At 31.7% G+C, this 104604-nt stretch carries 96 protein-coding genes and 5 tRNA genes; 54 read left to right on the top strand and 47 right to left on the bottom strand.

What is annotated here, in order from left to right; all coding sequences use genetic code 11:
- The first annotated feature begins 312 nt into the window (after positions 1-312).
- The 8 genes from QHG34_RS13500 (at position 313) to QHG34_RS13465 (ending at position 7122) form a co-directional block, all read left to right on the top strand.
- The gene (locus QHG34_RS13500) at positions 313-879 is read left to right on the top strand and encodes a hypothetical protein (RefSeq protein ID WP_282630749.1); all 567 of its coding nucleotides are present in this window, start codon (positions 313-315) and stop codon (positions 877-879) included.
- Between the two features lie 9 nt (positions 880-888).
- Positions 889-1341 carry a hypothetical protein gene (locus QHG34_RS13495; protein WP_282630748.1) on the top strand — a complete coding sequence of 151 codons (453 nt, stop codon included), beginning with the start codon at positions 889-891 and terminating at the stop codon, positions 1339-1341.
- 103 nt (positions 1342-1444) lie between these two features.
- Positions 1445-3301: a M1 family metallopeptidase gene (locus QHG34_RS13490; protein ID WP_282630747.1), complete on the top strand. Its 1857-nt coding sequence runs from the start codon at positions 1445-1447 to the stop codon at positions 3299-3301.
- On the top strand, positions 3301-4074 hold the full coding sequence (locus tag QHG34_RS13485) for a type III pantothenate kinase (RefSeq protein WP_282630746.1): 774 nt from the start codon (positions 3301-3303) through the stop codon (positions 4072-4074). Before QHG34_RS13490 ends, QHG34_RS13485 begins: the two co-directional genes overlap by 1 nt.
- A 146-nt stretch (positions 4075-4220) precedes the next feature.
- A complete protein-coding gene (locus QHG34_RS13480) occupies positions 4221-4793 on the top strand; it encodes an RNA polymerase sigma factor (RefSeq protein ID WP_282630744.1) in 573 nt (190 codons plus the stop codon).
- On the top strand, positions 4777-5445 hold the full coding sequence (locus QHG34_RS13475; RefSeq protein ID WP_282630743.1) for a hypothetical protein: 669 nt from the start codon (positions 4777-4779) through the stop codon (positions 5443-5445). Before QHG34_RS13480 ends, QHG34_RS13475 begins: the two co-directional genes overlap by 17 nt.
- A gap of 30 nt (positions 5446-5475) precedes the next feature.
- The gene (locus tag QHG34_RS13470; protein ID WP_282630742.1) at positions 5476-6516 is read left to right on the top strand and encodes a porin family protein; all 1041 of its coding nucleotides are present in this window, start codon (positions 5476-5478) and stop codon (positions 6514-6516) included.
- A 156-nt stretch (positions 6517-6672) separates the two neighbouring features.
- Positions 6673-7122 carry a hypothetical protein gene (locus tag QHG34_RS13465; RefSeq protein WP_282630741.1) on the top strand — a complete coding sequence of 150 codons (450 nt, stop codon included), beginning with the start codon at positions 6673-6675 and terminating at the stop codon, positions 7120-7122.
- Positions 7123-7158: 36 nt separating this feature from the next.
- Here the strand turns inward: QHG34_RS13465 and QHG34_RS13460 are convergent, their stop codons facing one another.
- From QHG34_RS13460 to QHG34_RS13445, 4 genes are read right to left on the bottom strand one after another with little or no spacing between them, the layout of a single operon-like run.
- Entirely contained in the window at positions 7159-7446 is a 288-nt protein-coding gene (locus tag QHG34_RS13460) for a hypothetical protein (protein ID WP_282630740.1), read from the bottom strand.
- Entirely contained in the window at positions 7447-7944 is a 498-nt protein-coding gene (locus tag QHG34_RS13455; RefSeq protein WP_171623750.1) for a YkgJ family cysteine cluster protein, read from the bottom strand.
- The gene (locus tag QHG34_RS13450) at positions 7926-8357 is read right to left on the bottom strand and encodes a pyrimidine dimer DNA glycosylase/endonuclease V (protein ID WP_282630739.1); all 432 of its coding nucleotides are present in this window, start codon (positions 8355-8357) and stop codon (positions 7926-7928) included. Before QHG34_RS13450 ends, QHG34_RS13455 begins: the two co-directional genes overlap by 19 nt.
- A gap of 8 nt (positions 8358-8365) precedes the next feature.
- The gene (locus QHG34_RS13445) at positions 8366-9721 is read right to left on the bottom strand and encodes a hydroxymethylglutaryl-CoA reductase, degradative (protein ID WP_282630738.1); all 1356 of its coding nucleotides are present in this window, start codon (positions 9719-9721) and stop codon (positions 8366-8368) included.
- Between the two features lie 176 nt (positions 9722-9897).
- Here QHG34_RS13445 and QHG34_RS13440 point away from each other — a divergent pair, with 176 nt between their 5' ends.
- From QHG34_RS13440 to QHG34_RS13425, 4 genes are all read left to right on the top strand, one after another.
- A complete protein-coding gene (locus QHG34_RS13440) occupies positions 9898-12057 on the top strand; it encodes a S9 family peptidase (RefSeq protein ID WP_282630736.1) in 2160 nt (719 codons plus the stop codon).
- 171 nt (positions 12058-12228) lie between these two features.
- Positions 12229-13755: a peptide MFS transporter gene (locus QHG34_RS13435; RefSeq protein WP_282630735.1), complete on the top strand. Its 1527-nt coding sequence runs from the start codon at positions 12229-12231 to the stop codon at positions 13753-13755.
- A gap of 29 nt (positions 13756-13784) precedes the next feature.
- On the top strand, positions 13785-15878 hold the full coding sequence (locus QHG34_RS13430) for a peptide MFS transporter (RefSeq protein ID WP_282630734.1): 2094 nt from the start codon (positions 13785-13787) through the stop codon (positions 15876-15878).
- 15 nt (positions 15879-15893) lie between these two features.
- Positions 15894-16337, top strand: a complete 444-nt coding sequence (locus QHG34_RS13425; RefSeq protein ID WP_282630733.1) for a thioredoxin family protein — start codon at positions 15894-15896, stop codon at positions 16335-16337.
- Here the strand turns inward: QHG34_RS13425 and QHG34_RS13420 are convergent.
- Positions 16327-18291 (bottom strand): ComEC/Rec2 family competence protein, encoded by a 1965-nt coding sequence (locus QHG34_RS13420; protein WP_282630732.1) that lies wholly within the window; start codon positions 18289-18291, stop codon positions 16327-16329. The two genes, QHG34_RS13425 and QHG34_RS13420, sit on opposite strands and share 11 nt — an antisense overlap.
- 80 nt (positions 18292-18371) lie before the next feature.
- Here QHG34_RS13420 and QHG34_RS13415 point away from each other — a divergent pair, with 80 nt between their 5' ends.
- The gene (locus QHG34_RS13415; protein WP_282630731.1) at positions 18372-18809 is read left to right on the top strand and encodes a DUF2141 domain-containing protein; all 438 of its coding nucleotides are present in this window, start codon (positions 18372-18374) and stop codon (positions 18807-18809) included.
- Positions 18810-18822: 13 nt separating this feature from the next.
- Here the strand turns inward: QHG34_RS13415 and QHG34_RS13410 are convergent, their stop codons facing one another.
- The 4 genes from QHG34_RS13410 to lpxB form a co-directional block, all read right to left on the bottom strand.
- Positions 18823-20193 (bottom strand): porin family protein, encoded by a 1371-nt coding sequence (locus QHG34_RS13410; RefSeq protein WP_282630730.1) that lies wholly within the window; start codon positions 20191-20193, stop codon positions 18823-18825.
- Positions 20193-20738, bottom strand: a complete 546-nt coding sequence (locus tag QHG34_RS13405; protein ID WP_282630729.1) for an RNA polymerase sigma factor — start codon at positions 20736-20738, stop codon at positions 20193-20195. Before QHG34_RS13405 ends, QHG34_RS13410 begins: the two co-directional genes overlap by 1 nt.
- Before the next feature lie 21 nt (positions 20739-20759).
- Positions 20760-21203, bottom strand: coding sequence for a hypothetical protein (locus QHG34_RS13400; RefSeq protein WP_282630728.1), 444 nt, complete (start codon positions 21201-21203; stop codon positions 20760-20762).
- A gap of 218 nt (positions 21204-21421) precedes the next feature.
- Positions 21422-22534, bottom strand: coding sequence for a lipid-A-disaccharide synthase (lpxB, locus tag QHG34_RS13395; protein WP_282630727.1), 1113 nt, complete (start codon positions 22532-22534; stop codon positions 21422-21424).
- A 106-nt stretch (positions 22535-22640) separates the two neighbouring features.
- On the opposite strand from lpxB, the gene QHG34_RS13390 reads away from it, so the two are divergent.
- Complete coding sequence (locus QHG34_RS13390; RefSeq protein ID WP_282630726.1) at positions 22641-23150, top strand: DUF2480 family protein; 510 nt, start codon at positions 22641-22643, stop codon at positions 23148-23150.
- 26 nt (positions 23151-23176) lie between these two features.
- Here QHG34_RS13390 and QHG34_RS13385 read toward each other — a convergent pair whose 3' ends face one another.
- Positions 23177-24601, bottom strand: a complete 1425-nt coding sequence (locus QHG34_RS13385) for an MATE family efflux transporter (protein ID WP_282630725.1) — start codon at positions 24599-24601, stop codon at positions 23177-23179.
- Positions 24602-24802: 201 nt separating this feature from the next.
- Here QHG34_RS13385 and QHG34_RS13380 point away from each other — a divergent pair, with 201 nt between their 5' ends.
- Entirely contained in the window at positions 24803-26917 is a 2115-nt protein-coding gene (locus QHG34_RS13380) for a prolyl oligopeptidase family serine peptidase (RefSeq protein WP_282630723.1), read from the top strand.
- A 78-nt stretch (positions 26918-26995) separates the two neighbouring features.
- Positions 26996-28045, top strand: coding sequence for an NAD(P)-dependent alcohol dehydrogenase (locus tag QHG34_RS13375; RefSeq protein WP_282630722.1), 1050 nt, complete (start codon positions 26996-26998; stop codon positions 28043-28045).
- Between the two features lie 67 nt (positions 28046-28112).
- Here the strand turns inward: QHG34_RS13375 and QHG34_RS13370 are convergent, their stop codons facing one another.
- Both QHG34_RS13370 and QHG34_RS13365 read right to left on the bottom strand, forming a co-directional pair.
- Entirely contained in the window at positions 28113-28334 is a 222-nt protein-coding gene (locus QHG34_RS13370; protein ID WP_282630720.1) for a hypothetical protein, read from the bottom strand.
- A gap of 30 nt (positions 28335-28364) precedes the next feature.
- A complete protein-coding gene (locus QHG34_RS13365) occupies positions 28365-28622 on the bottom strand; it encodes a hypothetical protein (RefSeq protein ID WP_282630719.1) in 258 nt (85 codons plus the stop codon).
- Between the two features lie 307 nt (positions 28623-28929).
- Between QHG34_RS13365 and QHG34_RS13360 the strand changes: the two genes are divergently transcribed.
- Together QHG34_RS13360 and QHG34_RS13355 are read left to right on the top strand one after the other, a co-directional pair.
- The gene (locus tag QHG34_RS13360) at positions 28930-30018 is read left to right on the top strand and encodes a hypothetical protein (RefSeq protein ID WP_282630718.1); all 1089 of its coding nucleotides are present in this window, start codon (positions 28930-28932) and stop codon (positions 30016-30018) included.
- Positions 30002-30631, top strand: a complete 630-nt coding sequence (locus QHG34_RS13355; RefSeq protein WP_282630717.1) for a hypothetical protein — start codon at positions 30002-30004, stop codon at positions 30629-30631. Before QHG34_RS13360 ends, QHG34_RS13355 begins: the two co-directional genes overlap by 17 nt.
- Here QHG34_RS13355 and QHG34_RS13350 read toward each other — a convergent pair.
- From QHG34_RS13350 to QHG34_RS13340, 3 genes are all read right to left on the bottom strand, one after another.
- Entirely contained in the window at positions 30571-31128 is a 558-nt protein-coding gene (locus tag QHG34_RS13350) for a 5-formyltetrahydrofolate cyclo-ligase (protein WP_282630716.1), read from the bottom strand. The two genes, QHG34_RS13355 and QHG34_RS13350, sit on opposite strands and share 61 nt — an antisense overlap.
- Positions 31129-31534: 406 nt before the next feature.
- Positions 31535-31765 (bottom strand): ferredoxin, encoded by a 231-nt coding sequence (locus QHG34_RS13345; protein WP_282630715.1) that lies wholly within the window; start codon positions 31763-31765, stop codon positions 31535-31537.
- 14 nt (positions 31766-31779) lie between these two features.
- A complete protein-coding gene (locus QHG34_RS13340) occupies positions 31780-33072 on the bottom strand; it encodes a peptidase U32 family protein (RefSeq protein WP_282630714.1) in 1293 nt (430 codons plus the stop codon).
- A gap of 154 nt (positions 33073-33226) precedes the next feature.
- Here QHG34_RS13340 and QHG34_RS13335 point away from each other — a divergent pair, with 154 nt between their 5' ends.
- Together QHG34_RS13335 and QHG34_RS13330 are read left to right on the top strand one after the other, a co-directional pair.
- Complete coding sequence (locus tag QHG34_RS13335) at positions 33227-33568, top strand: DUF4377 domain-containing protein (protein WP_282630713.1); 342 nt, start codon at positions 33227-33229, stop codon at positions 33566-33568.
- Between the two features lie 39 nt (positions 33569-33607).
- Positions 33608-34381, top strand: coding sequence for a TrmH family RNA methyltransferase (locus QHG34_RS13330; protein ID WP_282630712.1), 774 nt, complete (start codon positions 33608-33610; stop codon positions 34379-34381).
- Between the two features lie 42 nt (positions 34382-34423).
- Here QHG34_RS13330 and QHG34_RS13325 read toward each other — a convergent pair whose 3' ends face one another.
- From QHG34_RS13325 to QHG34_RS13310, 4 genes are all read right to left on the bottom strand, one after another.
- A complete protein-coding gene (locus QHG34_RS13325) occupies positions 34424-37171 on the bottom strand; it encodes a TonB-dependent receptor (RefSeq protein WP_282630711.1) in 2748 nt (915 codons plus the stop codon).
- Positions 37172-37227: 56 nt separating this feature from the next.
- A complete protein-coding gene (locus QHG34_RS13320) occupies positions 37228-37737 on the bottom strand; it encodes a hypothetical protein (protein ID WP_282630709.1) in 510 nt (169 codons plus the stop codon).
- 75 nt (positions 37738-37812) lie between these two features.
- Positions 37813-39945, bottom strand: a complete 2133-nt coding sequence (gene scpA / locus QHG34_RS13315) for a methylmalonyl-CoA mutase (protein ID WP_282630708.1) — start codon at positions 39943-39945, stop codon at positions 37813-37815.
- 157 nt (positions 39946-40102) lie between these two features.
- The gene (locus QHG34_RS13310) at positions 40103-40372 is read right to left on the bottom strand and encodes a hypothetical protein (RefSeq protein WP_282630707.1); all 270 of its coding nucleotides are present in this window, start codon (positions 40370-40372) and stop codon (positions 40103-40105) included.
- A 221-nt stretch (positions 40373-40593) separates the two neighbouring features.
- Between QHG34_RS13310 and era the strand changes: the two genes are divergently transcribed.
- The 3 genes from era (at position 40594) to QHG34_RS13295 (ending at position 43665) form a co-directional block, all read left to right on the top strand.
- Positions 40594-41481, top strand: a complete 888-nt coding sequence (gene era, locus QHG34_RS13305; RefSeq protein WP_282630706.1) for a GTPase Era — start codon at positions 40594-40596, stop codon at positions 41479-41481.
- Positions 41482-41587: 106 nt separating this feature from the next.
- Positions 41588-42376 carry a universal stress protein gene (locus tag QHG34_RS13300; protein ID WP_282630705.1) on the top strand — a complete coding sequence of 263 codons (789 nt, stop codon included), beginning with the start codon at positions 41588-41590 and terminating at the stop codon, positions 42374-42376.
- A 44-nt stretch (positions 42377-42420) separates the two neighbouring features.
- On the top strand, positions 42421-43665 hold the full coding sequence (locus tag QHG34_RS13295; protein WP_282630703.1) for a DUF445 domain-containing protein: 1245 nt from the start codon (positions 42421-42423) through the stop codon (positions 43663-43665).
- 51 nt (positions 43666-43716) lie between these two features.
- On the opposite strand, the gene QHG34_RS13290 is transcribed toward QHG34_RS13295, so the two are convergent.
- The 3 genes from QHG34_RS13290 to QHG34_RS13280 form a co-directional block, all read right to left on the bottom strand.
- On the bottom strand, positions 43717-44184 hold the full coding sequence (locus QHG34_RS13290; protein WP_282630702.1) for an ecotin family protein: 468 nt from the start codon (positions 44182-44184) through the stop codon (positions 43717-43719).
- Between the two features lie 147 nt (positions 44185-44331).
- Positions 44332-44405: transfer RNA gene (locus QHG34_RS13285), tRNA-Asn, on the bottom strand.
- 161 nt (positions 44406-44566) lie between these two features.
- Positions 44567-45241, bottom strand: coding sequence for a TIGR02117 family protein (locus QHG34_RS13280; protein ID WP_282630701.1), 675 nt, complete (start codon positions 45239-45241; stop codon positions 44567-44569).
- Positions 45242-45340: 99 nt separating this feature from the next.
- Here QHG34_RS13280 and QHG34_RS13275 point away from each other — a divergent pair, with 99 nt between their 5' ends.
- A complete protein-coding gene (locus QHG34_RS13275) occupies positions 45341-46057 on the top strand; it encodes a GLPGLI family protein (RefSeq protein WP_282630699.1) in 717 nt (238 codons plus the stop codon).
- Between the two features lie 30 nt (positions 46058-46087).
- On the opposite strand, the gene QHG34_RS13270 is transcribed toward QHG34_RS13275, so the two are convergent.
- Positions 46088-47659 (bottom strand): Rne/Rng family ribonuclease, encoded by a 1572-nt coding sequence (locus QHG34_RS13270; protein ID WP_282630696.1) that lies wholly within the window; start codon positions 47657-47659, stop codon positions 46088-46090.
- Positions 47660-47872: 213 nt separating this feature from the next.
- Positions 47873-48169: an HU family DNA-binding protein gene (locus tag QHG34_RS13265; RefSeq protein ID WP_282630695.1), complete on the bottom strand. Its 297-nt coding sequence runs from the start codon at positions 48167-48169 to the stop codon at positions 47873-47875.
- A 103-nt stretch (positions 48170-48272) separates the two neighbouring features.
- On the opposite strand from QHG34_RS13265, the gene mutY reads away from it, so the two are divergent.
- The 6 genes from mutY to QHG34_RS13235 all read left to right on the top strand — a co-directional run bounded on the left by mutY (position 48273) and on the right by QHG34_RS13235 (position 52061).
- On the top strand, positions 48273-49292 hold the full coding sequence (gene mutY / locus QHG34_RS13260) for an A/G-specific adenine glycosylase (RefSeq protein ID WP_282630694.1): 1020 nt from the start codon (positions 48273-48275) through the stop codon (positions 49290-49292).
- 37 nt (positions 49293-49329) lie between these two features.
- On the top strand, positions 49330-49782 hold the full coding sequence (locus QHG34_RS13255; RefSeq protein WP_282630693.1) for a single-stranded DNA-binding protein: 453 nt from the start codon (positions 49330-49332) through the stop codon (positions 49780-49782).
- 14 nt (positions 49783-49796) lie between these two features.
- Entirely contained in the window at positions 49797-50405 is a 609-nt protein-coding gene (gldD, locus tag QHG34_RS13250) for a gliding motility lipoprotein GldD (protein ID WP_282630692.1), read from the top strand.
- A gap of 75 nt (positions 50406-50480) precedes the next feature.
- Positions 50481-51791: an RIP metalloprotease RseP gene (gene rseP / locus QHG34_RS13245; RefSeq protein WP_282630691.1), complete on the top strand. Its 1311-nt coding sequence runs from the start codon at positions 50481-50483 to the stop codon at positions 51789-51791.
- Between the two features lie 65 nt (positions 51792-51856).
- Positions 51857-51930, top strand: a tRNA-Asn gene (locus QHG34_RS13240).
- Between the two features lie 57 nt (positions 51931-51987).
- A tRNA-Asn gene (locus QHG34_RS13235) sits at positions 51988-52061 on the top strand.
- 33 nt (positions 52062-52094) lie between these two features.
- On the opposite strand, the gene meaB is transcribed toward QHG34_RS13235, so the two are convergent.
- The 5 genes from meaB to QHG34_RS13210 all read right to left on the bottom strand — a co-directional run bounded on the left by meaB (position 52095) and on the right by QHG34_RS13210 (position 56450).
- The gene (gene meaB, locus QHG34_RS13230) at positions 52095-53066 is read right to left on the bottom strand and encodes a methylmalonyl Co-A mutase-associated GTPase MeaB (RefSeq protein ID WP_282630690.1); all 972 of its coding nucleotides are present in this window, start codon (positions 53064-53066) and stop codon (positions 52095-52097) included.
- Between the two features lie 95 nt (positions 53067-53161).
- Positions 53162-53803, bottom strand: coding sequence for a helix-turn-helix domain-containing protein (locus tag QHG34_RS13225; RefSeq protein ID WP_282630689.1), 642 nt, complete (start codon positions 53801-53803; stop codon positions 53162-53164).
- Positions 53804-53927: 124 nt separating this feature from the next.
- Entirely contained in the window at positions 53928-54098 is a 171-nt protein-coding gene (locus QHG34_RS13220; RefSeq protein ID WP_282630687.1) for a FeoB-associated Cys-rich membrane protein, read from the bottom strand.
- A 4-nt stretch (positions 54099-54102) separates the two neighbouring features.
- Positions 54103-56202, bottom strand: a complete 2100-nt coding sequence (feoB, locus tag QHG34_RS13215) for a ferrous iron transport protein B (protein WP_282630686.1) — start codon at positions 56200-56202, stop codon at positions 54103-54105.
- Positions 56202-56450, bottom strand: a complete 249-nt coding sequence (locus QHG34_RS13210) for a FeoA family protein (RefSeq protein ID WP_282630685.1) — start codon at positions 56448-56450, stop codon at positions 56202-56204. Before QHG34_RS13210 ends, feoB begins: the two co-directional genes overlap by 1 nt.
- Positions 56451-56616: 166 nt before the next feature.
- On the opposite strand from QHG34_RS13210, the gene rplU reads away from it, so the two are divergent.
- Both rplU and rpmA read left to right on the top strand, forming a co-directional pair.
- Positions 56617-56922, top strand: a complete 306-nt coding sequence (gene rplU, locus QHG34_RS13205) for a 50S ribosomal protein L21 (RefSeq protein WP_019975660.1) — start codon at positions 56617-56619, stop codon at positions 56920-56922.
- Between the two features lie 42 nt (positions 56923-56964).
- Positions 56965-57222 (top strand): 50S ribosomal protein L27, encoded by a 258-nt coding sequence (gene rpmA / locus QHG34_RS13200; RefSeq protein ID WP_150431414.1) that lies wholly within the window; start codon positions 56965-56967, stop codon positions 57220-57222.
- A gap of 328 nt (positions 57223-57550) precedes the next feature.
- On the opposite strand, the gene QHG34_RS13195 is transcribed toward rpmA, so the two are convergent.
- From QHG34_RS13195 to QHG34_RS13185, 3 genes are all read right to left on the bottom strand, one after another.
- Complete coding sequence (locus QHG34_RS13195; RefSeq protein WP_282630683.1) at positions 57551-57940, bottom strand: hypothetical protein; 390 nt, start codon at positions 57938-57940, stop codon at positions 57551-57553.
- Between the two features lie 157 nt (positions 57941-58097).
- Positions 58098-59156, bottom strand: a complete 1059-nt coding sequence (thiL, locus tag QHG34_RS13190) for a thiamine-phosphate kinase (protein WP_282630682.1) — start codon at positions 59154-59156, stop codon at positions 58098-58100.
- A gap of 4 nt (positions 59157-59160) precedes the next feature.
- Positions 59161-59667, bottom strand: a complete 507-nt coding sequence (locus QHG34_RS13185; RefSeq protein ID WP_282630681.1) for an acyl-CoA thioesterase — start codon at positions 59665-59667, stop codon at positions 59161-59163.
- A 165-nt stretch (positions 59668-59832) separates the two neighbouring features.
- Here QHG34_RS13185 and QHG34_RS13180 point away from each other — a divergent pair, with 165 nt between their 5' ends.
- From QHG34_RS13180 to QHG34_RS13160, 5 genes are all read left to right on the top strand, one after another.
- Positions 59833-60660 (top strand): universal stress protein, encoded by an 828-nt coding sequence (locus QHG34_RS13180; protein ID WP_282630680.1) that lies wholly within the window; start codon positions 59833-59835, stop codon positions 60658-60660.
- 102 nt (positions 60661-60762) lie between these two features.
- The gene (locus QHG34_RS13175; RefSeq protein ID WP_282630679.1) at positions 60763-61593 is read left to right on the top strand and encodes a universal stress protein; all 831 of its coding nucleotides are present in this window, start codon (positions 60763-60765) and stop codon (positions 61591-61593) included.
- 126 nt (positions 61594-61719) lie between these two features.
- Positions 61720-62931 (top strand): BaiN/RdsA family NAD(P)/FAD-dependent oxidoreductase, encoded by a 1212-nt coding sequence (locus QHG34_RS13170; RefSeq protein ID WP_282630678.1) that lies wholly within the window; start codon positions 61720-61722, stop codon positions 62929-62931.
- Between the two features lie 139 nt (positions 62932-63070).
- Positions 63071-64303, top strand: a complete 1233-nt coding sequence (locus tag QHG34_RS13165) for an OmpP1/FadL family transporter (protein ID WP_282630676.1) — start codon at positions 63071-63073, stop codon at positions 64301-64303.
- A gap of 8 nt (positions 64304-64311) precedes the next feature.
- The gene (locus QHG34_RS13160) at positions 64312-65799 is read left to right on the top strand and encodes an SGNH/GDSL hydrolase family protein (RefSeq protein WP_282630675.1); all 1488 of its coding nucleotides are present in this window, start codon (positions 64312-64314) and stop codon (positions 65797-65799) included.
- Positions 65800-65871: 72 nt separating this feature from the next.
- On the opposite strand, the gene fbp is transcribed toward QHG34_RS13160, so the two are convergent.
- Positions 65872-66888, bottom strand: a complete 1017-nt coding sequence (fbp, locus tag QHG34_RS13155) for a class 1 fructose-bisphosphatase (RefSeq protein ID WP_282630674.1) — start codon at positions 66886-66888, stop codon at positions 65872-65874.
- A 190-nt stretch (positions 66889-67078) separates the two neighbouring features.
- On the opposite strand from fbp, the gene QHG34_RS13150 reads away from it, so the two are divergent.
- Genes QHG34_RS13150 through QHG34_RS13140 form a run of 3 tightly spaced genes read left to right on the top strand, consistent with a single transcriptional unit; the run spans position 67079 to position 70821 of the window.
- Positions 67079-68320 carry an aspartate kinase gene (locus QHG34_RS13150; RefSeq protein WP_282630673.1) on the top strand — a complete coding sequence of 414 codons (1242 nt, stop codon included), beginning with the start codon at positions 67079-67081 and terminating at the stop codon, positions 68318-68320.
- Positions 68320-70185: a lysophospholipid acyltransferase family protein gene (locus QHG34_RS13145; RefSeq protein ID WP_282630672.1), complete on the top strand. Its 1866-nt coding sequence runs from the start codon at positions 68320-68322 to the stop codon at positions 70183-70185. The genes QHG34_RS13150 and QHG34_RS13145 overlap by 1 nt, the downstream gene beginning before the upstream one ends.
- A 42-nt stretch (positions 70186-70227) precedes the next feature.
- The gene (locus QHG34_RS13140; protein WP_282630671.1) at positions 70228-70821 is read left to right on the top strand and encodes a hypothetical protein; all 594 of its coding nucleotides are present in this window, start codon (positions 70228-70230) and stop codon (positions 70819-70821) included.
- 64 nt (positions 70822-70885) lie between these two features.
- Here QHG34_RS13140 and QHG34_RS13135 read toward each other — a convergent pair whose 3' ends face one another.
- Together QHG34_RS13135 and argH are read right to left on the bottom strand one after the other, a co-directional pair.
- Complete coding sequence (locus QHG34_RS13135; RefSeq protein ID WP_282630670.1) at positions 70886-71104, bottom strand: hypothetical protein; 219 nt, start codon at positions 71102-71104, stop codon at positions 70886-70888.
- Between the two features lie 239 nt (positions 71105-71343).
- Positions 71344-72645, bottom strand: a complete 1302-nt coding sequence (argH, locus tag QHG34_RS13130) for an argininosuccinate lyase (protein WP_282630669.1) — start codon at positions 72643-72645, stop codon at positions 71344-71346.
- Positions 72646-73205: 560 nt separating this feature from the next.
- Here argH and QHG34_RS13125 point away from each other — a divergent pair.
- Positions 73206-75968 carry a bifunctional aconitate hydratase 2/2-methylisocitrate dehydratase gene (locus tag QHG34_RS13125; protein WP_282630668.1) on the top strand — a complete coding sequence of 921 codons (2763 nt, stop codon included), beginning with the start codon at positions 73206-73208 and terminating at the stop codon, positions 75966-75968.
- Positions 75969-76054: 86 nt separating this feature from the next.
- Here QHG34_RS13125 and QHG34_RS13120 read toward each other — a convergent pair whose 3' ends face one another.
- Positions 76055-77014, bottom strand: a complete 960-nt coding sequence (locus tag QHG34_RS13120) for a hypothetical protein (protein WP_282630667.1) — start codon at positions 77012-77014, stop codon at positions 76055-76057.
- A 471-nt stretch (positions 77015-77485) separates the two neighbouring features.
- Between QHG34_RS13120 and QHG34_RS13115 the strand changes: the two genes are divergently transcribed.
- Entirely contained in the window at positions 77486-79753 is a 2268-nt protein-coding gene (locus tag QHG34_RS13115) for an aconitate hydratase (RefSeq protein ID WP_282630666.1), read from the top strand.
- 131 nt (positions 79754-79884) lie between these two features.
- On the opposite strand, the gene QHG34_RS13110 is transcribed toward QHG34_RS13115, so the two are convergent.
- A tRNA-Phe gene (locus QHG34_RS13110) sits at positions 79885-79957 on the bottom strand.
- A gap of 246 nt (positions 79958-80203) precedes the next feature.
- Here QHG34_RS13110 and QHG34_RS13105 point away from each other — a divergent pair.
- The 3 genes from QHG34_RS13105 to QHG34_RS13095 all read left to right on the top strand — a co-directional run bounded on the left by QHG34_RS13105 (position 80204) and on the right by QHG34_RS13095 (position 84360).
- A complete protein-coding gene (locus QHG34_RS13105; protein WP_282630665.1) occupies positions 80204-81487 on the top strand; it encodes an OmpP1/FadL family transporter in 1284 nt (427 codons plus the stop codon).
- Positions 81488-81526: 39 nt separating this feature from the next.
- Positions 81527-82087, top strand: coding sequence for an LPS export ABC transporter periplasmic protein LptC (gene lptC / locus QHG34_RS13100; RefSeq protein WP_282630664.1), 561 nt, complete (start codon positions 81527-81529; stop codon positions 82085-82087).
- 113 nt (positions 82088-82200) lie between these two features.
- A complete protein-coding gene (locus tag QHG34_RS13095) occupies positions 82201-84360 on the top strand; it encodes a SurA N-terminal domain-containing protein (RefSeq protein ID WP_282630663.1) in 2160 nt (719 codons plus the stop codon).
- Positions 84361-84441: 81 nt separating this feature from the next.
- Here the strand turns inward: QHG34_RS13095 and QHG34_RS13090 are convergent, their stop codons facing one another.
- Genes QHG34_RS13090 through QHG34_RS13080 form a run of 3 tightly spaced genes read right to left on the bottom strand, consistent with a single transcriptional unit; the run spans position 84442 to position 86827 of the window.
- Positions 84442-85173 (bottom strand): carbon-nitrogen hydrolase family protein, encoded by a 732-nt coding sequence (locus tag QHG34_RS13090; protein WP_282630662.1) that lies wholly within the window; start codon positions 85171-85173, stop codon positions 84442-84444.
- A 14-nt stretch (positions 85174-85187) separates the two neighbouring features.
- The gene (gene purE, locus QHG34_RS13085) at positions 85188-85691 is read right to left on the bottom strand and encodes a 5-(carboxyamino)imidazole ribonucleotide mutase (RefSeq protein WP_282630661.1); all 504 of its coding nucleotides are present in this window, start codon (positions 85689-85691) and stop codon (positions 85188-85190) included.
- A 5-nt stretch (positions 85692-85696) separates the two neighbouring features.
- Entirely contained in the window at positions 85697-86827 is a 1131-nt protein-coding gene (locus QHG34_RS13080; RefSeq protein WP_282630660.1) for a 5-(carboxyamino)imidazole ribonucleotide synthase, read from the bottom strand.
- 62 nt (positions 86828-86889) lie between these two features.
- On the opposite strand from QHG34_RS13080, the gene QHG34_RS13075 reads away from it, so the two are divergent.
- Positions 86890-87831 (top strand): endonuclease/exonuclease/phosphatase family protein, encoded by a 942-nt coding sequence (locus QHG34_RS13075; protein ID WP_282630659.1) that lies wholly within the window; start codon positions 86890-86892, stop codon positions 87829-87831.
- A 37-nt stretch (positions 87832-87868) separates the two neighbouring features.
- On the opposite strand, the gene QHG34_RS13070 is transcribed toward QHG34_RS13075, so the two are convergent.
- The 3 genes from QHG34_RS13070 to QHG34_RS13060 are packed head-to-tail and all read right to left on the bottom strand — an operon-like array spanning position 87869 to position 93206.
- Complete coding sequence (locus QHG34_RS13070) at positions 87869-89668, bottom strand: helix-turn-helix transcriptional regulator (protein ID WP_282630658.1); 1800 nt, start codon at positions 89666-89668, stop codon at positions 87869-87871.
- 10 nt (positions 89669-89678) lie between these two features.
- A complete protein-coding gene (locus QHG34_RS13065) occupies positions 89679-91445 on the bottom strand; it encodes a tetratricopeptide repeat protein (protein WP_282630657.1) in 1767 nt (588 codons plus the stop codon).
- A 45-nt stretch (positions 91446-91490) separates the two neighbouring features.
- Entirely contained in the window at positions 91491-93206 is a 1716-nt protein-coding gene (locus QHG34_RS13060; RefSeq protein ID WP_282630656.1) for a transcriptional regulator, read from the bottom strand.
- 616 nt (positions 93207-93822) lie between these two features.
- Between QHG34_RS13060 and QHG34_RS13055 the strand changes: the two genes are divergently transcribed.
- The gene (locus QHG34_RS13055; RefSeq protein WP_282630655.1) at positions 93823-95970 is read left to right on the top strand and encodes a TonB-dependent receptor; all 2148 of its coding nucleotides are present in this window, start codon (positions 93823-93825) and stop codon (positions 95968-95970) included.
- Positions 95971-96001: 31 nt separating this feature from the next.
- On the opposite strand, the gene QHG34_RS13050 is transcribed toward QHG34_RS13055, so the two are convergent.
- Positions 96002-96847: an alpha/beta hydrolase family protein gene (locus QHG34_RS13050; protein ID WP_282630654.1), complete on the bottom strand. Its 846-nt coding sequence runs from the start codon at positions 96845-96847 to the stop codon at positions 96002-96004.
- A 76-nt stretch (positions 96848-96923) separates the two neighbouring features.
- Between QHG34_RS13050 and QHG34_RS13045 the strand changes: the two genes are divergently transcribed.
- Complete coding sequence (locus QHG34_RS13045; protein ID WP_282630653.1) at positions 96924-97397, top strand: lipocalin-like domain-containing protein; 474 nt, start codon at positions 96924-96926, stop codon at positions 97395-97397.
- 36 nt (positions 97398-97433) lie between these two features.
- Here QHG34_RS13045 and nth read toward each other — a convergent pair whose 3' ends face one another.
- Positions 97434-98054, bottom strand: coding sequence for an endonuclease III (gene nth, locus QHG34_RS13040; protein WP_282630751.1), 621 nt, complete (start codon positions 98052-98054; stop codon positions 97434-97436).
- A 171-nt stretch (positions 98055-98225) separates the two neighbouring features.
- On the opposite strand from nth, the gene bcp reads away from it, so the two are divergent.
- Together bcp and recA are read left to right on the top strand one after the other, a co-directional pair.
- Positions 98226-98681 carry a thioredoxin-dependent thiol peroxidase gene (gene bcp / locus QHG34_RS13035; RefSeq protein WP_282630750.1) on the top strand — a complete coding sequence of 152 codons (456 nt, stop codon included), beginning with the start codon at positions 98226-98228 and terminating at the stop codon, positions 98679-98681.
- An 11-nt stretch (positions 98682-98692) separates the two neighbouring features.
- Complete coding sequence (gene recA, locus QHG34_RS13030) at positions 98693-99742, top strand: recombinase RecA (protein ID WP_282630652.1); 1050 nt, start codon at positions 98693-98695, stop codon at positions 99740-99742.
- A gap of 61 nt (positions 99743-99803) precedes the next feature.
- Here the strand turns inward: recA and QHG34_RS13025 are convergent, their stop codons facing one another.
- Together QHG34_RS13025 and QHG34_RS13020 are read right to left on the bottom strand one after the other, a co-directional pair.
- Positions 99804-100214, bottom strand: coding sequence for a lipocalin-like domain-containing protein (locus QHG34_RS13025; protein ID WP_282630650.1), 411 nt, complete (start codon positions 100212-100214; stop codon positions 99804-99806).
- 176 nt (positions 100215-100390) lie between these two features.
- Positions 100391-101836, bottom strand: a complete 1446-nt coding sequence (locus tag QHG34_RS13020; RefSeq protein WP_407080914.1) for a TonB-dependent receptor — start codon at positions 101834-101836, stop codon at positions 100391-100393.
- A gap of 39 nt (positions 101837-101875) precedes the next feature.
- Between QHG34_RS13020 and QHG34_RS13015 the strand changes: the two genes are divergently transcribed.
- From QHG34_RS13015 to QHG34_RS13000, 4 genes are all read left to right on the top strand, one after another.
- Entirely contained in the window at positions 101876-102658 is a 783-nt protein-coding gene (locus QHG34_RS13015; protein ID WP_282630648.1) for an MBL fold metallo-hydrolase, read from the top strand.
- A 60-nt stretch (positions 102659-102718) separates the two neighbouring features.
- Positions 102719-102799: transfer RNA gene (locus tag QHG34_RS13010), tRNA-Leu, on the top strand.
- A gap of 315 nt (positions 102800-103114) precedes the next feature.
- Positions 103115-103441: a MerR family transcriptional regulator gene (locus tag QHG34_RS13005; RefSeq protein WP_282630647.1), complete on the top strand. Its 327-nt coding sequence runs from the start codon at positions 103115-103117 to the stop codon at positions 103439-103441.
- A gap of 317 nt (positions 103442-103758) precedes the next feature.
- Positions 103759-104532 carry a hypothetical protein gene (locus QHG34_RS13000; protein WP_282630646.1) on the top strand — a complete coding sequence of 258 codons (774 nt, stop codon included), beginning with the start codon at positions 103759-103761 and terminating at the stop codon, positions 104530-104532.
- Positions 104533-104604 lie beyond the last annotated feature (72 nt).

Raw genomic sequence — 104604 nt, 5'->3', positions numbered from 1 at the left:
AAATATGGTAAGGTCAAAAATCCTAATGATTTTCCTACATTTCAAATTAATCAAAATAATAATACAATAATATTAAATAAAAACTATACTTTTAAATGTTCCTAACAAGGGGAAGATTACAGAGGGAAGTTTCATATAAATGGCTTATTAAAAGGAGTTGGTATTAATGTCTTAATTGATATGTTTAGAGCTACTTCAAATTGGTTTTTGGCAAATCAAATTAAAGAACTTAATGAAGCATTGGGCAATGAAGAAGTGTCAGCAAGAAGTAAAATAACAGTATTAGCAGGTAAAGATTAATAACGATATCTTATGAAAAACATCGTGTTTACAATGATACTTGTATTTCCTGTATTTATACTTTTATTTTTTATGGTAAGTATATTAGGTATAGATAATCAATTGGTTTATGTTACAAAAAAAACAAGATCAATTAATAATAATTTTACAAAAAGAGTATTTATAGATAAACACTCTAGTAAAAGAAGTGTCTATTTTTTTACAGAAAATAAAAAGAGAATAATAAAAAATAGTAGAGAATATAGAGGGGTTATTACAGGGTGGAAAGTATTATTAAATAATAGAAAATATGAAAATGAATCTCAGTTATCTTTTTATCTTTTTAAGAACAAAAAAAATGATGATAATTCAATTCCATTCTTCAGTATAAATAATAAAGATAAAAATACAGCGTATTATATAGATATTTTTCAGTATATTAAAAATAACTATTTCTTTTTTTTATTGATTATTTTCCTATTTTACATTTTTGGTTCTGGTTGGATGATAGATTATTTTGGAGGAATCTCAAAGCATAATATAATTGGGGGCTTTTTTGTTTTTAATGTATTTATTTTTATAATACTATTATTTTTATAATTTAATCTTATGAAAAAAATAATTTGTGTTTTTATTGTATTGATAACTTTGATTTCATTATTTGTTATAGCAAAATATAAATTGTTTACTGATAATAATTTAAAATTTTATGAAGATGGTTGGACGGCTTATGAAAATGAGCAATATGATTTAACTATTTTTTATTTAAGCCATGTTGATAAAAATAAGTATCCAGATGTTGTAGCTCCTATAGGTTTTTCTTATTTTGAAAAGAAAGATTTTCCAAATGCATTAATAAATTTGCAAGATGCTTATAATAAAAAAATAGGTATAAAAGAAGGTTATTCGGATAAGATTTCTAATACATTAGGAATTATTTATATGGAGAAAGGTGAATTTGATAAGTCTAAATTTTATTTTACAGATGCTTTAAATTCGAATAATCCTGATAGTAAAAGAAATCTTCAAATATTAGATTCTTTAAAACATGTGACTAAGTAAACACCTCCTTCCAACCAACAAATCATTATTTAAAAGCATTAAAGCATAGCTTTTCATCCTTTTTTGTATTTTTGAGAGATTAAAGTTTAATGATTAGTTAGAAATGAGAAAATTTACTTTACTAATTTGTCTTTTTTTAGTACAATTTACTTTTGCACAACGCAAAGGATATTGGCAACAAAAGGTAGATTACAAAATGACAATTGATATAAAAGACGATTTGTATCAATATGACGGAAAAATGAAATTGAAATACACAAACAATTCTGGTCAAAGCCTGAATAAAGTTTACTTTCATTTGTATTTCAATGCCTTTCAACCGAAATCGATGATGGATTATCGTTTGGCAAATATTGCTGATCCAGACAAACGAATGGTTGATAACATCGGAACGAAAGAAAATCCTAAAATGCAATCTCGTATCGCAACTTTAGGAAATGATAATATGGGTTATCAGAAAATTACGTCTTTAACTCAAAACGGAAAAGCAACTTCATATAAAATCGACGGAACAATCTTAGAAGTTACGTTAGCAACACCAATTAAAGCAGGAAAATCTGCCATTTTTGATATGGTTTGGGAAGCACAAGTTCCTGAGCAAATTCGTCGTTCTGGACGTAATTCGAAAGAAGGTGTAGCATATTCGATGACTCAATGGTATCCTAAAATGGCTCAATTTGACGATTTTGGGTGGCATTTAGACGAATATGTAGGACGCGAATTTATCGCTCCTTTTGGTAATTTTGATGTAACAATCAACATCGGAAAAGACTATGTAATTGGTTCTTCGGGAGTTTTACAAAATCCGAAAGAGGTAAAAGGTTATGATAAAAATGCAAAAATTGTAGAGAAAAACGGACGTGCTTCTTGGCATTTTAAAGCAACAAATATTCACGATTTTGCTTGGGCTGCAGACAAAGATTTTGTGGTAGACGAGGCAACTTCAAAAGGAGGAGTAAAAGTATATTTAGTTTACAAACCAGGAGAAAAAACAACAAAAGTTTGGAAAGAAGCAATGCCTTTTGCAACAGCTTTCTTTGATTATGCGGGAGAGAAATTTGGAGCGTATCCATGGCCAACTTACACAGTTGTACAAGGTGGTGACGGAGGAATGGAGTACGGAACTGCTACATTAATTACTGGTGAAAGAAGTTTAGCTTCATTAGTTGGTGTAATTTATCACGAAGCAGCGCACTCTTGGTACCAACATTTGTTCGGAATTAACGAAACAGTTGATGAGTGGTTTGACGAAGGTTTTACATCTTATGTGGAGAATTTAGCATCGTTACAAGTTTTCGAAAAGCAAGCAACTTTACCATCTAATCCAAATTTAGATGCATCAAAAGGTTATATCAAATTAGCGTTGTCTGGTAAAGAAGAGCCTGCAAGTTTGTTGGCAGATTATTACAACACAAACTATGCATATTCTATGGAAGCTTACTACAAAGGTCAAGTTTTAGCAATTCAATTAGGATATATTATTGGTCAAGATAATTTAGACAAAACATTTTTAGAATTCTATAAGCAATGGAAATTCAAACACCCTACATCTAATGATTTTAAACGTGTTGCAGAAGAAGTTTCTGGTGTTAATCTAAAATGGTATTTCAATTTATTTATTAATACAACACGTAAAATTGATTACGCTGTAGAAAATGTTCAATCAAATTCTTTTGAAGTTGTTAACAAATCAGATTTTGCAATGCCTTTAGATGTTTTGGTTGAATATAATGATGGTTCGAAAGAATTATTTTACATTCCATTACGCGAAATGAGAGGAGAAAAACCACCAGAAAATTTAGTTGAATACAAAGGTGTAAAACGTACTGTTTTGACAGATGCTTTCTGGACAAATCCTGTTTATGAGGTAAAAACTTCTAAAGCAGTTAAACAAATTACAATTGATCCTACACAGCGCATGGCTGATGTAGATTATACAAATAATGTATTTACAAAATAATGTTATTAGCTGTAAATATCGGAAATTCTAATCTTCGTTTCGCAGTCTTTAAAAGCGAAACGGAGATTATTACGTGGACAATTAATTCAAAGCCTTATCGTACTGAGTATGAGTTTTTTGCAAAATTCACAAATATGTACGAGCCTTTCGGAATCGACAAAGATGATATAACAGATATTGTCATTGGTTCGGTTGTGCCGCCTCTTACTGCGAGTGTTAAAATTGCTTTGCAACGCATTCATAAGTTCAAACCAATGATTGTTGATCGCAATACACCCTCAGAGATTGTACATACATCTAATCAAATGGGAACAGATTTATATGCAAATGCTGTTGCAGCTCATTATCAGGGATACAAAGGCAATAAAATTGTAATTGATTTTGGTACTGCGCTAACTTTTTTAGGAATTAATGAAGACGGAAAAGTTCGTGGAGTAGTGATTGCTCCAGGAATTATTACGGCGCTTAATTCTTTAGTAGGTGAAACAGCTCAGCTACCAACGGTAGAACTTCGTGCTCCAGAAAATGTACTAGGAACTAATACTGAAGCTTGTATGCAATCAGGAATGGTTTACGGTTTTTTGAGTATGGTCGAAGGAATGATAGATCGTATTAATGCAGAAGCTGGAGAAAAATCGTATGTGATTTCGACTGGTGGAGTTGGAGGCGTTTATAAATCATTGACTGATAAAATTGATATTGATGACCGCTTGCACACGATAAAAGGTCTTAAAATTTTGTATGAATTGAATAAAGATTCGTTAGAAAGATAATTTAGATATTCTAAACAAATTAAATGTAAAGCTCGCTTTTTAGCGGGCTTTGTTATTTTCTATCAATTAATCTGAAAAAAATGTTTAATTTTCTGTAACCTTTTTTAAAAACTTGAGTCTAGTAAAATAGAAAGCAATTAACACACGTGAAATTATTTGTACTAAATCGAAAAAGTAAAGAAGAAATTTTAGTCGAACGGCTAAAAAAGAACGATGCTTTGGCCCAAAAAGAACTCTACGAACAAAGCTCTAAAAAGATGTTGAGCGTTTGTAGAAGTTATATAGAAGACATGCATTATGCAGAAGATTGTATGATAAATGGATTTTGTAAAGTATTCAATCACATTCAGAAATTTGAGAATAAAGGAAGTTTTGAAGGTTGGATACGAAGAATTATGGTCAATGAGTGTTTAACTTTTTTACGTTCTAACAAAACACTGATTTATGTAGATGATATTCGTGTAGCAACTTATGAAGAAGAAGATGAGGTAGAAGAAGTATGGTTAGATTTTAATGTTCAGCATGTATTAGATCAATTATCCGAACCTTATCGTTTGGTTTTTAACTTACATGTTCTCGAAGATTATTCGCACCAAGAAATTGCGGAATTGCTTAATATTTCAGTTTCCACCAGTAAAACGCAGCTGTTTAGAGCAAAAGCGAAACTAAAAGAAATTGTTTTATCACAAAAGAAAAAAAGAAATGAAAAAGAAGGATAATATATCAAATTATATAAAAGAGGACTTAGAAAAGCGTGAGCTTAATCCTTCGCGTGATGCGTGGGATCGAATACAGGCTAGGATGGATGTTGCGCCTCCAGTCCAGAAATCAAATTTCAAATGGTGGTTGTCTGTTGCTGTTGTAGCGATGTTTATGGTTTCGGCATCTGTTTATGTCTTTATTAATCATGAAAAAGAAACAGAAATTATAACTGATTTTGTAAAGAATACTGATCAAAAAAAGATAGATTCTGTAAAGCATAATACTGAAATTATTTCTGATCCGACAGAGCATATTTTGGCAAATAACGAAAAAGTTGATTCGTCAAAAGAAATAGAAGAAGTTGCACCAAAAGAAGAAAAACAAGTTGTACAAAAAGGAAAAGTACAAGTTGCGGTAAATAAAGAAACGCAGCAAATAGAACTTTCATTACCAAAGAAAACGAATTCAGTTACTGAGAAAAAAGAAGCTGTTGTAGAAGATTTAGCTCCAAAACGAACGCTTGTTGCAAATTCAGGTTCAGATTCGATAAAAAATAATAAAAAGAAAAAAAACTTTGTCGATCCTAATATGTTATTGTATTCGATCGAGAATAAAGAAAATCTAAAAGAGTCTAATCAATCACGTGTCGTTTCTGTAGGCTTTAAATAAATCAATTTTCAACTTTTAATTAACAAGATTATGATAAAAAAACTTATCGTAGCAGGATTACTATGTTTATCAGCTACATCACTATATGCACAAAAATTTACTTTTGATTTGAATGATAAGAACGACGAAAAAATAAGTCCAATTGTAAAAGATCGTATTAGTGAGTTTACTTTAGTTATTCGTCAAATTGTACAAGAAGAGAAAACGGCAATGGAGAAAAAAATTGCTGAGGTTGACAAAGATTTAACTGATGGTAAAATTACCGTGAACGAGGCAAATGCAAAGAAAGAAGCGATTGCGAATGTTTATTCAGGTACAATAAATGACCGTATACAGGAGGTTAATTTTAATCTTGATGATATTATTAAACAACAAGTTGCATTTTCGATTATGAATGGAGAAGATCCTATTACACCAAAATCGAAACAAGATGTAACAAAACGATACAGAATTGTTAATCAGATAAATGGTTATGCTTCTTTTGGTTATATGGCTTTTACAGGAAAGGATGACGAAGAATTGAATAAACACGAAAAATTCTCAAGTAATTTAACAGCAGGATTGATGTATGAAAGACAATTATCTCTAACAAGTCCTTTCAACTTCTTGGCTGGAGCACTATTTTCTTGGCGAACATATCGAATTGACGATGATATGCGTTTTGAACGTGATGGTAACGGAAACGTAGGATTAATAAAAAGCGAAAATTCTCTTGATAAATCAAAATTGCGTTCGGCTTATTTTATGGTTCCTGTAGGTTTTAAGTACAATTTATCTAAAGTAAAACATGTTACAGATGATTTTGCTTATCGTCCGCAGAAAAAACATTATATCGCGGCATTTGCTTACGGAGGAACATTGCTTTCGTCTAATAATATTTACAAAGGAGATGGAGTTCGTAATAAACAAAGAGGAAATTACAATGTAAATAACTTTATTTACGGAGCTGAATTGACAATTGGTTTAGGATTCGTAGACGTTTTTGTTCGCAAAGACTTTAATACTTATTTTAAAGATAACACATTCGATAATCGTAAAATGATACAATTTGGCATAAATCTTGGATTATAATTAACATAACAATTATCGTTTTAATTAGATAATTCCTCATATAACATTTTTATAACATCAAAACCTCTACTTTAATAGAGGTTTTTTTACGTTTAAAGAGAATAATTATTTAAAATTGAATTTAAAAAAAGTGTAAATTAGTATAAATAGGAAAAAATGGTTCAATCAAAATTAAGCTGGCAAGTTATCATACCAATCACAACATTTATTGTATTGATGATTGTGAATTTCCTATTTGTAAAAACGTTTTGGTTTGGAGAAGAATTTTATTTCAAGGATCCTTTTCTTAATCTTGGACTATTTATGATTTCGATGTTAATTTCAATCTCAGTTTTATATGATTTAACATGTAATTTGACACTTTTTAAATTGAAAGAAGACACTTTCGAGATTAGGACTATTTTCAAGAAAGATGAAATTCCGTATCGCGCTATTTATTATTTGTACGAAGAAGAAGATATTTTACGATTAAATCGAAATCAAGTTTTGACCATTCAAACCAAAAAATCAAAGTTTAGATTACGTAGTTTTTTTGATTCAAATTATGATGAGGTAAAATCTACATTAACCGAAAAAGCACAACAATACGTTAATTTATTGGCTTAATGACATAAAAAAACGTCGCTCACAGAGCGACGTTTTTTAATTATTACTATTATTTTTTAAGTAAATCAAAATGTTTTGAATCAGAACTAAAATGGCGACCGACGTAAAAAACATAAAGCCAACATAAATGGCAACTTGCTTGTCTTGACCAATTTTTATGAAGATAAAATATGCCAAAAGCGTTCCCATGATTTGCATCAAAACGGCGCGCCAAGCAACTTTTTTTACAACAGCAGCTTCTTTGGTTCTAAATCCAGCAATTCCTTGGTAAATTGTCGGAAATATCAACATGATAAATGCGATTATTTTTAAGATTGTGTCCATTTATACTTTTATTTCTTTCTGCATTTGTTCTACAACTTCATAGGTTGCAGGACAAATTAGCGTGTTTTTTATGGTAAGATGATTAATTTGATAAAACTTTTTACGATCCGTATGCGGATATTCGCGGCAAGCTTTTGGGCGATCTTCGTAAACCAAACAATAATTCTCACTATCTAAAAATGGACAAGGAACTTGCTGTAAAACGTAGTCGTTATCCTCATCAATTCGTAAATATTTATCGATAAATTGACTTGGTTTTATGCGAAAAACATGCGCTAAACGTTCAATATCTTTTTGCGTAAAAAGCGGACCAGTTGTTTTGCAACAATTCGCGCAAGAAAGACAATCAATGCGATTGAAAACATCTTCGTGAATTTCTTCCATTTTTTGATCCAAGTTTTTAGGTGGTTTTTTTTTCAACTTCTCCAAAAACTTTTTGTGTTCGCGTTGTTTTTCTTTGGCTTTCGCAAAATATTCTTCTAAGAAATGATCTCCCATTTTTCTATTTCTCCTTCTTTTACTTTGAAAATCTCTGTACAATCAACCATTTTGAGGTTTTCAAATTGTTTGAATCGTTCAGGATCTCTTTGTTCTAACTTCTTTAATAAATGGTTGAATTCATACTGCAATTGACCTGTTGTGACATCAATTTTAATCTTTTTGAAATCAAAGTCAATTTTATTTCGATCAAAATTATAACCTCTTCGTGTCGCTTCGTCCCAAATTTCTGCTAAATATTGATTAATCGCTTCAAGCGGTTTTTCTACAGTTTTGAAGCGAATTAATTGCGGATGGTTTTTATAACCTTTAGTATTACCTTCCAAAACATTTTTTGCCAAGAGCGTTTCACGCCAAAGCGCTACAATTCCCTTTGCATCGAGATATTTCGGATGAACAGACCAAATTCGCATTTGTTAGATTATTTATCTTTTTTGATGTCTTCTACATTTTTTACACCACGTAATCTGCAAAATTCCTCTATTACATTGTGATGAGAAACCGTTTTATCTTTGAAATAATTGACAAAATATTTCTTTTCTTCTTCGGTTGCTTCTAATTGATTCAAGATATTCATCAAGTGCATTTTCATGTGACCTTTCTGAATTCCAGTTGTAACCAAAGAACGCAACGCACCAAAGTTTTGCGCTAATCCAGCAACAGCAACAAATCCCATCAATTCTTTAGCATTCGGTTTTCCAAGAATTCCCATCGCTAATTTTACTAAAGGATGTAAAGCTGTCAATCCACCAATTGTTCCAAGCGCAGTTGGTAAATCAATCCAAAAACGGAAAATTCCATCTTTTACTTCGCAATGTGTTAATGAAGAATATTGACCATCTTTCGCGGCATACGTATGCGCACAAGCCTCTACAGCACGAAAATCGTTGCCTGTTGCAATGACAACCGCATCAATTCCGTTCATAATTCCTTTGTTGTGAGTTGTTGCACGATAAGGCTCTATTTCTGCAATTCGAACCGCACGAGAAAACTTCTCTACAAATTCTTCTGAGGTTACATTCCCTTCTGCTAATTGCTCAACAGGACAAGAAACTTCTGCACGAACAATACAATCTGGTGTATAATTCGATAAAATACACATCACGATTTGAACTGAATCTTTTTCGTCATCTGTAAAAGTTGAATCAGCTTCGATTTCGTTTCGTAATGTTTTGGCGAATTGTTCTAAACAAGAATTGATAAAGTTTGCTCCCATCGAATCCATTGTTTCGAAAGATGCTTTTATTTGATAATAGTTCTCTAAATCAGCCGTTTTATCAATTAATTCTAAAGCTAAAATACCACCACCACGCGCACGCATGTTTTTTGTGATATCATTTGTCGTTTCGATTAATTGATTTTTAATCGTCGTTTCAAATGCATTTTGCAACTTTTCTTTGTCACCTTCATACATAAAATGTACGTGACCTAATTTTGTTGTTGATAAAATAGTTGTTTTGAAACCACCACGTGTTTGCCAAAACTTTGCAGCTTTAGAAGCCGCAGCAACAACAGACGATTCTTCAACCGCCATTGGAATAGCATATAATTCGTCGTTGATTAAAAAGTTTGGCGCTAAACCAAACGGCATATAGAAATTAGAAACTGTATTTTCTGAAAATTCGTCGTGCAGTTTTTGTAAATCTGCATCATCATTCCAATATTGTTTCAATACTTTGATGGCAGATTCATCACCATTCAAATATTCATTGACAACCCATTCAATTTTTCCTTCTTTCGATAATTTCGAAAAACCTTCTACTGCTTGATGCTTCATATTGGATATTTTTTTATAAGACAAAATTACAAACGTTTTGATTGATAGAATGTATAAAAATACTTAAAACTTTTTGTACATCTTCTATTTATGTTCAATATTCAGTTGAAATGATATTTCAAAAAATATAATTGTTTATATTTGATTGTTTGAACTCACATGATTAGAAAATTAATATGAAAAAATTTATTTTAAGTTTAGCTGTCCTTGCGATGGGCGCTTATTCTTATGCACAACAAATAACGTTAGAAGGAATTTATGGTGGTAAATACCGTGAAAATTCTTTGTATGGTGTTAATTCTCTGAACGATGGAGAAAATTATACTATTCTGACAAAGGACGGGTTGGTAAAACGTTCGTACGAATCGACATTGAAAAAAGGTCAGTCTTCTGATATTGTTGTTGTTCCAGGAAAGTTTGAAGGCTATGAATTTAGTTCTGATGAGCGTTACGTTTTATTGCAAACAAATTCTAACCAAATTTATCGTCATTCGTTTACTGCAAAGTTTGAAGTATATGATACGCAAACAAAATCGAAAGTATTGTTATTTGACGGAAAAGGAATTCAAGAACCTTTGTTTTCGCCAGATGCTTCTAAAGTAGCTTTTGCTTTTGAGAATAATTTATACATTCAAGATCTTAAATCGAACAAAGTAACTCAAGTTACAACAGATGGTAAAAAGAATAATATCATCAATGGGATTAATGATTGGGTTTATGAAGAAGAGTTTGGTTTCGTAAGAAATTTTGATTGGAATGCTGATGGAACTTCGTTGGCTTATGTTCGTTTTGACGAATCGAAAGTGAAAGAAATTAATATTCCGATTTACCACAATAATCTTTATCCACAAGAATTACGTTACAAATATCCAAAGGCAGGACAAGACAATTCTGAAGTTTCGTTACATGTTTTTGATACGAAGAATAACTCAACTGCAAATGTTAATTTAGGCGGAGTTCAGAATTATTACATTCCTAAAATTAAGTTCTCTACAAAAGCGAATTTATTAACGGTTGTAACGTCTAATCGTCATCAAAATAATGTAGATGTTTCATTTTATGATATCAATACGAAAAAAGTAAATAAATTATTTACTGAAACAAATAAAGCGTGGATTGAAACGGATAATTTAACGGTAGAATTTTTAGCAGATAATTCGTTTTTATGGACTTCTGAACGCGATGGAAATAACCATATTTACCATTATGCAGATAACGGAAAGTTAATCAATCAGGTGACGAAAGGAGATTGGGAAGTAACAAATTATTACGGATATAATCCTGCGAATAAAACACTTTATTATCAATCTAATGCGAACAATGGAAAACGTGTTTCGACAGAAAGACAAATTTCATCAGTTAGTTTAGATGGTAAGAAAACAACGATGTTGACGAAAAATAATGGAACAAATTCGGCTGCTTTCAGTAAGAATTTTACGTATTTCATTAACACTTTTTCGAATACAACAACACCAAAAACAATTAGTTTAGTAGAATCTAAAGCTGGAAAAGATTTGGGCGTAATCGTTGACAATACTTCTTTAAAAGATAAATTGAATACAGATAATATTGGAACAAAAGAATTATTTGTGTTGAAAACTGCAGCAGGAAACGAGTTGAATGCTTATGTAATCAAACCAAAAAACTTTGATCCAAATAAAAAATACCCAGTTTTGATGTATCAATATTCTGGACCAGGTTCTCAGAATGTAAACAATGCTTATTTCAACTCGAATGATTATTGGCACATGATGTTGGCACAAGAAGGTTACATTGTTTTTTGTGTTGACGGTCGTGGAACGGGATACAAAGGAGAAGCTTTCAAGAAACAAACGTATTTACAATTAGGGAAATATGAGGTAGAAGATCAAATTGCTGCGGCAAAAGAGATTGGTAATTTACCTTATGTAGATAAATCTCGTATCGGAATTTGGGGTTGGTCTTACGGAGGTTTCATGTCTTCTAATGTTTTATTTAAAGGTGCAGATGTTTTCAAAGCAGCAATTGCGGTTGCTCCTGTAACAAACTGGCGTTATTACGATTCTGTTTATACAGAGCGTTTTATGCGTACACCGGAAGAGAATGCGGCAGGTTATGACGATAATTCACCAATTAATTATGCAAAGAATTTAAAAGGTAATTTCTTATTAATTTCTGGTTCTGCTGATGATAATGTACATCCACAGAACACATATGAATTGTCGGAAGCGTTGGTACAAGCTAACAAAGATTTTGATATGGCAATCTATACAGATAAAGATCACGGAATTTATGGTGGAAATACACGTGTTCAGCTTTATCGTAAAATGACAAACTTTATCAAGAAGAATTTATAATAATAAAGTTTTATTTATTAGGATACGCCAAAGAATTTGAACTTTTAGTATTCAATTTGATAAAAATCATACATTAAACAAAAAAAACCTCTGCATTGTCAGAGGTTTTTTTTATTTTCGTTGATTGCTAATAAAATCTTAAAGATAAATTAGCGCTTAGTTAAAGAAATTATGAGTAAAGAATTAACTTTAGAGGAAATTCAGAATTTTAAAGGAAAGTATCCAAAACAAATATGGAGTCTTTTCTTTTCTGAAATGTGGGAGAGATTTTGCTTCTACGGAATGCGAGGAATGCTGGTCTTCTTTATGATTGACCAATTAAAAATGGCAGAAGGTCAATCTCAGTTACAATATGCAGCTATTCAGGCATTTGTTTACGCTTTTACATTCGTAGGAGGGTTGTTTGCAGATAAAATTTTAGGATTCAGGAAATCGTTATTTTGGGGTGGATTTTTAATGATTATAGGTAGTATTTTATTGTCTACCAATCCGCACAACTTATTTTTTATAGGAATTGCTTTTACAGTTGTGGGTACAGGTTTTTTTAAACCTAATATCTCGACAATGGTAGGAGAATTATACAAAAAAGGCGACGAAAGAACCGATGCAGGTTTCTCACTTTTCTATGCTGGAATTAACTTAGGAGCTTTTCTTGGCGGATATTTATGTATCGCAATAGGGAAAGGTAACATGTTTACGAGTTTTATAGACGAAGCTCATCGCTGGAATGTAGCCTTTGGTTTAGCAGCTTTGGTAATGACAATAAGTTTGATTAACTTCTTTTTTACTGAAAGACATTTAGGACCTATTGGTTTACAACCAAAAGTAAAAAATAAAGATGGAAAAGAAGTTCGTATGCCTTTGGTTAAAGAAATTGCTGTTTATGTAGGTACATTATTAGCTATTCCATTGATTATGGCAATGGTTCAGAACACTGATTATACAGATTATTTTATGTACACAGTTGGACCTTTAACATTGTTGTATTTATTCTACGAAATGACAAAAGTAACTTCAGCTGAACGTAAAAAATTATATGCAGCTTTAGTTTTCATTTTATTCTCGATTTTATTTTGGGGAATATACGAACAAGCAGGAGGATCACTTAGTATTTTTGCTGCAAATCATTTAACATCAGATGTTTTAGGGATTCCATTAGATCCGAATGGAGTTAACAATTCTGGAGGAGCATTTTTTATTATCCTTTTCGCTCCATTATTAGGTTTAGCTTGGATTTGGTTAGCTAAAAAGAAAATTGAACCAAATACAGTAATCAAATTTGGTTTAGGATTTATCTTATTAGGAGCTGGATACTATGTTCTTTTCGGGACAAGTTTCTTTGCTGATGCAGCTGGTGTTACTTCATTAGACTTCTTTACATTAGCATTATTAGTCATCACATTCGGAGAATTATGTTTGTCACCAATTGGATTATCAATTATGACAAAATTATCGACACATAATTTACAAGGAATGATGATGGGAATGTGGTTCTTAGCTTCTGCTTATGGACAATATGTTGCCGGAATCATTGGTAGTAGCATGTCAAATTCTGTTGTAGAAGGAGCATCTAATTTAGATAAACTATATTCTTACACTAATGGATACAAAGAAATTGCGCTATATGCTGTTATTGCAGGTGTAATTTTGATATTAGCTTCTCCATTAGTACGCAAATTAATGCAAGACGTAAAATAACTTTTAAGATATACTTTTAACAAACAAACATGAGTTCAAAATCGGAAAATTTCTTTGATTCAAAAGTACTAGGACATCCGTCAGGATTGTTCGTACTTTTCTTTACAGAGATGTGGGAGCGTTTTTCTTTCTATGGAATGCGCGTTTTATTAATTCAGTTTTTAACAGCTGCAGTTATTGGATTAAATCCAGGTTGGGAATGGTCTATAGAAAAAGCAACCGCTTTGTATGGAACATACGCAATGTTACTTTACATTACGCCCATCTTTGGAGGTATTATTGCTGATAAATATATAGGTTATCGTTGGGCAGTTGTGATTGGAGCGATTATTATGACGCTTGGTCACGCATTTATGGCTTTCGATACACCGATCTTTTTATATTTAGGATTAGCGTGTTTGGTTATCGGAACAGGATTCTTTAAACCAAATATGACATCTATCTTATCAGAAATGTACAAAGACTTTCCTGAGAAAAAGGATGGTGCTTATACAATTTTCTACATGGGAGTTAACGCTGGTGCATTCTTCGGAATGATGTTATGTGGTTTCTTAGCAGAAAAAGTAGGATGGCACTGGGGATTCGGTTTAGCTGGTATCTTCATGTTATTAGGAACATTACAATTCTGGTTAGCAAAACCATTATTTGGACATATTGGAGAGGTTCCTTCTAAACAAAATCTTAATGATAAAATTGAGAATGCTGAAGAAGTTGAGTCTAAATACGAGCCAGGAGAAAAACCAAATCCTTTTACAGTTCTAGATCAAATTTTGATCGTTATTATGACGCTTTTAGGATTAGGATATGCTTTCAATGATCCATTAAATGCTATTGGTGGAATTAACTTATTCCCATTCTCTATCGGAGGATTATCAGGACAAAATGTCGTTATTTTAGTTGCATTATTCTTGTTCTTCTTTGTAGTAATTCGTCGTTTAGCAAATTACACAAAAGTGGTTCGTGATCGTATGATTGCGGTAATTATTTTCGCGTTTTTCGTGATCTTCTTTTGGATGTCTTTCGAGCAAGGAGCTACATCATTGGTAATCTTTGCGCGTGATAATACAGAACGTAACTTGATTGGAGGTGCAGCAATGGCATTCAATGTTTTCAATACATTATTAACAGTTGTTCCATTATTGTTCATCTCTTATGTATTGATTTTATTAGCAAAACAAACATTCAAAAAAGCTGCTTTATCTAATGTGGTTTTAGCGTTTACATTCTTAGGAATTTGGGCTGCTGCAATTTGGATGTTAAACTATAACTGGACTTCTCACTCTTACGATGTTTCTTACCAAGCAATTGAAACGGCTAAATTAGACGACGCTGGTAAACAAGTTATGAACGAAGAAGGACAACCTGTTTTTGATAAAACACCAGTTACAGCTTCTTATGTAGCAAATTCTACAGATAAAATTGTTACTGAAACAATTAATTTAGCTTCTCAAGACGCTTTAACAAAAGGATCTGATATTAATATTCACAAAGAAGGAGACAAATTTGTATTAGTTTCTCCAGAAAGTTTAGTGAAATTAGATACTGAATATAAAAATCAAAACAAACCATCTGAAGTTGTTCCTGCGAAAGTAGCAGAGATTAAAGATTCTCAAGTAGAAATTACCGTTTCTTGGTTCTCAACTTTAAACTCATTCTTCATCATTGCATTAGCATCATTAGTTTCTCGTGTTTGGGATTCTAAATATAACCCATCAGCTTCTGTAAAATATGGTTTAGGATTAATCATTATGGCAATCGGATTCGGATTCTTAGCTTTCGGTTCTTACGGAATTTCAGAAGGCGTGCGCGTTTCTATCATCTGGTTAGTTTTAGCTTATTTATTCCACACATTGGGCGAGCTCTGCTTATCTCCAGTTGGACTTTCGTATGTATCGAAATTAGTTCCAGCGCGTATGATTGCATTTATGTTCGGAATGTGGTACCTTGCAATTGCAATTGGTAACAAATTGGCAGCCATTTTAGGAGGTCAAATCGAAAATATTACAAAAGAATATTCGTTATCAACTTTCTTCTTAATCTTTACAATTGTACCAATTGTAGCAGGTTTAATCGTTATCGCATTAAATCCAATTATGAAGAAATTGATGCACGGAGTTAAATAATAAAGATTGAATTTTATGAAATCAAGCTTAGCAATCGCTGCCCTAATTTTATCATCATTTCTTTTCGGACAAGAAATTAAATGGTTGTCATTAGACGAAGCTCAAAAAGAGATTAAAGCACATCCAGAAAAACCTGTATTGATGAATTTCTATACAACATGGTGTGGATTTTGTAAGCGTTTGGACAAAGAAACCTTTACAGATAATAAGGTCGCAGATTATGTAAACAAAAACTACATTGCGATAAAATTTGATGCAGAAACAAAGGACATGGTAAAATTTATGGGAATTCAGTACACGTACATTGCACCTGCTAAAGCGAATTACATGGCGTATGCCTTTACAAATGGGCAATTGAGCTATCCTGCAACTGTTTTGATGAACGGAAAAGGAGATATTAGCAAAATTGTTTTGGGTTATCGTAGTTCGGCAGATTTCATAAACGATATCAAAATTTAATCGAGAAATAACCTTGTTGAGAGGTTTTCCATAAAACAGAATCAGAAGTTTCTTCAAGTTCTGTAACAATAGAAGGGTAGTTGCTGGCATCGGCAATTACCCTTTTTAATTTGTTATTATTTTCGAAAGGATAAAGCTTAGATTGATGAATTAACACATAAAAAGGAAGCGCTGAATCTTCTTCATTTAATAAGAGTTTAAATGACTTCGTTTCAATAGAATTTGGATGTTTGATAAAATGTTGATGTTTAAAGTCTGAATTATAAGAATAGAAACTAACATCTTTAATTCGTTCGTGAATTTTATATGGTTTAATCGTGAAATTATATGTTTTTTCGTCCAAAGGTTTTTCGCTTAATATTGCTAAATTTCGCTGATTTCGAATTCCGATAATGCTATTCTTATATTGATTAAAAACAATCAATTCATTTGACTGATTGAGTTGATAAACTTGGAAAAATCGTTCTGCTTCGATCAAAAATAAACTGATGATACAAATAATTAATGCATTTTTAGATTTGCTAAGAAGCAATGGTTTTAATAAATATAAAATAACTCCAATTAAAATTGCGGTAAGCAAACTGATATAAATATCTTTTGCGACAAATTTGAAACTTGCCAACCAATAAATATAGTAATTTGACCAATGTATAAACTGATTGAATATCCAGACATATAAGTTAATTTTGAGATTAAAAGTTGTTAAAATAATACTGATAATTCCGCCACATATCATCAAGAAAGAAGCTGGAATCAAAACTAAGTTTCCAAACAGAAACAATCCTGAAAATTGATTGAAATAGAATACCGAAATCGGTAAAGTTCCTAATTGTGCAGACAAACTTGTTTCAATCATAATCTTGATTTTCTTCAAAAGACTATTCTTTACCTTCCAATAATTTTCGAAAATGGGGTTAAGCCAAACGATGAAAAAGACTGCTGAAAAACTTAATTGAAATCCAACATCAAACAAATAATTAGGTTGAAAAACGAGGATAATAAAGGCAGAAAGTGAAAGTGTATGAAAAATATTTTTTGGACGATTAAGTAATTCACTGATATAATAAATGGTAATCATCAACGCAGAACGAAAAACGGGAGGTTGTAATTCTACATAAAAAGCAAAACCCCAAATGAATATTAAACTGATGATAATTCTGATTTTTCGTCCATTTTTTAGGTGTAATAATGGTTGTAAAGCAAATTGTAGAATTGCAAAAATCATCATAACATGCAAACCAGAAATTGACAAAATATGCACAACTCCTGTGTTGATGTAACTTTGGTTTAATTCCTCTGTTAATTCAGTCCGATCACCCAATAACATAGACGATATAATGGCTCTACTTTCTGTTGTATAACCTTGTTTGATTAATTTTTCTCTTAATTCTGCTTTAGATTTTGCACTCCAATGATAAAATCCTTTTCCAGTTTTGTGTTCAGCAATTGGTTTGTCAATAAATAGCTGATAATTAATATTTTTTCTATTTAAAAAATGCTTGTAATCAAATTGGTAAGGATTAAGAGGAACTTGAATTTCGCTTAGTTTTCCGTTCGCAATAATCTCATCATTTGGATAATAATCTTTCTCGAAATCTTTGATATGTACTACAATTCTTTGATTGTTTAAGATATCTTTCGCAATATAATTGGCAGATTTTTTGGATTTATTGATTTGAGTGATAATTTTTAGCAAGTGAATTTTGTGAGAAGTATCAAGATTTTGGTTTGCAATTCGTTTGTAACTTTGATGAATAAAGCATCCTAAAATTATTGAGATAGCTAAATATGGATATATATTTTGACGATTTTGATTTTTTAACATCGATATAAAAAGTAGTGCGATGAGAAAAAAAAATATAATTTGTAAATTTGTAGCATGAATGAATAATTCTGAAATTATTATTCCAATTGAGAAACAAATTGTTAGGATAAAAAATAGATACTTTTTCATCCTAATAATTTAAACTAAAATTTACAAGTATTAGGTTTTAAATATTTGTAAATGAATTAATTAAACTAAAGGATTTTGAAATGAAGAAAATTCTAATGATTGTTGTGATATTTTGTGCACAACTTGTAATGGCTCAAATTGATGTAAAATTATCAATTACGAATATTAAGAAGACGAAAGGTAATTTGGCAATTGAGTTTTATCGTAATGTAGAAAATTACACAAAAGGGCAAAATGCGTTCAAAAAACTATATGTTCCGATTGAGAATATAGATAAATACGAAACGGTTTTTAAAGATATAGAACCAACTTTTTATGCCGTAAAAGTATATTTGGATACAAACAATAATAAACAACTTGATAAAAGTTTTCTGGGAGTAAGGAAAGAGCCTTATGGTTTTTCTACCAATGCAGATCCTATTTTACGCGAACCAACTTTTGAAGAAGCGAAAATAGAAATGTCAGAAGATAATAATACAATTAATATTAAATTGAATAACAATAAAGGCGGAGAATAATCCGCTTTTATTATTAGAATTTGATCGAAAATCCTAAATTAACTCCTAATAAAGAAGGATTTTTAGTTTCTACATTGCTCAATGAATTAATCATATAGCGATAATTAGGCTCAAGATTAAGACTTGTTTTCGGAGAAAGTAAATACTCCAATTTAAGACCTGCATTCGCACTATAACTCATATCATTCAGATTAGAAGCCTTTCCTATTTTTTGACTTTTCTCTTGAGATGACATCTCAATTTCATTCTTAGTTAAGAAATAATAACTTCCACCACCAGTCGCTAAAAGGTTAAATTTATCAAAGTTCAATAATTTGTATTCAATTTCTACAGGAACTTCAATGTACTGTATTTTTTGTGACATTTTACTTTCTGTAGAGTTATAAAAAGTCATAAAAGTAGCACTATTTCCACTTGCTTTATTTACTTGTATATTACTATTATAGACAATATTTTGTCTTCTAGCAGGCGAGTTTTCTAAAGTTGAGATAGGTTGTATCGCAGTCGAAATACCTGACGCAACATGCTGTGTTTGTTGTTCTAAATCTACCTTAGAGATACCAGAACGTACATTTATTCGATCATTAATTTTGACAGAAAACTTAGCTCCGTAAGCTAGTGTTACGCTATTATTAATCGTGTTCTCGTTAAATTCATCTGATAAAACAGATTTCGAATCTAGTATTTTAGATGGGCTTACAAAAGATGAAACGGCAAATTTTGGTGTTGTAGATTTTATTTTAGGCGTTTCTTCTCTTTTTGCTGATTGCTCAGCAATAACTAATTCTAAACTTTTTTCTTCCTCAATTTTAGCCTTTAATTCATTGTTTTTAGAATTATTTTCATCCAATTTCTGATTATTGTTTGATGGATTTTCAATGATTGAAGAATTAGATTTTGCGATATCTAATTTGTTGTTTACTGAATTTAAGTCTTGTTTTAATGAATTATTTTGTAAAGAATCACTTCCGAAAATTGGTTGAAAGAAATTTTTGTCTTCAAAATTTCTTCTTTCATTAGTAAAATTAAAATTAGTTTGTTCATCAGCGTGTTGATGATTAGAATGTGATCTTTCAACTCTTACGATTTGATTTTCTTCAGCAGAATCAATAATTCTATTTGATTCTTTAGGTAATTCTGGTGTAGATTTTTTAACGACTTCGATTTTTGAGTTGTGATTAATATCGTTCCCATTTTGAGAAAAATACAAAATACTTACACCCACAACCAAACAAGCCGCAGTAGAACCAATCCAATAAAACAAAGGAATGCTACGTTTCTTACGATCCGTATTTAATTTCTCTTGTATACCTTTCCAAGCGTCTATTGGAGGTATTTGTGGTTGAGATAATTTATCTTTTATATGTTGATCAAATTTGTTCATTATTCTACGACAGATTTTATTAGGTTAAGTTTTTGTTTCAATAGATTTCGTGCTCTTGATAAATTGGATTTTGAAGTTCCGACAGAAATTTGGAGCAATTCTGCTATTTCTTGATGCGAATAATCTTCAAAAACGTAGAGATTAAAAACTTGCCTATATTGTGGAGGTAAACTTTGTACAACGGTTAAAATGTCGTCATAATCAAAGAGTTCAAAGTCATCATTATCGTCAGTTTGCGGAGTTGTTAGATGATTTTCATAATCTTCAAAAGAGATGGTTTTATTTTTTTTAATCTTCTCTAATGATAAATTAACCATAATACGTTTCATCCATCCCTCGAATGAACCTTGTGATTTGTATTGATTAATTTTATTGAATATAATCACAAAACCCTCTTGAAAAATATCTTGCGCATCTTCGTAATTTTCAGCATAGCGAAGACAGATCGAGAATAAAACAGGAGAAAACTGAAGATAAATTTCTTCTTGTGCTTTCCTATTTTTTTCTTGACATTGCTTGATTAATTTTTCAAGAGAGTCATTCAAAACTTATTAGGACTTTATGTATTATTTTGCTTTAATATCTAAAACAATAGAATCGTAAGTCGCTGTATTGGTATTAGGAATTGTTCCTGCCCAAAATTTCAACGTATATTTTCCTTCTGTTTTAGGTGTAAATTTCAATGTTTTTGTTTCGTAAGAAATTTGTTGCGTACAATCGCTTCCTGCATTTTGACTTCCGTAAACACCAATTTTATGAACTAAACCAGTGTTTGGATCTAAATTATTAAAGTTCACAAATTGCTGGCATGAATTTGATTTTTCATATGTAACACGAATGTTTGTTGTTTGACCAACTGGCATAATTGAATCTTGGTTTACATCAAGAGATATAGTTGGAAAAAAACCATATTGTGTAAAATCTTGATCATCGTTATTTAAACAACTTGTTGTTGCTAAACCCATAAATCCTACTAAAGCAAAAATGCTTAATCCTTTCATTAATTTCATTGTAATTGTTTTGTAATAAGAGTCCATTTTGGTGAAATGGTTGCGTTAAAATAAAAATTTTAACATTTAATGACTTCAAAAAGAATCCTCTAAATGTAAATTTAGAGGATTTTGTTCAAAAGTAAACTTTAGTTAGGTTTTAAAATAATCTGGATAGATTATCGATATATTTTAATTAAGATGGAAAAAATTCGAAAGGTTGCGCTAATGATAGAATTTTATTTGTTTAAATCTTCTACAATTAATTTTGCAGTTCTTTCCGAAGCTCCAACACCACCAAGTTTATGATATAATTCGTCGTAATCTTTCAATATTTGATCTCGTTTCGTCGTATTTAAGATTAAATTTAATTCATGTTTAATGTTTTCATAGGTCAAATCATATTGGATTAATTCTTTCACAACTTCTTTATCCATAATTAGATTAACAAGCGAAATAAATCGAATATTTTTGACAATACGTTTCCCAATTTCGTACGAAATAGCATTTCCTTTGTAACAAACAACTTCTGGCACTTTCAATAAAGCCGTTTCTAAAGTCGCTGTACCAGACGTAACAAGTGCCGAGTGCGAAACGCGTAATAAATCATATGTTCTGTTTTCGACAATTTTTAAATCGTTTCCAGCAATTTTTTTATAATTTACAATTGGTTGAGAAGGTGCTCCAGCAACCACAAATTGATAATCAGAAAAATCCTTTTCTACAGAAAGCATCAAAGGTAATTTTACTTTAATCTCTTGCGTTCTACTTCCTGGTAAAAGTGCAATAATTGGTCTTTCGTCCAAATTATTTTCTCGTCTAAATTTTGCTTCATCTATTTCAGGAAGATTATTTAAAGAGTCTAACAAAGGATTTCCAACAAAATCAACTTTATAATCGTAGCGTTGATAAAACTCTTCTTCAAAAGGAAGAATCACGAACATTTTATCGACGACTTTCTTTATTTTATGAACTCTACCTGTTTTCCAAGCCCAAATTTGTGGTGAAATATAATAGTAAACTTTGATTCCAAGATTTTTTACGAATTCAGCAATTCTTAAATTAAATCCAGGATAATCAACCAAAATAACTGCATCAGGTTTGTATGCTTCAATATCTTTTTTGGCAACAGAAATATTTCCAAGAATGGTACGCAAATTCATTAAAACTTCAGCAAATCCCATGAAAGCTAATTCGCGGTAATGTTTCACTAATGTTCCGCCTTGAGCTTGCATTAAATCGCCACCCCAAAAACGAAATTCAGCTTGTGGATCTTTCTTTTTCAGTTCTTTCATTAAGTTCGAAGCGTGTAAATCGCCCGAAGCTTCACCTGCAATAATATAATATTTCAATGGAAATAGATTTTCTTTCTACAAAGATAAATTTTAGAAATTATAAAATCCTTTCATTCCCGATTAAATATTCTAACTTCGTATATCTAATTAGGAAATTATTAAAATGTCAGACGAAATAATAAATAAAGTTGCCAAAAGTGGTTTAGTTACAATTGATTTGCAAGATTATTATCCAGATGGTGAACGTGTGGTTTTTGATTTGAAAAGTTGGTTGTATGAAGAATTAATTCTGAAAGAAAAAGATTTCAGAGAGAATTTGAAGAATCATGATTGGTCGCAATATCAAGATAAATATGTGGCAATTACGTGTACAGCAGATGCAATTGTACCTTCTTGGGCATATTTATTGGTTTCAACTTATTTAGCACCAGTTGCAAAACGAGTAGTACATGGAGATTTGAAGGATTTGGATATGATTTTGTACACCGAAATTGTAGATCATTTGCCTTACGATGAGTATATAGACGGAAAAATTATTGTGAAAGGTTGTTCGCATAAACCTGTTCCAGATTCTGCTTACATTCAGTTAATTGAACGTTTACAACCAATTGTAAGTTCGTTAATGTTTGGTGAAGCTTGTAGTACAGTACCTTTGTATAAAAAGAAGAAATAAAAAAATCGCTCATTGAGCGATTTTTTTTATACTTTTTTTAGTTTCCATTTTCCTCTACGAAATAAGATGAAAGCCAGCATTGCAATAAAAGCTTCTGCGATTGGAATTGCAATAAAAACACCTTCTTCTTTTAAGTTGAAATGATAAGATAATACATAAGCCAAAGGAATTTGGAACAACCAAAAACCAACTAAATTAATCAACGTTGGCGTCATTGTATCACCAGCTCCATTAAATGCATTCATCATTACCATTCCAATAGCATAAAGTACAAATCCACTTGCCAAAATATACATTCCTTCTTTTGCAACAATTTTGATATGCGCTTCTGTTGTAAAAATTGAGACTAAATAATTACTTAAGCTGTAAAAAATTACACTTACAATGATCATATAAATGATGTTAAATTTCATTGTCATCATTACTGATTTTGAAGCTTTTTCGGGATCATTATTTCCTAAATTTTGCCCAACCAAGGTTGCAGCAGCATTGCTTAAACCCCACGCTGGTAACATAAAAAACATCATCAATCGTAAAGCTGTTTGATAACCAGACGAAGCAATTTCTCCACCAGTTTGTGCTACGATTCTAGCCAAAATAATCCAACTACAACTTGCAACGATATATTGTAAAATTGCCGGAACAGCAATTTTCACAATGTTTGTAATGAGTTTTAATTTTGGAAGAAAATAATCTAATTTGATTTGAATCAAAGAATTGCTTTTTGTTAAACAATACAATTGATAAACCACACCACAACTTCTACCAATCGCTGTTGCTAATGCAGCTCCTTCCAACCCCATTGCAGGAAAATGAAACCATCCACGAATTAATATTGGACAAAGAATAATGTTAATAATATTAGCAAGCCACAGACTTTTCATGGCAATTGCAGCATTTCCAGCTCCTCTGAAAATTCCATTAATTAAGAAAAGTAGAACAATACTTAAGCAACTTACCATCATAATTTTGGTAAAGTTTTTACCATATTCGGCAGCTTGTTCTGTTGATCCCATCCAAATTAATAAATCTTTTGAATAAATAAATCCAAAAATGCTTAGAATGATTGTAATGATAACAGAAAGTAAAATAGCTTGTGCCGCACTTTCTGATGCTTTTAGTGGTTTCTTTTCTCCTATTCGTCGAGCAATAATAGCGGTTGCAGCCATACTTATTCCAATCGAAATTGAATACACAATTGTCAATAAAGATTCGGTAAGACCTACAGTCTGTATGGCGTAGGCGCTTTCTTTTAGATGTCCAACGAAATATAAATCGACCAATGCAAAGACAGATTCCATTACCATTTCGAACATCATCGGAATAGCAAGTAGAAATACAGATTTTTTGATTGGCATCGCGGTTAAATCTAAGTTTTCGCTTGAAAAAGATTGTTTTATCAACGAGAAAATAGACCCAATTTTGGCTGTTAAAGATTTTTCTACAGTCATTTTTTAGGTTTTAAAAATTAAAAATAATTGATAAATTTTTAAACTAAAATGAATTAAACGTTAAGTTGCCGCGAAGTGTTAAGTATTCATTTCAATTAAAATCTGAGAGGATTTCGTTTTGCAAATGTAAATCATTTTTTAAGAAATATAATTATTCAATTGATTTATTATCTTTACAAAAACTGCTAAAAACATCAAGAAATGAAAAAAACTGCTTTTGTTTTATTAAACGTAGCGCTTATGGTTGGAGTAAATGCACAGAGTTATAAAAAAAAATATCCTGATACGAAGAAAATAGATCATACTGATACGTATTTTGGAGAAGAAGTTAAGGATCCATATCGTTGGCTAGAAGACGATTTAGCTGAAGATACAAAGAAATGGGTGATTGAGCAAAATAAAGCAACGTACGCTTATTTGAATGAAATTCCGTTACGTACGCAATTAAAAAAATCGTTGACAGATATCTGGAATTACGAAAAAATTTCGACGCCATTCAAAGAAGGAGATTATACGTATTATTACAAAAATGATGGTTTACAACAACACTCTGTTTTGTATCGCAAATTAGGCGAAAATGGAGCAGAAGAAGTTTTTTTAGATCCGAATAAATTCTCAAAAGATGGTTCAGTTTCTTTGGCAGATGTTAGTTTTTCTAAAGATGGAAGCTTAGTTGCATATTCTATTTCTGAAGGTGGATCGGATTGGAGAAAAGTAATTGTTCTTAACGCAAAAGATAAAACACAAGTTGGAGAAACATTGATTGATGTTAAATTCTCTGGAACAGCTTGGAAAGGAAACGACGGTTTCTATTATTCGTCTTATGATAAACCAAAAGGATCTGAATTATCAGAAAAAACAGATCAGCACAAATTATATTACCACAAATTAGGAACGGCTCAGAAAAAAGATCAATTGATTTTTGGTGGAGCAGAAACGCCTCGCCGATATGTTGGTGCGTATTTGACAGATGATGAGCGTTTCTTGATTATTTCTGCAGCGAATACAACAACGGGAAATGAGTTGTATTTCCAAGATTTATCTCAAGCTAATAGCCCAATCAAAACGATTGTGAATAATTTTAATACAAGTACTTCTGTGATTGATAATGATGGAGAGACTTTCTACATTTTTACAAATAACAAAGCGCCAAACAATAAAGTAGTTAAAGCAACTATTTCTGATTTGAGCGAAACTGCTTGGAAAACAGTTATTCCAGAAACTGAAAATGTATTATCTGTTTCTACAGGAGGAGGTTATTTATTTGCTAAATACTTAAAAGATGCAATTTCGGTTGTAGATCAATATAAATACGATGGCTCTAAAGTTCGTCAAATTACATTGCCTGGAGTTGGTTCTGCATCAGGATTTGGAGGAAAAAAATCAGAGAAAGAAATCTATTTCGGATTTTCAAACTATATTACACCATCTACAAGTTACAAATACAATGTAGAAACGGGTTCTTCGGATGTTTACATTAAACCAAATGTGAAATTTAATTCGGATGACTACGTTTCTGAACAAGTTTTTTATACGTCAAAAGATGGAACAAAAGTTCCGATGATTATTACGTACAAAAAAGGATTGAAGAAAAATGGTAAAAATCCTACAATCGTTTATGGATACGGAGGGTTCAATATTAGTTTAACACCAGGATTTAGCCCAGCAACTGCTGCTTGGATTGAAAATGGTGGAGTTTACGCTGTTCCAAACCTACGTGGAGGTGGAGAATATGGTAAAAAATGGCACGATGGAGGGCGTCAATTCAATAAATTGAATGTTTTTAATGATTTCATTGCTGCTGCAGAATATTTACAAAAGAATAATTACACTTCGCCAGATTTTACTGCATTATCAGGAGGATCTAACGGAGGTTTATTAGTTGGAGCAACAGAAACAATTAATCCAAAAATAGCGAAAGTTGCATTGCCTGCGGTTGGTGTTTTAGATATGTTACGTTATCATACGTTTACTGCTGGTGCAGGTTGGGGTTATGATTACGGAACTGCTGATGATAGCAAAGAAATGTTTGAGTATTTGAAAGGATATTCGCCAGTTCACAACGTAAAAGAAGGAACATGTTACCCTGCGACATTAGTAACGACAGGAGATCATGATGATCGTGTAGTTCCTGCGCACTCGTACAAGTTTGCGGCAAATTTACAAGCGAAACAAGCGTGTGAAAATCCAGTTTTAATCAGAATTGAAACAAAAGCTGGTCACGGAGCTGGTCGTTCTACAGAAGTTGTAATCAATGAAACAGCTGATAAGTATGCATTCACTTTATGGAACATGGGAATCAAAAAATTGAAATAATTATAATTTAATTCATTCAAAATCCATCTGATAATTCAGATGGATTTTTTAATTTTATAATATCAAAAATTGTAAATTATGAGTACAAAAACATATGCTGCGTTTAATGAAACTGATCCATTAACGCTACACACAATAGAACGTAGACATTTACACGCGAAAGACGTTTTTATAGATATTGAGTATTGTGGTGTTTGCCACAGTGATATTCATACTGCTAAAGGAGATTGGGGAAAACCAAGTTATCCAGTTGTTCCTGGGCACGAAATTATCGGTCGAGTATTAGAAGTTGGTTCAGAAGTAACGAAATTCAAAGTTGGAGATTTGGTTGGAGTAGGATGTATGGTAGAATCTTGCCAACATTGTTCTTCTTGCGACGAAGGAATCGAGCAATATTGTGAAAATGGTTTTACAGGAACATACAATTCTAAAAACTCTAAATATGGAGGAGTAACTTACGGAGGATATTCAGAAAACATAGTTGTTGAAGAAAATTTCGTATTAACAGTTCCAGAAAATATTGATGTTAAAGCTGCTGCTCCATTGTTGTGTGCAGGAATTACAACTTGGTCGCCTTTGCGTCATTGGAACGTAAAAGCTGGCGATAAAGTAGGAATTGTTGGACTTGGAGGACTTGGTCACATGGGCGTTAAGTTTGCAAAAGCTATGGGTGCACATGTAGTGATGATTACAACTTCAGAATCAAAAGGTGAAGATGCAAAAAAACTTGGAGCCGATGAGGTTTTAATTTCTAAAGATGCTGAACAAATGAAAGCGCATACAAATTCGTTCGATTTTTTATTGAATACAATTCCTGTGAAACACGAGGTTAATCCTTACTTACAATTATTGAAATTAGATAAAACAATGTGTATGGTGGGTGCTGTAGAACCTTTAGATGCCATTCATGGAGGATTATTGATTATGAAACGTCGTAATCTTGCAGGATCATTAATCGGAGGAATCAAAGAAACACAAGAAATGTTAGATTTTTGTGGTGAACACAATATTGTTTCAGATGTTGAGATGATCGATATTCAGAATATTAACGAGGCTTACGAACGTATGATACAATCAGATGTTAAATATCGTTTTGTAATTGATATCAAATCATTGAAAAATTCATAAGAATTTAATCGTTATAAACATAAAAAATCCGCTCTATGAGCGGATTTTTTAATTGAGTTTTCAAGTTTTATTTCGTTGTAGGGGCTGTTTTTGTGTCAACAGGTTTTACTGTTTTTGCAGAATCTTTTGTTACACCTTCTACAGAATCCGCTGCCGGAATTTCAGTTTTCTCTACAATTGCAGAATCTTCAACAACTGTTGTTGGCTCACCAACTTTTGTTGGTTCTTGTTTACAAGATATTGCCGTGAATGAAATCGCTACAAGAGCGAAAAACGCTAATTTTTTCATTTGATAATGTATTGTTTAATTTTGTACTAATTATTTTTTCTCAGTTGTTGTAGTTGTTGTAGTTTCAACTTTTACTGGAGTTTCTTTTACAACTGCAGAATCTTTGATTACAATTGAATCTTTACCTACAGAATCAATTTTTACTGAATCTTCGATTGTTGTAATTGTATCATTTTTTACTTCTGTTTCAGTTTTTGTTTCTTTCGATCCAAATAAATTACAAGATGTTAAACCAAATGCAGTTCCGATTACTCCTAATACGATTACGTTTAATGCTAATTTTTTCATAACTTTAATTTTTTAAATGTTTTAATTGATTTTAATTTTTGTTGATTTTTCAATCATTTTGTTAAGTCAAAGTTAGGCTGACATCAAAGTTTTTCTAGGCAAAATAGTTGTAAGATTGTTGTAATCAATCTTGCAAATAATCAACAAAAGTTTTACAACACAATAAATGATCAAAAACATCATTAATAAAGAAATACAACGCATCTTATCAAAAAAATTATTTTATTTGTAGATGTATTTTAATACAAATTGTAAAATCGTTTTTATTTTACAAAAAACTGATAACCAATCATTTAAATTTTAATTTTTGAGCAAATTTACAGATATAGAAATTTTCGAAATTCTGAAAAAATCGATTGCGAATCGATTTTTAGAAGAAAATTCTGCTCAATCCGATAATATCTCTGATTGGAAGGGGCAAGAAATAACCTCTTTTCAAGACGATTTATTTAATAAAACCCGCTCTACAGTTAGTGAAAAGTGGTTTTATACGTATTTTAAGTCAGATTTTAAGAAGCTTCCACGAATTGATATGCTTAATTTATTAGCGCAATATTGTGGTTTTAAAAATTGGGCACATTTTGTTCAGATTCAGAAGAATGAGCATTTTGGTGTTAAAAAAGCAGAAGAATCGACAATTGAAGCAGAAGAAACTGAAAATAATCTACCGAAATATAGTCCGTCTGAAGAAATTCAGACAGAAACTCCTCCAGAAGTTGAGCCATTTACAAGTACAGATGATGTAGTAGAAAAGCCGATTGAAGCGAAGCCAAAATCTAAAGTGAAGCTAAAACTTATTTCGATGATTACATCGGCAGTCGTTTTGGTTAGTGGAATAGGAGCTGGAGTTTATTATTCATTTTTTGATAAAAAAGATTACGAGTTTTGTTTCGTAGACTCAGACAGGCAAAAGGCAGTGACCAATTCTGTTGAGGTGACGATAATAAGAGATGGTTTTACGCCTTTGTATTTAACGACCAAAACGGGATGTATAAAGTTTGAGTCGCAAAAAGATACTATCAAAATGTTTGTGAGTTCGCCTTATTATAAACAAGATACCTTTAAGGTTAATTTACATCAATATAATCAGCCCGAAAAGCTTTTGTTAGAGCCAGATGATTATAAAATTATGCTTTATTATTACTCTAATTCTGCAAAAGATTTGAAACAACGAATTTCGAAGCTTAATCAGATGATTGCGGATAATGCGTTGATTTATCAAGTTTATGATAATGATTTTTTTGGTGTAGAGATTTTATCAAAACAACAATATATTAATTTAGTTACAATGCCAACAACTTCGTTGAAGAACTTCTCTTTGATTGAATCTGAAAGCAAAAATGGAAAAATTGTCAAATTAAAATTTAAAATCCAACAAGATGAGAACGATAAGTAAAATTGCTCAGTATAGCCTAGTTGTGCTATTTAGTGTTTGGATTATATTTTCGTGTAAAGACGATAAATATAAAGGAGATTATAACCCAGAAGCGATAAAAGGATATAAAAATGAGGCTTCGACTGTGAGTAGTAAAATGGATTCGTTGGAGGCTGTTAATTTTATTGCAAAACAAAAGTTACGCGAGTTTTACGAACTTTCTGCTTTGGCATCTAATACAAGTGATACAGTTGTAGATAGTTTGTTACGCGATCAATTATTATCTTATTTCCCTAAAAAAGATACAACAGAAATTTATCCATTGTTGAGAGATTTGGCATCAAAAAAAGTGACGTACACATCAGTAACAAAGTTTGCTATTTTACCAAAAGACTCTATAACGCCTGATTCTATCAAGAGAATTGCCTATTCGATTAATTATTTTAATGCTGATAAAAAATTAATTGAAACCAATAACCGTGTCGGGATTTTTGTCTTGAAACAAGAACCAATTCAGTTTAAACGTGAGTTTAAGTTTTACTTCAGAACGTTGAATGAAAAGAAAGATACAGTTCAGAAAGATTCAATTTCTTCTGGAGTAATACATAAATCTAAAGGAAAATCACCAAAATAGGTATCCGCAATATGTTCAATAGGTCTAAAATAAGTTAGACCTATTTTTTTTGATTCAGGTTTGCATCTCGCCAAAAATTTATCGTAATAACCACCTCCGTAACCCACACGATTACCTTTTTTATCTGCGACAAACATGGGAATAAAAATAACATCTATTTCTTTTGAATCAATCTCTGTATAATGTGTTGGTTCTGGGATTTGAAGCGAATTTAACTTTGTCTCAAACCCTTTTTCAACTTGACAATTAATCATATCATCTCCTATAACAAGAGGTAAAACAACTTTTTTATTTTGTTGAAATAACCAATCTATAATTGGATAAGTATTGATTTCATTATTTTTTTCGATCGGTAAAAATAAATGGAAAGTTTGTGCAGAAGTAAAATCAATTTGTTGAATTTGCTCAAAAATTTGTGCGCTCAATTGATTTACTTCCGTTTTAGAAAGTTGTTTTCGTAAATTTCGATAATATTTTCTTGCTTCGGCTTTCGTCATACAATTAATTTTACTCGAAGTTAAGAAATATAAAATGCAGGAAACAACTTGCAACCTGCATTATGCTATATTATTTAATAAAATAATATAAGGTGAACATAAAACATATCGTTACAACAAATAATAAAACATCAACTAATTTGATATTCATTTTGCTAAACACAGACTTTTTGTATGTTTTATGAATTCTTTTAGGTTTTGACATCTAAACAAATTATTAACTACTAATTATTAGATGCAAAAATCGTGAAAAGGTTGCTCCGTAAAAGTGTTAAATTCTTAATAATTATTTAAAATTTTATAAAACCCTATTAATGAATGTATTAATTAAATGTTAAATTTTAGTTATAAAAAAAAATAGTCATCAAATTCTTGATGACTATTTTTTTATATTATTAGATTTTTTCTAAATTTCTTTGACTACAATAATGTTTACAGGGCAAGCTTTTGCAGCACGTTCGCAATTATCTGCGATAGAATGATCAGGATCTTTTAATGTATGGAAACCTTTTTTATCAATAGATTTTAATAAAACAGATTTACCATCTTTTTTTGACATTCTGAATCGTTCTGGTGCTAACTCATAACAATAGTTGCATCCGATGCATTTATCGCGTTGTAACGTAATAATGACCATTGAGAACTATTTTATTAATGAGAATAAGCGCCTTCTTCAACACTATTCTGTTGTGTTCCTGGCTCTTCTACTTTTACTAATTTGTATAATTTATCAGAAGGACGAATTCTAAATTCCATCGGAATTGTAATCGAATCACCTTTTTTAGCTGTATCAGATTTTACATCTTCTACCATCATCTCTGTCACCACCATTTCTTTGGCTCCAGTTGTAGGTCCTGTTACTAAAATCAAATCTCCAACTTTCAAATCATAGGCATCAATTACAAATTGACCAATGCTTGGTTTAGGGAAGAAATGAACTCCTTTTCCGATATAAACTTTTTTCTGAGTTGCCATAGAACCTGGAACAGCAGACCATTCTCCTAATTTTTGACCTAAATAATAACCAGACCAAAAACCACGATTGTACACAGTTTGCAATAATCCCATCCAGTAATCAACTTTATCTTTTGAATATGTTCCGTCAGCAACAGAGTCAATCGCCTCTCTATAAGCACGAATAACAGTTGCAACGTACTCTGGAGCACGACCGCGACCTTCAATTTTCAATACTTTTACACCAGCATTTACCACTTCGTCCAAAAATTCCATTGTACAAAGGTCTTTTGGCGACATCATGTATTCGTTATCTAATTCGATTTCGAAACCAGATTCTTGGTCGATTACGGTATATTTTTTACGACAGTTTTGTTTACAAGCTCCACGATTTGCAGAAGAATTGTGAGAATGTAAGCTCAAGTAACATTTACCTGAAACAGCCATACACAATGCTCCGTGACCGAAAATTTCAATTTCAACTAAATTTCCACTTGGTCCACGAACATCATCTTTGATAATCTGTTCACAAATCTTTTTCACTTGTTTCAAACTCAATTCACGCGATAATACCATTGTATCAGCAAACATTGCATAGAATTTTACTGTTTCGATATTCGTAACGTTAATTTGTGTCGAAATATGAATCTCAATCCCAATTTGTCTTGCATAGGCAATAACCGATTGATCCATCGCAATAACAGCGGTAATTTTCGCTTCTTTTGCTTTGTCCAACAAGTTTTTGATTAAAGATAAATCGTGATCGTATATAATTGTATTTAAAGTAAGGTAAGAACGCACACCTTTTTCCTCACAACGTTTTACGATTTCTGGTAAATCGTCCATTGTAAAGTTTATTGATGCTCTCGCACGCATATTCAACTGCTCAACTCCGAAATATACAGAATCAGCTCCGTTATCTAAAGCCGCTTGTAACGATTCGAAATTCCCAGCAGGAGCCATCAACTCCATTTTTCCATCTTTGGTCATACGAAAATTCTGATTTTAAGGTGCAAAGGTACAACAAAAAATGCAAGTGATTAAGTTATTTATAATCAAGTTAAATTTTTGAGAATGAATTTACTTTGAAGTTTAAGTTAGTTTTTAGCATAATATTTGTTGTCGGATAATAAAATGATATTGAATGAAGAAAATTATTTTATCAAGTATTTTAAGTATTGGTTTATTTGCCTCTTGTGCTTCAACTAAAGAATTGAAACAAGGGGAAGAATTGTTAACAGTTGCTCCAGAAACAAGAGAATGTAGTGCGGGTGTTGCTAAAATGCAGTGTATGATGGTAAAAGATGGCAATGCAACTGAATGGCAATATTTTTATAATCAAATTGAAGGATTTAAACATGAACCTGGTTATGAATATCAAATTATTGTTTCAAAATCTAAAATTGAAAATCCACCAGCAGATGCGTCTTCATTAAAATATAAGTTAGTAAAAGTTGTAAGTAAAAAATTAGCAACAATTAAATAATTTGAATCTACTTCAAAGAATTTCGATTAATTTTGCAAAATGTTATTAGAAAGTCTTCAAAATCCAAGGATTAAAAACTTGCTGAAATTGCAAGAAAAATCAAGAGAACGTAAAAATCAAGGTTTGTTTATTGTGGAAGGAACACAAGAAAATGAATTGGCTGTAAAAGGTGGTTACGAAGCTGTTGAAATTTATATTTGCGAAGATATTTTTAACAAATCAATTGATTTTGGTCAAGCAAAAGTGTTTACAATTACCAAACAAGTTTTTGAGAAACTAGCCTACAGAAAATCAACTGGAGGAATTATTGGTGTTTATAAAACAAAATCTTCAACATTAACGGATTTACAATTACCAGAAAATGCGTTAATCGTTGTGTTAGAGGCTGTAGAAAAACCAGGAAATCTTGGTGCAGTTTTACGAACAGGAGATGGAGCAAAAGTAGACGCTGTAATTGTTTGTGATGAAACGGTAGATTTTTTTAATCCAAATGTGATTCGTTCTTCTGTTGGGACATTGTTTACCAATCAAATTGCATCGGCAAGTAAAGAAGATGTTTTAGAATTTCTGAAATCACATTCAATTCAAGTGGTTTCAACATTTTTAAGAGAAGAAACGAAGAATTTATATGAAACTGATTTTACAAAATCATCTGCAATTATTTTAGGAACAGAAGCAACAGGGCTTTCAGATTTTTGGGCAGATCATTCAGATTCGTTGATTAAAATTCCGATGTTAGGTTTTGTAGATTCACTAAATGTTAGTAATGCTGCAGCGATTTGTGTTTACGAAGCTGTAAGACAAAGACATTAAGAAAACAAAATACAGAAAAAATCGCTCACTGAGCGATTTTTTTTATTGTATATTCATTTGTTGCATTTCACCTCGCGAACGATTGTTTGAATCTTTATTTCCTGAAGATTTTCCTCCAAATTGATTCAGATTAAAAGTTAACGAAAACATCATAAAACGTCCTAAAATATTGTTGCGTTGATCTGTTATCGCATCTTCTGTAATGGTTCTTGAGTAGCTGTTATTTTGATTCAGAATATCATATACTTTTACTCCAGCTTCAAGTTTGTCATTAAAGAAACGATACATCAATTGCGCATTCCACAAAAAGAAATCTCGTTTGAAACCTGCAGCCATTCTTGAGTTGTAATTGTATGAGAAATCATTTGTCCACGTTAATTTTTTTGGAAAATTACTGATTGTTTTCAATCCAAAGTTGTGTGTAATATTGTCTTGTCCGTCAATTCTGTAGTTTTCGTATTTAGAACTTGTGAAATTTAATCGATAGGAAGGCGAAATTGTTAAATAATCACCATAATCCCAGTTTAATCTTACGTTAGGCGCAATTGTAGTATTAAATGCTTTGTACTTTTCTGATTGATTAAAACCTTGATTAAGCGCATAACTACTCATTAAACCTACATTTACTCTCAGTTTATTTGTTCCTTTCTGAAATTGTTTACTAAAATTTAGATTTCCTTGTAAACGATAATTTCCTGCAACATTTTCGTAGGTCATTCTTCTCGTCAAATCCTGATTATTTGTCACTACAGAATTTACAATACTTGATTCGTTGTATGTATATCCTAAATTAACATTGAAGCCTTGACGCGTTTTACGATCAAAATTACCAAACATCAAATTGATATTATGTGCTTTATTAGGATCTAAATCAGGATTACCTGTCGTAATACTTGTTAAAGAAGAATTATCTTCGATTGGCAAAACTTGCGACGACGAAGCTAAACTTGTGTTGTACGAATACATTAACATGATAGAATTGTTATTCTTTTGATAACGAATATTTCCGCTCAAATCGGGTAAAATTTCTTTTTGTGTTAAGTTATAATTTGCTCCTTTATAATTTCCGAAATTATCTTGATTGTAAACATTTGTACCAAGTTTTATAGAAGCAGAAAGCTTAGACCTGTTCAATAAAAACTGCGCATACGGATTCAATTTATTTTGCGTAGTTGTGAATAATCGCGATAAATCTGTGTTGATATTATCAAATTCTCCTGTTGCTTCATTATAATTTAATGAGCTATTGTTTGTCTCAGAATCGGTGATGTTGTACGAAGATCCAACCGCTATTTTGATAGAATCTGTAATTGGTAAAGTGTATTTTAGCTCAAAATTATACGAATTATTCTTTGAGATATTTTTCGAATTTACATTTCGATTTCTATCTGCTCTTGATCCGTCATAAAAAGTAGCATTAGAGATTTCTCGTTGATTGTTATTTGTTTGACCAACCGAAATATCTGAACTAAAATCTATATATGAATTATTTTTTAGCTTTTGATTAATCGATAATAAATTGCTAAAAGTGTTTGTATTTCCATTTGATCGGATGTCAGATTTTGTATCATTTTTCAAAACACCATTTTCATCAATACTTTCACTATCTCCAACACTAGAGTTTGTTGTTGATGAGGTATTAAATGTAGGATTGAAATATAATTTTGTGTTTTTTTTTGTCCATTCTAAGCTCGATCCGAAGTTGTGTCCGTAAGTTTCTGAATTAGACTTTGTATTAGATGTTGTTGTAAATATATTGTTCGGATTTAGATTTTCTTTTCTCGTGTAATTTTCATTTTTATTATATGAATGATTTAAACGATAATTTGCTCCAATTTTTAGGTTATCATTGATTTGATCATTGTAGTTTAAACCAATGGATGTATTTGTTGTAATACCATTAGAACCGCGTCTTCCCATGCCACCGCGTCCACGCGAACCTTCTCCATTTACCAAACCAGAAGCTGCAATATCTGTAGAAGAACCAATTAAACTAAACTTCTTTTTACCTTTAAAATAATTCGCCATCAAATTTGCTTCGTAGTGATTATCCGTTCCATAACCACCAGTCGCTTTTAGCATATAACCTTTCTTTTTGTCCTCTTTTAGTGTGATATTAAGCGACGATTTATTTGACTTAGATTTTTCTCCCGAAAATTTTTCGTTTTTAGTCTTGTAATCAGAAACTTGTATTTTTTTGATAATATCTGCAGGTAAATTCTCGATTGCAACTTTTCCATCTGTACCAAAAAATGGTTCGCCATCAATCAATATTTCACCAATATCTTTTCCGTTCACGGTTATTTTGCCATCATCATCCATCTCAAATCCTGGTAATTCGCGTAACAAAGCTTCCAGATTTGCATTTGGTTTTACCTTGTACGAATCTGCATTATATTCAATCGTATCTTGTTTTACAACCATTGCTTCCGCATTAGTTACAACAACTTCTTTCAAGTCATAAACCATCGGATTGATAACAATTGTACCTAAATCGGTACTATTTTTTAAAGATTCGAAACTCTTTTTGAAAACGCCTTCTAAAGCATCTTCAACAATAATATAAATAGGATTCTCTTGACGTTCTAATTCTATTTTGAATGAGCCTGTTTCGTCAGTTGTAGTTGTTGCAATTTTTGTAGAATCGGCTTTATTACCAATCGTAATTTCAGAATCAATTAACGGAAGATTAAGAGCATCAGTTACTTTTCCTGTAACAGAAATTTTTTCTTGAGAAAATGAATAAATTGAAATTAAACTGATAAGTATAGTAAGAATATATTTTGTCATGAAATGGTTGATTACATCTGTTAGACTTAATATTCTGACGAAAGTTTAATCAGTAACTAAAGTTTTTTCCAAACTTTTTCTGATACTTTGATTGTATCTATAGGTGATGTTGTAATAAATAATGGAGTTATTTCCATTACTCGTTTTACTTGTACAGTTTTAGTATTTTTCTTAGGACAAGTAACTTCGATTAACTTTATTGTTTCAGAAGCAGATGACTTCGATTGATAAAGTACTTTTTTGTCTTTCTTTTCTACTTTCCAATCAGCACAATTAGATAAACTATAATACTCAAATGCACATAATGGTAATAAGCCAACAATAATACCTAATACAAACTTCATAATATTTAAGAAACTCCAACCATTTTCTTTTTTAATAGAAAGCAGAAATAACACATAAATACTAACAGCAGCTAAAAAAGTTAAGATTTTTGGAAATAATTGCGAAAATTGATGATTAGCAAATTCTAAATTTATAAAATCACCTATAAGAAAGTATCCAATAAACCATAAAATAAAAATAATACAGGTTGTTGTGATAATATATCGTAGGGTTTTATTCATTTCGTTATTTGGTTTGTGTGGTATAAATATAAAAATATTCCTGTCAATAGACAGGAATACTTCACTAAAATAGATTTATTTAGACGATTTTAATAAATTTTCTAAGATTTCGCACGCACATTCTGCTAAGTTTGTCCCTGGACCAAAGATTGCGTCTGCACCATTTTGATAAAGATAATCATAATCTTGACGAGGAATAACACCACCTACTACGATATAAACATCATCTCTACCCAATTCTTTCAATTGTTTTACAACTTCCGGAACTAAAGTTTTGTGACCAGCAGCCAAAGAAGAAATTCCTAGAATATGAACATCATTCTCTACAGCTTGCTTCGCAACTTCTGCAGGTGTTTGGAACAAAGGAGAAATATCAACATCAAATCCCATGTCAGCGAAAGATGTTGCAACTACTTTTGCACCACGATCGTGACCATCTTGTCCCATTTTTGCCACCATAATACGTGGACGACGTCCGTCTTCTTCAGCAAATTCATCTGCCAAATTTCGGGCTTCTTCAAACTTGTTCATTTTTCCTGCTCCCATAGCATAAATACCTTGAATACCTCTTGTAATCGCTTTGTGACGACCAAAAATAGTCTCTAATGCATCAGAAATTTCTCCTAAAGTTACACGACGACGAGCCGCTTCGATAGATAATTCTAATAAATTTCCTTCACCAGTTTCGGCTGCTTTAGTTAATTGTGCTAAAATATCTTGTACAGCTTCGCTGTTACGCTCTGCTTTAATTTGATTTAAACGATCAATTTGTTTTTGACGAACAGAAGTATTGTCAATTTCAAGAATTTCAAATTCTTGTTGTTCTAATTTAGAACGATAAGCGTTTACACCAACAATAGCAACTTCGCCAGAATCAATATTAGCTTGTTTTTTGGCAGCAGCTTCTTCAATACGCATTTTCGGAATTCCAGCTTCTATGGCTTGCGTCATTCCACCTAATTCACGAACTTCTTGAATATATTCCCATGCTTGATTAGCCATTTCATTCGTCAAAGATTCAATCATAAAACTTCCTCCAAAAGGATCAGCTGTTCTACAAATTTGAGTCTCTTCTTGTAAAATGATTTGTGTATTACGTGCAATACGAGCCGAGAAGTCTGTTGGTAATGCAATTGCTTCGTCCAAAGCATTGGTGTGTAAAGATTGCGTTCCACCTAAAGCAGCAGCTAAAGCTTCAATCGCTGTACGACCAATATTGTTATAAGGTTCTTGCTCTGTTAAACTCCATCCAGAAGTCTGACAGTGCGTTCTCAACATTAATGATTTTTTATTTTGAGGCTCAAATTCTTGCATCAATTTTGCCCAAAGCATACGAGCAGCTTTCATTTTTGCAATTTCTTGAGGGAAATTCATTCCAATTGCCCAGAAAAATGATAAACGAGGAGCGAAGTCATCCACTTTCAATCCTGCTTCCAAACCAGTTTTTACATATTCGTAACCATCTGCAAGGGTATAAGCCATTTCCAAAACAGGCGTAGCTCCAGCTTCTTGCATATGATAACCCGAAATAGAAATCGAATTGAAACGAGGAATTTTTTGAGAAGTATATTCGAAAATATCTGCAATAATTTTCATCGAAGGAGTTGGTGGATAAATGTATGTATTACGCACCATAAACTCTTTCAAAATATCATTCTGAATGGTACCAGAAAGTTGATCTTGTGTAACGCCTTGCTCTTCTGCCGCTACAATGTAGAAAGCTAAAATTGGAAGAACAGCTCCGTTCATTGTCATAGAAACCGAAATTTTATCCAATGGAATTTCATTGAACAAAATCTTCATATCTTCTACAGAATCTATCGCAACTCCAGCTTTACCAACATCTCCTACAACGCGCTCGTGATCTGAGTCGTAACCACGGTGAGTAGCCAAATCAAAAGCAACTGAAAGTCCTTTTTGACCAGCAGCTAAATTACGTTTGTAAAATGCATTCGATTCTTCTGCAGTAGAAAAACCTGCATATTGACGAATTGTCCATGGCTGACGAACATACATTGTAGTATATGGACCTCGCAAATAAGGCGCAACTCCAGGTAAAAAATCAATTTGTTTTAAATCTTTTACATCTTCGTAATTGTAATCACTTTTTACTTGTAAACTATCTAATTCAAAAGACTCTGTATGTGTTGGATTCGAATTAAGGTTTCGTTTAAATCTTAAACCCGAAAAATCTGTGTTGTGATTCATATTGCTAAGATAAATAATAATCAGTTAAATTTTATAAAATGCACTTTTTATATTCAATTGTTGTTCGTTTTCATAAAATTAATCTATCAAAGCAATAAAGCGTGATGAGCTAGCTCATCACGCTTTATTATTTATAATCTTGCAAAAAATAAATTTATTAGTATTGAATATCAATCAAAGACTTTAGTGGAATTAAAACACCATTTTTGATTTGTAAGTATTTTTCTGTTACAGACCATACAGTTGTTTCAATTTTCTTTGGACCTTGATCAGTCTGAAATGTAATATATGCTTTTGATTTAAATTCGTTTCCTAAACGAACAGCACCATTTAACTTACTTGCTTCTAACGTTACTTCATCTTTTGGTGCATCTAAAAATTTATATTGTAAAATTTCTTCTTTTTCAATTAATTCTGCTTTCATCATTTTTTTAAATTTTGGTTAATTTAATTCTCCATAACACTATATGAAATTAGTCATATTTTTCAATAAACCATAACTTTCATCATCTTTTTTTGAGATTAATTAGAATTATTCAAAATACAGACCAAATTTAATTTTTGAAACTTAATATTTAATTAAAATTAAAAGGATTTGGAGAAAAGAATAAAACGTAATTTTTCTAAAGAAATCATTAAATTTGCAGAATGTCAGACGAAAAGAAATTTAAATCCGGTTTTGTAAACATTATTGGTAATCCGAATGTAGGTAAATCAACATTAATGAATATGTTGATGAAAGAACGTTTGGTTATCGCAACACACAAAGCCCAAACAACGCGTCATCGTATCAAAGGTATTTTGACTGGAGAAGATTTTCAGATTGTATTTTCAGATACTCCTGGAGTTTTAGATCCTGCTTACGAGTTGCAAACAAAAATGATGGATGCAGTAAACGAATCGTTGGTTGATGCTGATGTAATTCTTTATGTTGTAGAAATAGGAGAGAAAAGACTAAAAAATGAACAGGTTTTTGAGCGTCTACAAAAAACGTCTACACCAATTATTTTGTTATTAAATAAAATAGATACAGCGACGCAAGATAGGTTGAATGAAGCAGTAGAATATTGGCATGAGTTATTACCAACAGCCGAAATTTTACCAATTTCAGCTAAAGAAAACGTCAATGTTGATTTGTTGATTAATAAAATAAAAGCGATAATTCCGGAAGGTCCACAATATTATCCAGATGATCAATTAACGGATCGTTCGGAGCGTTTTATTGTGAATGAAGTAATTCGTGAAAAGATTTTATTGAACTACCAGAAAGAGATTCCATATTCTGTAGAAGTTGTAACAGAGCGATTTAAAGAAGATATGAATTTAATTTCGATTGAAGCTGAAATTTTCGTTGAACGCGATTCTCAGAAAGGAATTATCATCGGTCATAAAGGAGAATCTTTGTCAAAAGTAGGAAAAGAAGCACGTGAAGAGTTAGAGAAATTCTTTGACAAAAAAGTGTTTTTAAAACTATTTGTGAAAGTTCGTAAAGATTGGCGAAGCAAAGAAAATGATCTGAAAAGATTTGGTTATTAAAACAAAGCATAAGTAAAGGAGAAGTGTTGAGAAATCAACACTTTTTTTATTTTCGGTAAACTGAAAGAATAATCGTAATTTTGAGTAGTAACAAATTCTACAAACAATGGCTAATATATTATTTCCGACAGATTTTTCTGATACAGCAAACAACGCATTTTTATATGCTGTTAATCTTGCAAAAGTGCTTAATGCAGATGTAAAATTGATCTCGGTCTCATCTCATTTAAATAATCAAGCAAACATTTATCAAGAAGATTTTGAAAGTTATATAGATCAATTAAAAAGTTTAGCAACAGCAAATAACTTAGGAGAAGTTAATGTAAAAAGCTCTTTAGAGGTTGGCGATTTATTATTGACAATAATGGACATTGTAAGCAAAGAAGATGTGAAATACATTGTAATGGGAACAAATGGTCAAAATAGCTTAGGGAAAAAGATTTTTGGATCTAATACGCTTAACGTTATTAACAATGCGACAGTTCCGGTTCTTGTTATTCCGAATCGTGTAAAATTTAAGGCAGAACGTAATTTTGGATACGCAACTTTGTTTAGCGAAAAAGAAAACAAAGCATTAGCTCAGATGATTGAAGTGACAGATCGTTACAAAAAAGATTTGAAAATAGTTCATGTCGAGAATAATGTAATGACGCAAGAAATGGTTCACACCAAAAAAGAGTGGGAATCGACTTATCCTAAAGTTACGATCTCAGTAGAAAGCAACGAAGACGTAGAAGAAGGATTAATTAGTTTCTGTACATCAAACAAAATTGATGTTTTGGGAGTTGTACATCGCGAGTTATCTGCGTTTGATCGTTTGTTTACAGTAAATCATAGTAATCGTTTATTACAAACAGGAACGGTAGCTTTATTGATTTTTCAGGAATCTAACTAAAATTTTGGCGATGTTTTCATCGCTTTTTTTAATAAAAATTGAAGATGACAGAAGTAGAAAAAATACAAAACCTAAAGAAGCACAAAGCTATTGCGACAGGTTTGTTTCTCTTGATGGCGATTGTTTACTTTGCAATGGTTTATCTAGATTTACATTCGGACGCCAAATGGATTGGTTATGTAGAAGCCTTTGCAGAAGCAGGAATGGTTGGTGCTTTAGCCGATTGGTTTGCTGTTACAGCACTTTTTCGTTATCCGTTGGGTCTTAAAATTCCGCATACTAATTTGATCGAAAATAGTCAAAAAGCAATTGGAGATAATTTAGGTCATTTTGTAACTGATAACTTTTTGACACCTTCTACAATTAGACCTTATATAGAGAAGTTAGAAGTTGTAAAATATGCAGCAGATTGGTTAAATAAACCATCTAATCAAAAAGGTTTACAAGATGAATTAATTCATTTTACAAAGAAAATTGTAACAGATTTAGACGATAAAGATGTCGTTGATTTTATAACACTGAAAGGTGACGAAATTTTAAAGCAATTTAATCTTCCAGAGTTGGTTTCGTCGAGTTTAGAATATGTTTTAGAGAAAGAAAAACACGACGAAATTTTGGAAGCTATTATTCCGAAAGCAAAAGAATATATCTTAGAAAGTGATTTAATTATCAAAGATAAACTGAACGAAAAACATCCTGTTATTTCATTTTTTGCAGGGAAAAAAATTTCGAAAGGAGTAGTGGAAGGTGTTGTTAGCTTTTTGGATGAGGTTGCAGAAGATAAAGAACATCCTCTTCGTCATAATATTGAACGAATTATCAAAGATAATATTCAGAATATAAAAGAATCACCAGATTGGAAAGTGAAGTTAGAAACGCTTCGTGATGATTTTATCACAAAAGAGCGAATGAATGAGTATTCGATGGATTTGTGGCAAGCAATCAAACTAAACTTGACAGAGAGTTTTGATGATCCTAATTCAGCTTTGCAAACGTATATACAGAAGAATATTAAAAAATTGACCGAAAATTTGAATGATAATCAAGAAATGATTGATAAAATAAATGGTTGGGTTCGACATTTTATTTATCGAATGATTTTGAGAAATGTAAAAGAAGTAGAAGGTTTGATTAGTTCTACTGTTGATAAATGGGAAGGAAAACAATTAAGTGAAAAACTTGAATTAGAAGTCGGAAAAGATCTTCAGTTTATCCGTATCAACGGAACGCTTGTAGGAGGTTTGGTCGGTTTACTGATTTATACTATAACCCAACTTGTTTTTCATTAAAATAACAAAAGCTCGAGATATTCTCGAGCTTTTTCAATTAACACTATATAATTATTTCACTAAAGTAAGCTGTTTATCAGCTTTCCAAATACGGTACTCTAAAGTGAAACCTTTTGGTACATAAACTACAATTGGTAATTTGCTATTGTAACGTGTTTTAATCGTTTGTGCATGTATTGTTCTTTCTACTTCTTTAGAGTTAAGACAACCCATTAAAGTTCCTGCAATATTACCATCAGATTTAAATTCGTAATAGTTGTAACCCCAACCGTCAACGTTTTTTTCGCTAAACTCTCCCGCTAAAAAGAATCGATTACAATTATCTACCTTACTTTTTTTACCTACAAATAATTCTACTTTATAATCATCTTCGTTAGTCAATGTTTTCAGTGTAATGATTTTTTGTTCAAAACCACTTTTAGCTTTCGGATACATAGAATAATCTGTTTTACTTTTCTGTGCGAATGTTACCATAACCATTAATAATGCTAAAACGCTAAATATTTTTGTCAATTTCATACTTACTTATTTTTATTTTTCTATTAGTAAGATGTCAAAACCACTCAAAAGGTTGTGTCGGGTTTTGTTAAATATTTGTGAAAGTAATTGGGAAGATGATTTTACACAAAATAAAAAAAGACAATCAAAATTTGATTGTCTTTTTTGCTCCTCCTCTTGGGCTCGAACCAAGGACCCTCTGATTAACAGTCAGATGCTCTAACCAACTGAGCTAAGGAGGAGTATCGTTATCGATATTGTGTTGCAAATATAGAGCAAAATTTATTACTTCCAAATCTTAAAACTAAAAAATTTCAATCCAAAAGGTGCATTAATAGGCAACTCTTTGAAAATGAATTAGAAAATTATTGATTTTTTTTTTCAATTTATTTTCAAAAATAAATTATTTGTAATGATAAAATATCCCTTGCTGAGTTGCAGTCCATAACGGAGCCTCTTTTTTTGCAGCTTTTAATGCATTTGCAGCCCAAGTATTGCAAGTGAAAAACAAACTATAACTTCCTTTCGCTTCATAAAAAGCATCATTATTTCCGTAAACTGCGTCCGTTTTGATCAACTCAACTTTATTATTTTGATCCAAATCATACGATTTTTTAATGTAATTGATAAGTGATTTGTATTCCTCTAAACTCATGTACACTCGTCTACAATCTTCACCAACCGTCATTTCGTCATAAAAAGTAGTATGCATTGCCGAATCTCCTAACCAAAATGCAGCTTTGAAAGCGGTAGAAAATTTAAGATCTTTCCATTCAGGTGTATCCAAATAAAAACCTTTATCTCCCCAGCCAAACGCAATATATTTAAACTCTTTTTTAGATTTTGTATCCGTAAATGGAATAAAAGTAGACCAATCAATAGCCTCAGATTTTACAGGAACAACAATGTCTGTATGTACGCCATTTGTAAGGATATAAGCCGTTATTTCGTCATTTGGTTTCTGTTTTTCCTTGTTAACAGGAATCATTGGCAACAAAACCACCGCAAGTAAATAGACAACAATAAACAAAACTAAAAAGCCTAAAGTTTTGAGAAGAATTCGGAAGATTTTTTTCATAGAATTGGGTTAAGTAGCTAAAGTAAAGAAAACAAAGGTATAGATTATCATAGTCTATGAATTTTTTTAATATCTTTCTGTAACGTTTAATTTTAATAAATGAAATACTTATTGTTGCTTTTAATCCCAATTCTCTCTTTTTCTCAAGATAAGTTTAAGATAGAGTATGAACGAGTAAAATTTATGGATTTTGGAAATGATCACGATAATTCTTCTCAAGAATATTCAAGACCAAAATATTTTGAACTTGTAGGAAATAATAATGAATGTTTAGGAAAAGAAATTATTAGAATAAACAATGCGCAAAATTCAAGCAGAGAACTAAATTATGTTGGAGGATTTAAAGATTTAGAAAGTTATTATAATTTCGAAAAAGATTATTTGAAAGTTTCTCGCGAAATGGAGTCTAAATTGTATTTAATTAAACTCAATATACCTAAAAGCAATTGGAATTTGACAAGAGAAACAAAAATGATCAAAGGGTTTAATGCCAAAAAAGCAACTTATGAAGATGGAGATTTGGTTGTAGAAGCTTGGTATTCTACAGAAATAAAGTCGAAATGTGGACCAGAATTTTATAATAATTTACCTGGATTGATTTTAGAAGTTAAAAGATCATCAAAAAGTGATTCAAAATTTTATGCAACATATCAATTAGTATCAATACAACTTGATTCTTCCATTCAATTTAAAGAACCTACAAAAGGTAAAGTTATTAATGAGGATGAATTTTTAAGACTTGAAAAAGATTATAGAAGAAGAGTTAATGAAATAGTAGAAGCAGAAAATTCTAGCAATGGAATTGATAAAGATTAAAACAAAAAACCTCGCAATTGCGAGGTTTTTTTAATTTGATTCGTTGTAAAGTGTATTATGATCTTTGTCTAAGAAATTAAATTGTAAGTATTTGTACGCGTCTCTTGGTACAATCTTAATCCACTTTTTATGCTTAAAAAACCATTTCATCTGAATGCTTGGCAATCCATACTTCAAATACGAAGCAATAAAAGGATGGACATGTAAAGACATTTTTTTCAAGTCTTTATCTTTTCTTTCAAGGATATTCAAGAGCACTTGTTCAATTTTATCAATTGTAACGATAGGTGCTTCAACTTCATTCGATTCTTGGTTCGGATTTTCTTCAGTTGTAATAAAATTCACCTCAGGGCGAACTCGTTGTCTTGTAATCTGAATCAATCCAAATTTACTTGGTGGCAAAATCTTGTGTTTTGCTTTGTCTTTCGCCATTTCAGCTCGCAGATGTTCAAACAATTCTTTCTTATGTTCTGCATCTGTCATGTCAATAAAATCGACCACAACAATTCCTCCCATATCACGTAAACGCAACTGACGTGCAATCTCAGAGGCAGCGATTTTGTTTACGGCAAAAGCTGAATCTTCTTGATTTTTAGAATTCCGAGAAATATTTCCCGAGTTCACATCAATTACATGTAACGCTTCAGTATGTTCAATCACAAGATATGCACCTTTAGATTGTGGAATAGTTACCGTTTTACCAAAAGCTTGTTTAATTTGTCTTTCGACATTAAACTTTTCAAAAATCGGAACAAATGGATCGTCATATTCTTTTACCAAATTGATTTTATCTGGTGCAATAACTTCCAAATATTCGCGCATTTCGTCTGCTAATTCGTGATCATCAACCGATATTTTAACAAAATCGTCGTTAAAATTATCTCTCAAAATAGAAGAAGCTCTGTCCATTTCGCTAAGTATTTTAGCTGGCGCTTTCTTTTTCTGAAGATTTTTGAAGATTTGAACCCATTTGTTTAATAAATAAGCTAAATCTGCTTGTAGTTCTTCAGCATTTTTGTCTTCTGCTACCGTTCTGATGATTACTCCAAAGCCTTCTGGCGTTAATCCATCCAAAATTTTAATTAAACGATCGCGCTCTGGTTTTTGTTTGATTTTTTGAGAAATCGAAACACGTTCCGAGAACGGAACTAAAACTAAATAACGACCAGCAATCGAAATTTCTGATGTAATTCTTGGACCTTTCGTATGGATTGGTTCTTTTGTAATCTGAACCAATACAGAATCACCAGGAGCAAAGATTTCGTTAATTTGACCATCTTTATCAATTGGCGCTTCCATACGGAAGTTTTTCAATTTTTCGGTTTTGTACGTTCCATTTCCTACAATTTTGTTGTAAGCATTTGACGAACGTATTTGTGGACCTAAGTCATGATAATGTAAAAATGCATCTTTAGAATAACCAATGTCAACAAAGGTTGCATTTAAACTAGGAGCTAATTTTTTGATTTTTCCCAAGTAAATATCGCCAACTGCAAAGCCATCATTTGCAGTGTCTTGATGAAACTCCATCAATCGGCCTTCATCTAAAACTGCGATGCGTACTTGATCAGCTAAGGCTGAAATCACTAATTCTTTACTCATCAAAAAATTATGTTTTTAAAAATGATAAAAGCACTTTCCAAAATTCATATTGAAAAGTGCTATCTTGTAAAAAGATTAAAATATTAATAGCGTAGCTACTAATTATTTTTTCTTTTTGTGTCTGTTAAGACGACGACGTTTTTTACGTTTGTGTGTCGCTACCTTATGTCTTTTACGTTTTTTTCCGCTTGGCATGATACAATTATTTTATTGTTATTTGATTACGTTTGCTTCGCTAGATTTTACATCTTCGATGAAAGTCTTAGCTGGTTTAAATGTAGGAACGTTATGAGCTGGAATAATGATAGATGTACCTTTTGTGATGTTTCTACCTGTTTTCTCTGCTCTAGTTTTAATAGTAAAAGATCCAAAACCTCTTAAGTATACATTCTCTCCTTCTACCAATGATTTAATCACCTCCTCCATAAACGATTCTACCACTCTTTGAGTATCGCTCTTTTCAAGTCCTAATTTACCTGAAATGTTATTTACTATTTCTGCCTTTGTCATAATTCCTCTATTATTCTTAAATTTGAAAGCGGGTGCAAATATACAATTGTATCTTAACAAAAAAAAGATTTTTTCAGTTTTTATGAACTTCAACTATCTGATTTTGTCTTATTTTGACAAGAATAAAAGAGATTTACCTTGGCGTGATACAAAAGATGCGTTTCGCATTTGGTTGTCAGAAATAATACTCCAACAAACAAGAGTTGACCAAGGTATGAAATTTTACAATAATTTCATACATGAATTTGAGACTATTTTTGATCTTGCAAATGCAGACGAACAAAAGGTGCTAAAACTCTGGCAAGGACTAGGGTATTATTCGCGTGCCAGAAATTTACATTTTACGTCACAGTATATTGCGAACGAACTAAAGGGTGAATTTCCGGATAATTTCAACGATTTAAAAAAGCTAAAAGGAGTAGGAGATTACACTGCTGCAGCGATTGCTTCTATCGTTTATAACGAAGCCGTGCCAGCTGTGGACGGAAATATGTTTCGTGTTTTTGCGCGATATTTTAATATAGATGACGATATAAGCTTGCCAAAAACAAAGAAGATTTTTTGGGATTTAGGACGCGAAATCATTGATCAAAAACGTCCAGGTGATTTTAATCAGGCGGTAATGGATTTGGGTGCAACAATTTGTACCCCAAAGTTGACTAAATGTGATAACTGTCCATTAAACGAATCGTGTGAGGCATTGAGATTAAACAAAGTAAATGAACTTCCTGTTAAACTTAAGAAAATAAAAGTAACGAATCGTTATTTACACTTTGTTATCATCGAAAATGAAGATGAAATTGCTTTATCAAAGCGAATAGGAAAAGATGTTTGGAAAAATTTGTACACTTTTCCTAAAATAGAAACCGAAACAGAGTTGTTGGATAAAGGTTGGATTTTTGAGCAAAATTTAGAGGATAAATTAAGTTTTATTTCTGAAGAAAAACATATTCTTTCGCATCAAAATTTATTTATAAAATATTGGAAATTAAATGTATCTTTAAAAGATATAAACCATTTTAAACAGGATTTAGATTTTGAAATGATCAGTTTAAATGATCTTGAACATTATCCACTTCCAAAACCAATAGAAAAATTTATAAATAAACATTATTTGGATTAACTTTGTATGTTACAAGCCACTAAAAACCTATTACACTATGAACGGAACAACGAATAAAGTACTTTTGATCGGAAATTTGGGTGATGATGTAAAATTGCATCATTTTGATGAACAAAATTGTATCGGACGATTTCCTATTGCAACAACAGAATCTTACATCTCGAGAACGGGAGAACGAATTACAGAAACAGAATGGCACAATATTGTGACACGCAATAAATTAGCCGAATTATGTGATCGTTACTTAAAAAAAGGTGATAAAGTTTTTGTTGAAGGGCGTATCAAAACACGCAAATGGGATGATAACGGACAAACTCGTTATACAACCGAAATTGTTGCAAATTCGATCGAATTTTTAACACCAAAAATTGACAATGAACAACGTCAGGCTATGCAAAATGATCAGAATAAAGTTCAACAAAGTCAACAAAATACAACAATCGTAGAACCTCCATTTATAGAGGAAGGTGAAGACGATTTACCTTTTTAGAAATTAAAAAATAAATGAATTTTACAAAACTTAACGTTTTACGTAATACAATGAATTTTAAAACTATAATAGCATTATGTAGTAGTGCTATTTTTTTTGTGTCGTGTGGTAAAAGCGAAGAAATTGCTAAGCCCTTAGGTCAAGTTAGGTTAGATTATCCAAAACAAACGTACACACAATTTACACAGAATGTACCATATACATTTCAGTACTCAACTTTTGCAAAGGTAATTCCTGGAAAAAAACCAAATTCTTTCAATATCGTTTATCCAAAGATGAAAGCAACGATTTATCTGACATATTTTCCGGTAAATTCTGAAAACGATTTAATGATACAAATAAAAGAAAGCGAACGATTTGTGCAAGATCAGACGGTTAAGGCAAGTTTTATATCTCCACAAGAGTTTTCCTTTCCCCAAAAAAGAGTTTTTGGTACATTATATGAATTAGGAGGAGAATCTGCCATTAATATTCAATTTCATTCAACAGATAGTACGCGAAATTTCTTGTCAGGATCAGTTTATTTTAAAACTCAACCAAAACCAGATTCGCTTGCACCAGCAGTAGATTACATCAAAGCAGATGTGAAAAAAATGTTAGAAACGTTAGAATGGAAAAAATAAAGAGGTTTGATAAATAAATTCGATTAATTTTGTAATCGTTTAAAAAAATTAGAACATAAATAAATTTAAAACAATATGTTAATACAGATAGCTACATTGATGTTGAGTTTAATGCTTCTTGTGATGTTGCATGAGCTTGGACATTATGTTACAGCAAGATGGTTTGGCGTTCGCGTAGAACGTTTCTTTTGTTTCTTCGACGTGAAATTTGCGATTTGGAAAAAGAAAATTGGTGATACCGTTTACGGAATTGGTTGGTTACCACTTGGTGGTTATGTAAAACTTTCGGGTATGATTGACGAAAGTATGGATTTGGAACAGATGAAACAAGAGCCAAAACCTTACGAATTCCGTGTAAAACCAGCTTGGCAACGATTAATCATTATGTTAGGTGGTATTATTGTGAATATCATTTTGGCTATGATAATCTATGCTGTAATATTTATTTCTCAAGGAGAAAATTACGTTAGTGTAGATAAAATGAAATATGGTATTGAAGTAGATTCTACACAAACTAAATTTGGTTTACAAAACGGAGATATTCCTTCTGGAGTTAATGGAGTTAGTTATCATTCATTAAACGAAATAGGAAAAGAAGCTTTATTAGGAGGTGAATCTTTAGAAGTAAAACGTCAAGGAAAAGAAGTTTCTTTACCAATTACTGAAGATTTTAGAACAGAAATTTTAAATTCAAAAGGAGCTTTCTTTAAACCTCAATATACATTTGAAGTAGATTCTATTGCTGAAAATAGTGCAGCACAAAAAGCAGGATTATTAAAAGGTGATAAAATTGTTGCTATTGATGGTTTTACAACACCTTTGTTTAATAATTTTCAATCAAAAATTAAAGAGTATAAAGGTAGAACAGTACCTGTAAGTGTTATTCGAAAAGGAGAGCCTGTAGAATTGATGGCTACAATAGGGAATGATGGTAAATTAGGTTTTATACAATCATCAGCTTATTTAAAATCTTTAGAAACACATAAAGATTACACAATTGGAGAAGGAATTGCAATGGGAATTACAAAACCTTTTGATGCAATTGCAACACAAGTTCGAGGTATTGGAACATTATTTCAAGTAAAAGATGGTCGTAAGCAAGTAGCAGGACCAATTGGAATGGTAAAACAAATGCCAAAACAATGGGATTGGTTATTTTTCTGGTCTTTTACAGCAATGATTTCTGCTTGGTTAGCATTTATAAACTTGTTGCCAATACCAGGTTTAGATGGTGGACACGCTGTTTTTGCAATCTATGAAATGATCACAGGTAAAAAGCCTAGTGAAAAAGTTTTAGAAAAAGCACAAATGGTCGGAGTTGTAATTATCTTAGGATTAATGGTATTCATCTTCGGGAATGATATTGTGAATATGATTTTTAAATAAAATTTAAAATATTTTTTGTGGGTGTAAAAAATACTTCTATATTTGCACCCACAATTAAGCAACATTCCTCCTTAGCTCAGTTGGTTAGAGCATCTGACTGTTAATCAGAGGGTCCTTGGTTCGAGCCCAAGAGGAGGAGCTTTTTTAGTGAAAAGTCAAACAAAGACTTAAAAATAAATTTTAAAATATCGGATTTTCCTCCTTAGCTCAGTTGGTTAGAGCATCTGACTGTTAATCAGAGGGTCCTTGGTTCGAGCCCAAGAGGAGGAGCAAAAAAGACAATCAAATTTTGATTGTCTTTTTTTATTTTGTGGTAATTTGTATTGTGTGATTATCTAGCCAATTTTTCGCCATTTCGAAAGCCGAAGTTTCTTTCTTCAATTCAATTGGTTGTTCTTTTAATGCTTTCAGATATTGCTGATTTACCAAATCGATAGTATATCTTTCTGCTTGTTTTAATTGTTGCTTTTCTCTATTTGCAAAATAGTATTCATTTGCTTTAATAAACGTAAAATATTCGTCAACCATTTCCCAAAGTTCAGGAATCCCTTTTCCTATTAATCCAGAACCAATAATTGATTTTCTTTTCCATTGTGAACCTTTTGTTGGTAAAAATTGTAAAGAACGAACAATATCTAGCTTAGCATCTTTCACCAACTTTTCTTGAAAGCTATCTGCTTTATTGACAAAAATCAAATCGGCCATTTCCATAATTCCGCGTTTTATTCCTTGCAAATCATCTCCAGATCCGGGAAGTTGAAGAAAAAGAAATAAATCAGAAATCTCATTAACTAGTGTTTCGGATTGACCAACACCGACAGTTTCAATTAAGATATTTTCAAAACCAGCTGCTTCGCATAATAAAATGGCTTCGTATGTGCGCGACGTAACACCGCCTAATGAGCCATTAGAAGCGCTAGGACGGATGTAAGCGTTATCTTCGCGAGATAAATCTTCCATCCTTGTTTTATCGCCCAAAATGCTTCCTTTGGATAGTGAGCTACTTGGATCAATCGCTAAAATGGCAACTTTTTCATCTTTACTAATGATGTACTTTCCTAAAGATTCGATAAAAGTACTTTTACCAACACCAGGAATTCCTGTAATCGCAACACGTTTTGAAGTGTTAGATGTTGGTAATAAACTAATAATTTGGTGAGCTAACTTTAAGTCATCTAATCGGTTACTTTCTGCTAAAGTAATTGCTTTAGAAAGTGCATAACGATCTCCTTCTTTAATTTTCTGAGCAAGTATTTCTGGATCTATTTGTCTCATTTATATAGCTTGTGTGTTAATATTGATTTATTTAATTTGTTAAATTGTTATTTATTTTACTAGAAATCAATTGATTAAATTTTAAAATTAACGAATTATGCTCTTTGTTCAGCTTTTATTCTTTTCATGAAAACGGAAGGCGACTCATTCATGATTTGAGTAAAAATAGTTGTGAATGTGCTATGCGATGTAAAACCACAATCACTAGCCAGATAACTAATTTTTGTATTAATATACTTTGGTTCGTTTTGTAAACGATCAACAATGTAATGAATACGCAATTCGTTAAGATAAGTATTAAATTGTTTGTGACGATACGTTTTGATAATCTCAGATAGATACTTAGTATTTGTCTCAAATTGTTTTGCAAGCGTAGTTAAGTTTACATCTTTTTTGATAAACCCTTTGTTTTTTTCAAAAAGCTCTAACTTTTTTAATAAAGCTTTTTCAGTCTTAGAAGCAATGTTAAGATTTATTAGAGTGTCATCTTCCTCCTTAGGTACAGTAACTTCTATTTTCTGTAATATTGTTCCATCAGGAATAGGTGCTTTCCCTTTTTTGTCAACAACTTCTTTTGGTTGAAACGTTTCTTTTTCAGCAGGTTCTGTAGGTAGAGAATCTGGTTTTTGTGTTTCTGTTTGAGATTGTTTCTTTTTGGTCTGAGCAATAAAGAAAAATACGAATCCCAAAATAGCACAAATACCTAATACAATGAATATAATAGCGGGTATTTCCATTTTGTATAATAAATTCTGATTATTTAAAGTATAATATATTTTAAACTAATTAATTAATCGTTTAAAATAGTTTTAGTTTCTTTAGTAAAATTACTTCGAATTATTGAATAAAAAAAGGCTAACATTATGAGTTAGCCTTTTTCTGAAATTCATCTTTGCTCGGAGAGCAGCCACAGCCTTTTGAGCAGCCACCGCCTTTTGAGCTAAACGAACTTTTTAATAATTTGACAATATACCAAACAGCAAATCCGAAAAGGAAAGCGATAAAAGTATATTGTATCCAAATATTGTCCATAGTTTTATTTTAAAATATGATAAGCAATAAATGCTACAATGTATGCTAAACCAGTCATAAATCCTGTTTGCATCAACGTCCATTTCCACGAATTAGTTTCACGTTTTACAATGGCAATTGTACTCATACATTGCATAGCAAAAGCATAAAATAATAATAGCGAAACTCCCGTTGCAAGATTATATGCAGGTTTCCCCGTGTTTTGGTTAATCTCTGATTGCATACGATGAAGTAAACGATCTTTTTGACCGTCATCTTCCACATCAACTTCACCTAAGCTGTAAACAGTTGACATTGTTCCGACAAATACTTCACGAGCTGCAAATGACGAAATTAAACCAATTCCCATCTTCCAATCGTATCCCAAAGGTTCTACAATTGGTTCTATAACAGACCCTAATTTACCTAAATATGAATGTTCTAATTTGTATGAAGCGATTTCGTTAGCTAAATCCTCTTCATTCATTTTTGGATGATTGGCTGTTACTATTTCTTCTGCATTATTAAATTGTTCTCCAGGTCCAAATGTTCCTAGAACCCAAAGAATAATCGAAATTGCAAATATTATTTTACCCGCATCAATTAAGAAACCTAATGTTTTTTCCCAAACGTTAATTACTACATTTTTCCAATCAGGAAGTTTGTATGTAGGCATTTCTAAGATTAGGTAGCTTTTATGTTTTGCTTTGATAATTAAATTAAGTAAAATAGCGCTCCCTAAAGCTCCTACAACACCTAAAATATACATTACGAAAAGAGCCAAAGCTTGGTAACTAAAACCAAATATTTTTTCGTCAGGAATAACCAAAGCAATCAAGACAATGTAGATTGGTAATCGTGCAGAACACGTCATAAATGGTGTTACAAGTATTGTTAAGAGACGTTCTTTGTCATTCTCAATGTTACGCGCCGACATAATTGCTGGGACAGCACAAGCAACTCCAGAAATAAGTGGTACAACACTTTTTCCACTTAAACCGAACGGTTTTAACCATCTGTCCATTAAATAAACCACACGGCTCATATAACCTGTTTCTTCCATTATCGAAATGAATAAAAACAAAATGGCAATTTGTGGAACGAAAACCGCAATACCTTCAATACCTGGAATGATGGCTCCTGCAACAATTTCATTAATTGGTCCTTCTGGTAATAAACTAATTGCTTTTTCGTCTATCCAACCAAATAAATCTTCGACCATTGTCATCAAAGGAGCTGACCAAGTATAAACTGCTTGAAAAATTAACAATAAAATTCCTAAGAAGATAATGTAACCAAAAACGGGGTGAATTAATGTTCTGTCGATTTTATCAGTTAACGTATCATTTCCTTCAAAGTTGTAAGAAATAATATCATCCAATTTTTCTTCTAAAGTTTTATTTCGATCTAAGGCTTCTTTTACTTGTAAACGTTTCGAAACGATGTTGTGTTCTTTCTTAATCGCTTCTAATTTACTCGAATCGTCATTTGATAGAAACGGAATTGTTTTTTGTGAAAGATATTGCCATGCCTCGTAATCAGAATTTAACTGAAATTCTGATTTTACTTTTTCGACAATAGAAAGATGCTCTTTCGGAATTTTATAATAACGATTATATGGAGTTGTATTTTTTGTAAATGCTTCTACCAATTCGTCAATACCATCACTAGTTCGCGCGTTCGTTAAGTATATTTTTGTCTGAAGAAAATCTTCTAATTTTTTCAAATCAATGTTAAGACCTTTACTTTTGATTTCGTCTTTCATATTGATTACGAAAACTGCAGGAACATCTAAATCTCGAACTTGTTGATACAACAAAATCGAACGTTTTAGATTAGATGGTTCGCCAACAACAACAGCTAAATCAGGATAATAATTATTCGTTTTATCACCTAAAGTTTTGAAAACAATTTCTTCGTCTAAAGAACTTGGATAAATCGTGTAAGTACCAGGAAAATCGGTGATTAAGAATTTGTTTCCATTTCTGTCAATCTTTCCTTCGCGTTTTTCAACCGTTACACCAGGATAATTTCCTACTTTCTGACGTAAATTCGTCAGTTTATTAAATAATGAAGTTTTACCAACATTAGGGTTACCAATTAAGGCAATTTTATAGTGATTCATTATTTTTTTGTTATCAGGATTTTATCAGCTTCGCTTCTTCTTAGTGCTAAAACAGATTTGTTAGACACAATACTAATGCAAATAGGTCCACCAAAAGGAGCCTTATTTTTTACCAATAAATCTGTACCAGGTATAAAACCCATTTCGTAAAACTTAGCCGGAATATCTTCGGTACTAAACCCAGTTACGACAGCTTGTTCACCAATTTTTAAATCTTTTAAAGAATAATTTTCAACCATTTCAACCATTTTATTCTAGGATTTCCTCTTGCAAAGATATGTTATTTTTAATTAATCCAAATAGAAGAAATATCATAGTTTGGATTTCTTTCTGATTAAATTTCAATTATTTCAGTGCAGAAATTGAAAAAAAAGATTATCTTTGCACTCAATTTTTATTTATAAACATTAATTTATGTACGCAATTGTAGAGATAGCAGGGCTTCAATACAAAGTTGAAAAAGACCAACAATTGTTTGTAAACCGTTTAGCTGGTGAAGCTGGTGACGAAGTAAAATTCGACCGTGTTTTATTAACAGATAACGGAGCAATCACTGTCGGCGCCCCAGTTATAGACGGAGTTACTGTCGTAGCTAAAATCGTTGAACACGTGAAAGGAGACAAAGTAATCGTTTTCAAAAAGAAAAGAAGAAAAGGTTACCAAAAGTCTAACGGTCACCGTCAACAATTCACTAAAATTGAAGTAGCTTCAATCGGTTAAGATTGGCTTTAATTTATTATTAACTCTTAAAAACAAAACGAAATGGCACATAAGAAAGGGGTCGGAAGTTCGAAAAATGGTCGTGAATCACATTCGAAACGTTTAGGTGTTAAAATTTTTGGTGGACAAGCAGCAATCGCTGGTAACATTATTGTTCGTCAAAGAGGTACTCAACATCATCCTGGTGATAATGTAGGAATCGGTAAAGATCACACATTATTCGCTTTAGTTGACGGAAAAGTAGTTTTCACAAAAAAACGTAACGATAGATCTTACGTTTCAGTTGAACCATTATCTTAATTGATAATTCGACAGCGAAAACGCTAACAATATAAAAGCTCGAACTTATTGGTTCGAGCTTTTTTGTGTATATTAATTTTTTGAAACTGTAATATAAGCTGTAGGAAACCATCACATATTTATACCAACCGATACACTTATTATTTCATAACCTTCTTGAGAGAGAGAATTTAATTTTATCTCAATGTTTTTTGTTAAACTATCAGTAGATCAATATTCTGAAATTTTTATAACCTTAAATGTTTTCATAGTTTTAGAGTATACTTTTATCTAAAGTACAACTTATTTCAACTAAAAAAAGCATCCAATTTCTTGAATGTTTTTGATTTTATATATCTGAAATTAAAATTTCTGTTTGAGTAATAATTAAAAATTCAAAACCGAGAGTTGGTTTAGAATAATAGTAATGATGTTGACTGTTTTTAAGAGTTTCTAAAAAATTAATTGGAAAATATTTTGAATTCTTTTCAATGTAATCTTTTTTATGTTCAAGAAAAATATTGAAATCATTTGTATATTCGATCGAACATTGAATATTTTCTCTATCAAAACCAAAGAAATCTTGCCAAACAGCATCATTAAAAGTAATTTTCTTAATTGCATTTTTTTCAAAAGGTAAATAACCAAGATTCATAATAATTGATTTGTTTTTGAAATCGATATTCAAATCAAAAACTGTCAAATCACCAATTAATTCTGTTAGTTTTTCTGTGTTCATATTAGTTTTATAATATCTAAAATACAATTTATTTCAACTAAAAAAGCATCCAATTTCTTGAATGCTTTTGATAATGTATTTGATGAGAAACTGAAATAAATTCAGTTTGACAATTCGTTAAGTCATCCTGAACTCGTTTCAGGATCACATTTTCAAACTACTCTTCGTCTTCCGTTTCAACTCCCCAACCTTGCGCTGTTAATGGAACCATTTGTTCGCTTCCGCGTGTAATCAAATAGTTTTCTTCGTTTTTACCAGTAACATGACCAATCACCGTTAAATGTGGATTTCCTTTTATTTTTTCAAAATCTTTTTGATCAATTGTAAACAGCAATTCATAATCTTCTCCACCGCTTAAGGCACATGTAATTGGATTAATTTTAAATTCTTCAGCAGTACGAATCACAGTTGAATCTAACGGAATTTTTTCTTCGTAAATATTAATTCCAACGCCACTTTCTTTCGAGAGATGAATAATTTCTGAAGATAATCCGTCCGAAATATCAATCATAGAAGTTGGTTTAACTTTCAGTTCTTTTAAAAGATTGATAATATCTAAACGAGCCTCTGGTTTTAATTGTCTTTCAATTAAATATGAATAATTTTCGAAATCTGGCTGATTATTAGGATTCACTTTTGAAACTTGCGCTTCACGTTCTAAAACTTGTAAACCAAGAAAAGAAGCACCTAAATCACCAGAAAGAACAACCAAATCATTTTCTTTCGCACCATTTCTATAAGCTAAATCTTTCTCTGTAGCCGAGCCAATTGCCGTCATACTTAGCACAAGTCCGCTAACAGACGATGTTGTATCGCCTCCCACAATATCAATGTTGTATTTGTCGCAAGCGTATTTCATTCCGTTGTAAATTTCGTCCACAGCTTCTATCGTAAAACGATTCGAAATTGCCATCGAGACCAACAATTGTTTTGGAATTGCATTCATCGCCAAAATATCACTAATCGCTGTTACAACAGCTTTGTAACCCAAGTGACGTAAAGGCATGTACGACCAGCTAAAATTAACGCCTTCTACCAACATGTCTGTAGAAACGACGATCTTCTCTTTTTTGTAATCAAGAACAGCTGCGTCGTCGCCAATTCCTTTGATAGAACTTTCTAACTTGATCGGAAAACCTTCTTTGATTTGATTAATTAAACCAAACTCTCCAATTTCGGCTAAACTTGTTTTTGAAACGTTTTTATCTTCTAACATCGTTTTATTTTTGTGTAAAGATTGAAGGATCTACATTTTCTGAGCGAAAAGGTAAATTGATAATATCTTGCTTTGACAAGGTTTTTACAGTTTTTCCTTCAAATGATTTTTTAATATTTTCTAACATTTCTGTTGGCGGCGCTTGCATTTTTCTTTTTGACATAGAAAACCAAACTCCAGTTAGCTCAGAATGGCAAAGATGAACACCATCTTGATTATATAAATTATGAATAAATTGGTAAATCATTCCGTCCTCAGACATTCCACCAATTTCTACTGTAATATAAATATCTTCACCTTCCATGGCTTCTTTAAAGAAAGAAAATTGCTCGTGTAAAATGGCTGGACCAATTCCGTATTCTGCCAAATTCTGCATTGCAACACCATAATCTCTAAGAAATGCAATACGCGCAAAACTTGTGAAATTCATGTAAGAGGCATTCGCTAAATGTCTATTTGCATCTAAATCAGACCAACGAACGCTGGTTTTCTGAAAATAGGTGTTTTTCATCGTAATCAACTTTTTGTGATTGCAAAGTTACGGATAAGTATTTATTGGATAAAGGATAATATTTTTAATGAGTTGAAATTATAAAACACAACAAATATTAACATCAAATTAATAAAGCTATAGTTAATTCTTCGTAATTTTAAGAAACTATAAAACAGACTAGTTATGAAAAAAATATTATTCCCAACAGATTTTTCTGAAACGGCTAATAATGCTTTTCTTTATGCATTAAATTTAGCAGAAAATCAAGAGGCTGAGTTGTATGTGTTACATGCTTTTCAGTATCCGATGATTAGTGGTGGAGTTGATGCGAATATTTTACAAAATGTATACGATACAATCGAACTAAATAACTTCGAAAATTTAAAGGATCACATTCCGTCACTTCGTAAAATAGCTGAAGACAATGGTTTTGGAGATGTAGATATGCGATTTATGGTGAAAGAAGGAATGGTTACCTACGTTTTACCAGAAGTAATAGAATCTGAAAAAATTGACTTTGTTGTGATGGGAACGACTGGTAACACAGGGTTTGATAAAGTACTTTTTGGATCTAATACCATGAATGCAATTCGTAGTCTAAAAATACCTGTGTTGAGTGTGCCGCACAAGTATGAATATAAAGGTATAAATAGTATTGGTTTTACAACAATTTTTGAAGATAAAGACCGTAAAGCTTTAGATTATTTGACAGAAATGGCCTACAGATACAAAGCTAAAATTCATTGTATGCATGTTTCGAAAGATGGTAATTATGATATTCCGACACTTAATCATTGGAAAGAATATTATAAAGACGAGCCAGTAGATTTCTCAATTTATACAGCGGACGAATCTGTTGATGCGGTTTTAGAATTTATAAAAGACGAAAAAATCGATTTGTTAACCGTTGTTAGTCGTAACAAAGGCTTTTTTGAGAAATTATTTTCGCCAAGTTTCACTAAGAAAATTTTATCTCAGAATGCAGTTCCGTTATTTGTGTTCCACGAATAAGATCAATACAATATAATAAAAAGCTCAATCTCTAAAATAGATTGGGCTTTTTTGTTTTTGGAACAAAATAATTTGTAACTTTTGATTACAAAACACGATAAAATGAAAAAAATATTATTTCCGACCGACTTCTCCGAAACTGCAAATAATGCGTTTCTATATGCGCTGAATTTGGCAAAAAGCATTGATGCACAAGTCTATGTATTGCATGTTTATGAGTTGCCAATGATAACGGGAAGTTTGAGCGCTGGCTTGATTCAGAATGTTTATGAAACAGTAGAATTAGGAAGCTTCGAGAATTTTAAAGACAATATTCCGCAACTTAGACAAATTGCTGCGGATAATGAATTGAGTGAGATTCCATTGAAATTTATTCTAGAAGAAGGAAATTTTTTATACATTTTACGTGAAACAATAGAGGAAGAAAGCGTTGATTACGTTGTGATGGGAACAAACGGAAATTCAGGTTTTGAACGTTTTTTATTCGGATCGAATACTATCAATACGATTACTTCTATGAAAATTCCAATCCTAAGTGTTCCTCATGGAATGAGCTTTAAAGGATTTAAAAACATTGGTTTTACTACGATTTTTGATCAAAAAGACAAAGATGCATTGAAATATTTGATCGAAATAGCGAATCGTCATCATGCCAAAATTCATTGTATGCACGTTTCGAAGGACGGAAAATTTAATCAACAAGTTTTAAATGATTGGAAAGATCAGTTTGCAAACGATCCTGTCGTTTTTGAAATTTACAATGATGCAGATCCTACAAATGCTGTTTTAGATTTTATTAAAGAAAAACAGATTGATTTATTGACTGTAGTTAGTCGTAATAAAGGATTTTTTGATAATATATTTTCTCCAGGTTTTACAAAAAGAATTGCTAATAAAAATATTACACCGCTTTTCGTATTCCACGAAAGATAAGCAGAAGGAAATGTTGCAAAGCATTTCCTTTTTTATTTCAATATAAATTAACCTTTTCATTCTAATTAACTTAATTGTAAATGAAAGCATAATTTTAGTTAATAAATTATACAATACCTTTGACACGTGAAAAAAATAGCCATAGTAGGAGGTGGTGCAGCAGGTTTTTTTGTTGCAGCTAACCTGGGAAAAAAGATAGGACAACAAACGGTATTGTTTGAACAAGCAAATCTTCCGTTGCAAAAAGTAAGAGTTTCTGGTGGTGGAAGATGTAATGTAACGCATGCATGTTTTGATCCGTTAGATTTGGTCGAATTTTATCCTAGAGGTAAAAAAGAATTGCTTGGTGTTTTTTATACATTTCAGCCAGGCGATACGATGGCTTGGTTTGATGAACGTGGAGTAGAGTTGAAGATTGAAGATGATAACCGTGTTTTTCCTGTGAGTGATTCGTCTTTATCAATTATAGAAGCAATGACAAAAGCAGTTGATCAAAATAAAGTTCAACTCAATTTTTCTGATAGTGTACAAGAGATTAACAAAGTAGAAGATGGTTACGAAGTGGTGACAAAATCGGGGAAATATTTTTTCGAAACTGTGATTGTGACAACTGGTAGTACACCAAAATTCTGGAAAAGCTTAAAGACTTTAGGTTTAAAAATTGTGAATCCAGTTCCGTCTTTATTTACATTTAATTGTAAAGATCCACGTATTGAGGGGTTGATGGGAATTTCTTTTGAAAATGCTGAAGTCAAAATTAATCAATTTAAGTTAGATGCCGAAGGACCAATGTTGATAACACATTGGGGATTTAGTGGTCCGGCTATTTTACGTCTATCAGCTTGGGGTGCTTTAAAATTGAACGAGTGTGGATATAAATTCGATGTTGAACTTAATTTCGTTAATCAATCCAAAGACGAAGTGATTTCTTTTCTGAATGAAAAAAAACAAGTTGATGCCAAGAAAAATGTTCATAAAAATAACCCATTCGATTTTCCGAAACGTTTTTGGTTAAGTATACTTAACTATTGTAACATTGATGAACACAAGGTTTATGCAGATTTATCTAAAAAACATCTTGATTCAATCGCAACTGAATTAACACAAGGAAAATACAGTGTTAATGGTAAAAGTACTTTTAAAGACGAGTTTGTAACTGCTGGCGGAGTTGATCTGAAAGAAATTGATTTTCAGACTATGCAAGCAAAAAAACTACCCAATTTATTTTTTGCAGGAGAAGTCTTAAATATTGATGCAATTACAGGAGGTTTTAACTTTCAGGCATGTTGGTCCGAAGGCTATGTTATTTCAGAAAAAATCAAAGAAATTTATCAATAGTGTATTATTTACACTTAATTAAAAGCGTCTATATTCCTCATTTTTAAAGAAATTTTTAAAAATTACTATGTTAACATAACATTATTATAAAATTATGTTATTTTTGTTAAAAGCTATTAAATTTAAACGAACAAAAAATATGAAGAAAATTTTCTTAACCCTAGCATTAATCGGCTTATCATCTTCTGCTTTTGCAGGTGGTTACCGTGTTGCTTTACAAGGAGTACGCCAAGCTGCACTTGGTGGAACTTCGGCTACACAAACACACGATGCCAGTGTAGCGTTTTATAACCCTGCAGGTTTAGCTTTTGTAGAAAGCAAATTGAGTATTGCTGTTGGTGGATTCGGTGTAAAAACGGATGTAAGATGGCAAGATGCTACAACTTTACAAAAAGCAAAAACAGATAGTAAATTGGGGACACCAATGTATCTTGCTGTAAGTTACAAGCCTGCTGATGATGTTGCAATTGGTCTTAGTGTTACCACTCCATTTGGTAGCTCTGTTACATGGCCAGAAGATTGGCAAAACAAATCGAATATTACACATATCGATTTAAAAGCATTTAACATTCAACCTACTATTGCATACCGTTTTAATGATTGGTTTAGTATCGGAGCTGGTTTTATCTATACACACGGTTCTGCTAAATTAGAGAAAATACAAACTGTAGCTGGAAATGATATTAAATTGAAATTAGAGGATAAAGATGCTCATGGTTTAGGATTTAATATTGGTGCGATGTTTAAGCCAACAGATAAATTAGGAGTAGGATTAGCTTACCGTTCTAATGTAGATGTATCAGCAAATAAAGGAGATGTAACTTGGACAAATGTACCAACAGGTATTGCATCTAATGTACCTTTTAATACAGATAAATGGAATACTACATTACCATTACCTTCTGAGTTTACTTTCGGGATGTCTTACAAAATTTTACCACAATTAGAAATTTTTGGAGATGTTGTTTGGCAAAACTGGACACGTTACAAAAGTTTAGACATCAATTTATATAACGATGCTTCACATACATTTTATACGTCATCATCTCAAAAGAATTGGAAAGATAATACACTTTTCCGCTTCGGAGCTGAGTATGCTTTTACAGAAAACATTCATGGACGTGTAGGATATTATCATGATAAATCTCCAGTTCCAGCATCTTATTGGTCATCAGAAACACCAAGTTCTAATTTAAACTCTTTTTCTGCTGGTTTAGGATTTAAATTAAACTCAGGATTTAATATTGATTTATTTGGATCATATGTTCAGGGTGATGAAAGACACATCAACAACATCGAACAAAATTTCCAAGGAGATGTTAAAATGCGCGCGATTAACTTTGGTTTAGGTGTATCGTATAATCTTAAATAATACTAAAAATGAAACATATAAATAAATTAGTTTTAGTTGCATTAGGTGCTACAATGTTCAATTGTAGTCAAGATTTTGATCATCCTGTAGAGGATATTCAAATCACAAGTGGTGATGCAAATTTCTCAAAATATATTGCTTTAGGTAACTCGTTAACTTCTGGTTATAGAGATAATGCATTGTTCAAATCGGGACAAGAAAATTCTTATCCTAATATCATGGCTGGTCAAATGAAAGCTGCTGGTGGAGGCGAATTTAAAATTCCTTATGTACCAAATGATATTGGAGGTTTTTCTGATTTGAAAGATAAAAACGGTAACCTTGTTTATCTTGGTAAATTAAACTTAAAAATTGAAGGTGGAGCTTTAACTCCAGTACCAAGTGCTCCAGGTGGCGTATTTGATAATGTTGCAGCGGCAGGACCATACCAAAATATGGGTGTTCCAGGAGCTAAGTCTTATCATTTAGTAGCACCAGGTTATGGTAATCCAGCAGGTCTTAAAACTGAACCAGCAACAGCAAATCCATACTTTGTACGTTTTTCTAACAGTGCAGCGACATCAGTTATAGAGCAAGCTGTAGCACAAAAACCAACATTTTTCTCTTATTGGATAGGGAATAATGATGTTTTAGGATATGCTACAAGTGGGGGAGTTGGTGTAGATCATAATGAAACTAAAAATTTGGATCCTAGAACATATGGACCAAACGATATTTCGAATGTTAATATTGTAAAATCGACAATAAATGATGGATTGAAAGCATTAGTTGCTACAGGAGCAAAAGGAGTTATTGCAAATATACCTTCTGTAACTGCAATACCTTACTTTACAACTGTTCCAGGAACTCCAATTACTGGATTGTCTGATGCACAAGTTGCGGCATTAATGTCTGCGCAAGCATATGGAAAGTATAACGCAGGACTTGGGCAAGCAAAATCCGCAGGTTTATTAACTGATGCTGAGTATCAACAACGTTTAATCAAGTTTACAGCTGGTTCTGCAATAAATGGTGCGGTAATCGTAGATAAAGATTTGAAAAACTTATCAGCTTTAGGTTTACCAAATTATCGTCAAACAACATCTAAAGATTTAATTGTTTTAACAGCCTTAAGTTTATTGAAACAAGGAGGTGGAACACAAACTGCTTTAGAAGATAAATATGTATTAACAGAGAAAGAAACAGCTAAAGCAGAAGCGGCAGTTGCAAAATATAATACTGCGATTGCAGAATTAGCAACAGCTTACAACTTAGCATTAGTAGATACTTTTACAGAAATGCAAAAGTTAAGTTCTAAATCTGGTATCAAATATTATGGACAAACTTATACAACTACTTTCGTGTCTGGTGGAGCTTTCTCTTTAGATGGTGTTCACTTAACAGGAAACGGTTATGCGATTGTTGCTAATATGTTTATTGATGCAATTAACAAGAAATATCATTCTAACTTAAGAAATGTATATCCAGGTAATTATCCAGGAATCGTAATTCCTTAATAGCTAGATAATCGTTATAAAAAAATCCACTCAATTTGAGTGGATTTTTTGTTTTAATAATATTTTGAATAATTATTTCAATTCTTCGCGACGCATAAATTCTTCCGCTTTTTCTACCATGTTTTTAGATCCACAGAAGAAAGGAATACGTTGATGTAATTCTGTTGGTTCGATATCCATAATGCGTTGAAAACCATCAGAAGCTTTTCCTCCAGCTTGCTCAGCGATAAAAGCCATAGGATTACACTCGTATAATAAACGTAATTTTCCGTTCGGATTATTTGTTCCAGAAGGATAAATATAAATTCCTCCTTTCAACATATTTCTGTGAAAATCTGAACATAAAGATCCAATATAACGAGATGTATAAGGACGATTTTCTTCTTCTGCCTGACAGTATTTGATGTAATTCTTAACTCCTTGAGGGAATTTTACATAATTACCTTCATTTACCGAATAGATATTCCCATCTTCAGGAATACACATATTTGGGTGAGATAAATAGAATGTTCCGATACCAGGATTTAAAGTAAATCCATTAACACCATTTCCAGTTGTGTAAACTAACATTGTCGAAGTTCCGTAAATTACATATCCCGCAGCAACTTGTTTATTACCTGGTTGTAAGAAATCCTCTTTCGTAACCGGAGTTCCTGGTTCTGTAACACGGTGGTAAATAGAAAAAATAGTTCCAACAGAAACATTTACGTCGATATTTGAAGAACCATCAAGTGGATCAATCAATACAACATATTTACTGTTTTTTGAGTTTTTTGAAGGTTGAATTGCAATAAAATCTTCGTTTTCTTCCGAAGCAATACCACAAACAACTTCGCGTTGCGACAACGTTTCGATGAACGTATCGTTTGCGAAAACATCTAATTTTTGTTGTTTTTCTCCTTGGACATTTTCATTTCCGAACTCGCCTAAGATATTTACAAGTCCTGCTTTGTTTACTTTGTAGTTAACAACTTTTGTTGCTAATTTAATAGAACTCAATAATCTAGATAACTCTCCAGAAGAGTAAATAAAATCTGCTTGATTTTCTATGATAAACTCTCCAAGAGTTTGATGAGAATTTGTATTCATAATTATGTTTTGCTGGTCAAATATCGCAAAAAAAACCGAGATTTCAATTATTTCAAACGTTTGAAATTGTTCTAAATACATGAAAATCATTCATGAAATTTATTTTTGTATTTAATTCATTTCAAACAATATTTAATTTTTAGTTTGGTTATATTTGCAAGTTAATATTTTACAAAAAGTTTATATAGAAATGAAAGTTTTCAAATTCGGTGGTGCCTCTGTGAAAGATGCAGCCGGTGTTAGAAATGTTGCAGAGTTGCTGCAATCGGTTGGTTACGATAATACATGTGTGATTGTTTCTGCTATGGGCAAGACAACAAATGCATTGGAAGAAGTAGTCAAACGCTATTTTGAAAACGATGATTTCGAGAAAACTATTGAAGAAGTTAAAGCTCAGCATATCGATTTAGCTACAGAGTTATTTGATAATCCAGTTGAGGTTTCGAGCGAAATTTCTCAGTTTTTTGATGATATAGTTTCATTCTTGAGACGTAATAAATCGCCAAATTATAGTTATGTATATGATCAAATTGTTTGTTGTGGTGAATTAATTTCGACAAAAATTATTAGTATGTATCTTAATTCAATCAATGTAAAAAATGATTGGTTAGATGTACGCGATTATATCAAAACAGATAATACTTACCGAGAAGGAAAAGTAAATTGGAAGTTAACTGAAGAAAGTATTTCTAAATTATCTTCAAACGGATTTTACATTACGCAAGGTTTCTTAGGTTCTGATCCTAACTTTTTTACAACAACTTTAGGTAGAGAAGGTTCTGATTATTCTGCTGCAATTTTTGCTTATTGTTTAAATGCCGAAAGCATGACGATTTGGAAAGACGTACCAGGTGTTCTGAATGCAGACCCTCGTTATTTTAGTGATACAACATTATTACATCATATTTCTTACGAAGAAGCGATAGAGTTAGCATATTATGGTGCATCTGTTATTCACCCAAAAACATTACAACCTTTACAGCAAAAAGAGATTCCATTTTTTGTAAAATCATTTATTAATCCAACAGAAGCAGGAACGGAAGTGGCAAAAGGACAGCCTTTAGACCCTAAAGTGCCTTGTTTTATCTTAAAAAGAGAACAACATTTAGTTAGATTATCAAGTAAAGATTTTTCTTTTATTACAGAAGATAAATTGAGTGGAATTTTCAATAAACTATATGATTATCAAATTAAAGTAAATTTGATGCAAAATTCAGCAATTTCGCTATCTTTATGTTTAGAGGATAAATACGATAACTTAGAAAAGTTTGTTTCTGATATGAATGAAGAATATAAAGTGCACGAAGATAATAATGTATTATTGTACACAATTCGTCATTTCGATGCAGACTCAGATAAAGTAATCGCAAACGAAAAAGAATTATTGCGTCAAACGGTACGCGAAACATTACAAATTGTTGTAAAAGCTTAATGAGTTTAGTTACTACACAAGATATATATTCGGCTACGGGTCTTTCTAAATTAGGATTTTTAGGAAAGCCTATTGCATGGATGTTCAAAAAAATCACACGATTAGATAAATTAAACGATATCTACACGCGTGGTAAACACTTGGAGTGTGCTCCTTTTTTAGATTACTTGATAGATGATTTGGGTGTAGATTACGAGATACACGAAGAAGATCTTAAAAGGATTCCGAAAGAAGGTCCATTTATTATTGTTTCTAATCATCCACTTGGAGCTTTGGACGGTATTATTTTGATGCATATGATGTCAAAACTTCGTCCAGATTTCAAGATTATGGGTAATTTTTTATTGCAAAAAATAAAACCATTAGATCCAATGATTATTCCTGTTAATCCTTTCGAAACACGTAAAGAAGCTTACAGTAGCATTTCTGGAATGAGAGATGCATTGAAATTGCTTAAAAACGGAGGATGTTTAGGAATTTTTCCTGCAGGAGAGGTTTCTTATCGTGACGATGAAGGTAAAATTACCGATCGCCAATGGCAAGAATCTGCAATGAAATTGATCAAAAAAGCAAAAGTTCCAGTGGTTCCTATGTTTTTTAGAGCAAGAAATAGCAAAGCGTTTTATAGAATTTCAAAAATTCATCCAGATTTTCAAACCGCAATGCTACCATCAGAAATGGTAAAAAAACGTACTCGTCCAATCCAAATTCGTATTGGGAAACCAATTTTACAGAAACAACAAGACGAGCACGATTCTATAACAGATTATTCCGACTTTTTAAGAAAGAAAACCTATATGTTATCTTCTTACTATAATAAGAAAAGAAGATTTACAGAAGTACTTAAAAACCCTTCGAATATTGAATTGAAGATGCCAACTTTACCAAGTTTGTCGTCGTCAAGTAAAAAAGTGAAACCAATTGTTGATGAAACTGCTTTAGATTTACTTTTATCTGATATTGAAGGTTTACACAAAGAAGAAGATGCATTATTATTCACAAACAATAATTATGAGTGCTTTTTTGCTCGCGCAGAAAAAATACCTAATATTTTACGTGAAATAGGACGTTTGCGAGAAATTACATTTCGAATAATCGGAGAAGGAACAAATGATGAAATAGATTTAGATCGTTTTGATAATCACTATCATCACTTGTTTTTATGGGATAAGGATACCAATAAAATTGTAGGAGCTTATCGTATGGCGATTGGTTCTGAGGTATATGAAAAGTACGGAATTAGTGGATTTTACGTGCACGAATTATTCAATTTTGATCCAGAAATTCATCCATTTTTCAAGAAATGTATCGAGATGGGACGTGCTTTTGTAACTTCGGAATATCAACAAAAGCCGATGCCTTTGTTTTTGCTTTGGCGCGGAATTGTACACATTACGTTACGTAATCCGAATCAAAAATTCATTATTGGTGGTGTAAGTATCAGTAATAAATTCTCAGATTTCTCTAAATCGTTGATGATTGAGTTTATGAAATCTCATTATTACGATTCTACTGTTGCGCAATATGTACGTGCGAAAAATGAGTTTAAAGTAAAGCTTAGAGAAGAAGACAAAGAGTTTATTTTTGATGAGTCTGAAGCAGATTTAAACAAATTTGACAAATTAATTGACGAATTGGAACCAAATATGTTGCGTTTACCAGTTTTGATCAAAAAATATATCAAGCAAAATGCTAAAGTGATTGCATTTAATGTCGATCCAAAATTTAATGACGCAATAGATGGGTTAATGTATATTCGTGTTTCTGATATACCAGAATCTACTGTGCGTCCCGTGCTTGAAGATATTCAGGCAGAGTTGGATAGGAAAATAAAATCAGGAAAATTTGATGGGAATCTACTTTAAGATTCCCTTTTTTTATGTAAATTGATGTTAAATCTTATTCCTATGAATTTTCCATTTCGGTTACTTTTTACTTTGTTGCTATTGAATAGTTGTATTCCTAAAAAATCTGAAGCTCCAATTGATTTTACTTTAGAGAGTGATTCAAATATTAATCTAAGAGATTATGGAACTCCTATTTCTACTATTCCTATCCTAAGTTATCCAACTTCTGAAGATGGAAGTGAAGTTGGAATTGATGCAATAGCTGGGATTTCAATTGAAAAAGCTCAACAATATTTAGATCAAGTAATTTCTGTTGATGAGGTGGTTTTGAATGATAAGAAAGTTCAATTAATAATTGATTATCCAATGAAAAAACCTGCAAGTTTTGAACTCGTAAGTGAAAAAGGTTTTACGCGCCGTGAGTTGATTTTAGCTATTCAAGAAAAGTATAAACAAATTTATAAGGAAGAAGAGGAGTCGGCGGCTACAAAAACAATTCCAATGAACAGTCGCGAAGGTTTATCTAATCGAAATGAAACCAATGGTAAATACGGCATTTGGGGACATGATTTGATCGATTTATACTTAACTGATATTGAAGTTTATAAAGATAGTAAAGGAGTTGTGAGTGTCATTCTGTATATAGATTCGTAAATATTAGAATAAAAAAATGCGCTCAACTTAGTTGAGCGCATTTATATTTTAGCTTCGCTATTAATTATTTAGCAACTGCTGTAGAATCAGCTGCTGGAGCTGCTACTGCTGCTGAATCAGCTACTGGAGCTGCTGTAGAATCAACTACTGCAGAATCAACTACTGCTGTAGCAGAATCTGTAGCTGGTGCTTCTTCTACTGGTGCTTCTTCAGTTTTCTCTCCACAAGATACTGCTCCTAATGATAAAGCTGCTACTGCAACTACTGCGAAAAATTTTTTCATTTTTTTAATTTTAATCGATTAAACAAATATGTTATTTGATAAAGCAAATTTAATACGATTTTGACTTGATTAAATAAAAAATAATTGTATTTATTTTGTAAATCAATATTTATTTTACAAAACTCAGATATACAATTATATATCCGTTAATATTTTCCGAAATTCTAAAATTTATAGTCATGAAAAAATCCTTAAAACATGAAGAGTTAAGGATTTTTTCTAGTTATAAAAATGTTTATTTATTTTAAAACTTGTGCTTCAAGTTTAAACTTTTCAATTTTATTTTGAATCAAATCTAAACGTAGATTATGAATACTTCCGATATGAGAAGTCTGGAATTCCTTATGTGGTACATAGGTTCCGTTTTCTACAGAAAGTCCAACTTCGCGATAAGCATCACGGAAAGGTGTTCCGTTTTTGATTGCTTCATTGATGTTTTCTACAGTATAAATTGGATCATATTTTTCTTGATTGATATAATCATCTTTTATTTGAAGTTGAGGAATTGCAAAAGTCAAAATATCTATAATATTATCAAATTGCATCATTGGTTCAAATAATATTTCTTTCAAAATTTGATAATCACGGTGATATCCACTCGGAAGATTATTAATCGTCATCATAATATCATTTGGCAAAGCCTGAATTCTATTGCAATGCGCACGCGTTAACTCAAAAACATCAGGATTTTTCTTATGAGGCATAATTGATGAACCAGTTGTCATCTCGTTTGGTAATTTTACAAAAGCTAAATCTTGCGAATTATACAAAACTAAATCGTATGACATTTTAGACAGCGTTCCGCAAATCATTGCCAAAGCTGTCGCTACAGATTTTTCTGTCTTCCCACGTAACATTTGTGCGCCAACAGAAGAAACCAGTATTTCTGAGAATCCCATTTCCTGCGTTGTTTGCAAACGATCAATCGGAAAACTAGTTCCGAAACCTGCGCCAGAGCCTAAAGGGTTTTGATCAGCAATTTTGTAAGCTGCTTCAAAAAAGTATAAATCTGTTAATAAACTTTCAGCGTAAGCAGAAAACCACATTCCGAAACTACTTGGCATCGCTGCCTGAAAATGCGTATAACCAGGTAACAAATTGTTTTTTAGTTCGTCTGCTTTTTGTAGAAAAATATCAATCAGATTGATGATTTTTTCTGTTGTATGTTTAATGTATTCTTTTTCGAATAACTGAATTGCAACTAAAACTTGATCATTACGAGAACGTGCAACGTGGATTTTTTTACCAGCATCACCTGTTTTTTCAATTAAATAGGCTTCTATTTTAGAGTGAATATCTTCGAAATCATCTCCAACTTCAAAGTTGTTTTCTCCAATTAAAACCAAAATTTCATCTAAAGCAATTTGCAATGCATCATTTTCCTCATTGGTAATCAAGCCTGTTTTTGCTAGCATATTTGCTTGCGCTTTTGATGCAATTGCATCATATTTAGCTAGATGAGCATCTAATTCTCTGTCTTTTCCAACAGTAAATTTTTCGATTTTATCATTAATGGTAAAACCTTTATCCCAAAGTTTCATAATTATAATAATGAATTAAGGGCGCAAAGTTAGTAAAAACTTGTATAATTTTACATTAAATATGTATAATTATAAAGATTATTTAATATTTATTCAGAGGTAATTTTTTACTTACTCAATAAATAAGTGTAGATTATATATTTTTTGATTCAAAAATAGATGAAGAAGTAAATGTTAAAAAATGTAGTTCAATTCAATTTCGTAAAAAACTATGCCAAAAATTATCAACTTCATATTTTGACTATCTATAATTTTTTAAGTTGAATTTTTTTAGGGTTAAATACTTGTAAAAGTGAAATTTAATACTCCTTTGTAATTAGTCTAAATTATTATATTATAACTAAAATATATCATTCTTTGATGAAAAATTCTTAGTATAAACGTATTTTTGTCTACAAAATAAAAAATTAACAAACTCAATAATGAGAACTTGATTTGGTTGTTCGAAGGTGAAAAGTCTTTTGAAAAAATAAATAAAGTGTTATTGTAGTGATTTACAAGTTTATATGATGCTTGTTGAAGCATTAAATGATTTGTAAAATTAAAAAGATTAGAGAATTATGAGCCTTTACAAGGATTACATCAACGAAATTGAAGAAAGAAAAGGTCTTGGATTACATCCAAAACCAATTGATGGTGCAGAATTACTAAGTGAAGTAATTTCACAAATTAAAGACGTTAACAATGAATACCGTGCGGATTCTGTTAACTTTTTTATCTATAACACTTTGCCAGGTACAACGCCTGCTGCAGGTGTAAAAGCAAAATTTTTGAAAGAGATTATTTTAGGAGAAGCTACAGTTGCTGAAATTACACCAACTTATGCGTTCGAATTGTTATCTCACATGAAAGGTGGGCCATCAATTGAGGTTCTTTTAGATTTAGCTTTAGGAAATGACGAAGCAATTGCAAAGCAAGCGGCAGCAGTTCTTAAAACACAAGTTTTCTTATACGATGCAGATACAGCACGTTTGGCAGATGCTTACAACGCAGGAAATGCAATTGCAAAAGACATTTTAGAAAGTTATGCAAAAGCAGAATTCTTTACAGAATTACCAGCAGTTGCAGAAGAAATTAAAGTCGTGACTTACATTGCTGCTGAAGGTGATATTTCTACGGATTTATTGTCGCCAGGTAACCAAGCGCACTCTCGTTCGGATAGAGAATTGCACGGTCAATGTATGATTACGCCAGCTGCTCAAGATGAAATTCGTGCATTACAAGCGCAACATCCAAATGCTTCTGTGATGTTAATCGCTGAAAAAGGTACAATGGGAGTTGGTTCTTCTCGTATGTCAGGTGTAAATAACGTGGCTTTATGGACAGGAAAACAAGCTTCTCCATACATTCCTTTCGTTAACATCGCGCCAATTGTTGCAGGAACAAACGGAATTTCTCCAATTTTCTTAACTACAGTTGATGTAACTGGAGGTATCGGAATTGATTTACAAAACTGGAAAAAACAAGTTGACGCAGAAGGAAACGTAGTTCGTAATGAAGCGGGTGATCCAGTTTTAGAAGAGGTTTATTCTGTAGCAACAGGAACTGTATTAACAATTAATACAAACACTAAAAAATTATACAACGGTGACGTTGAATTAAAAGATATTTCGAAATCTTTTACACCTCAAAAATTAGAATTTATCAAAGCGGGAGGTTCTTATGCGATCGTTTTTGGTAAAAAAATCCAAACTTTTGCGGCTCAAACTTTAGGTGTTGAAGCGCCAATTGTTTTTGCTCCAGCAAAAGAGATTTCTAAAGATGGTCAAGGTTTGACTGCTGTTGAAAAAATCTTCAACAAAAACGCGGTTGGTGTAACGCCAGGAAAAACTTTACACGCAGGTTCAGATGTTCGTGTAAAAGTAAATATCGTTGGTTCGCAAGATACAACAGGTTTGATGACTGCTCAAGAATTAGAGTCTATGGCTGCTACAGTTATTTCTCCAATTGTTGATGGTGCTTACCAATCAGGATGTCACACAGCTTCAGTTTGGGACAAAAAAGCGCAAGCTAACATTCCTAAATTAATGAAATTCATGAATGATTTCGGTGTAATTACAGCACGTGACCCTAAAGGTGAATATCATTCAATGACTGACGTTATCCACAAAGTATTAAACGATATTACAATCGATGAATGGGCGATCATTATCGGTGGTGACTCACATACACGTATGTCTAAAGGGGTTGCTTTCGGTGCTGATTCAGGAACTGTAGCTTTAGCTTTGGCAACTGGTGAAGCGTCTATGCCAATTCCAGAATCTGTAAAAGTAACGTTCAAAGGAGAAATGAAACAACATATGGATTTCCGTGATGTGGTTCATGCTACGCAATCTCAAATGTTGAAACAATTTGATGGTGAAAACGTATTCCAAGGTCGTATTATCGAAGTTCATATCGGTACATTATTAGCTGATCAAGCCTTTACATTTACGGACTGGACTGCAGAAATGAAAGCGAAAGCATCGATCTGTATTTCACAAGACGAAACATTAATCCAATCGTTAGAAATTGCGAAATCTCGTATTCAAATCATGATCGAGAAAGGAATGGACAACAAAAACCAAGTGTTACAAGGATTAATTGACAAAGCAAACAACCGTATCGAAGAAATTCGTTCAGGTGCTAAACCTGCTTTAACGCCTGATGCGAATGCTAAATATTACGCGGAAGTAGTGATTGACTTAGATATTATCGAAGAGCCAATGATTGCCGATCCAGACGTAAATAATGCTGATGTTTCTAAACGTTATACACACGATACAATCCGTGATTTAACTTACTACGGTGGTGATAAACACGTAGATTTAGGTTTCGTAGGTTCTTGTATGGTACACAAAGATGATTTAAAAATCGTTTCTCAAATGTTACGTAACGTAGAAAAAGCGAACGGTAAAGTTGAATTCAAAGCTCCTTTAGTTGTTGCTGCGCCTACTTACAACATCATCGACGAATTGAAAGCAGAAGGTGATTGGGAAATGTTACAAAAATATTCAGGATTTGAGTTTAGTGACTTATTGCCAAAATCTACTGCTCGTACAGAATACGAAAACATTATGTACTTAGAGCGTCCTGGTTGTAACTTATGTATGGGGAACCAAGAGAAAGCTGCAAAAGGGGATACGGTAATGGCGACATCTACACGTCTTTTCCAAGGTCGTGTGGTTGAGGATCGTGATGGTAAAAAAGGTGAATCTTTATTAGCATCTACTCCAGTAGTAGTTTTATCAGCGATTTTAGGACGTATTCCTTCAATCGAAGAGTACAAAGCTGCTGTAGAAGGTATCAACTTAACAAAGTTTAAACCAATTTCGATGAACTAATTGTTCGTAGAAATTTAGAAATACAAAAAGACTGCTCAATTTGGGCAGTCTTTTTTTGTTGAATACAAAGAAAAATATACTTCTTTCTAAACCTTTTTATTATTCAAAAAATCTTTGTATTGCTGGGTAACATCCTCTAACAGACTTTTACTCTGAACATCTGTTAGCAACAGACCTTTTTCAAACTCTCCCAACTTTTTGTAATCTCCTTTTTCTTTTTCTTCTTCATATTTTTGCCATTGTCCCGAAGCTTTGATGTATTGATCGTCAAAGAAAAGAGTGACTGATTCCTCATTTTTCGTTTTGTAAGAAGTGTTCTTCATCAAATTGCTGATAAAAACGCCCAAGCTACGCTCTTGATTGAGTTGAGAAATCCAAACATGATTCTTCAGATGTTTTTTGGTAAAATCCAAAATATCTTCCAATTGATAACTCAGATTTTCATGATAAACGCTTTCTTGAAGATTAAAAAACTTCATATCAAACAACCATTTTACGATTAAAGCATCGGCGTGTTTCAAGCTGTTATGCTCATTATCCTTTGCAAAATCTATATAAGACATCAGTTCCCAATCGGTTTTAATAGAGAGTTTGAGTGCTGAAATTTCATTTTTCGCATCGTTAAACCAACCATTAATAATACATAAATCCGTTAAACTTTTTACACCAAATGTTGCGCCATCATCTACGGAAAAGTAATTTTTAAATTCTTCATAAGTAGCATTTGGTTGAATTAGCCCTTCCCAAAAATCAGGAGAAAGCCCCAATTTTTTGATGCTATTTCCATAAATAGCAATATTTTCAACATAAGCTTCAAAATTGTAATTATCATTTTTGGGACTTATGGGCGGATAAAAAGCGTCGTTCTTAATATCAAATCCAAACCTAAAGCTAATTTCTTTGGGCAGACCTTTCATGCCTTTTGTTCCCTGATTGGCATTTAGCGTTTTGGGTGGTTTCCCTAAATTATGCTCCTCAAAAAAAGCAAGAAGTTCGGGATCCGTATTTTTTAACCCAATTAATGGTATATAATCTTTTGCTTGCATATCTTTTGTGTTTTTAATTTTCAGACAATTCATCGATTAATAGAATTTGTTCATAGTGTCCACAAGCGCTAGAATCTGCTTTACAATAATCATAATTGCATATTTCTAGGGATTCTAATTTTCCTGAATGTATTCCGAATATTATCATGTCTATTATTTTTAGGTTGATAAGTCAAATTTCTTCGAAAATTTTAGCCTTTCAAAATATTGTCTTACTACAAAATCACTACTCTATTTTTGAGAAGTATCTACGAAATGACTACAGATTTTTGATGTTTTATTGTTGTCTCTGTTATTTTTAAAATAATGATGGTTTAGTTTTTATTTTGATAATTATAGTTTATTGTAAATAAATAAGTTAGAATTGTTTTAAATAAGCGTATTAACCATTTAGACACATAAAATATTAAATAATTCAGTATATTGGGGAATGTTTTTTGATGAATAAACAATTAAATAAAAACAGTTATTATGGCATTTGATATAAATATGATTAAAGGCGTTTATGCTAGAATGCAAGAACGTGTAGATGCTGCGAAAACTATCGTAGGTCGTCCTTTAACGTACTCAGAGAAAATTTTATATGCACACTTATTTGCTGGGCAACCAACACAAGCATATACACGCGGAGAATCTTATGTAGATTTTGCTCCAGATCGTGTAGCAATGCAAGATGCAACGGCTCAAATGGCTTTATTGCAATTTATGCAAGCTGGTAAAGCAAAAACAGCAGTACCTTCTACTGTGCATTGTGATCACTTGATTCAGGCTAAAGTAGGTGCTAAAGCAGATTTACAAGAAGCAATCAATAAATCTTCTGAAGTATTTAATTTCTTAGAATCAGTTTCTAATAAATATGGTATTGGATTCTGGAAACCAGGTGCAGGAATTATTCACCAAGTAGTTTTAGAAAACTACGCATTCCCAGGAGGAATGATGATTGGTACCGATTCTCACACACCAAATGCTGGAGGATTAGGAATGGTAGCAATTGGAGTTGGTGGTGCAGATGCTGTTGATGTAATGTCAGGAATGGCTTGGGAATTAAAAATGCCAAAATTAATTGGAGTTAAATTAACTGGTAAATTGTCTGGTTGGGCTTCTCCGAAAGACGTTATTTTAGAAGTTGCTGGTCGTTTAACTGTAAAAGGAGGAACAGGAGCAATTGTAGAATATTTTGGAGAAGGAGCTGAGTCTTTATCTGCAACAGGTAAAGGAACGATCTGTAACATGGGAGCAGAAATAGGTGCTACAACTTCAATCTTTGCTTATGATGATGCATCAGAAAGATATTTAAGAGCAACTGATCGTAATGATGTAGCGGACGCTGCAAATGGACACAGAGCTTATTTACGTTCGGATGATGAAGTTTATGCAAATCCAGAAAACTTTTATGATCAATTAATCGAAATTAATTTATCAGAATTAGAGCCACGCATGAATGGTCCTTTTACGCCAGATTTAATGACACCAGTTTCTAAAATGAAAGAAACAGCTGCTGCTAATGGTTGGCCTTTAGATGTTGAATGGGGATTAATTGGTTCTTGTACAAACTCGTCTTACGAAGATTTAACACGTGCAGCTTCTATTGCTCAACAAGCCTTAGACAAAGGTTTAGAAGCGAAATCATCTTTCGGTATTAATCCAGGTTCTGAGGTTGTTCGTTATACAGCAGATCGTGACGGATTATTAAGAACTTTCGAAGATTTAGACGCTGTTATCTTTACAAATGCTTGTGGACCTTGTATTGGTCAATGGGATCGTGAAGGTGCTGATAAAGAAGAAAAAAATACAATCGTTCACTCATTCAACCGTAACTTCAAGAAACGTGCGGATGGTAACCCAAATACATATGCTTTCGTAACGTCACCAGAAATGGTTGCGGCGATTGCAATCTCTGGACGTTTAGATTTTAATCCAATGACGGATAAATTAATCAACAAATTTGGAGAAGAAGTAATGTTAGATGCGCCTAAAGGTGAAGAATTACCAAGTAAAGGTTATGCGTACGAAGATAATGGATATCAAGCACCTGTTGAAGACGGATCAAATGTAGAGGTTGTTGTTAATCCAAATTCTGAGCGTTTACAATTGTTAGAAGGTTTCAAGCCTTGGAATGGTGAAAACATCATGGGAGCTAAATTATTAATCAAAGCTTTCGGGAAATGTACAACGGATCATATTTCTATGGCTGGTCCTTGGTTACGTTTCCGTGGGCATTTAGATAATATTTCAAACAATACATTGATTGGAGCTGTAAATGCTTTTAATCAAGAAACAAATTCAGTCAAAAATCAATTAACAGGAGAATATGGACCAGTTCCAGATACTGCACGTGCTTATAAAGCTGCGGGTGTACCTTCTGTGATTGTTGGTGACGAAAATTACGGAGAAGGTTCTTCTCGTGAGCATGCGGCAATGCAACCTCGTCATTTAGGATCTGTAGCTGTTTTAGTGCGTTCTTTTGCACGTATTCATGAAACTAACTTGAAGAAACAAGGAATGTTAGCGTTAACATTTGCAGACAAAGCGGATTACGATAAAGTACAAGAAGATGATACAATCAACTTTATTGACTTAACAGTGTTTGCTCCAGAAAAACCGTTGACATTAGAATTTGTACATGCAGATGGATCTAAAGACCTAGTTGTCGCAAATCATACATACAATGCGCAACAAATTGAATGGTTCAAAGCAGGTTCTGCTTTAAACTTAATTAAAGCGCAACAAGCGAAATAATTAAATTGATTATAAAAATAAAAGCCGATGTAGAAATACATCGGTTTTTTTATTGAAGAAATATTAAATGGTAATAATATTTGAAATAATAAACAAAAAAACCTCAATCAAACGATTGAGGTTTTAAGCAGTGGTGCCTCCAGGAATCGAACCAGGGACACAAGGATTTTCAGTCCTTTGCTCTACCAACTGAGCTAAGGCACCGCCTTAATTGTGATGCAAATATAGAGCGAAAATCCGTTCTACCAAACATTTTATAAAAGATTTTTTAAACGATAATGCTATCTTGCTCATTTACTGAAAAATAAATTTTAAAAAAGTTTAAAATTGCCAAAATAGTACGTTTTTAATATTTTAATAGATAATTAACAGCTCATTTTTGCGTTGTAATTTTTACAATTCGCAACAAATCATCATATTTGCGTCTTAGAATTCTATTATACATTCCTAATGAAGTGGATTATTTGTAGTTTATCACTCTTAAGTGTGGTAGCAGTAAAAGCTCAGAAAGTTTCAGTATCACCCTATTCAGCTTATGGTTTAGGTGAACAATTATTTGATAATAGTACCGAACAAGCGGGTATGGGCGGTATTTCGACAGTTCCGACAAACCCTTTTGGTCAAAGTGCTAATTTCTCAAATCCAGCAGCCAATCAAAATTTACGTATGACTACGTTTAATGCAAGTGGAAGCGGATTTAACCATAGTTTTAAATCTTCAACTGATAAGGCGAGTACAGGACGTTTCAACGTGTCTAATATTTCGTTAGCATTTCCGGTTGGCGAAAAAGGAAGTTTTGGACTTGGATTTCAGCCTTATTCTGGTTTAGGTTACGAAATTTTAAATTCTTCAACAAATGGAGATATTAAACAATCTGTAAATCTTAAAGGAGATGGTGGATTAAATAGTATTCATGCTTTTTATGGACGAAATGTAGGGAAAGGATTCTCGTTAGGTTTACGTGTTAATTACTTATTTGGAGAAATGACGCGTAATGAAGTTTTAGCTATAGAAGGATCAAGTTTAGCAGTTGATTATAGTGATAAATCTAATTACAGAGGAGCTCAGTTTACATTAGGGTCAATGTATACTCAAAAGGTTGGTAAAAATAATAATTTAAATATTGGAGCAACTTATACATTAGGAACTAAGTTGAGAACAGATGTTACAGATCTTACAACATCTTATTCGTACATCGGTTCTACAAAAGCTTCTTTAGATACAATTTCTTTAGTTAGAATTGATAATGGTAAAACAAAATTACCACAAACATTTGCTTTAGGAGCTTCTTATTCTAAAGATAATGCTTGGTCTATTGCTTTTGAAGCAAAATACAATACTTGGTCTGATTTTAAGAAACCTATTGAAGGTGAAAATCTAGCAATGGCACATAATATTTCGTACAAAAATAATTTACGTCTTGGTGTAGGAGGATATTGGGTACCAGATTTTAATAGTTACAAAAGCTATTTTAATCGTGTAATTTATCGTGCAGGAGTTTATTACCAAACACCACAATACAAAGTTTACAATACAGACATCAACTCATTTGGAGCAAGTTTAGGATTTGGATTACCGATTGGTAAAGACAATGATGCTTCGATGATGAATGTTTCGTTAGAATATGGTCAAAAAGGTAAAGTGACGAATAATCTGATCAAAGAGAATTATTTTGGTGTTAAAGTAGGATTTGATATCAATGATATTTGGTTCAGAAAAAGAGTTATTGACTAATTTTAGATATGTCAAACAAAAAGTAAAAAGCAAATAAAAATGTTAAAATCAAATATTATATACACTATAATAGGCATTTTTGTTTTGCTTTTTTCGTGTAAACGAGAGGTTCCGCAACTTAATAAGAATAAAAAAGTTGAATTTCCGAGTAGAACACTAATCAATGCAAATATTATCAGCAAAGATTCGGGTAAAATTTCAATGAATATTCGATCTCCTTTGATCGAAGAATATACATTGGTCGATTCTCCATATACCATTTTCAGAAAAGGTGTTAACCTAGATTTTTACCAACCAGGTAAAGAAAAACCAGGTTACTTTCAGGCAGATTGGGGAAAATTGAGTGATGTGACTGGAATGTACGAGGGAAGAGGAAACGTAATAATCGTCAATGAGAAAGGTGATTCGTTGAAAAGCGAACATATATTTTGGAATAAAAAGAAGAAAACAATTTATACATCGAAAGAAGTTTACTTAATTAGTAGTAATGGAGATTCCTTAACTGCGAAGAATGGTTTACAAGCCACAGATGATTTAGAAAATTATACATTATTCAATAATCAAGGGTATATGTATGTAAAGGATAATCAGAAATTCTAACCTCGTTAAAAAAATTAACAAAAAAGCATATACTTGTGCTTTCTTCTATTTTATTATTCAATGTATTGTCGTATTTTCGCCACCTATTATAGAAATAACTTTAAAATAAAACAATGGCAGTTTTAGGAGAAATTCGTAAAAAAACTTGGCTGATCTTCGTTGTAATCGGTATTGCAATGCTTGCGTTTGTTGCAGGAGATTTATTCGGAGAAAACTCAAGAATTAAACAATTATTTACAGGAGATCCGTCTGTAGTTGGTACAGTAAACGGAGAACCAATTGGTATAGCAGAGTACCAAAGTGCATATGATGCAACGCAAAATATGTTTGAAAATCAAGGTCAACCTGCAACTCCAAATCAAATTGCTCAACAAACTTGGAACAGCTTAATTAGTCAAAAAGTATTGAAACAACATGCTGAGAAATTAGGTTTAAGAGTTTCTGATGAAGAGTTTTGGAATTATGCAGCGCAAAATTTCGGAATGAGTTCTGGAGCAGAAGCTCAACAACAAATTGCGCAATTAGAAGCAAAAGCATCTACAGATCAACAAGCAAACGAGCAATATAGAGGTTGGTTACAAACTGCAGAGCAAATAAAATTACAATTATTATCTCAGAAATACTTTGGTTATGTAATGGCTGGTACGGTTGTTACAAACAAAGAAGCAGATATACAACAAGCGTATAATATCTCTAATGCAAACATACAGTATGCATTTGTAGATTATACAACGTTAGCTAAAAAGCTAAATGTAAAAGTAACTGATGAGGAGATTTCTGCTTACGAAGCAAAATATCCAAAATTGTTTAAAGCAGAAGGTTTAGTGAAATTAAGCTATACATACTTCCCTGCAGGAGCTTCTGCAGCTGATAATACAGTTGCTTTAGCAAATATCAACAAGTATTTATCAACTCAGATTAATCATGATAAAGTAAACAACGTTACAGATACAATTCAAGCTTTTGGATCTGCTAAAAACGATTCTGCTTACGTTACACAAAACTCTGAGAAACCATTTATTCCTAACTATTTTACAAAAGCTGAATTAGAGCAAGCGCAGTTAGGACCAGAAGCAACAGCTTTCTTAAAATCTGCTGCAGTAGGACAAATTGGTGGACCATTCAAAATTGGAAATACTTATCAATTATACAAACTTTCTAAATCGAAAGAAGTAAAAGATTCAGTAAAATCAAGCCATATCTTAATCGCTTTCACAGGAAGTGCAGCAGGAAATGGAGTGAAACGTACAAAAGAAGAAGCTAAAAAATTAGCTGAGCAAGTTTTAGCAGAAGTTAAAGCAAATCCTGCTTCTTTTGGAGAAGTTGCTTCAACAAAATCTGATGACAAATCTTCTGCTGTTCAGAAAGGAAGTATCGGATGGGTTGGCAAAAACAATCAATTAGATCAAACGTATAACGGATTTATTTTCTCTAAACCAGTTGGAACAATTGATTTAGTAGAATCTCAATTCGGATTCCATATCATCAAAGTTGATGAAGCGAAGAATAAAACAGCTTATCAAGTAGCTAATATTGTGAAAACAATTGAGCCTTCTAAAGCAACAACAGAAAAAGCATTTACAAATGCCAGAACGTATGTACAAGCTGTTGAGAAAAAATCGTTGAAAGAGTTCCAAGCAATTGCGAAAAAAGGAAACTATCAAAATAATACAACAGAAGGTATCGAGCGTTACGCTGCAATTGGACAAGATATTCCTAATGATCAAGATGCAGATATCTTAAAATGGGCTTTTGATAAAAATACTGATGCAGGAGCATCTAACTTATTTACATCTACAACAGGAGATTACATCGTTGTTCATTTAGTTGAAAAATTTGACAAAGGTTTAGCTCATCCAAGTGTTGTGCGTAAATATGTAGAGCCTGTTTTGATGCACGAAAAAGTTGCTAAATTGGTAGATGAGCAAGTTGCAAATGGAGGATTAAATGCTTTTGCTTCTAAATTTGGAGCGAAAAAAGGAAATGCTACAGTTAACTTCTCTAACTCTAATATTAATGGAGTTGGTTTAGAACCTAAAGTTGTTGGAGCTGCGTTTGGTGTAAAACCAAATCAATCTTCTAAAGCAATTGCTGGTAACACTGGAGTTTTCTATATTATTCCTTCAAACCAACAAATTCAAAAGAATCAAAAAGGTTCAATGATTTTGGATAATTTAAACCGTCAATTACAAGGACGTTTCCAACAAACATTGTTACAATCATTGATTCAAGCTGCTGATGTGGTTGATAACCGCGATAGAGCTTTACGTTAAGATTCAAAAAATTTCTTATAATAAAAAACTCCCAAGCTGTAAAGTTTGGGAGTTTTTGGTTTATGTCGAATATATTTAAAATTAACAGATTATAATATTGCCTTCTTCGGTATTCGTATCATAAATAATTAATCCTTCATCTGTATTATTCATTTGCATGATAAGTTGACCTTTATTATTCCAGACAGAAGATTTACCAGCACAATTATAGCCACCTGACTGTCCAATATAATTCGCCATCATCACATTCATTTGATTGTTTTTAGCAATGTGTGATAGCTTTTTTAAATCATCATCAACACCAGAAATTGAATTTAAAACACTTGCAATATAAAGAGAGGTATTATTATTTTTCGCAATAAAAGAATGTTCAGGGTCTGAAATATCATAACAAATTGCAGGAGTAAAATTTTCACCATTTTCAAAATGTACAACTAAATTATCACTTCCAGGTGAAAAAATATCTAACTCAGAATGAAATAAATTAGTTTTAGAGTAAACTAATCTTTCTTTAAATGGTTGCAGGATTATCATACTAATAAATATAAATCCATTGTTAAAAGTAGGAGAACCTATTCCAATAGTTAAATTATTTTCATCACTATATTTTTGAAAAACATTAAGACGTTTATCATTTACATTCAAAGCTAAATTCTTGGCTAACTCAGGTTCATAACCTGTTAAAGAAAGTTCAGGGAAAACAATCAGTTCTACATTGTGTTCTGTTGCTTTTCTTATAAATTTTAAATGATGATTAATACTACTTTCAATATCTCCTTTAATTGGATTGATTTGTGCAACACTTACTTTCATTACCTAATTAGTTTTTACCTATCAAACCCATTCGGATATTCACCTTTTACAAGCTCTATTTTCGCTTCTACAGCTTTTTGTAAATCTTCTTGATATTTGATTAATCTTTCTTGCAAAGTTGGATTAGTAGCACCTAAAATACGAGCAGCCAAAATTCCTGCATTCTTTGCTGCATTTACAGCAACTGTTGCAACTGGAATTCCATTTGGCATTTGTAAAATAGACAAAATAGAATCCCAACCATCAATAGAATTTGACGATTTAATTGGAACACCAATCACAGGAAGCGGCGTAATAGACGCAACCATTCCTGGTAAATGTGCAGCGCCACCAGCTCCAGCTATAATGACATTTATTCCACGTTCGTGCGCTGTTTTTGCATAATCAAACATACGTTGTGGTGTACGATGTGCCGAAACAATTGTCAATTCGAACGGGATATTTAATTCTGTTAATAGATCAGCAGCTTGTTTCATGATAGGCAAATCGCTATCACTTCCCATTATAATTCCTACCATAGTTGTTACTTTTTTGCCACGACTTTCACCGTTGCGTTGACTTGTTTTATGTTTTGTTTTAATTGTTCTAAATCATCGTTTACCAATGTAACGTGTCCCATTTTTCGACCTGGTTTTGTGATTGATTTTGCATACCAATGCAAAAATGTTCCTGGAATCGTCAATAATTCTTCAATATTTTCGATTTCTGCTTGTCCAGTTTGTTCTTCAGCTCCAATCAAATTAACCATTGCAGAAGTTGTAAACAATTTTGTAGAACCAAGTGGCAATTGCATTAAGGTTCTTAACATTTGATCGAATTGTGAGGAATAAGCTACTTCAATGGTAGAATGTCCAGAATTATGAACACGAGAAGCGGTTTCGTTTACCCAAATCGATTGATCTTTGTTCAAGAATAATTCGACTGCGAAAACTCCTGGAGAATTTAAACCTTTTACAACATCACGTGCAATTTGTTCAGCTCGATCAGTGATTTCTTTCGGAAGTGTAGAAGGCATCAACAGATAATCTAACAAATTATATTCTTCGTTGATAACGAATTCTACTGTTGGATAAGTGACAATATTTCCTAAATGATCGGCAACGGTAACAACCGCAATTTCACGATCTAAATCAGCTGGCGTTTCAAAAATTGAAGGCGCTTGAAGCATTTTGTCTAAATCAGCTTCCGATTTTAAGAATTGAACACCTTTTCCATCATAACCATCTTTTCGAGATTTCTGGAAAATTGGATAACTGACATCTTGTTTCGATTTTAAATCTTCCCAATTATCTAATCCAAAATAAGGCGCTGTCGGAATATTATTGTTGACATAAAATTCTTTTTGAATTCCTTTGTCTTGAATAATCGCTAAAGCTTCAGGATCTGGTACAACACGTTTCCCGATTGATTTTAGATAACGCAATGCCTCAACATTTACGTGTTCGATCTCAATTCCGATTGCATCTAACTCTTTTCCAAATGCAACAACCGTATCATAATCTTTGAAATCGCCTTGTACAAAATGATGTGCATGTGGCGCGCAAGGTGCATCAGCAGCTGGATCTAAAATACTAATCTCACAAGGATATTGCAATGCATTTTGCAAAAACATATATCCCAATTGTCCTCCTCCTAAAATTCCGATTTTTATCATATTGCGAAGTTAATGAATAATATAATTTCTATTTTTACAAGAATTAAAAAAGTATTGACGAGATGTTAACAAAATGGAGTAGAATTTTATTTTTTGTATTTGCCGGAATTTATCTGACGAGCAAGAGTTTTTATCAATATTTTGTGTTTGATATGTTGTCGCATTACTCTGTTTATGCGCTGATTATTGCTTTTTTCTTGTGTTTAATTCACAATTATGCCATTAGAAAAGAAGAAAAGAAAAACATTTTATGGTTGATTCCTTTGGTTGCTATACCAATCATTACGTACAAAAATCTTGGAAACTTCTACTTTGGAGAAAATGCGAAAGGAGAACAATCTAATCTTAAGATGATTTCGATTAATATTTATTCGGGAAATGATGATTATAAATATTTAAAAGATTATTTGACAGAAGAGAAAGCTGATGTAATTGTTTTGCAAGAACTAACACCCGCTTGGCAAAAACATGTTGATTTTATCCGAAAAGAATATCCATATTACAAAGAAGAAGTTAGAAGTAACAATTTCGGAATTGCAATTTATTCTAAAACACCGCTTACCAAAGTGTCTACAAAAAACTATATCGACGAGATGCATCCGTCTATTTTAGCGGAAATTTCTGTAGACGCAAAACCAGTAAGTATTTTGGCTACGCATCCTGTTCCACCTTTACCAAGTCAGGCTCGTTTTGAACGCCGTAATAAACAATATGAGTTAATGAAGCAAGAAATAGATGCTTTACCAAATAAAAACATTGTGTTGATTGGCGATTTGAATTCAACTGTTTATTCGCCTAATTTTAAATTAGTGCAATCGGATAAAATGAAAGATGCGCGTTCTGGATTTGGATTGAATAATTCGTGGAATGCAATGATACCCATTTTACGAACAAATATCGATCAATGCTGGGTTTCGAGTCCAATTAAAGTAACGAATTTCTATAGAGGAAAAGATATAAAATCAGATCACTTTCCGATTGTTGTAGAGTTGAAAATAGAATAAAGTAAAAGCCTTGAAAATTTTCAAGGCTTTTACTTTATTATAATTCTAAATTTTGAATGAATGTCTGTAAATCAATTTCTTTTTCTAAACCAATTTTTTGTTTCATTCGGTATTTTGCCATTCGTACCGTTTTTGGCTCAATTTTCATGATATTTGCGATTTGTTGGTTGTCCATGTTCAGATAAATATACGCAGCGTATTTCAAATCAAGATTAGATAATTTATTTTTAGAAACTTCATTTAGTCGTTTAAATAAATTAGGATGAACATCTTGTACGATATTTTGTATCTCTATAAAATCTTCGTCTGTTAGTCGCTCGTCTTTTAAAATTCTATCTAAATTGATTGTTTCTTTATCTTTTACTTTTTCTTTCAACTCATTCAAAAAAGAATTTTTTTGATTTAGTTGTAAAGATGTTGCTAAAGCATGTTTTTGTAATTGTTCTTGTTGTAGCTCTAATAATTCTTGTTCTGCCTTTAAACGTGCTTTTTCTTCTTTTTCTAATTGCAAAGTTAGTTCGGTTTCGTTTTTTTCTGCTTCCAATAAATTTGTTTTTTGCTTATTTGCTTTTTGTTTATAGTAAAACATAAAGGCTAAAAATACGATTCCGGAAATTGCAGAAATTGCGATTGCAGCATATAGAATATTTTGTTTTGTATAGATTTTATTTTTTTCTTCTAACTCCTTTATTTGAGCGAGTTTTTGTTCGCTACTAAAATATTCTTCCAAAAATTTTCGTTTATTATCTAGAATTTGATTGGTCGATTCACGACTAAATCTCAGATTTTCTTCAGTAAAAAACAGCGCTTTTTGTAGATTACCTTGTTTTTTATAATAAGCAGCAATTATTTCAGCAATATTTCCAGCAACTTTTTTCGCTTTATTTACATTATTATCTTTGGCTAAATGATAGGCTTTTAGGTAATATTCTTCAGCTAATTTCAGCTCGTTTTTACTCTCAAGAATTTGACCATAAGAGGCGTAAGCAGCCATTTGCATACCTTTGATGTTTCCTTCTTCGGCTAATTCAAAAGCTTTTATTGCATATTTTTCGGCTATTTCTTTTTTCTGACTTTGACTGTATTTATGATAAGGATAATTATTAAGTAATGACGAATAATTATTATAAAGCATTATACTTGGGGTAGCAAGAGGTAGAATTTTTTTGTTGGATTCTACATAATGAATTGCTTCTTCAGTATAAATAAATGTATTTTCGATGTCTTGATATTCTTTTGTTTGTAGTTGTTTTGCATAACTAACAAGCGATTTTTCTGTAAGAGAGTTAAATATCTGCAACGGGTTTTTAGATAATCGAGCATTTTTTAAAGCATTATTCATATAAGCTTCATACTCTTTTGAGTAAACACCATTTCTGGTGTGCATCATAGTTAATAATGAATAAACACGAGATTTTAAAAAATATTCGTTCGGATATTTTTCTAAGATTTTTAATGCTTGATTAGCAAGTTGTACCGTTTTTTCTGGTAGTTGATTGTTTAAATATATTCTGGCAAATGCTTCAAGGCTGTATGCATCATCTAATTTTTCTGGAGTAGAACGAGCTATTTTTTGAGCTAAATTGGCATACTGAAACGTTTTGGTATATTCGTTTAATAAACCATAAAGCATAGCAAACCGAACATTAATTTTAACCGAATTAAGATTATTGTCTGTATATCTTTTTTCTAAATCTTTTAACTTAATTTCAGCTTCAGGAAATTTTTCGTCAACAAAAAGAAATTCAACCGAATAAAGTTCTTGATCAAGTTTATCTTGTGCAAAAAGTAAAATTGAATTGACAAGAAATAATAGGATGAAAGTAATATTTTTCATTATCAATATGCTATAATTCTAGATTTTGAATAAAAACTTGTAAATCTTGCTCTTTATCTAACCCAATTTTTTGTTTCATTCTATATTTCGCCATTCTAACGGTTTTTGGTTCTATTTTCATGACGTTTGCAATTTGTTGATTATCCATATTTAGATAGAGATAAGCAGCGTATTTAAGATCTAAACTTGATAATTTGTTTTTTGAGACTTCATTTAATCGTTTAAACAAATTAGGATGAACTTCTTGTACAATGTTTTGAATTTCATTAAAATCGTCATCAGTTAATCGTTCATCTTTCAATATTCGATCCAAGTTGACAATTTTATCTTCTTTAATTTTATCTTTTAATTCGTTGATAAATGTCGTCTTATGTTTCAATTGCAACGAAGTTGCGAGTGCTTGTTTTTGTAGCTGCTCTTGTTGTAGAGCAAGTAATTCTTGTTCTGCCTTTAAACGCGCTTTTTCTTCTTTCTCTAATTGTAAAGTCAACTCAGCCTCATTTTTTTCAGCTTCTAACAAATCAGTTTTTTGTTTGTTTGCTTTTTGCTTGTAATAGAACATAAAACTTAAGAAAATAGCACCAAATATTGATAATATAGCAACACCTATATAAAGAAATTTATTTTTTGTATAGATTTTATTCTTTTCTTCAAGTTGTTTTATTTGTTGGTTTTTCTGTTCTGTTTGATAAAATACATCTAAAGCCTTTGTGTTATTGTCAAATTGTTCTTGACTATTTTGCTGCATTTGTTGTTTAGCAATACGTTCATAAACAAGTGACTGGTCTAGTTTTCCGATAATTTCATAAATTCTGGCAAGATTACTTATTATGACAACCTTTATACTCGGAAAAATATCTTTATTGTCTTTTGATAGTTCGTAAGACTTGGTATAGTAAAACAATGATTTTTCGTTATTACCGATGTTTTCGTACGCAGAACCCATGTTGTTATATGTTAACGCAGTGATGTCAGCAAATTTATCATCATTCTCAGTTAAGCTAAGAATTGTATTATAATTTTTTATCGTTTCATCAAAAGAATTATTTGGGAGTGAAGAGGTTAAGCTACCATAGTTTAAATAATACACCACAATTGATCTCTTTTTTGTAAAAGGATCTTTAATTTTTTGAGCAAATTCATACGATTTTTTGTAGCTAGTTTGTGCCGAATCTAGGTATAATTTGTTTTCGGTTGTATTATATTGTTGTTTATAATAATAACCTAAATTACTGTAAGTAAAGTTGATGAGTAAATTGCTTTTTGATTTTATTGCATATTGATTTGAAGCAATGGCATCATTACGAACATCTTTTTCTAGAGGATTCTTAGATTTATAATTAAATCGCTGAAAGTACAATTGCGTTAACATAAAGTTCTCGTTAGGATATTTAGAGAACGATTTTATACTTTGATTAATTAATTTTACGAATAAATCATTTTTACCTAATTTTTCATAATAACGCGCATAGCCATAATCAACATAAGCTTTATCTAATTGATTCCCTTTTGTAGCTATATTTTTGGCTTTTAATAAGGCTTCACTTTTGTTTTGCTCGTCTTTTATAGAATTATAGTAATCCGCTAGATAAATGTAGCCAATGACTTGGTCTGATTTATTAGAAGACTGAAGAAACTTTTCGTCGATTAAGTTCTTTGCTTTATCATTTTCTTTATTATACAAATAGGCGTAAACCGTTTGTTGGTCTTTGTTAAGATCACTTTGACCAAAAATGTAAATTGAGATCAAAAATGATATGAAAAAAATATATTTCATTTCCCTGGTATTAGTTTTAGTAGATAGAAAGGGAGATGAATTAAATTATAGTTCGAGATTTTGTATATAAGCAGATAGATCTGTTGTTTTTTGCAGACCTATTTTTTGTTTTAATCTATATTTAGCCATTCTTACCGTTTTTTGTTCAACTTTAAGAAGATTTGCTATTTGCTGATTATCAATATTTAGATAAATATAGGCACAATATTTTAAATCAAGATTTGTTAGATTTGTTTTCGCAATATCATTTAGCTTTCTATAAAAATTAGGATGAATATCTTTGATTAATCTCTGAATGTTATCAAAGTCATTTTCAATGATTCGTTCATTTTTGAAATATCGATCTAAACTAGGGTTTTTTTCATCCAATATTTTTTCTTTCAAATCTTTCAAAACTGATTTTTTATGTGACAATTCTATAGATGTTGCCAAAGCTTGTTTCTGTAGCTGTTCTTGCTGTAAAGCAAGTAGCTCTTGTTCTAGTTTTAACCTAGTTTTCTCTTCTTTTTCAAGTTTTAGAGATAACGATGTTTCTACATTTTCTGCTTCTAACAAATCAGTTTTTTGTTTGTTCAGTTTTTGTTTATAACGTATAATGTAAATAAGAAAAATAACACCAATTATTGAGGTAATAATTGCGATAGTAAATAAAACACGTTGTTTTAGATAAAGTGAATTTGTGCTTTTTAATTGTTGTATTTCATGATTTTTTTGCTCAGCATTATAATAAGCTTCCAGAAATTTACTTTTATCCTCTGAAGCTTTTTCATTTAGTTGCTTAGTGTACTCTAAAAGTAATTTATAGTATTTTAATTCTTCGTTAATATTATTTCTTTTACCATAAAACGATGCGAGTAATTGAGAAATCTCTTTTTTTGTTTTGATATCTAATACAGAGTTTTTTATTTCATCATATGCTTTTAGATAATAAATTTCGGCCTGGCTCAAATCTCCTTTACTTTCCTGTATTTCAGCATAAGTTGTATAGCAACTTGCTAATAACTCGGGTATTTTAACTGTTTTACTAATCTCAATAGATTTTTCTATGTATTGCTCTGCTAATTGATAACGTTCAGTATCAGACATGCTTTTATTTGGATAACTATTTAGCATTGAAGCAAGATTATTATAGGCTAATACTTTCGCCTTAATAGGCATGTACTTCTTATATTTATCATTGATGGTATATTCTAAAGTCAATTTAGCATAATGATATACTTCATCCAAGTCAGTTTGTAAATGACTTTTCATATATCTATTATAATACATGTACATAACAGCAGAATATGACGCAACCATATTGATAGGGTTATTGGTTTTTTCTGAGTATTTTAATGCTTGTTCTGCATAAATTTTGTACTGATCATTGTAAGTTCCCATTCTTGAATGAGATATAGTCATAAGAGAATAGGTATCTGCATATAACTTATATTCCTTAGGATAATTTTTTAATATTTGTAATGTCAGATTCGCATGTTTTATCGTTTTATCATATACCTGATTCAGTAAGTATATTTTAGTAAACGAATAATTTGTATAAGCATCATCTAATTTATCAGGTGTTTTATCAGATATCTCTTTTGACAGATTAGAAAATTCTAAAGCCTTGTCATATTGCAACAAACTGCAATACATATTTACATAATAAGTATAAATAATAACTGTGTTGAAACTATTATCTGAGTTAGATTTTAGTAAAGTATTTAATTCTTTTTCGGCTTCTTCGTGTTTGGAATCAATAATATTTTTCTCAATATTCATCAATTGAGATTCAAATTTGTCTTGAGAAAAAACAAAAATTGAAATAAAAAAACAGAATCCAAATAGCAACCTGTTCAAAAAAGGTTTGATTTGATATTTTAAATACATTTTGTAGGGTAGATATAAAGTGCTCGTAATTAGCGTATAAAGTTAATGTTTTTTTTATTGTAGACAATATGTAGACAGTTTTATTTTTAGTGTAGACGCTATGTAATGCGTTTTTTTATGAATTTATTTATTTCTGCCCTTCCTTTGCTTCAGATTTAAAAAGTAAGAATATCATCTTAATATTTTAAAAGTTTACCAATTTAAACCAATTGATTTACCAATCAATCTTTTTTACTACTAAACCAAAAAAAACCTTCAGACATTATGCTAGAAGGTTTTTTTTATGTCAATAACTAACTTCTCATTTTTTAAAGCAAATTTGTTAATATTAAAAAACAATACTACCTTTGACCGTCAATCGAAAGGGGTGCTTCAAAATCAGAGGCTGAGATTATACCCAAAGAACCTGAGCAGGTAATGCTGCTAAGGGAACTGGTACTTCACCAAATTACATTCGCGCGTATATTTTAAAGTGTAAGATGGCTCCTTTCATAATATTATTTTAATTATGAAAAGGTCGATTTTTTTATTGTCATTATTTGGTGCATCAATACTGTATGCACAAGAACAAGATTCTATCCAAAACCAAAACATTCAACTTCAGGAAGTTTCAATTACAGAGAAATTACCAATTACGGTAGAAAAAGTTTCAAACAAGATTCTTCAGAAGAAAAATTTAGGACAAGACATTCCTACATTGCTTAATTCTGCAACATCTGTTACTATGACTTCTGATACAGGAACAGGAATTGGTTATTCTTCTATCAAAATTCGTGGACTTAATGAGCAATCCATCAATGTAACTCTTAACGGAATTCCGTTGAATAATGCTGAATCTCAAGGTGTTTTTTGGGTCAATATGCCCGATTTAGCTTCGTCTACAAATTCAATGTTGATACAACGTGGTGTCGGAACATCATCAAATGGTATGGCTTCTTTTGGTGCAAGTGTTAACATAGAGTCGCAAAATCCGTCTACAATTCCTTTTGCAGAAGCAAATGTGTCTTTCGGAAATTTTAAAACGCAAAAGTATACAGTTCAAGCAGGTACAGGAAAAATATTGAATAATAAATTAAGTATTGATGGACGTTTTTCTAAGATAGACTCTGATGGGTATGTAGACAGATCTTGGGTAGATTTGATCTCGTATGATTTTACTGCTTTGTATGAAGTGAATAAGAAAACAAAATTCAGATTCCAGAATATGTTTGGGAAAGAACAAACGTATCAAGCATGGAGTGGAGTTGATGCTAAAACATTAGAAAGTGATCGTACTTACAATTTTGAAGGAGAAATACAGAATGAGAAGAAAGAAGTAATCGGTTTTTATAAAAATCATACCGATAATTATCGCCAAAACCATTATTTCTTGTCTTGGTTGCAAGATTTTGAAGGAAATTGGAAATCAAATTTAACTCTTCACTATACAAAAGGGAAAGGATATTACGAGAGCTATAAAAATAACAGAAATCTTAAACGTTATAAATTAAATCATCTAACTTCTGAAAAGAGAAATTTAATTAATCGTGAGTATTTAGATAATGATTTCTATGGATTTAACCTTGAAGTTGAGAATCAAAAACTGAACGATTTTAAAGTATTTTTTGGATTATCTGCCAATGAATATGATGGCGATCATTATGGAAATGTATTGTGGGTAAAAGATACAAATTGGACGGATAAAGACTTTAAGTATTACAACAATCGTTCTGTAAAAAAGCAATTAGCAGCTTACGCTAAAGTTTTGTATCAACTGAATCAATTTGAGTTTTTTGGAGATGTACAGTATCGTTATGTCAATTATGATGCTAAATATTTACCAAACGGAGAAAATGATTTAGAAGATTTTAGACCTTTTACAGATACATTCAATTTTGTAAATCCTAAAGCCGGAATTAATTTTAATGTCAATTCGAATAATGTTTTTTACGCATCTTACGGAATTTCTCAACGCGAACCTTTGCGTATAGATTACGAAGGTTTGTCTGCTAAAGATAAAAAACCAAAGTCTGAGTTTTTACAAGATTATGAATTAGGTTACAGAAGAACTGGACAACTTTCTGTTAATGCAAATCTATATTATATGGATTACAAAGATCAGTTAATACCGACAGGTGAAATTAATGATGTAGGAAGTAGAAAACGAATCAATTCTGGTAAAAGTTATAGAACAGGAATAGAGTTGGATGTAAATTATAAAGTGATACCAAATCGTTTGAATTTTTTTGGAAACCTAACATTAAGCCAAAATAAAAATGTTGATTATAAAGAAGAAGTTTGGGATGCAGCCGGAAATTCGACTTTAAAAGAATACGGAAAAACAAAAATTGCCTTATCTCCAGAAGTTATTTCTGCATTTGGTTTTGAAGCTGTTCCTTTCAAAAATGTATTGGTTAATCTGACGAACAAATATGTAGGTGAGCAATATTTGTCAAATACAGAACTTGCAGATGGTAAATTAGCAAGTTATTTGGTCTCGGATTTATTGATAAAATATTCGCCACAAATTAAAGGAATCAAAAATATTCAGTTTTCTTTTCTAATTAATAATTTGTTTGATGTAGAATACGAATCAAATGGATATTATTACGAAGGAGGAAATTATTTTCCACAAGCCGGAATTAACGTTTTGGGTGGAATTGGAATTCGTTTATAAAAATGAAAGCTCGAGAATTTCTCGAGCTTTTTTATTCTTCTATAAATTCGAGTGGAATATTCCACAATTGTTCTTTATGTTTCTCACGGAAAAAATCTAAATGACCAATTTTATCTAAACCATATTCTTTCGGCACAATGTTTAAACGTTTTTTCTTGGCATTTTTCAAAACTAATTCACCAAATAAATCAACAGCTTTTGGTGTTGCCATAAAATCATCGTCTAAACTAATGATCAAAATAGGCGTTTTTATTTCCTCATATAAATTTTGAGATTCGTTTGCATAACCTAAAATCGACGTTTCTTTTGTGATTAATTTTTTCCAATCTTTTGCAATTCCGTTCGGAATTGGTTCGCCCATTCCAACTTTTTGCGATGGAAAAAAGCCATAAAAAGAAGACAAAACAGGAATCGCAATCTTGAAAAAGAAATTAACTTTCGGTTTGTCTTTTTGATGAAAATTCTTAATATAACCAAATTGCGAACCTATCGTTACAATTTTGTCATAAGCTCGGTAAGCTCTAGTCAAACCAATCATTATTCCACCAATACTATGGCCAATCAAGAATTTTTCGTGATTGGGATAAAATTCTTCCAAGTGTTGGGTTAAACCTAAAAAATCTTTATCAGCCCAATCAGTGAAATGCGCACGAAAACCTTTCATTTTTTCAGGCTTAGAATCGCCAATTCCTCGATAATCGTACGTAAAAACTAAATAGCCTTTGTTAGCCAAATAGGTTGCGTATTTTGCATAAAAAGTTTGCTTAACACCAATTGCAGACGAAATCACAATAATTTTATTAGTTGCGTTGTTTTCGCCAAAAGATGTAACAGCTATTTTATACTGATCAGAAGTTTCGATTTGGAAAACTTTCATAAAACAAATTTAGATGGATATAAAGTTATCGTTTTATTTCAAAATCTTTACTTTTACATGATAATTTGAAATTCTAATGAAAAATTTAGTTCATCTCCTATTCATTACAATCATCACGCTTTCTATCTTTTCTTGTAAAGAGGATGATTCTTTGGCGATTTCTCAAGATCAATTATTACGAGCAAATAAGTGGAAGTTAAAAGAAATACGTACTGTAAAAAGTAATACAACTCAAACAGATAAATTGTTAGAATGTGAGCGTAAATCTACATTAGATTTTTCTGATCTTACAAAGTATTATTCTGTAGCTTACAAAACAGAAAATAATAATTGTAACCAAACACAAACGGAAGGAACGTATACATACAATACAGGAACAGCAAGACGTACGTTAACAATAACGCCTACTAATGCCAAAAAAAAATATTATTATGTGAGCCAACTTGATCCTTATTATTTAGTTATACAAGATACAGTAAGGACGATTGATACAATAAATAAGGCTGATACAATTTATTTTCGTCAGCAAGTTTTTATACCTTTAAAATAATATTAAAAATGCCTTCAATTTCTTGAAGGCATTTTTTTATTCGAACATTTTTCGTGTAATAAAATCTTTTTCTAAGCTCCAAGCGCGCGCAGGAGAATATTCGCGTCCGTAATAAATGATTTGAATATGCAGTTTGTTCCATAATTCTTTTGGAAACATCTTTTTCGCATCTTTTTCCGTTTCTTCAACATTTTTACCTTTTGTCAATTTCCACAATTTCATCAAACGATGAATATGAGTATCGACTGGAAAAGCAGGATGACCAAACCATTGCGACATCACAACCGAAGCGGTTTTGTGTCCAACGCCAGGTAATTCTTCTAATTCTTCAAAACCTTCTGGAACTTCGCCATTATATTTTTCGACTAAGATTTCAGAAAGTCGTTTGATATTTTTAGCTTTTGTGTTAGACAAACCAATTTGTCTGATGTAATATTTTATTTCATCAACTTCTAATAAAGACATTGCTTTTGCATTCGCCGCTTTTGCAAATAATTCGGGTGTTACTTCGTTTACTTTTTTATCTGTGGTTTGAGCAGATAATAAAACAGCAATCAATAAAGTAAAAGCATCTTGATGGTCTAATGGAATAGGTGGAACTGGATATAATTTCTCCAATTCATCAATCACAAATTGGATACGTTCTTTCTTTAACATCATAAGTTCTGGAACTTTTATGTAAATGTATCATTTTTATCTTGATTATTTATAGCGACTTATTTTGACGCTATGTAACATTACATTTGTAGTATAAATAAAAGATTAATTAGTTAAATCAATCATGATTCAAGATTTAATCATTATTTTTACGAGAAGTTCTAAAGACAAATCAAGATGTTAAAAATAGGAGATAAAGTTCCAGATTTTAAAGGAATTGATCAAGATGGAAACGAAGTTTCGTACCAAGATTTTGCAGGAAAAAAATTAGTCGTTTTCTTTTATCCAAAAGCAAGTACGCCAGGTTGTACAGCCGAAGCGTGCGATTTGCGCGATAACGAAAATGCATTAAAAGCACAAGGTTATCATTTGGTTGGAGTAAGTGCAGATTCTGTGAAAAGACAAAAGAATTTTGCAGAAAAAAACAATTTACCTTTTCCGTTACTTGCAGATGAAAACCATGATATTTTGAATGCTTTTGGCGTTTGGGGACCTAAGAAATTTATGGGACGCGAATTTGATGGAATTCATCGTACAACGTTCATCATTGATGAAAAAGGAGTGATTACAGATGTAATCGAAAAAGTAAAAACAAAAGAACACGCAAAACAAATTTTAGAAAAATAAAAAATAATATAATGAGCGATTTAGACAATAAAAAGAAAGCGTTACAGCTGATTTTAGATAAGATGGACAAAGCTTACGGTAAAGGAACTGTAATGCGTATGGGAGATTCGGCTGTTGATGATAAGATTGAAGTAATTCCTTCTGGATCTTTGGGATTAGATTTAGCGTTAGGAGTAGGAGGTTATCCTCGCGGACGTGTTATCGAAATTTACGGACCAGAATCGTCAGGTAAAACAACATTAACGTTACACGCTATTGCAGAAGCACAAAAAGCTGGTGGAATTGCAGCTTTTATTGATGCAGAACATGCTTTTGACCGTTATTATGCAGCGAAATTAGGTGTTGATGTAGAAAACTTAATTATTTCTCAACCAGATAATGGGGAGCAAGCGTTAGAGATTGCAGATAACTTAATTCGTTCGGGAGCGATAGATATCATCGTAATTGACTCTGTTGCGGCACTTACTCCAAAAGCAGAGATCGAAGGTGAAATGGGAGATTCTCGTATGGGATTACAAGCACGTTTGATGTCGCAAGCTTTGCGTAAGTTGACAGGAACAATCAATAAAACGAAATGTACAGCGATTTTCATTAACCAATTACGTGAAAAAATTGGTGTAATGTTCGGTAATCCAGAAACAACAACTGGTGGTAACGCCTTAAAATTCTATGCATCTGTACGTTTGGATATCCGTCGTTCTACTCAAATTAAAAATGGAGATGAGGTAATCGGAAATCACTCGAAAGTAAAAGTGGTGAAGAACAAAGTTGCTCCACCATTCCGTCAAGCAGAATTTGATATTATGTACGGTGAAGGAATTTCTAAAGTTGGAGAAATTTTGGATATGGGTGTTGAGAAAGGAATTGTAAACAAATCTGGTTCTTGGTATTCGTACAATGATAGTAAATTAGGACAAGGTCGCGATGCTGTAAAAGAAGTATTGAGAGATAATCCTGAATTAGCAGAAGAAATTGAAGCTAAAATTGTTGCATTAATCAAAGGTGAACCAGTTATAGGTGAAGTTTCTGTTGATGATCCAGCAGATTTATTAGAAGATTAATTCGAAAGAATTTTTATATAATGATTTTTAAGCTCTGAGGAAACTCAGAGCTTTTTTTGTTCTATTTTATATAAATAGCGTAATCTCCATCATCATAACGATATATGAATTCGTTCTTTGTTAGCTTTTCAACTTTTATAACCGAATTATCACCATCTTGATCTGTTGTAGATAATTTATCGCCATCTAATTTCCATGTACCTTTACCAGTAGAATGATAACACGTTTCTTTTTCATCACCTTCATAATGCTCAGCTAAAAATTTATCGCTGTTAAATTCTAAAGTGCTTTTTAATTCACAAGATGTTAGTTTGTACGAAACATCTTTTCCATTTTCTACATAACCTTCGTCTTTTATTTTCCAAGTACCTTGTAATAAATCAGATTTTGAAATATTAGAATCATCATCGTTATTACATGATGAGAAAAATGTAGTCGCTGAAAGTGCAGCAAATAATAATAGTTTTTTCATAAGTTGTTTTAATAATTAACAACAAATCTATGAAAGAAGAAATTAGTTATCTATTTTTAATTAATTATTATAAAAAAACCACTTCTACAGAAGTGGTTTGTCATGTTGAACTCATTTCAACATCACATATTATTTATGATGAGAATCTGAAACGAGTTCAGATTGACATTTTATATTTACTCCAAAATATATTTCAATTTGTAGCCAAACATTCCACGATCTTTGATCATGTCTGCAACACCTTCTGGGCATTCGTTTTCCCAATCTTTTTCAGCGTTAGCAATTTTTTGTAAAATACGACGCGAATACGAATCTAAATAACCTCTATTGTAATTCATAATATCTTGTATTCTTCCGTTATACAAGAAGTATTTATACAATTCGTGAACACTATCACTAACTTGAAGATTTTTAGAAGTTAATAGTAAATCTTTCTCTTTATCTAAATAAGGGTATAAATAGATTTTGACATCTTTTTTGAATAATTTACCAAAAGCTTCCATAATACCGCCTGGTAAATCTGCGTAATACTGTTCGTTAAAAATTTCGAGCAGATTATTAACGCCCATTGCTAAACCAATCTTTGTTTGATTGCGAGTAAATTGCGAGAAATAATCGACCAATTTATAATATTCAGAAAAGTTAGAGATAATTACATTGTAGCCTAAACTACCAATAATATCAGCTCTATCTAAGAAATCTCGCTCGTTTAATTCGCCTTCAAAACCTGAAGCTATCAAATTAGAAAGTGTAATCTCGAATAAAATTTCGGTATTATCTGCACGTACATTTTCTTCTTGTTTGAAAATTTCTAAACCACCTTTGAACATATCCATATTCACGTTCATAAAAGGGCGGAAAGAACCACGAATAGCAAAAATATTTTTCTTGTATAATAAATCAGCAGGCAAAATATTTTTTCCTTGCGGATTGAAAACAGCAACATCAGTCATTCCATTTTTAACTAATTGAAGCGACATCAAACGATTATCAACGTACTTGAATTGCGGTCCGCGGAAATTAATCATGTCAATTTCCAACTGATCTTTATCTAGAGTGTCGTATAACGATTTAATTAATTTACGAGGGTTATCGTGATAATAATAAGCGCCATAAATCAAATTAACACCTAAAATACCTAGTGTTTCTTGTTGTAGCTGAGCAGAGTTTTCTTTAAACTTTACATGAAAAATTATTTCATTTGCTTTTTCTTCTTCCGCATCTAGTTTAAATCGAAGTCCAATCCAACCTTGACCTTCGTTTTTCTTAGAATAATCAATTGTTGTAACGGTATTAGCGTAAGTAAAAAATGCTTTTTCTTTGTAATGATCATGAACAAGACGCTCTTTCATCAATTCCATTTCGTGATCTAACATCTTTTTAAGACGAACTTGTGTTACATAACGACGATCTTCCTCAATTCCATAAATAGAGTCAGACATTTCCTTGTCATATGCACTCATCGCTTTAGCTACTGTACCAGAAGCTGCACCAGCGCGATAAAAAAAACGAACGGTCTCCTGACCGGCACCAATTTCTGCAAAAGAACCGTAAATTTTCGGATTCAAATTGATCTCTAAAGCTTTTTGTTTAGGAGTAAGAACTTGTTCTAATGCCATAATTATATTTCAAATAGTTTGTGGTAAATTTACCAAATCATTATGGCTAAATCAAATATAAAAATACATTTTTTAGGAACGGGGACATCACAAGGAATTCCGATTATCGGAAGTAATCATCCAGTGTGCTTGTCAACTAATCAAAAGGATAAACGTTTACGTTCTTCTTTATTGTTAGAAAAGGATGGTAAAATTATTACGGTAGATAGCGGACCAGATTTTAGACAACAAATGTTACGATATAATGCGCAACGCTTGGATGGAATTATCTATACTCACGAGCATAATGATCATGTTTTGGGATTAGATGATATTCGTCCATTGGTTTTTAAATCTGGAGATGATATGAATGTCTATGGTTTGAAACGCGTGTTGGACGAATTACACAATCGTTTTCCTTATATGTTTGCAGAGCATAAATATCCTGGTGTACCAACGGTGATAGAAAATGTTGTAGAAGATGAAAAATTTTTTGTTGCTGGTTTCAAAATTGAGCCAATTGAAATTTTGCATGGACCTTTACCTATTTTAGGATATTTGATTGATGATAAAATTGCGTATTTAACTGATGTAAAAACAATTCCGACAGAATCTCTTGAGAAATTACGTGGAGTAGAAGTGTTAATCATTAGTGCTTTACGATTAGAACAAGAACATTTTTCGCATATATTATTAGATGAAGCAATAAGATATTCAGACTTAATAGGAGCTAAGCAAACTTATTTTACGCATATTTCTCATCATTTGGGTTTTCATGATGAAGTAGAAAAACAATTACCAAAAGGTAAATATTTGGCTTACGATACGTTAGAAATAATTCTGTAAAAAGTTTAAAAAATAGTTGGATAAATAAATAAACTAACATTATATTTGCAGTCCATAAAGGCTCGGATGGCGGAATTGGTAGACGCGCACGACTCAAACTCGTGTTCCTTTGGAGTGTGGGTTCGATTCCCACTCCGAGTACTACTTAAAAGATTTATTTAACTGATTTTTAGTTGTTTAAATCTTTTTTTTATTTCAATGTAATTACATTTGTAAACACTTTCTTAGAATTAATTATGTTTTAATATTACTATTGAACAAATATACAAAAAATATAAAATATTATTATTCAGATCATTTTAAGTGGCTGATAAAATATTGTTGAAAATAAATTTGTATATATAAAATAATATCACTAATTTTGCATAATCTTAATTTTAACATTTTTGGCACACCTTTTGTATATCTCTTATCAAATATTAAAAATTAGAGAGAATGGAGGGAAACCAGTATTTTATGTTAAATCAAAGAGATTTAGAGCAGTTATTAAAGGATGTAATTATTGAACACTTTGAAAGCAAGTTTCAAATGTTAGAAGATTATATAACAAAACCTTTAAGTACTTCAATTGCTACTGAAGAACAAAAGTATACGAGAAGACAAATTCAAGATATTTTTGGTATAACTTATCAAACTGTTATTAATTGGGAAAAACAAGGCGATTTAAACGCTTTATCTGATGTTACTGATGGAGGTAAGGTTAGATATTTTTATACTTATGAAAATGTCAAAAAATTGTGTAACATCAAATCTGTTAAAAACAATTATTTATTAACTGCTTAAAAAACCAATAATACACACAGAAATAAAAGAAAATAAAAATCGTGTTGAAGCATAGAGGGGTATATCCAATTGCTTGTATTTAAATTGATTATAGGTTCAATTTATTTTCTTTTATAGATGTATTTGTATAGCTGTTTTTTAGTGCTTAAAATATAGCAATTACTGGGGTAGTAATTCTGTATTTATTGAGAATCATCTCAAATCAAAGCCGTTATTTCTTAACGGTTAATTTTTACCTACACTTTTTAAAGAAAAAATAAGAATAGACATAGGTTTCCTATCGTGTAGGGGGATTGCTATGTTTTAAAAATAAAAATATGAAAAAATTGAAAAAAATTAATGGGAGATATTCATCTAAACATGGTTGGAAAATGGTTATTTCAAAAATGATATTTGATTATGTTAATAATCATAAAAGCATATTTCCTGAAAATTTAAAATGGGATGAATTGTTATATATCATTAGTAAAATGGAGTATAAGATTTTATCTAAAAAATATAGAGATTTAATAGATGATTATATTCCATTTCCATCTGCTGAATTGAAGAGATATAAAGCTGATTATAGTAAGTATTTGGATTTTCTATTGTCAATAGGAATATTAGATAAGAAGAATTACTCAACTTATAAAAAACGATGTACTAAATATAAATTTAATTATAAAAAGGCTTATTTATCAGGCTACAGGATTTTTGATATAAAAAATATTGAAATTAATAGAAGTATTAAACATCCAAAAAATGATTATTTATTTCAAGGTTATAAGGATAAAGATCTTGCGCATTTGACAAAATGGTTTAATGATGATTTACAATTTGACGAAAATAATTTTTTGGAACTAATGCCGTCCAAATTGACAAAAAAAGACAAAATGTATCATATAGATGATGATGAGTTATTTAGAAAAATTTATTTAAGAATTCAAAGTTATAATAGGAGTGCAGAGGAATTAAAAAATAAAAACTTTAGAATGTCAAGAAATAAGAATTCTGATAATAGATTTCACACTAACTTGACGAATTTGTCTAAAAAATTAAGACAATTTGTAAGATATAAAGGAGAAACATTATATAGTTTATGTAATCTGTAATCTTCCCTAAAAACCGGACCGTTTAAAAATATAGTTTATTAACTTAGGGATAATTATGAAACAGAGCAATTT

The organism is Empedobacter sedimenti (assembly GCF_030005555.1).
In the GTDB taxonomy this organism is placed as follows: Bacteria; Bacteroidota; Bacteroidia; order Flavobacteriales; family Weeksellaceae; genus Empedobacter; species Empedobacter sedimenti.
Note: the sequence above shows the minus strand (reverse complement) of the source record. Positions and strands in the feature narration are given on the sequence as shown.

Bases quoted from the DNA above. Each gene is read 5' to 3' on its own strand.
- QHG34_RS13290 (WP_282630702.1), bottom strand. From the start codon at position 44,184: ATGAAATTGACAAAAATATTTAGCGTTTTAGCATTATTAATGGTTATG.
- QHG34_RS13175 (WP_282630679.1), top strand. From the start codon at position 60,763: ATGAAAAAAATATTATTTCCGACCGACTTCTCCGAAACTGCAAATAAT.
- QHG34_RS13495 (WP_282630748.1), top strand. From the start codon at position 889: ATGAAAAAAATAATTTGTGTTTTTATTGTATTGATAACTTTGATTTCA.
- QHG34_RS13455 (WP_171623750.1), bottom strand. From the start codon at position 7,944: ATGGGAGATCATTTCTTAGAAGAATATTTTGCGAAAGCCAAAGAAAAA.
- QHG34_RS13490 (WP_282630747.1), top strand. From the start codon at position 1,445: ATGAGAAAATTTACTTTACTAATTTGTCTTTTTTTAGTACAATTTACT.
- QHG34_RS13335 (WP_282630713.1), top strand. From the start codon at position 33,227: ATGAAGAAAATTATTTTATCAAGTATTTTAAGTATTGGTTTATTTGCC.
- QHG34_RS13005 (WP_282630647.1), top strand. From the start codon at position 103,115: ATGTTAAATCAAAGAGATTTAGAGCAGTTATTAAAGGATGTAATTATT.
- QHG34_RS13180 (WP_282630680.1), top strand. From the start codon at position 59,833: ATGAAAAAAATATTATTCCCAACAGATTTTTCTGAAACGGCTAATAAT.
- QHG34_RS13345 (WP_282630715.1), bottom strand. From the start codon at position 31,765: ATGGTCATTATTACGTTACAACGCGATAAATGCATCGGATGCAACTAT.
- argH (WP_282630669.1), bottom strand. From the start codon at position 72,645: ATGAAACTTTGGGATAAAGGTTTTACCATTAATGATAAAATCGAAAAA.
- QHG34_RS13365 (WP_282630719.1), bottom strand. From the start codon at position 28,622: ATGAAAAAATTAGCATTAAACGTAATCGTATTAGGAGTAATCGGAACT.
- QHG34_RS13410 (WP_282630730.1), bottom strand. From the start codon at position 20,193: ATGAACAAATTTGATCAACATATAAAAGATAAATTATCTCAACCACAA.
- QHG34_RS13435 (WP_282630735.1), top strand. From the start codon at position 12,229: ATGAGTAAAGAATTAACTTTAGAGGAAATTCAGAATTTTAAAGGAAAG.
- QHG34_RS13355 (WP_282630717.1), top strand. From the start codon at position 30,002: ATGAGAACGATAAGTAAAATTGCTCAGTATAGCCTAGTTGTGCTATTT.
- QHG34_RS13415 (WP_282630731.1), top strand. From the start codon at position 18,372: ATGAAGAAAATTCTAATGATTGTTGTGATATTTTGTGCACAACTTGTA.
- QHG34_RS13090 (WP_282630662.1), bottom strand. From the start codon at position 85,173: ATGAAAGTAAGTGTTGCACAAATCAATCCAATTAAAGGAGATATTGAA.
- QHG34_RS13425 (WP_282630733.1), top strand. From the start codon at position 15,894: ATGAAATCAAGCTTAGCAATCGCTGCCCTAATTTTATCATCATTTCTT.
- QHG34_RS13150 (WP_282630673.1), top strand. From the start codon at position 67,079: ATGAAAGTTTTCAAATTCGGTGGTGCCTCTGTGAAAGATGCAGCCGGT.
- QHG34_RS13120 (WP_282630667.1), bottom strand. From the start codon at position 77,014: ATGCAAGCAAAAGATTATATACCATTAATTGGGTTAAAAAATACGGAT.
- QHG34_RS13310 (WP_282630707.1), bottom strand. From the start codon at position 40,372: ATGATGAAAGCAGAATTAATTGAAAAAGAAGAAATTTTACAATATAAA.
- lptC (WP_282630664.1), top strand. From the start codon at position 81,527: ATGTTAAAATCAAATATTATATACACTATAATAGGCATTTTTGTTTTG.
- fbp (WP_282630674.1), bottom strand. From the start codon at position 66,888: ATGAATACAAATTCTCATCAAACTCTTGGAGAGTTTATCATAGAAAAT.
- QHG34_RS13375 (WP_282630722.1), top strand. From the start codon at position 26,996: ATGAGTACAAAAACATATGCTGCGTTTAATGAAACTGATCCATTAACG.
- QHG34_RS13275 (WP_282630699.1), top strand. From the start codon at position 45,341: ATGAAATACTTATTGTTGCTTTTAATCCCAATTCTCTCTTTTTCTCAA.
- purE (WP_282630661.1), bottom strand. From the start codon at position 85,691: ATGGTAGGAATTATAATGGGAAGTGATAGCGATTTGCCTATCATGAAA.
- QHG34_RS13385 (WP_282630725.1), bottom strand. From the start codon at position 24,601: ATGACTGTAGAAAAATCTTTAACAGCCAAAATTGGGTCTATTTTCTCG.
- QHG34_RS13420 (WP_282630732.1), bottom strand. From the start codon at position 18,291: ATGAAAAAGTATCTATTTTTTATCCTAACAATTTGTTTCTCAATTGGA.
- era (WP_282630706.1), top strand. From the start codon at position 40,594: ATGTCAGACGAAAAGAAATTTAAATCCGGTTTTGTAAACATTATTGGT.
- QHG34_RS13270 (WP_282630696.1), bottom strand. From the start codon at position 47,659: ATGAGTAAAGAATTAGTGATTTCAGCCTTAGCTGATCAAGTACGCATC.
- QHG34_RS13185 (WP_282630681.1), bottom strand. From the start codon at position 59,667: ATGAAAAACACCTATTTTCAGAAAACCAGCGTTCGTTGGTCTGATTTA.
- QHG34_RS13220 (WP_282630687.1), bottom strand. From the start codon at position 54,098: ATGGACAATATTTGGATACAATATACTTTTATCGCTTTCCTTTTCGGA.
- QHG34_RS13350 (WP_282630716.1), bottom strand. From the start codon at position 31,128: ATGACGAAAGCCGAAGCAAGAAAATATTATCGAAATTTACGAAAACAA.
- QHG34_RS13055 (WP_282630655.1), top strand. From the start codon at position 93,823: ATGAAAAGGTCGATTTTTTTATTGTCATTATTTGGTGCATCAATACTG.
- nth (WP_282630751.1), bottom strand. From the start codon at position 98,054: ATGTTAAAGAAAGAACGTATCCAATTTGTGATTGATGAATTGGAGAAA.
- QHG34_RS13470 (WP_282630742.1), top strand. From the start codon at position 5,476: ATGATAAAAAAACTTATCGTAGCAGGATTACTATGTTTATCAGCTACA.
- QHG34_RS13210 (WP_282630685.1), bottom strand. From the start codon at position 56,450: ATGGTTGAAATGGTTGAAAATTATTCTTTAAAAGATTTAAAAATTGGT.
- QHG34_RS13460 (WP_282630740.1), bottom strand. From the start codon at position 7,446: ATGGACACAATCTTAAAAATAATCGCATTTATCATGTTGATATTTCCG.
- QHG34_RS13045 (WP_282630653.1), top strand. From the start codon at position 96,924: ATGAAAAATTTAGTTCATCTCCTATTCATTACAATCATCACGCTTTCT.
- QHG34_RS13400 (WP_282630728.1), bottom strand. From the start codon at position 21,203: ATGAAATTAATGAAAGGATTAAGCATTTTTGCTTTAGTAGGATTTATG.
- QHG34_RS13430 (WP_282630734.1), top strand. From the start codon at position 13,785: ATGAGTTCAAAATCGGAAAATTTCTTTGATTCAAAAGTACTAGGACAT.
- QHG34_RS13080 (WP_282630660.1), bottom strand. From the start codon at position 86,827: ATGATAAAAATCGGAATTTTAGGAGGAGGACAATTGGGATATATGTTT.
- QHG34_RS13320 (WP_282630709.1), bottom strand. From the start codon at position 37,737: ATGAATAAAACCCTACGATATATTATCACAACAACCTGTATTATTTTT.
- scpA (WP_282630708.1), bottom strand. From the start codon at position 39,945: ATGAATCACAACACAGATTTTTCGGGTTTAAGATTTAAACGAAACCTT.
- QHG34_RS13325 (WP_282630711.1), bottom strand. From the start codon at position 37,171: ATGACAAAATATATTCTTACTATACTTATCAGTTTAATTTCAATTTAT.
- QHG34_RS13280 (WP_282630701.1), bottom strand. From the start codon at position 45,241: ATGAAAAAAATCTTCCGAATTCTTCTCAAAACTTTAGGCTTTTTAGTT.
- QHG34_RS13225 (WP_282630689.1), bottom strand. From the start codon at position 53,803: ATGGAAATACCCGCTATTATATTCATTGTATTAGGTATTTGTGCTATT.
- QHG34_RS13380 (WP_282630723.1), top strand. From the start codon at position 24,803: ATGAAAAAAACTGCTTTTGTTTTATTAAACGTAGCGCTTATGGTTGGA.
- QHG34_RS13195 (WP_282630683.1), bottom strand. From the start codon at position 57,940: ATGAACACAGAAAAACTAACAGAATTAATTGGTGATTTGACAGTTTTT.
- QHG34_RS13440 (WP_282630736.1), top strand. From the start codon at position 9,898: ATGAAAAAATTTATTTTAAGTTTAGCTGTCCTTGCGATGGGCGCTTAT.
- rseP (WP_282630691.1), top strand. From the start codon at position 50,481: ATGTTAATACAGATAGCTACATTGATGTTGAGTTTAATGCTTCTTGTG.
- thiL (WP_282630682.1), bottom strand. From the start codon at position 59,156: ATGTTAGAAGATAAAAACGTTTCAAAAACAAGTTTAGCCGAAATTGGA.
- QHG34_RS13165 (WP_282630676.1), top strand. From the start codon at position 63,071: ATGAAGAAAATTTTCTTAACCCTAGCATTAATCGGCTTATCATCTTCT.
- QHG34_RS13025 (WP_282630650.1), bottom strand. From the start codon at position 100,214: ATGAAAAAACTATTATTATTTGCTGCACTTTCAGCGACTACATTTTTC.
- QHG34_RS13160 (WP_282630675.1), top strand. From the start codon at position 64,312: ATGAAACATATAAATAAATTAGTTTTAGTTGCATTAGGTGCTACAATG.
- QHG34_RS13115 (WP_282630666.1), top strand. From the start codon at position 77,486: ATGGCATTTGATATAAATATGATTAAAGGCGTTTATGCTAGAATGCAA.
- QHG34_RS13050 (WP_282630654.1), bottom strand. From the start codon at position 96,847: ATGAAAGTTTTCCAAATCGAAACTTCTGATCAGTATAAAATAGCTGTT.
- QHG34_RS13145 (WP_282630672.1), top strand. From the start codon at position 68,320: ATGAGTTTAGTTACTACACAAGATATATATTCGGCTACGGGTCTTTCT.
- QHG34_RS13125 (WP_282630668.1), top strand. From the start codon at position 73,206: ATGAGCCTTTACAAGGATTACATCAACGAAATTGAAGAAAGAAAAGGT.
- QHG34_RS13500 (WP_282630749.1), top strand. From the start codon at position 313: ATGAAAAACATCGTGTTTACAATGATACTTGTATTTCCTGTATTTATA.
- rplU (WP_019975660.1), top strand. From the start codon at position 56,617: ATGTACGCAATTGTAGAGATAGCAGGGCTTCAATACAAAGTTGAAAAA.
- QHG34_RS13000 (WP_282630646.1), top strand. From the start codon at position 103,759: ATGAAAAAATTGAAAAAAATTAATGGGAGATATTCATCTAAACATGGT.
- QHG34_RS13390 (WP_282630726.1), top strand. From the start codon at position 22,641: ATGTCAGACGAAATAATAAATAAAGTTGCCAAAAGTGGTTTAGTTACA.
- rpmA (WP_150431414.1), top strand. From the start codon at position 56,965: ATGGCACATAAGAAAGGGGTCGGAAGTTCGAAAAATGGTCGTGAATCA.
- QHG34_RS13300 (WP_282630705.1), top strand. From the start codon at position 41,588: ATGGCTAATATATTATTTCCGACAGATTTTTCTGATACAGCAAACAAC.
- QHG34_RS13330 (WP_282630712.1), top strand. From the start codon at position 33,608: ATGTTATTAGAAAGTCTTCAAAATCCAAGGATTAAAAACTTGCTGAAA.
- QHG34_RS13065 (WP_282630657.1), bottom strand. From the start codon at position 91,445: ATGAAATATATTTTTTTCATATCATTTTTGATCTCAATTTACATTTTT.
- QHG34_RS13075 (WP_282630659.1), top strand. From the start codon at position 86,890: ATGTTAACAAAATGGAGTAGAATTTTATTTTTTGTATTTGCCGGAATT.
- QHG34_RS13140 (WP_282630671.1), top strand. From the start codon at position 70,228: ATGAATTTTCCATTTCGGTTACTTTTTACTTTGTTGCTATTGAATAGT.
- gldD (WP_282630692.1), top strand. From the start codon at position 49,797: ATGAATTTTACAAAACTTAACGTTTTACGTAATACAATGAATTTTAAA.
- feoB (WP_282630686.1), bottom strand. From the start codon at position 56,202: ATGAATCACTATAAAATTGCCTTAATTGGTAACCCTAATGTTGGTAAA.
- QHG34_RS13255 (WP_282630693.1), top strand. From the start codon at position 49,330: ATGAACGGAACAACGAATAAAGTACTTTTGATCGGAAATTTGGGTGAT.
- QHG34_RS13095 (WP_282630663.1), top strand. From the start codon at position 82,201: ATGGCAGTTTTAGGAGAAATTCGTAAAAAAACTTGGCTGATCTTCGTT.
- QHG34_RS13015 (WP_282630648.1), top strand. From the start codon at position 101,876: ATGGCTAAATCAAATATAAAAATACATTTTTTAGGAACGGGGACATCA.
- QHG34_RS13265 (WP_282630695.1), bottom strand. From the start codon at position 48,169: ATGACAAAGGCAGAAATAGTAAATAACATTTCAGGTAAATTAGGACTT.
- QHG34_RS13060 (WP_282630656.1), bottom strand. From the start codon at position 93,206: ATGAATATTGAGAAAAATATTATTGATTCCAAACACGAAGAAGCCGAA.
- QHG34_RS13485 (WP_282630746.1), top strand. From the start codon at position 3,301: ATGTTATTAGCTGTAAATATCGGAAATTCTAATCTTCGTTTCGCAGTC.
- QHG34_RS13370 (WP_282630720.1), bottom strand. From the start codon at position 28,334: ATGAAAAAATTAGCGTTTTTCGCTCTTGTAGCGATTTCATTCACGGCA.
- meaB (WP_282630690.1), bottom strand. From the start codon at position 53,066: ATGAGACAAATAGATCCAGAAATACTTGCTCAGAAAATTAAAGAAGGA.
- QHG34_RS13475 (WP_282630743.1), top strand. From the start codon at position 4,777: ATGAAAAAGAAGGATAATATATCAAATTATATAAAAGAGGACTTAGAA.
- QHG34_RS13070 (WP_282630658.1), bottom strand. From the start codon at position 89,668: ATGAAAAATATTACTTTCATCCTATTATTTCTTGTCAATTCAATTTTA.
- QHG34_RS13135 (WP_282630670.1), bottom strand. From the start codon at position 71,104: ATGAAAAAATTTTTCGCAGTAGTTGCAGTAGCAGCTTTATCATTAGGA.
- QHG34_RS13340 (WP_282630714.1), bottom strand. From the start codon at position 33,072: ATGACCAAAGATGGAAAAATGGAGTTGATGGCTCCTGCTGGGAATTTC.
- QHG34_RS13105 (WP_282630665.1), top strand. From the start codon at position 80,204: ATGAAGTGGATTATTTGTAGTTTATCACTCTTAAGTGTGGTAGCAGTA.
- recA (WP_282630652.1), top strand. From the start codon at position 98,693: ATGAGCGATTTAGACAATAAAAAGAAAGCGTTACAGCTGATTTTAGAT.
- QHG34_RS13295 (WP_282630703.1), top strand. From the start codon at position 42,421: ATGACAGAAGTAGAAAAAATACAAAACCTAAAGAAGCACAAAGCTATT.
- QHG34_RS13450 (WP_282630739.1), bottom strand. From the start codon at position 8,357: ATGCGAATTTGGTCTGTTCATCCGAAATATCTCGATGCAAAGGGAATT.
- QHG34_RS13445 (WP_282630738.1), bottom strand. From the start codon at position 9,721: ATGAAGCATCAAGCAGTAGAAGGTTTTTCGAAATTATCGAAAGAAGGA.
- QHG34_RS13465 (WP_282630741.1), top strand. From the start codon at position 6,673: ATGGTTCAATCAAAATTAAGCTGGCAAGTTATCATACCAATCACAACA.